General features: G+C 71.4%; 101 protein-coding genes, 2 pseudogenes and 1 riboswitch (2 of these 104 running past the window's edge). Of the genes and pseudogenes, 70 read left to right on the top strand and 33 right to left on the bottom strand.

Annotation, left to right across the window (positions count from 1 at the left end; genetic code table 11):
* Window positions 1–207, top strand: the 3' portion of a protein-coding gene (locus O7608_RS24635) for a type II toxin-antitoxin system VapC family toxin (protein WP_289206839.1). It extends 60 nt beyond the left edge of the window; only the last 207 of its 267 coding nucleotides appear in the window; its start codon lies off the left edge, out of view; its stop codon occupies window positions 205–207.
* Between the two features lie 113 nt (window positions 208–320).
* Here O7608_RS24635 and O7608_RS24630 read toward each other — a convergent pair whose 3' ends face one another.
* Window positions 321–1637: a CE1 family esterase gene (locus O7608_RS24630; protein ID WP_289206838.1), complete on the bottom strand. Its 1317-nt coding sequence runs from the start codon at window positions 1635–1637 to the stop codon at window positions 321–323.
* 433 nt (window positions 1638–2070) lie between these two features.
* Between O7608_RS24630 and O7608_RS24625 the strand changes: the two genes are divergently transcribed.
* Window positions 2071–2619, top strand: coding sequence for a type 1 glutamine amidotransferase domain-containing protein (locus O7608_RS24625; RefSeq protein WP_289206837.1), 549 nt, complete (start codon window positions 2071–2073; stop codon window positions 2617–2619).
* Window positions 2620–2683: 64 nt separating this feature from the next.
* Here the strand turns inward: O7608_RS24625 and aceB are convergent, their stop codons facing one another.
* Entirely contained in the window at window positions 2684–4288 is a 1605-nt protein-coding gene (aceB, locus tag O7608_RS24620; RefSeq protein ID WP_289206836.1) for a malate synthase A, read from the bottom strand.
* Complete coding sequence (aceA, locus tag O7608_RS24615) at window positions 4285–5589, bottom strand: isocitrate lyase (protein ID WP_289206835.1); 1305 nt, start codon at window positions 5587–5589, stop codon at window positions 4285–4287. The genes aceB and aceA overlap by 4 nt, the downstream gene beginning before the upstream one ends.
* A 205-nt stretch (window positions 5590–5794) precedes the next feature.
* Between aceA and O7608_RS24610 the strand changes: the two genes are divergently transcribed.
* Entirely contained in the window at window positions 5795–7180 is a 1386-nt protein-coding gene (locus O7608_RS24610) for a short-chain fatty acyl-CoA regulator family protein (protein ID WP_289206834.1), read from the top strand.
* On the opposite strand, the gene O7608_RS24605 is transcribed toward O7608_RS24610, so the two are convergent.
* Together O7608_RS24605 and O7608_RS24600 are read right to left on the bottom strand one after the other, a co-directional pair.
* Complete coding sequence (locus O7608_RS24605; RefSeq protein WP_289206833.1) at window positions 7170–8432, bottom strand: ROK family transcriptional regulator; 1263 nt, start codon at window positions 8430–8432, stop codon at window positions 7170–7172. The genes O7608_RS24610 and O7608_RS24605 overlap by 11 nt on opposite strands.
* Window positions 8433–8516: 84 nt before the next feature.
* Window positions 8517–10007, bottom strand: coding sequence for an RICIN domain-containing protein (locus O7608_RS24600; protein WP_289206832.1), 1491 nt, complete (start codon window positions 10005–10007; stop codon window positions 8517–8519).
* A gap of 254 nt (window positions 10008–10261) precedes the next feature.
* Between O7608_RS24600 and O7608_RS24595 the strand changes: the two genes are divergently transcribed.
* The 3 genes from O7608_RS24595 to O7608_RS24585 all read left to right on the top strand — a co-directional run bounded on the left by O7608_RS24595 (window position 10262) and on the right by O7608_RS24585 (window position 13930).
* Entirely contained in the window at window positions 10262–10876 is a 615-nt protein-coding gene (locus O7608_RS24595) for a nitroreductase family protein (RefSeq protein WP_289206831.1), read from the top strand.
* A 160-nt stretch (window positions 10877–11036) separates the two neighbouring features.
* On the top strand, window positions 11037–12629 hold the full coding sequence (locus tag O7608_RS24590; protein WP_289206830.1) for an SPFH domain-containing protein: 1593 nt from the start codon (window positions 11037–11039) through the stop codon (window positions 12627–12629).
* Window positions 12626–13930: an SPFH domain-containing protein gene (locus O7608_RS24585; protein ID WP_289206829.1), complete on the top strand. Its 1305-nt coding sequence runs from the start codon at window positions 12626–12628 to the stop codon at window positions 13928–13930. Before O7608_RS24590 ends, O7608_RS24585 begins: the two co-directional genes overlap by 4 nt.
* A 52-nt stretch (window positions 13931–13982) precedes the next feature.
* Here O7608_RS24585 and O7608_RS24580 read toward each other — a convergent pair whose 3' ends face one another.
* The 7 genes and pseudogenes from O7608_RS24580 to O7608_RS24555 form a co-directional block, all read right to left on the bottom strand.
* On the bottom strand, window positions 13983–14717 hold the full coding sequence (locus O7608_RS24580) for a siderophore-interacting protein (protein WP_289206828.1): 735 nt from the start codon (window positions 14715–14717) through the stop codon (window positions 13983–13985).
* 165 nt (window positions 14718–14882) lie between these two features.
* Window positions 14883–15008: pseudogene (locus O7608_RS32030) on the bottom strand (FAD-dependent monooxygenase); the annotation flags it as partial.
* Between the two features lie 12 nt (window positions 15009–15020).
* Window positions 15021–15815, bottom strand: a complete 795-nt coding sequence (locus O7608_RS24575; RefSeq protein ID WP_289206827.1) for a metal ABC transporter solute-binding protein, Zn/Mn family — start codon at window positions 15813–15815, stop codon at window positions 15021–15023.
* A complete protein-coding gene (locus O7608_RS24570; protein WP_289206826.1) occupies window positions 15736–16623 on the bottom strand; it encodes a metal ABC transporter permease in 888 nt (295 codons plus the stop codon). The genes O7608_RS24575 and O7608_RS24570 overlap by 80 nt, the downstream gene beginning before the upstream one ends.
* Before the next feature lie 4 nt (window positions 16624–16627).
* Window positions 16628–17314, bottom strand: a complete 687-nt coding sequence (locus O7608_RS24565) for a metal ABC transporter ATP-binding protein (RefSeq protein WP_289206825.1) — start codon at window positions 17312–17314, stop codon at window positions 16628–16630.
* Window positions 17311–18927, bottom strand: coding sequence for a class I adenylate-forming enzyme family protein (locus O7608_RS24560; protein WP_289211013.1), 1617 nt, complete (start codon window positions 18925–18927; stop codon window positions 17311–17313). The genes O7608_RS24565 and O7608_RS24560 overlap by 4 nt, the downstream gene beginning before the upstream one ends.
* 2 nt (window positions 18928–18929) lie before the next feature.
* A complete protein-coding gene (locus tag O7608_RS24555) occupies window positions 18930–20735 on the bottom strand; it encodes a CoA transferase (protein WP_289206824.1) in 1806 nt (601 codons plus the stop codon).
* Between the two features lie 161 nt (window positions 20736–20896).
* On the opposite strand from O7608_RS24555, the gene O7608_RS24550 reads away from it, so the two are divergent.
* Window positions 20897–22093 carry an acyl-CoA dehydrogenase family protein gene (locus O7608_RS24550; RefSeq protein WP_289206823.1) on the top strand — a complete coding sequence of 399 codons (1197 nt, stop codon included), beginning with the start codon at window positions 20897–20899 and terminating at the stop codon, window positions 22091–22093.
* Here O7608_RS24550 and O7608_RS24545 read toward each other — a convergent pair.
* Complete coding sequence (locus O7608_RS24545; protein WP_289206822.1) at window positions 22033–23124, bottom strand: hypothetical protein; 1092 nt, start codon at window positions 23122–23124, stop codon at window positions 22033–22035. The two genes, O7608_RS24550 and O7608_RS24545, sit on opposite strands and share 61 nt — an antisense overlap.
* A complete protein-coding gene (locus tag O7608_RS24540; RefSeq protein ID WP_289206821.1) occupies window positions 23121–24329 on the bottom strand; it encodes an MFS transporter in 1209 nt (402 codons plus the stop codon). The genes O7608_RS24545 and O7608_RS24540 overlap by 4 nt, the downstream gene beginning before the upstream one ends.
* 196 nt (window positions 24330–24525) lie before the next feature.
* Here O7608_RS24540 and O7608_RS24535 point away from each other — a divergent pair, with 196 nt between their 5' ends.
* From O7608_RS24535 to O7608_RS24520, 4 genes are all read left to right on the top strand, one after another.
* On the top strand, window positions 24526–25083 hold the full coding sequence (locus O7608_RS24535) for a copper resistance CopC family protein (protein WP_289206820.1): 558 nt from the start codon (window positions 24526–24528) through the stop codon (window positions 25081–25083).
* A gap of 69 nt (window positions 25084–25152) precedes the next feature.
* Window positions 25153–25740: a copper chaperone PCu(A)C gene (locus O7608_RS24530; protein ID WP_289206819.1), complete on the top strand. Its 588-nt coding sequence runs from the start codon at window positions 25153–25155 to the stop codon at window positions 25738–25740.
* 6 nt (window positions 25741–25746) lie between these two features.
* Window positions 25747–26994, top strand: coding sequence for a Dyp-type peroxidase (locus tag O7608_RS24525; protein WP_289206818.1), 1248 nt, complete (start codon window positions 25747–25749; stop codon window positions 26992–26994).
* Window positions 26995–27101: 107 nt separating this feature from the next.
* A complete protein-coding gene (locus O7608_RS24520) occupies window positions 27102–28370 on the top strand; it encodes an MFS transporter (RefSeq protein WP_289206817.1) in 1269 nt (422 codons plus the stop codon).
* Window positions 28371–28400: 30 nt separating this feature from the next.
* On the opposite strand, the gene O7608_RS24515 is transcribed toward O7608_RS24520, so the two are convergent.
* Window positions 28401–29432, bottom strand: a complete 1032-nt coding sequence (locus O7608_RS24515; protein ID WP_289211012.1) for a ribonucleotide-diphosphate reductase subunit beta — start codon at window positions 29430–29432, stop codon at window positions 28401–28403.
* Window positions 29433–29446: 14 nt separating this feature from the next.
* The gene (locus tag O7608_RS24510; protein WP_502959227.1) at window positions 29447–31903 is read right to left on the bottom strand and encodes a ribonucleoside-diphosphate reductase subunit alpha; all 2457 of its coding nucleotides are present in this window, start codon (window positions 31901–31903) and stop codon (window positions 29447–29449) included.
* Between the two features lie 84 nt (window positions 31904–31987).
* Window positions 31988–32203, bottom strand: a riboswitch (cobalamin riboswitch).
* 135 nt (window positions 32204–32338) lie between these two features.
* Here O7608_RS24510 and O7608_RS24505 point away from each other — a divergent pair.
* The 5 genes from O7608_RS24505 to O7608_RS24485 all read left to right on the top strand — a co-directional run bounded on the left by O7608_RS24505 (window position 32339) and on the right by O7608_RS24485 (window position 36808).
* Window positions 32339–32983, top strand: coding sequence for a PadR family transcriptional regulator (locus O7608_RS24505; protein WP_289206815.1), 645 nt, complete (start codon window positions 32339–32341; stop codon window positions 32981–32983).
* Between the two features lie 75 nt (window positions 32984–33058).
* A complete protein-coding gene (locus O7608_RS24500; RefSeq protein ID WP_289206814.1) occupies window positions 33059–33412 on the top strand; it encodes a YciI family protein in 354 nt (117 codons plus the stop codon).
* Between the two features lie 6 nt (window positions 33413–33418).
* Window positions 33419–34723, top strand: coding sequence for an RNA polymerase sigma factor (locus O7608_RS24495; protein WP_289206813.1), 1305 nt, complete (start codon window positions 33419–33421; stop codon window positions 34721–34723).
* Window positions 34724–34844: 121 nt separating this feature from the next.
* Window positions 34845–35669, top strand: a complete 825-nt coding sequence (locus O7608_RS24490; RefSeq protein ID WP_289206812.1) for an aspartate/glutamate racemase family protein — start codon at window positions 34845–34847, stop codon at window positions 35667–35669.
* The gene (locus O7608_RS24485; protein WP_289206811.1) at window positions 35666–36808 is read left to right on the top strand and encodes an NAD(P)H-dependent flavin oxidoreductase; all 1143 of its coding nucleotides are present in this window, start codon (window positions 35666–35668) and stop codon (window positions 36806–36808) included. The genes O7608_RS24490 and O7608_RS24485 overlap by 4 nt, the downstream gene beginning before the upstream one ends.
* Before the next feature lie 11 nt (window positions 36809–36819).
* Here O7608_RS24485 and O7608_RS24480 read toward each other — a convergent pair whose 3' ends face one another.
* Complete coding sequence (locus O7608_RS24480; RefSeq protein WP_289206810.1) at window positions 36820–38094, bottom strand: MFS transporter; 1275 nt, start codon at window positions 38092–38094, stop codon at window positions 36820–36822.
* Between the two features lie 248 nt (window positions 38095–38342).
* On the opposite strand from O7608_RS24480, the gene O7608_RS24475 reads away from it, so the two are divergent.
* The 25 genes from O7608_RS24475 to O7608_RS24355 all read left to right on the top strand — a co-directional run bounded on the left by O7608_RS24475 (window position 38343) and on the right by O7608_RS24355 (window position 60928).
* Complete coding sequence (locus tag O7608_RS24475; protein ID WP_289206809.1) at window positions 38343–39290, top strand: cupin domain-containing protein; 948 nt, start codon at window positions 38343–38345, stop codon at window positions 39288–39290.
* A complete protein-coding gene (locus O7608_RS24470; RefSeq protein WP_289206808.1) occupies window positions 39287–40093 on the top strand; it encodes an enoyl-CoA hydratase/isomerase family protein in 807 nt (268 codons plus the stop codon). The genes O7608_RS24475 and O7608_RS24470 overlap by 4 nt, the downstream gene beginning before the upstream one ends.
* Entirely contained in the window at window positions 40074–40490 is a 417-nt protein-coding gene (locus tag O7608_RS24465) for a MaoC family dehydratase (protein WP_289206807.1), read from the top strand. Before O7608_RS24470 ends, O7608_RS24465 begins: the two co-directional genes overlap by 20 nt.
* A complete protein-coding gene (locus O7608_RS24460) occupies window positions 40487–42022 on the top strand; it encodes a class I adenylate-forming enzyme family protein (RefSeq protein ID WP_289206806.1) in 1536 nt (511 codons plus the stop codon). Before O7608_RS24465 ends, O7608_RS24460 begins: the two co-directional genes overlap by 4 nt.
* Window positions 42023–42272: 250 nt before the next feature.
* On the top strand, window positions 42273–43307 hold the full coding sequence (locus O7608_RS24455) for an ABC transporter substrate-binding protein (protein WP_281554284.1): 1035 nt from the start codon (window positions 42273–42275) through the stop codon (window positions 43305–43307).
* 35 nt (window positions 43308–43342) lie between these two features.
* Entirely contained in the window at window positions 43343–44206 is an 864-nt protein-coding gene (locus O7608_RS24450; RefSeq protein WP_289206805.1) for an ABC transporter permease, read from the top strand.
* On the top strand, window positions 44203–45024 hold the full coding sequence (locus O7608_RS24445) for an ABC transporter ATP-binding protein (RefSeq protein WP_281554286.1): 822 nt from the start codon (window positions 44203–44205) through the stop codon (window positions 45022–45024). Before O7608_RS24450 ends, O7608_RS24445 begins: the two co-directional genes overlap by 4 nt.
* Window positions 45021–45560 carry a MaoC/PaaZ C-terminal domain-containing protein gene (locus O7608_RS24440; protein ID WP_281554287.1) on the top strand — a complete coding sequence of 180 codons (540 nt, stop codon included), beginning with the start codon at window positions 45021–45023 and terminating at the stop codon, window positions 45558–45560. Before O7608_RS24445 ends, O7608_RS24440 begins: the two co-directional genes overlap by 4 nt.
* Window positions 45557–46327: an enoyl-CoA hydratase/isomerase family protein gene (locus O7608_RS24435; RefSeq protein WP_289206804.1), complete on the top strand. Its 771-nt coding sequence runs from the start codon at window positions 45557–45559 to the stop codon at window positions 46325–46327. The genes O7608_RS24440 and O7608_RS24435 overlap by 4 nt, the downstream gene beginning before the upstream one ends.
* Before the next feature lie 8 nt (window positions 46328–46335).
* A complete protein-coding gene (locus O7608_RS24430; protein ID WP_281554289.1) occupies window positions 46336–47262 on the top strand; it encodes a TIGR03564 family F420-dependent LLM class oxidoreductase in 927 nt (308 codons plus the stop codon).
* 94 nt (window positions 47263–47356) lie between these two features.
* Window positions 47357–48133 carry a FadR/GntR family transcriptional regulator gene (locus O7608_RS24425; protein ID WP_281555537.1) on the top strand — a complete coding sequence of 259 codons (777 nt, stop codon included), beginning with the start codon at window positions 47357–47359 and terminating at the stop codon, window positions 48131–48133.
* A 160-nt stretch (window positions 48134–48293) separates the two neighbouring features.
* On the top strand, window positions 48294–48827 hold the full coding sequence (locus O7608_RS24420; protein ID WP_281554290.1) for a MaoC family dehydratase: 534 nt from the start codon (window positions 48294–48296) through the stop codon (window positions 48825–48827).
* Entirely contained in the window at window positions 48824–49861 is a 1038-nt protein-coding gene (locus O7608_RS24415) for an LLM class flavin-dependent oxidoreductase (RefSeq protein ID WP_281554291.1), read from the top strand. Before O7608_RS24420 ends, O7608_RS24415 begins: the two co-directional genes overlap by 4 nt.
* Window positions 49858–51105, top strand: coding sequence for a CaiB/BaiF CoA transferase family protein (locus O7608_RS24410; protein ID WP_281554292.1), 1248 nt, complete (start codon window positions 49858–49860; stop codon window positions 51103–51105). Before O7608_RS24415 ends, O7608_RS24410 begins: the two co-directional genes overlap by 4 nt.
* A 10-nt stretch (window positions 51106–51115) precedes the next feature.
* Complete coding sequence (locus tag O7608_RS24405; RefSeq protein ID WP_281554293.1) at window positions 51116–52474, top strand: MmgE/PrpD family protein; 1359 nt, start codon at window positions 51116–51118, stop codon at window positions 52472–52474.
* Between the two features lie 14 nt (window positions 52475–52488).
* On the top strand, window positions 52489–53766 hold the full coding sequence (locus O7608_RS24400; RefSeq protein WP_289206803.1) for a RidA family protein: 1278 nt from the start codon (window positions 52489–52491) through the stop codon (window positions 53764–53766).
* Window positions 53766–54269 carry an FAS1-like dehydratase domain-containing protein gene (locus O7608_RS24395; protein WP_281554295.1) on the top strand — a complete coding sequence of 168 codons (504 nt, stop codon included), beginning with the start codon at window positions 53766–53768 and terminating at the stop codon, window positions 54267–54269. The genes O7608_RS24400 and O7608_RS24395 overlap by 1 nt, the downstream gene beginning before the upstream one ends.
* Window positions 54266–54715: a MaoC/PaaZ C-terminal domain-containing protein gene (locus tag O7608_RS24390; protein WP_281554296.1), complete on the top strand. Its 450-nt coding sequence runs from the start codon at window positions 54266–54268 to the stop codon at window positions 54713–54715. The genes O7608_RS24395 and O7608_RS24390 overlap by 4 nt, the downstream gene beginning before the upstream one ends.
* Window positions 54712–55869 carry an acetyl-CoA acetyltransferase gene (locus O7608_RS24385; protein ID WP_289206802.1) on the top strand — a complete coding sequence of 386 codons (1158 nt, stop codon included), beginning with the start codon at window positions 54712–54714 and terminating at the stop codon, window positions 55867–55869. The genes O7608_RS24390 and O7608_RS24385 overlap by 4 nt, the downstream gene beginning before the upstream one ends.
* Window positions 55869–56333 carry a Zn-ribbon domain-containing OB-fold protein gene (locus O7608_RS24380; RefSeq protein ID WP_281554298.1) on the top strand — a complete coding sequence of 155 codons (465 nt, stop codon included), beginning with the start codon at window positions 55869–55871 and terminating at the stop codon, window positions 56331–56333. The genes O7608_RS24385 and O7608_RS24380 overlap by 1 nt, the downstream gene beginning before the upstream one ends.
* A gap of 26 nt (window positions 56334–56359) precedes the next feature.
* On the top strand, window positions 56360–57517 hold the full coding sequence (locus tag O7608_RS24375; protein ID WP_281554299.1) for an acyl-CoA dehydrogenase family protein: 1158 nt from the start codon (window positions 56360–56362) through the stop codon (window positions 57515–57517).
* Window positions 57517–58377 (top strand): HpcH/HpaI aldolase/citrate lyase family protein, encoded by an 861-nt coding sequence (locus tag O7608_RS24370; protein ID WP_281554300.1) that lies wholly within the window; start codon window positions 57517–57519, stop codon window positions 58375–58377. Before O7608_RS24375 ends, O7608_RS24370 begins: the two co-directional genes overlap by 1 nt.
* Complete coding sequence (locus tag O7608_RS24365) at window positions 58374–58964, top strand: hypothetical protein (RefSeq protein ID WP_289206801.1); 591 nt, start codon at window positions 58374–58376, stop codon at window positions 58962–58964. Before O7608_RS24370 ends, O7608_RS24365 begins: the two co-directional genes overlap by 4 nt.
* A 4-nt stretch (window positions 58965–58968) precedes the next feature.
* Entirely contained in the window at window positions 58969–59766 is a 798-nt protein-coding gene (locus O7608_RS24360; protein ID WP_281554302.1) for a thioesterase family protein, read from the top strand.
* On the top strand, window positions 59756–60928 hold the full coding sequence (locus O7608_RS24355; RefSeq protein WP_281554303.1) for an acyl-CoA dehydrogenase family protein: 1173 nt from the start codon (window positions 59756–59758) through the stop codon (window positions 60926–60928). Before O7608_RS24360 ends, O7608_RS24355 begins: the two co-directional genes overlap by 11 nt.
* Before the next feature lie 31 nt (window positions 60929–60959).
* On the opposite strand, the gene O7608_RS24350 is transcribed toward O7608_RS24355, so the two are convergent.
* Window positions 60960–61388 carry a helix-turn-helix domain-containing protein gene (locus tag O7608_RS24350; protein ID WP_281554304.1) on the bottom strand — a complete coding sequence of 143 codons (429 nt, stop codon included), beginning with the start codon at window positions 61386–61388 and terminating at the stop codon, window positions 60960–60962.
* A pseudogene (locus O7608_RS32025) lies at window positions 61389–61619 on the bottom strand (helix-turn-helix domain-containing protein); the annotation flags it as partial.
* 166 nt (window positions 61620–61785) lie between these two features.
* Here O7608_RS32025 and O7608_RS24345 point away from each other — a divergent pair.
* The gene (locus tag O7608_RS24345) at window positions 61786–62643 is read left to right on the top strand and encodes a helix-turn-helix domain-containing protein (protein WP_281554305.1); all 858 of its coding nucleotides are present in this window, start codon (window positions 61786–61788) and stop codon (window positions 62641–62643) included.
* The gene (locus tag O7608_RS24340) at window positions 62630–62830 is read left to right on the top strand and encodes a DUF397 domain-containing protein (RefSeq protein WP_281554306.1); all 201 of its coding nucleotides are present in this window, start codon (window positions 62630–62632) and stop codon (window positions 62828–62830) included. Before O7608_RS24345 ends, O7608_RS24340 begins: the two co-directional genes overlap by 14 nt.
* 1 nt (window position 62831) lies before the next feature.
* Here O7608_RS24340 and O7608_RS24335 read toward each other — a convergent pair whose 3' ends face one another.
* The 5 genes from O7608_RS24335 to O7608_RS24315 are packed head-to-tail and all read right to left on the bottom strand — an operon-like array spanning window position 62832 to window position 68224.
* A complete protein-coding gene (locus O7608_RS24335) occupies window positions 62832–63821 on the bottom strand; it encodes an ABC transporter ATP-binding protein (protein WP_421357035.1) in 990 nt (329 codons plus the stop codon).
* Window positions 63814–64836: an ABC transporter ATP-binding protein gene (locus O7608_RS24330; RefSeq protein ID WP_289206800.1), complete on the bottom strand. Its 1023-nt coding sequence runs from the start codon at window positions 64834–64836 to the stop codon at window positions 63814–63816. Before O7608_RS24330 ends, O7608_RS24335 begins: the two co-directional genes overlap by 8 nt.
* The gene (locus tag O7608_RS24325) at window positions 64833–65693 is read right to left on the bottom strand and encodes an ABC transporter permease (protein ID WP_281554308.1); all 861 of its coding nucleotides are present in this window, start codon (window positions 65691–65693) and stop codon (window positions 64833–64835) included. Before O7608_RS24325 ends, O7608_RS24330 begins: the two co-directional genes overlap by 4 nt.
* On the bottom strand, window positions 65690–66634 hold the full coding sequence (locus O7608_RS24320; protein WP_289206799.1) for an ABC transporter permease: 945 nt from the start codon (window positions 66632–66634) through the stop codon (window positions 65690–65692). Before O7608_RS24320 ends, O7608_RS24325 begins: the two co-directional genes overlap by 4 nt.
* 9 nt (window positions 66635–66643) lie before the next feature.
* Complete coding sequence (locus tag O7608_RS24315; RefSeq protein WP_289206798.1) at window positions 66644–68224, bottom strand: ABC transporter substrate-binding protein; 1581 nt, start codon at window positions 68222–68224, stop codon at window positions 66644–66646.
* A gap of 280 nt (window positions 68225–68504) precedes the next feature.
* Here O7608_RS24315 and O7608_RS24310 point away from each other — a divergent pair, with 280 nt between their 5' ends.
* The 3 genes from O7608_RS24310 (at window position 68505) to O7608_RS24300 (ending at window position 72669) form a co-directional block, all read left to right on the top strand.
* Window positions 68505–70826, top strand: a complete 2322-nt coding sequence (locus O7608_RS24310) for a rhamnogalacturonan lyase (protein WP_289206797.1) — start codon at window positions 68505–68507, stop codon at window positions 70824–70826.
* 115 nt (window positions 70827–70941) lie between these two features.
* Window positions 70942–71403 carry a type II toxin-antitoxin system PemK/MazF family toxin gene (locus O7608_RS24305; protein ID WP_421361248.1) on the top strand — a complete coding sequence of 154 codons (462 nt, stop codon included), beginning with the start codon at window positions 70942–70944 and terminating at the stop codon, window positions 71401–71403.
* Window positions 71404–71511: 108 nt separating this feature from the next.
* Window positions 71512–72669: a glycosyltransferase gene (locus O7608_RS24300; RefSeq protein ID WP_289206795.1), complete on the top strand. Its 1158-nt coding sequence runs from the start codon at window positions 71512–71514 to the stop codon at window positions 72667–72669.
* Between the two features lie 136 nt (window positions 72670–72805).
* Here the strand turns inward: O7608_RS24300 and O7608_RS24295 are convergent, their stop codons facing one another.
* Window positions 72806–73456 carry a DUF4360 domain-containing protein gene (locus O7608_RS24295; RefSeq protein WP_289206794.1) on the bottom strand — a complete coding sequence of 217 codons (651 nt, stop codon included), beginning with the start codon at window positions 73454–73456 and terminating at the stop codon, window positions 72806–72808.
* 481 nt (window positions 73457–73937) lie between these two features.
* Between O7608_RS24295 and O7608_RS24290 the strand changes: the two genes are divergently transcribed.
* Window positions 73938–74585 carry a DUF4360 domain-containing protein gene (locus O7608_RS24290; RefSeq protein ID WP_289206793.1) on the top strand — a complete coding sequence of 216 codons (648 nt, stop codon included), beginning with the start codon at window positions 73938–73940 and terminating at the stop codon, window positions 74583–74585.
* Window positions 74586–75047: 462 nt separating this feature from the next.
* On the opposite strand, the gene O7608_RS24285 is transcribed toward O7608_RS24290, so the two are convergent.
* A complete protein-coding gene (locus O7608_RS24285) occupies window positions 75048–75779 on the bottom strand; it encodes a DUF7873 family protein (protein WP_353850581.1) in 732 nt (243 codons plus the stop codon).
* Window positions 75780–76082: 303 nt separating this feature from the next.
* Here O7608_RS24285 and O7608_RS24280 point away from each other — a divergent pair, with 303 nt between their 5' ends.
* The gene (locus O7608_RS24280; RefSeq protein ID WP_289206791.1) at window positions 76083–76817 is read left to right on the top strand and encodes a cellulose binding domain-containing protein; all 735 of its coding nucleotides are present in this window, start codon (window positions 76083–76085) and stop codon (window positions 76815–76817) included.
* A gap of 137 nt (window positions 76818–76954) precedes the next feature.
* Here the strand turns inward: O7608_RS24280 and O7608_RS24275 are convergent, their stop codons facing one another.
* Entirely contained in the window at window positions 76955–78898 is a 1944-nt protein-coding gene (locus tag O7608_RS24275; RefSeq protein ID WP_289206790.1) for a zinc metalloprotease, read from the bottom strand.
* Between the two features lie 150 nt (window positions 78899–79048).
* Between O7608_RS24275 and O7608_RS24270 the strand changes: the two genes are divergently transcribed.
* From O7608_RS24270 to O7608_RS24250, 5 genes are all read left to right on the top strand, one after another.
* Window positions 79049–79471, top strand: a complete 423-nt coding sequence (locus O7608_RS24270) for a hypothetical protein (protein WP_289206789.1) — start codon at window positions 79049–79051, stop codon at window positions 79469–79471.
* Window positions 79472–79475: 4 nt separating this feature from the next.
* Window positions 79476–80414, top strand: coding sequence for an FAD:protein FMN transferase (locus tag O7608_RS24265; protein ID WP_289206788.1), 939 nt, complete (start codon window positions 79476–79478; stop codon window positions 80412–80414).
* Complete coding sequence (locus tag O7608_RS24260; RefSeq protein ID WP_289206787.1) at window positions 80411–81763, top strand: ferric reductase-like transmembrane domain-containing protein; 1353 nt, start codon at window positions 80411–80413, stop codon at window positions 81761–81763. The genes O7608_RS24265 and O7608_RS24260 overlap by 4 nt, the downstream gene beginning before the upstream one ends.
* A 12-nt stretch (window positions 81764–81775) precedes the next feature.
* Window positions 81776–82021 carry a ferredoxin gene (locus O7608_RS24255; protein ID WP_289206786.1) on the top strand — a complete coding sequence of 82 codons (246 nt, stop codon included), beginning with the start codon at window positions 81776–81778 and terminating at the stop codon, window positions 82019–82021.
* 135 nt (window positions 82022–82156) lie between these two features.
* Window positions 82157–83059 (top strand): DUF2726 domain-containing protein, encoded by a 903-nt coding sequence (locus tag O7608_RS24250; protein ID WP_289206785.1) that lies wholly within the window; start codon window positions 82157–82159, stop codon window positions 83057–83059.
* Window positions 83060–83272: 213 nt separating this feature from the next.
* Here the strand turns inward: O7608_RS24250 and O7608_RS24245 are convergent, their stop codons facing one another.
* The 4 genes from O7608_RS24245 to O7608_RS24230 form a co-directional block, all read right to left on the bottom strand.
* Window positions 83273–83617 carry a histone-like nucleoid-structuring protein Lsr2 gene (locus O7608_RS24245; RefSeq protein WP_289206784.1) on the bottom strand — a complete coding sequence of 115 codons (345 nt, stop codon included), beginning with the start codon at window positions 83615–83617 and terminating at the stop codon, window positions 83273–83275.
* Window positions 83618–84134: 517 nt separating this feature from the next.
* Complete coding sequence (locus tag O7608_RS24240) at window positions 84135–84683, bottom strand: hypothetical protein (protein ID WP_289206783.1); 549 nt, start codon at window positions 84681–84683, stop codon at window positions 84135–84137.
* Window positions 84684–84852: 169 nt separating this feature from the next.
* Window positions 84853–85848: a prenyltransferase/squalene oxidase repeat-containing protein gene (locus tag O7608_RS24235; protein ID WP_289206782.1), complete on the bottom strand. Its 996-nt coding sequence runs from the start codon at window positions 85846–85848 to the stop codon at window positions 84853–84855.
* Entirely contained in the window at window positions 85845–86750 is a 906-nt protein-coding gene (locus O7608_RS24230) for a terpene synthase family protein (RefSeq protein WP_289206781.1), read from the bottom strand. The genes O7608_RS24235 and O7608_RS24230 overlap by 4 nt, the downstream gene beginning before the upstream one ends.
* Before the next feature lie 386 nt (window positions 86751–87136).
* On the opposite strand from O7608_RS24230, the gene O7608_RS24225 reads away from it, so the two are divergent.
* Window positions 87137–89257, top strand: a complete 2121-nt coding sequence (locus O7608_RS24225) for a sulfatase-like hydrolase/transferase (protein ID WP_502959226.1) — start codon at window positions 87137–87139, stop codon at window positions 89255–89257.
* 125 nt (window positions 89258–89382) lie between these two features.
* Complete coding sequence (locus O7608_RS24220) at window positions 89383–89565, top strand: hypothetical protein (protein ID WP_282227967.1); 183 nt, start codon at window positions 89383–89385, stop codon at window positions 89563–89565.
* Window positions 89566–89679: 114 nt separating this feature from the next.
* Here the strand turns inward: O7608_RS24220 and O7608_RS24215 are convergent, their stop codons facing one another.
* Window positions 89680–90192, bottom strand: a complete 513-nt coding sequence (locus O7608_RS24215) for a hypothetical protein (protein ID WP_289206779.1) — start codon at window positions 90190–90192, stop codon at window positions 89680–89682.
* Window positions 90193–90576: 384 nt separating this feature from the next.
* Here O7608_RS24215 and O7608_RS24210 point away from each other — a divergent pair, with 384 nt between their 5' ends.
* Genes O7608_RS24210 through O7608_RS24150 form a run of 13 tightly spaced genes read left to right on the top strand, consistent with a single transcriptional unit; the run spans window position 90577 to window position 107058 of the window.
* Window positions 90577–92235, top strand: a complete 1659-nt coding sequence (locus O7608_RS24210; RefSeq protein ID WP_289206778.1) for an ABC transporter substrate-binding protein — start codon at window positions 90577–90579, stop codon at window positions 92233–92235.
* Window positions 92236–92257: 22 nt separating this feature from the next.
* On the top strand, window positions 92258–93268 hold the full coding sequence (locus tag O7608_RS24205; protein ID WP_289206777.1) for an ABC transporter permease: 1011 nt from the start codon (window positions 92258–92260) through the stop codon (window positions 93266–93268).
* Window positions 93268–94164 (top strand): ABC transporter permease, encoded by an 897-nt coding sequence (locus O7608_RS24200; RefSeq protein ID WP_289206776.1) that lies wholly within the window; start codon window positions 93268–93270, stop codon window positions 94162–94164. The genes O7608_RS24205 and O7608_RS24200 overlap by 1 nt, the downstream gene beginning before the upstream one ends.
* A 5-nt stretch (window positions 94165–94169) precedes the next feature.
* Window positions 94170–96299 (top strand): dipeptide ABC transporter ATP-binding protein, encoded by a 2130-nt coding sequence (locus tag O7608_RS24195; protein ID WP_289206775.1) that lies wholly within the window; start codon window positions 94170–94172, stop codon window positions 96297–96299.
* 10 nt (window positions 96300–96309) lie between these two features.
* Window positions 96310–98379, top strand: a complete 2070-nt coding sequence (locus O7608_RS24190) for a hydantoinase/oxoprolinase family protein (RefSeq protein ID WP_289206774.1) — start codon at window positions 96310–96312, stop codon at window positions 98377–98379.
* Window positions 98376–100064 (top strand): hydantoinase B/oxoprolinase family protein, encoded by a 1689-nt coding sequence (locus tag O7608_RS24185; protein ID WP_289206773.1) that lies wholly within the window; start codon window positions 98376–98378, stop codon window positions 100062–100064. The genes O7608_RS24190 and O7608_RS24185 overlap by 4 nt, the downstream gene beginning before the upstream one ends.
* Before the next feature lie 10 nt (window positions 100065–100074).
* Window positions 100075–101793 carry a hydantoinase B/oxoprolinase family protein gene (locus O7608_RS24180; protein WP_289206772.1) on the top strand — a complete coding sequence of 573 codons (1719 nt, stop codon included), beginning with the start codon at window positions 100075–100077 and terminating at the stop codon, window positions 101791–101793.
* Window positions 101790–103058, top strand: a complete 1269-nt coding sequence (locus O7608_RS24175) for an amidohydrolase family protein (RefSeq protein ID WP_289206771.1) — start codon at window positions 101790–101792, stop codon at window positions 103056–103058. The genes O7608_RS24180 and O7608_RS24175 overlap by 4 nt, the downstream gene beginning before the upstream one ends.
* 20 nt (window positions 103059–103078) lie before the next feature.
* Window positions 103079–103510, top strand: coding sequence for a nuclear transport factor 2 family protein (locus tag O7608_RS24170; RefSeq protein WP_289206770.1), 432 nt, complete (start codon window positions 103079–103081; stop codon window positions 103508–103510).
* Window positions 103507–104508 carry an NADPH:quinone oxidoreductase family protein gene (locus O7608_RS24165; RefSeq protein WP_289206769.1) on the top strand — a complete coding sequence of 334 codons (1002 nt, stop codon included), beginning with the start codon at window positions 103507–103509 and terminating at the stop codon, window positions 104506–104508. Before O7608_RS24170 ends, O7608_RS24165 begins: the two co-directional genes overlap by 4 nt.
* The gene (locus tag O7608_RS24160; protein WP_289206768.1) at window positions 104505–104864 is read left to right on the top strand and encodes a TIGR04076 family protein; all 360 of its coding nucleotides are present in this window, start codon (window positions 104505–104507) and stop codon (window positions 104862–104864) included. The genes O7608_RS24165 and O7608_RS24160 overlap by 4 nt, the downstream gene beginning before the upstream one ends.
* A 14-nt stretch (window positions 104865–104878) precedes the next feature.
* Window positions 104879–105892 (top strand): LLM class flavin-dependent oxidoreductase, encoded by a 1014-nt coding sequence (locus O7608_RS24155; protein ID WP_289206767.1) that lies wholly within the window; start codon window positions 104879–104881, stop codon window positions 105890–105892.
* Window positions 105889–107058 carry an alpha/beta hydrolase gene (locus tag O7608_RS24150; protein ID WP_289206766.1) on the top strand — a complete coding sequence of 390 codons (1170 nt, stop codon included), beginning with the start codon at window positions 105889–105891 and terminating at the stop codon, window positions 107056–107058. Before O7608_RS24155 ends, O7608_RS24150 begins: the two co-directional genes overlap by 4 nt.
* Before the next feature lie 85 nt (window positions 107059–107143).
* Here O7608_RS24150 and O7608_RS24145 read toward each other — a convergent pair whose 3' ends face one another.
* Window positions 107144–107761 (bottom strand): helix-turn-helix domain-containing protein, encoded by a 618-nt coding sequence (locus tag O7608_RS24145; protein ID WP_282227952.1) that lies wholly within the window; start codon window positions 107759–107761, stop codon window positions 107144–107146.
* A gap of 420 nt (window positions 107762–108181) precedes the next feature.
* Between O7608_RS24145 and O7608_RS24140 the strand changes: the two genes are divergently transcribed.
* Window positions 108182–114589, top strand: coding sequence for an NIDO-like domain-containing protein (locus tag O7608_RS24140; RefSeq protein WP_289206765.1), 6408 nt, complete (start codon window positions 108182–108184; stop codon window positions 114587–114589).
* 52 nt (window positions 114590–114641) lie between these two features.
* On the top strand, window positions 114642–115343 hold the start of the coding sequence (locus O7608_RS24135) for a polymorphic toxin-type HINT domain-containing protein (RefSeq protein WP_289206764.1). It continues 6186 nt past the right edge of the window; only the first 702 of its 6888 coding nucleotides appear in the window; it begins with the start codon at window positions 114642–114644; its stop codon lies beyond the right edge, outside the window.

Raw genomic sequence — 115343 nt, 5'->3', positions numbered from 1 at the left:
TGCGAGGTGGTCCAGCTGGGGTTCGAGACGGCGAAGTCCGCTGGCCAGCTGTGCGGTAGGGCACGTACCGCCGACATCGTCGATGCGACCGTGGTGACAGTCGCGCTTGCCTGCGGTGCGATCGTGTTCACCAGCGACCCGGACGATGTCACCGAGCTGGCAGCCGCGTCCGATGTCAAGCCAGGGCTGGTCGTCCGCCGGGTCTGATCGGCTGATCACCTGGCGCGGACGTGACGTGGGTACGCCGTACCGCTGGGGTCGGGCGGCGGCAGGGGGCCGCCGGCCCGGCCCGAGGACGGCCGGGCCGGGCCAGCGGTGCTTCAGCTCGCCGTACAGGTGGGGGTCATGCCGGTTCCGCTGCCGTTGCCTTGGAAGCCGAATTCGGTGACCTGGCCGGGGGTGAGCCGGCCGTTGTAGCTGACGTTGGTGAACCGGACGGCACCGGTGTTGCCGCTGGCGGTGGCGTTCCAGGTGTTGGTGACGCTGGCGCCGCCGGGCAGGGTCATGGCGACGGTCCAGCCGTTGGTGCCGGCGGAACCGGCGGTGACGCGGACGGTGGCGACGAAGCCGCCGGTCCAGGAGTTCAGGGAGACGGTGGCGGTGCAGCCGCCGTTGCCCGGGGGCGGGGTCGTCGGTCCGGGCGGGGGAGTCGTCGGTCCGGGCGGAGGAGTCGTCGGCCCCGGCTGGCCGCCCTGGAACTGGGAGAAGAACTGCCAGATCTCACGCTTGGTCCAGGTGTTGACGCCACTTTCGTTGTAGGTGCCGTCCACCGGGCCGGGCATGTGGCCGTTGTCGTACGCGGCCCACTGGACCGGATACCCGGCGCGGCAGCCCGAGTAGGCGGTGGTGATGTGGGTCCGGCTGCCCTGGGCGGGTTCCCGTGGGCTCTGCTGGGTGCAGCCGTTGTTGCGCACGAAGGTGTCCCGCAGCGAGCGGCCCATCGAGATGGGCAGGACGTTGTCGGTGATGCCGTGCAGGCCGAAGTAGGCGACGGGCTGGGTGCCGCCGCTGCAGCCGCTGATCAGCCCGCCGGAGATGACCGCGACCGCCCTGATCTGGTTCGGCCGGGCGCAGGCGAGCGCGTAGCTCATCCCGCCGCCCCAGCTGAAGCCGAGTGAGAAGCGCTGCGTGGTGTCCACGCAGAGGTCGCTCTCGATCCGCTGGACCATGTTGTCGAAGAAGGTGACGTCCTCGCCGCCGTTGTTGGCCCAGCCGTTGCCGAGGCCCTGCGGTGCGACCAGGATCGCGCTGTTGTTCGACTGCTCCAGTTGACCGTAGTAGGACCAGGCGGCGCCACTGGTGCCGCCGGAGTCGATCTCGTTGGCGGTGCCGCCGCGCCAGTGGTAGGCGAAGATCAGCCGGTACTGGCGGGTGTTGTCGTAGTTGGCGGGCAGCCGCAGGATGAAGCTGCGGTTCTGTCCGTTGCTCTGGATCGTGTGGGTCCCGTTCCGTAGCGTCGGCGTACGGCCGCATCCGGCGCTCGCGGCGGCGATGCCGACGTCGGCGGCCGACACGGCGGATCCGGTGCTGGTGGTCTCGGCGTTGGCGGAACCCGCGACGAGGGTCATGCCACCTGCGGCGACCGCGAGTAGCGCCGCGAGCGCGATGGGTACGGCGGTGGTGCGAATTCTTGACATCGCAACTCCCTTGCCTGGTCAGGCACGAATGGGCGGATGTGGACGACGGCGTGGTGCGCTGGCCGTCGGTCGGCGGGCAGTCTGGTGGGCGAGCGGTGGTGGTCGTGCCGGCCCGAGGCGGACGGCATCCCTGATCGACGCCCGGCATGCCCTGGGGCGGACGCCCGGATCCGCAGGGTCTGGCAGGTGGCTCGCCCGGTGAGCCATGGGCCCGGTCCCGTCAGCCATCGATTGTTATCGATAACACTGGGTTCGTCAAGTTGCACCGGGCCGGCCGAGGGTCGGGTCTGCTGGTGGAACTGATCGACCGCCCTGGATAACGGTGAGCGTTAACATCCGCAGCGTCGGAGACACCGGTCACGGTGGGTTTGGCCGGCCCGCCCTGGGGCAGATGAGTCGACTGGACACCCTACGCGAGTGAAAGGAGCCGCAGATGGCAACGACGCTGCAGGGCAAGCGCGTGGCGTTCCTGGCCACCGACGGGGTCGAGGAGGTCGAGTACACCCAGCCGCGCGAGGCGGTCGAGGCGGCCGGCGCCACCGTCGAACTGGTGTCGATAAAGTCGGGCGAGATCCAGGCCTTCAACCACCTGGACAAGTCGAAGACGTACCCGGTGGACGTCACCGCCGACAAGGCCGACCCGGACTCCTACGACGCGCTGGTGCTGCCCGGCGGGGTCGCCAACCCGGACTTCCTCCGGGCCGACCCGGACGCGGTCAGCTTCGTCCGGTCGTTCTTCACCGCCGGCAAACCGGTCGGGGCGATCTGTCACGGGCCGTGGACGATGATCGACGCCGAGGTGGTCCGGGGACGCACCCTCACGTCCTGGCCGAGCCTGCGCACCGACCTGACCAACGCCGGGGCGACCTGGGTCGACGCCGAATGCCACGTGGACAACGGACTGGTCACCAGCCGCAAGCCGGACGACCTGCCGGCGTTCTGCGACAAGCTCGTCGAGGAGGTCGCCGAAGGCACGCACTGAGCAGCGGGTACGGGCGCGCCGTTGAGCCCGTACCCGCCACTGCGCCCGCCGGTGTGCCAGGCCGCTACGGGCGGTCCGACGCACCGGCGGGGGACAGGTGCCGGGCGTACGCCTCGGTGGTGAAGAACGCCGGCAGGTCCTCGCCGAGCGCCGTCTCCTCGACGATCCGGGCCGCCGCCTCGGCCCGGTCGCGGTCCGGGCCGTCACGCCCGTCGACCAGATCGGCCAGCTCCTCGGCCAGGATCGACCGGACCAGGTCCTCGGTGACGCAGCCGCCGTCGGCCAGCGGGGTGCCGTGCTGGCACCACTGCCACACCTGGCAGCGGGCGATCTCGGCGGTCGCCGCGTCCTCCATCAGGTTCCACAGCGCCACCGCGCCGGCACCGCCCAGCCACGCGTCGACGTACCGCAGCGCCACCGCGACGTTGGCGCGGACCCCGGCCGCGCTCACCTGACCCGGGGTCTTGTCCACGGCCAGCAGGTCGGTCGCGGTCACCGCCACCTCGTCACGTAGCCGGTCGACCTGGTGCGGGCGGTCGCCGAGCACCGCGTCGAAGACTTCCCGGCAGGTCGGCACCAGACCCGGGTGGGCAACCCAGGAGCCGTCGAAGCCGTCGCCGGCCTCCCGCTGCTTGTCCGCCCGCACCTTGCCCAACGCGACCTCGTTGACCTGCGGATCCCGGCTGGGAATGAAGGCGGCCATCCCGCCGATGGCGTGCGCGCCGCGCCGGTGACAGGTCCGCACCAGCAGTTCGGTGTACGCCCGCATGAACGGCACCGTCATGGTGACCTCGGCCCGGTCGGGCAGGACGAAGTCCGGCCACTGCCCGAAGTTCTTGATCACGCTGAAGATGTAGTCCCACCGGCCGGCGTTCAACCCGGCCGAGTGCTCCCGCAGCTCGTAGAGGATCTCCTCCATCTCGAACGCGGCGGTGATCGTCTCGATCAGCGTCGTCGCCCGGATGGTGCCCTGCGGCAGGCCGAGGTAGCGCTGTGCGAAGACGAACACGTCGTTCCACAGCCGCGCCTCACGGTGGCCCTCCAGCTTCGGCAGGTAGAAGTACGGGCCGGCACCGGCGTCGAGCTGCCGCCGCGCACAGTGGAAGAAGTAGAGCCCGAAGTCGACCAGGCTGGCCGAGATCGGCCGGCCGTCGACCACGATGCCCTTCTCCACCAGGTGCCAGCCGCGCGGGCGGACCACGATCGTGGCCAGCTGCTCGCGCAGCGCGTACCGTTTGCCCCGGCCGTCGGTGAAGTCGATCCGCCGGTCCAGGGCGTCCATCAGGTTCAGCTGCCCGCCGATGACGTTGTGCCAGACCGGGCTGGTGGCGTCCTCGAAGTCGGCCAGCCACACCTTCGCGCCCGAGTTCAGCGCGTTGACGGTCATCTTCCGGTCGGTCGGCCCGGTGATCTCCACCCGCCGGTCGACCAGGCCGGGCGCGGCCGGTGCGACCCGCCAGGACCCGTCGGCGCGGATGTGCGCGGTCTCCGGCAGGAAGTCGGGCAGCTGGCCGGAGGCGTACCGGGCCCGTCGGGCGCGGCGGGTGTCCAGCAGCGCCACCCGGCGGGCGGCGAACTCGCCGTCCAGGGCGACCAGGAACTCCAGCGCCGCCGGGGTGAGCACCTCGTCGAACCGGTCGGCCATCGGGCCGAGAATCTCGTACCTCACGCGAATTGTTCCTCTTCGGTCGAACCGCGCAGCGCGGTGGTCTCGGCGGCCGGGTTGAGCACGGTGCTGATCAGGTCGAAGTAGCCGGTGCCGACCTCCCGTTGGTGCTTGACGGCGGTGTAGCCGGCCGGCTCGGCGGCGAACTCACGCTCCTGCAGCGACACGTACGCGCTCATCCCGTCGCTGGCGTAGCCGCGGGCCAGGTCGAACATCGAGTAGTTGAGCGCGTGGAAGCCGGCCAGGGTGATGAACTGGAACTTGTATCCCATGTGGCCCAGCTCCCGCTGGAACTTGCCGATGGTGGCGTCGTCGAGGTGCTTGCGCCAGTTGAACGACGGCGAGCAGTTGTAGGCCAGCAGCTGGTCCGGGTACTCGCTCTTGATCGCCTCGGCGAACCGGCGGGCGACCTCCAGGTCCGGGGTGCTGGTCTCCATCCACAGCAGGTCGGCGTGGGGTGCGTAGGCCAGTCCCCGGGCGATGCACGGCTCGATGCCGTTGCGCACCCGGTAGAAGCCCTCGGCGGTGCGTTCACCGGTGACGAACGGCTGGTCCCGCTCGTCGATGTCGGTGGTGAGCAGGGTGGCGGCCTGCGCGTCGGTGCGGGCGATCACCACGCTCGGCACCCCGGCGACATCGGCGGCGAGCCGGGCCGCCTCCAGGGTGCGGATGTGCGCCCCGGTCGGGATCAGCACCTTGCCGCCGAGGTGGCCGCACTTCTTCTCGGCGGCCAGCTGGTCCTCCCAGTGCACCCCGGCCGCGCCGGCGCCGATCATCGCGGTCATCAGCTCGTACGCGTTGAGCACGCCGCCGAAGCCGGCCTCGGCGTCGGCCACGATCGGGGCCAGCCAGTCGGTCGCCGGGCTGTCGCCGCCGGCCGGTCCGGCACCGGAGTCGGCGCCGCCTTCGGCGGTGTTGATCTGCGCGGCCCGCAGCAGCGCGTTGTTGATCCGGCGGACCACCGCCGGCACCGAGTTCGCCGGGTAGAGGCTCTGGTCGGGGTAGGTGTGGCCGGCGAGGTTGGCGTCGGCCGCCACCTGCCAGCCGGAGAGGTAGATCGCCTTGAGTCCGGCCCGGACCATCTGCACCGCCTGGTTGCCGGTGAGCGCGCCGAGCGCGTGGATGTAGTCCTCGCTGTGCAGCAGCTGCCACAGTCGTCTGGCGCCGTGCCGCGCGAGGGTGTGTTCCTCGGTGATCGCGCCGCGTAGCCGCACCACGTCGGCGGGGCGGTAGCTGCGCCGCACGCCGTGCCAGCGCGGGTCGGTGTCCCATTCGTGCTGCAACTGATCGACTGCGTTCTGCATCTTCGTCTCCTTGCCCGGTGGTGTGTCGCCCACTGTGGCGCAGCGCCGGCGGTCGGGTCGAGATACGGAAGGAGCCAATTGTTGAAAAGTTTTCAGCAGATTTTGCCAACTTGCTAATTGTCCTGTTGGCAGCTGTGTTAATGCCGGTCCGTGGCGTGTTAACGTGTGCGAATAGTGTTCGGCGGCGACCCGGGAGGTGCGGGCGGTGACCAAGACCTTCGCCGGTGCCCGGCTGCGCCGGATGCGTGAGGAGCGGGGCATCAGTCAGACCGAACTGGCCCGGCAGCTCAACATCTCCGCGAGCTATCTGAACCAGATCGAGCACGATTCCCGACCGCTGACCGTCGCCGTACTGATGCGGATCACCGAGGTGTTCGGCGTCGATCCGACCAGCTTCGCCCCGCACGACACCCCGCGTCTGGTCGCCGGGCTGCGCGAGGCCCTCGGCACCCGCACCGGGATCGGCGAGCTGACCGAGCTCGCCTCCCGGCTGCCCGAGGTGGCCGAGGCGGTCATCGACCTGCACCGGCGCTACCAGCAGGTCGACGAACAGCTGTCCGAACTGGTCGGCGACCGGGAACGGCTCGGCCACAGCCCGCACGACCAGGTCACCGAGTTCTTCTACCGGCGGCAGAACTACGTTCCGGCGGTCGACGAGGCCGCCGAACGGCTCGCCGCGCAGATCGGCATCCGCCGGGGCGAGGCCCGCGCGGCGTTGCAGGACCGCCTCGCGCAGCGCCACGGCGTACGGATCTCCCGCGACGACGCCGAGTCCCTCGGCGGTGAGCTGCACCGCTACCGGCCGCAGACCCGGACCCTGCACCTGTCGACCTCGCTGCGCGCCGGGCAGGAGGCGATCCGGATGGCCGCCCAGATCGCCCTGCTGGAGTACGCCGACGTGATCGACGAGATCATCGAGGAGGAGGGGTTCGGTGACGTCCAGACCCAGATCCTCACCCGGGTCGGGCTGGCCAACTACTTCGCGGCGGCGCTGGTCCTGCCGTACGAGCAGTTCCTCGCCGCCGCCGAGCAGCGCCGCTACGACATCGACCTGCTCACCGAGCACTTCGCGATGGGCTGGGAGACGGTCTGCCACCGGCTCAGCACCCTGCAGCGGCCCCGCTCGCGCGGGGTGCCGTTCTCGTTCGTCCGGGTCGACCGGGCCGGCAACATGTCCAAGCGTCAGTCCGCGACCGGGTTCCCGTTCTCCCGCACCGGCGGCACGTGTCCGCTGTGGAACGTCTACGAGGCGTTCGGTTCGCCGGGCCGGGTGGTCACCCAGGTCGCCGCGATGCCCGACGGTCAGCGTTACCTGTGGATCGCCCGCACCGTCATCCGGCACAACGGCGGCTACGGCCAACCCGGCAAGGTGTACGCGATCGGCCTGGGCTGTCAGACCCGCCACGCCGGCCGGCTCGTCTACTCCGCCGGGATGGACCTGCACGCCGCTGACGCGGCCACGCCGATCGGCCCCGGCTGCAAGACCTGTGAGCGGATGACCTGCCCGCAGCGGGCGGCCCCACCGATCAGCCGGCAACTCGACGTCGACGTCAACCGCAGCACCTTCATCCCGTACCCGCTCAAGGACTGAGCCGGGCGCGGGCCCGCGCCGGCGGCGCGCCGATCGCCGCGACCAGGCCCTCCAGGGCGAACGTCGCCGCGCCGAGACTGACCGGGTTGCCGGCGACCCGGCCCAGGGTGATCTCGGCCGCCGCCAACGGCCGGCGCAGCGCGTGCCGGGCGGCCTGTGCCCGTACCCCGTCGAGCAGCGCCGGCCCGAGCCGGGCCGTGACCCACCCGCTGAGCGCCACCACCTGCGGGTTGACCAGGTTCACCAGGTCGGCGACGGCGACCCCCAGGTGGTACGCGGTGTCGGCGACGACCGCTACCGCGGTCGGATCCGCGGCGGCCACCCCGGCGGCGAGCGCGTCGATGGTGGCGGTCTGGTCGATGGTGGCGGTCCGGCCTTCGTACCGCAGCATCGGGCTGGCCGGGTCCCGTTCACGCAGGTGGGCTGCGATCCCGGGGGCCCCGACGTACGCCTCGACGCAGCCCCGGGCGCCGCAGTGGCAGGCCCGCCCGTCGGGGACCAGCCGTGTGTGCCCCCACTCCCCGGCGCTGTTGGTGGCACCACGGTAGAGGCTGCCGCCGAAGGCCAGGCCGGCACCGACGCCGGTGCCGAGGGTCAGTACGGCGACGTGGTCGCGCCCTCGGCCGGCCCCGAACCACAGTTCGGCGACGACGCTGGCCCGCAGCGGGTTGTCCAGGTGCAGCGGCAGGTCCGGGCGCGCGGGCAGGTCCAGCGCGGCGGCGAGCAGACCCCGCAGCGGTACGTCGTGCCAGTTCCAGTTGGGCGCGAACGCGCTGACCCCGCCTTCCCGGTCGACCTGACCGGGCACACTGACCCCGACGCCGAGCAGCCGGCGGCGGGCGACGCGCCGGTGCCGCAGCACCGCGTGCACCCCGGTGGCCACGTGCGCGACGACCTGCTCCGGCCGGTTCTCCGCCGGGTGCAGCCGGTCGGTGTGGCTGGCCAGCACGGTCAACGTCGGGTCGAAGGCGTCGACGTGCACGTACGTCTCGGCCACGTCGACGCCGACGATGACGCCGCCGGCCGGGTCGACCGAGACCAGGCCGCGCGGGCGGCCGCCGCCGGAGTCCTGGAACCCGACCTCGGTGAGCAGGCCCAGGTCCAGCAGTTGGCTGACGAGGGTGGAGACGGTGGCCTGGCTCAGCCCGGTCTCGCCGGCCACCTCCTGACGGGACACCGCGCCGGCGGCGAGGATCTGCCGCAGCACCTCGAACCGGTTCGCGACCCGGATGTCCCGGGAGGTACGCCGCACCTCGACCACCCCCGTCCGCCCTCGCCGTACGCCGCCGCACCCAGTGTGCCGGTCGTGGCGGCGGCGTACGGCAGGTGGGCGGCGTCAGACCACGCCGACCCGCTGGAACTGCTGGTTGGCGGCGGTGCTGCAGGTGTACTGGATCAACCGGGCGCTGTCGGCGGTGGAGTAGCCGGCGACGTCGAGGCACTTGCCGCTGTGCCGGGCCACGATCCGCAGGTGACCGGAGCCGACGTCGACCAGTTGCCACTGCTGGTCGGTGCGGCCGGGCTGACAGGCGTACTGGGCGATGGTGGCGTGGTCGGCGGTGGAGCCACCGGCGACGGTCAGGCAGCGGTCGCTGTGCCGGGCCACCAGCTGGTGGTAGCCGGTGCCGAGGTCACGCAGCTGCCAGTGCTGGTTGCCGCCGTTGTGGCAGCCGTACTGGGCGACCTCGGTGGCGTCGGCGGTGGAGGCGTTGAGCACGTCGAGGCACTTGCCGCTGTGCCGGGCCCGCAGCGTCTCGTAGGCGTACCCGCCGCCGATGCCGGTGACCTGCCCGGTGGCGGTGTCGACGCTGATTTGCGGATGCCAGCTCATGCTCAGTGTCCGCGCCGACGGGAAGGTCAGCGGCAGCCAGACGTAGCGCGACTCGTTGACCCGGCCACCCCAGGCGCTGGCCCACCGGTCACCGAGGTAGAGGTAGGAGGTGGTGGCGGTGCCCTGCACGGGCAGCACGTACGCCGGCTGGGATCCGTAGGTGATGCTGTCGCCGAAGGTCGTCGGCGCGCTCCAGGTGCCGGTGATGCTGGTGGCGGTGGCGTACCGGGCCTGGTTGGGCTGCCAGCCGGTGGCGCCGGAGGTGACGAGGAAGTAGACGCCGTCGCGTTTGAACATCGCCGGCGCTTCCCGGTAGTTGCCCGGCCACAGGGTCTGGACCAGGGCGGCGACGCCGGTGTAGTCGGGGGTCAGCCGGTAGATGTTCAGGTCCGCGTTGACCCGGGTCGAGGAGATCAGGTACGCGGTGCCGTCGTCGTCGCGGTAGACGGTCATGTCCCGGGAGTCGTAGCCGAGCGGTCGGAAACTGCCCAGGTACGTGTAGTTGCCGTCGACGGTGTCGGAGGTGGCGACCGCCACCCGGGCCTGGCCGTAGTCGACGCCGTTCTCCCAGTGCATCCAGAGCACGTACTTGCCGGTGGCCGCACTGTAGAGGATCTTGGGCCGTTCGATGTTGGCGACCGTCAGTTCCGGGCTGCTGGACTGGCGCAGCACGTGGTTGCGCAACTCCCAGGTGCGCAGGTCGGTTGACCGGTAGACGGAGACGTACCGGAAGGTGTGGTCGTCGTGGCGGTTCTCGCCGAACCAGTAGTAGTAGGCGCCGACCTTGATCATGCCGCCGCCGTGGGCGTGCACGCCGGCACCTGTGGTGTCGGTGAACTGGGTGCCGTTGGTGACGGTCACCGGCGCGGCGGCGGCCGGCGTGGCGACCAGGGCGAGCGGGGCGAACAGCGCGACGCAGGCGATCAGGACGGTGCGGGTGAACCGGGCGGTGCGGGTGAACCGGCCGGGGCCGGGGTTGCGGGGTACGGCAGGCACGGGCTGCCTCCTTCAGGTGGGTGGGCGGATGTGACGTGCGAGGACGGCCGGACGCCACATCTATCGACCCTTAGGATAAGTATTTGAGCGATGAAAGTCGATGATCTGCGGGTTGGCCCGGATGCTGCCGGCGGCGTGGCGGCGAGCGGTCGGCCCACTGTGGCCACGACACCCGTCTTATAGTTGAATGCTCAACCGACATCGTCGTACGGTCGATCGGACCGTCACCCACCTCGACCCGACAGGAGCGCCCGGTGTCCGACCTGCGCAAGACCGCGACAACCGCCGAGCCACTGCACCCGCTGCTCGCGCAGCGGTGGAGCCCCCGGGCGTTCGACCCGGACCACCAGCTCACCGACCAGCAGGTCACCGCGCTGCTGGAGGCCGCCCGGTGGGCGCCGAGCGCCGGCAACAGTCAGCCCTGGCGTTTCGCGGTCGCCCGCCGGGGCAGCGCCGCCCACACCAGGGTGCTGGACACCCTGGATCCCGGCAACCAGCTCTGGGCGCCCGCCGCCGCCGCGTTGATCGTGGTCGCGGCGCAGACGGTCACCGCCGACGGCACCAGCCGCCCCTGGGCCGCCTACGACACCGGCCAGGCGGTCGCGCACCTGTCCGTCCAGGCGCAGCACGAAGGTCTGGCCGTGCACCAGATGGGCGGTTTCGACCGGGACCGGCTCGCCGCCCTGCTCGACCACGACCCGACCGTCACCCCGCTGGCCGTCGTCGCGGTCGGGCGGCGCGCTCCGGCCGACGGCCTCGACGCACTCGACGCCACGCTCGGCGAGCGCGAACGTGCACCGCGGCAGCGACTATCGGTAACCGAGCTGACGCTCACGGTGGGCCCGGCCCTGGTCGCCGACCGCGGTTGACCGCAGCCCGTCACGGCATCGCACCACCGGACTTGACCAGGGCCGCTAGCATTCGCGGGACCTGGAACTTGCCGGAAGGGGAGCCGTGTCACGGGTCCAGCAAGGAATACGTACCGCCGCCCAAGCGATCGCCCAGGGTGGTGACCCCCGACAGGTGGCGATGGCGGAACTGCAGCGCCGGGGCGCCGCCATGACCGGTGGGGGCGGCCAGCCCGGCGGGGCCGGCCGGTCCGGCGGGGGCAGTCGGGGGCAGTTGGCCGAGGACGGGATGGACCCGGTCGACTTCCCGGCCGCCCGCGACCTCGGCGGCAGCATCGACACCGTCATGGAGCAGCGCCGGGTTCCACTCGACGACGCCGGTGAGGTGCTCAACCGCAGCGAGCAACGCCGCGACGAGTCCGGGCAGGCGCACGTCATCTGCCCGATGGTGATCCCGCGTGGCCGGTCCCTGGCGACCATGCTGCCGGTGTCGCTGCTGCTCGTCCTCGGCGCGGTCGCCGCCGTCGTCATCGCGGTGGCCGGCGGCAGCGTGCTGTTCAACCCGTTCTTCGGCATCCACTACTGGCTGCTGTCGCTGTTCGCCGTCGGCTTCGTCTGGTGGCGGCAGGGCATGGTCATGGTGCCGGACGGCTGCGCCGCGCTGATCACCCGCTTCGGCAAGCTGGAGCAGGTCGTCGGCCCCGGCCGGGTGATCCTGCTGAACCCGTGGAAGCGGGTGTCGTACATCGTCAACACCACCCGCGAGTACCCGTTCAACGCCCCGGTGCGCGAAGCCCCCACCAAGGGCGGGGTGAAGGCCTCCATCGACCTGTTCATCCAGTTCCGGATCAGCGACCCGGTCGAGTTCGTCTACACCCTCGGCGCGGTGCGCGGCTTCGAGGAGAAGCTCAGCAACGCGGTCAGCGAGACCATCCGCAGCCTGATCTACGAGCAGGAGGCGGCCGAGATCTACAACATGGTCGGCGAGGACACCGGACGCCTGCTGGAACAGCTCAATCAGCAGTTCCGCCCGGCGGTCGAGTTGACCAACGCCAACATCACCCACGCCGAACCCTCCGACCGTGAGTACCGGATGGACCTGGCCGCCCCGGAGATGGTGCGGGTCGCCAAGGACGCCTACACCCACCAGTACGCGCTGCAGCTGCGCAAGGAACAGGACGAGGGCGACCTGACCAAGGAGTTGGCCACCCTGCAGGAGACCCTGTCGGCGATCCAGGCCGACATCGCCCAGTACCAGGCGCAGATGGACACCGCCGTGGAGCGGGAGACCAACCGGGCCGAGGCGCTGGCCCGCCAGCGCTACGTCTCCGCCGAGTCCGAGGCGAAGGCGAACGCGGCGCTGCTGGAGGCCCAGGCCCTGGACATCCGGGCGGTCACCGCCGCCGAGGCTCCCGAGATCCTCGAGTACCGCTACCAGCGCGAGGTGCTCGACACCCTGGAGGAGGTGGCCGACCACCTGCCCCGGCTGGTGCGCATCGGCGGCTCGGCCGACCCGAACGGCGCGGTCGGTGTCGACCTGCTGAAGCTGGCCCGCGAAATGGTCGGTGAGCGGGGCGCGGAACTGTTCAGCGACACCGACATGGCCGCCATGCGTACCCGGCTGGCCGAGGTCGCCGCCCGCATCGCCGAACGGGAACCGGAGATCGCCGCGCTGCGCGAGGCCGACCGCCCGACCGTCACCACAGTCGATGCCAACCCGCTGACCTCCGGTACGCCGGAGCTGACCGACGACACCACGGAGGTTCGGCCGTGATCAACAAGTTCGCCAGCGGCCGTTCGGTGATCTCCGAGGCCGTCGCACCCTGGAGCGAGCTCGCCCAACTGCTGCGCGGCGGCGACGCCGGCAGCCTCGTCCCCGTGGTCATCCCCAAGCACCGCCGTCGGCTCGGCTGGATGGTGCCGCTCTGGCTCGGTCTGCTCGCCCTGCTCAGCGGGGTGATGTTCGCCGTCCGCGGCGACGACGGGCTGATCGGTGCCGCCTACGGCGCGCTCGCCGGTGCCAGCTGGTTCGTCGGCGTGTTGTTGCTGCTGCTCGGCGCGCTCTGGTGGTGGCGGTCGTCCATCGTGGAGATCGAACAGGGCACGCACGGCGTCCTGACCCGCTACGGCGCGGTCACCCGCACCCTGGAGCCGGGCCGGCACTACCTGTGGCACCCGTGGTCGCGGGTCGACTTCGTCGTCGACGTCGCCACCGAGATCCCGTACTCGGCGCCGGTGATGGCCTGCCCGACCCGGGAGAACGTGCCGCTGCGCTCGATCGAGTTCTTCATGAAGCTGCGGATCACCGACGCGGTGCTGTTCGTGCGGACCATCGGTGCCGGCAACTTCGACCTGGTGCTGTCCAGCGCCGTGCAGGACGCCATCCGGCAGCGGGCCCGCCAGGTGCAGACCGAGCGGGCGTACGACCTGCGCGGCTCCGACGTCGCCGACATGCAGGATCTGCTCAACCGGCAGTTGTCCCGCTACGGGGTACGGATTACCGGCTGCAACATCCCGGACGTGCAGCTGCCCACCCAGTACCAGCAGCACCTGGCCACCCAGGAACGGGTCGCCAAGGAGCACGCCGCGTACGAGCAGGAGTGGGGTCTGACCCGTAAGCGGCGCATCGACAGCCTGCAGATGGACATCGAGCGCGCCAAGAAGGTGCGCGACGCCCGGTTCGTCGAGGTCAAGGCGGCCCTGAACAAGGCCCGGGAGCAGGTCGCCGGGCTGCTGGAGCAGCAGGAGACCAACGCCCAACGGGTCCGGTTCGAGATCGAGACCCGGGGCCGCAGCGGGCTGATCGCCGCCGAGAACGAGGCCAAGGCACAGCGGCGACTCGCCCAGGCGTACCGGGACAACCGGGCCGTGCTGCAGTACGAGCTGGCGCTGCGGCGTCTGGAGGTCGGCGCGGAACTGGCCGGCAAGGCCCCGCAGCCGGTGGTGGTGCGCACCGACGGTGCCGGCGGTGGCGGCATCGACACCTCCGCGTTGTCCACCCTGCTCACCGCGCAGCTGCTGCCCCGCGCCGCCGCGTTGCCGACGGCCGACCGCGCCGCCGACGACCCGGCCTGACCCGTGCCGCCGGTGCCGACGGGGCGCCCCGTCGGCACCGGCGCTGGTTCGACTACTCCGAGTGTTTCCAGTAGCCCTTGACGATCGTCTGCTCCGGCGGGAGCGCCCAGCGGTCGTGCAGCAGCGCCCGGCCGGCCGGCACCACGGCCTGCTCGGCGGCGACGAAGCCGAACACCGCACCGGCCGGTCGCTGCCCGGCGTCGACGGCGTCGATCGCGCCGGTCAGGGCCCGGCCCGGTGGCCCGTCGCCACGGTGGATCCAGTCCAGGTCGACACCAGGTGGTGGCGCCAGGTCGACCTGGTGATCCCGGTCGGGCGCCTCGATCAGAATTCGTCCGGACGCGGTCTGTGGCATCGCGGCGACGAACCGGCGGATGGCCGGGATCGCGGTCTCGTCCCCGGCCAGGAACCAGGCGTCCGGGGTGCCCTGCAGGACGGTCGAGCCGCGTGGCCCACCGACCGCCACCGGGGAGGCCAGCGGAGCCCCGACCGCCCAGTCGCTGGCCAGCCCGCCAGGGTGCACCACGAGTTCCAGGTCGAGCCAGCCGGCCGTAGGGTCCCAGTCGAGCGGGGTCACCTCCCGGCTGGGGCCGTCGTGCGGACCGTCGGCACCGAGCGGGAGAAAGAGTCGGATATGGTCGTCCGCTCCGGGCGACGTGAAGCCGCGCAGCTGGGCTCCGGTCAGGCGCAGTCGCAGGTAGCCCGGCGTCAGCCAGGTGCGGTCGGACAGCCGGGCGGTCCGGCGGAACACCCGCTCGGCGGCGGTTCGGGTGAGCGTGAACGGCATCGCGAGAGCTCCCGGGACGTGGTGACTGTTAGGTGAGCCTACCCTCAATGGGGCTGTCGAGAGTGTGACGTGCCTCCATCCGGTCGCGCCAGAATCGCCGTCAACACGAGGTCGAGACTGTCGGCCGGCGTACCGCGGGCGCGCCAGGCGACATGACCGTCCGGGCGGAAACGTCGCGGTCGAGGAGTGCCGCTCCACCAGCACCGTCGGGACCCGTAGCTGGGCCAGCCGGATCGCCAGGCCCAGCCCGACGGGCCCGCCCCCGACGACCAGTACTGCGGCGTGCTCCACGACATCACCGACTCAGGGTCCGGCCAGCGCGGCGCTGATACTTTCCGCGTTGTTCCGGAAGACCGCCAACAGGTCAAGGTCCGCGCCGGGGAAGTTGACGATGTCCACCCGGGTGGCCCCGTCGACGTCCGGGTTGGCGCCCGGCAGGTGCGCGTTGGCCAATACCACTGCCGGCTTGACGGCGGTCAGCTCGGCAAGCTGGCTCGCGGTCACCGGCGCCGGCCCGTACGTGCCGGTGACCTGCAACCCGGCGAACTCCGCCCAGTACGCCATGAACAGGTGGGTCACCGCCGTCTGAGGCTCAGCGCTGGCCGCCTTCACCTCGCCGGACAACTCGGCGTAGGTGCTGTCGAACTCGGCAAGCCAGGCGGCGGCAGCGTCGGCGGTGCCGAACAGCTCACCGAGGCGGGTCACCTCGGCGGTGATCACCGCCGGAGTGTTCTCCAACTGTACGGGGACCAGCTCGGCGTCACCGCCGGCCGCCTCGGTGAGCCGGTCGGCGAAGCCGTCGAACTCGGCGTACAGCACGTAGTCGGCGTCGGCGACGGCGGCCAGGTCGCTGGGCTTGGGGTCGTAGTCCGGCGGGTGCTGGACGTTGGCCGGCGCGATCACCGTGACCTCGGCGATCCCGGCGGCCTTGGCCAGGGCACCGACCCAGGTGGTGGAGGCGACGACGGCCGGGCCGCCGTCCGGGGCGCCGGTGCTGTTCGACGGTGCCGGATCGGTGTCAGTGTTGCCACACCCGGTCGTCGACAGGGCGAGGGTTGCCGTCGCGGTCAACGCCACGACGGTTCGGGACCAGCGCATCACGTGCTCCTTCAGGGATGAGATAGGTGAGCAGGGTCAAGGTGCCGGCCACCAGGACCAGCACCGGTCCGGGTGGCTGGTCGAGCAGGAGCGCGGCGGTGAAGCCCAGGGCGTTGCCGACGACCCCGAAGCCGACCGCCCAGCCGGCCATCGACGTCAGCGACCGGCCCAGATTGCGGGCCGCCAGGGCCGGCAGGATGGTCAGTGCGTCGACCAGCAGCGCGCCGGTGAGCCGGATGGACGCGCCGATCGCCACCGCGACGACGACCAGCAGTGCCAGCATCAGGCCGCTGGCGGCCACCCCGGAGCACAGCGCCAGTTCGCGGTCGAACAGCAGCAGCGCCAGCTGCCGCCGGTAGCGCCAGAACAGCAGGTGCACGGCGACGGTGAGGACCGCCAGTACAACGAGGTCGATGTCGCGGGTGGCCAGGATCGACCCCCACAGCAGCTCGAACGCGCCGGTGGCGTTCACCCCGGACACCGACAGCACCAGCAGTGCGGCGGCGATCGCGAACGTCATCAGCAGGCCCATCGCGCCCGGCAGACCGGCGGGCCGGCGGGCCAGCGGGGCGACGCCGGCTCCGGCCAGTCCGCAGGCCACCAGCCCGCACAGCATCGGGTCCAGTCCGGCGAGCAGGCCGACGGCGATGCCGAGCAACGCCACGTGCATGATGGCGAACCGGACGGCGATGATGTCCAGCCCGACGATGAACACCCCGACGATCGGCAACCCGACGGCGGCCACGGCCAACCCGATCGCCGACCGCTGCACCGCCGGCAGACTCAACAGGTCGAGGAAGTGTTCCACCTGGTCAGATCACCCGCAGCCGGCCGGCCGCCATCTCGGCGACCCGGTCACAGGCACGAGCCATGGCCCGATCGTGGGAGACCACCACGACGGTGACCGGCAGTGCCGCCAGCAGCCCGGCGACCTGTTCCTGGCCGTCGAAGTCGAGCGCGGCGGTCGGTTCGTCGGCGAGCAACGCCCGGGCCCCGGCGGCGACCGCGCCGAGGGCACGGGCCAGGAACACCCGCTGCAGCTGGCCACCGGACAGGGTGTGCAACGGTCGGTCGTCGAGGCCGCCGACGCCGAGTGTGGTGGCGGCGTCGGCCGCCGCCGACGCGGCGCCACCGCTGGCCAGCAGCTCAGCGACGAGCAGCGGGAACCGGCCGGGGGCGAGCCGTTGCGGTACCCAGGCCACGTCCCGCCGGCGCCGCGCCCAGCCGGCCCGACCGCGTGCCACCTCGTCGCCGACCGAGACGGTGCCGGCGGCCACCGGATGCAACCCGAGGACGGTACGCAGCAGCGTCGTCTTGCCGGAGCCGTTCGCCCCGGTCAACGTCAGGTGCTCACCGGCGTCGACGGTGAGGTCCACCGCGTCGACCACGGTACGCCGGCCGTACCGGCAGGTCACGCCGCTGAAGGCCACGGCGGCGCCGGCCGGTGGCAGAGCGTCACCGGGCGACGACGGGTCGGTCGTGGCGGCCGGGAGGGTCATTGGGGCGTCTCGGTGAACTGCTCCCGCAGCCACCGCTTGTCGACCTTGCCGGCCGGCGACAGTGGCAGCGTGTCGAACACCCGGAGACGTTCGGGAAGCTTGGCGCGTTCCAGCCCGTGCACGTCGGTCAGATAGTGAGCCAGCTCGCCAAGGGTGGGGGCGGTGGCGCCTTCGCGCAGGGCGAGGCAGACCGCCATCCGTTCACCCATCAACCGGTCCGGTACGCCGACGCACGCCACCTGACGCACCGCCGGATGCTGGGCCACCAGCAATTCCACCTCGACCGGGGAGAGGTTCCGCCCACCCCGGATGATGATCTCGTTGCGCCGGCCGACCACGTGCAGGAACCCATCGACGTCGATTCGGCCGAGGTCGCCGGTGCGAACCCAGCCGTCGTCGGTGCGGTAGCGGACGTCGAAGTCGGCGTCGACGTAGCAGTGTGGGCTCATCGGCCCGAGCCCCCAGATCTCGCCGACCTCGCCCGGGGCCACGTCCCGGCCCTCCTCGTCGACCACCCGGACCGCCGCGACCGCCGGGTTCGGCCGGCCGACCGCGTCGTGCACCTCCTCCGGCGGGTCGGCCGGGTCGGTGGTGCAGTTGACCCCGTCCGCCGAGCCGTAGCAGTTGACGTAGGCGCAGCCGAACCGGTCCCGGCAGGCGGCGACGGTCGCCGGGTCGACCCGCGACCCGCCCGCCACGACGGCCCGGACCGTCGACATGTCCACCCTCGACAAGTGGGGATGATCGAGCATCATCGTGAACATCGTCGGCACCCCGAACACCAGGTGCGGGCCGTGCCGGTCGATCAGCTCCAGCGCCCGCGCGGCGTCGAAACGGGACTGCACCAGCAGGGTCCCGCCAAAGCGGGCGACCGTCACCGCGGAGCCGGACGACCCGAACGAGGACGCCAGCGGCACCAGGAACAGGTTGCGCATCGGCCCCGGCCCGGTGTGCAACGCGTCGATGAACGCGCCCCGTCCGCCGGCGAGGGCCTCGTGCGAGTAGACGACCATCTTCGGGGCGGCCTCGGATCCGGAGGAGACGAGGATCCGGGCCGGGGCGTCGGGCCGTACCGCCGGCCGCCGGGTCGTCGCGGCCCCGTCGCGGGCCAGGCCCTCCAGGCTGTCCGGGCCGCCGCCACCGGCCACGATCACGGTACGCAGGTCCGGCAGGTCGCCGCGTAGGTCGGCGAGCACGTCGGCGTAGGGGACGTCGCCGAACTTGTGCGCGACGACCGCGGCCACCGCCCGGGACCGGCGCAGCAAGGTGAGGGTGTCGCGGCGGCCCCGGCCGATCGGGTACGGCAGCACCACGGCGCCGATCGCGGCGACGGCCAGGTCCACCGCCACCGCCTGCCAGCCGTTGGGCAGTTGTACCGCGACCACCTCGCCGGCAGCGACCCCGGCGGCGCGCAACGCTGCGGCCAGCCGGGACACTCGGTCGGCGAGGTCGAGGTAGGAGTGTGTTCCCTCGTCGTCGATCACCGCTGCCCGCTGCGGTGCCGCGGTGACCTGCCGGGTGAACAGGGTGTGCAGGTCGGCATCGGGGTAGTAGCCGGAATGACGCCACCAGCGGCGCAGGGCGGCGGGGACCAGGTCGGTGGCGGTCAGCACGGTCAACGGACGAACCTCCAGGGCGCACGGACGTAGGCGCAGCCGTCGATGTCGAGCAGCTCGGCGAAGGCCGGATCGGTGGCGAGCAGGCCGGGATCGGGACAGACCGGTACCGCCGCGACACCACCGGCCCGCAGCAGGGCGACAGCGTCGTCGACCGGGAGTCCCGCCAGCCGGTCGAGCGCATCCGCCGGCCCGACGGCGCTGGTCGCGCGGGTCAGCGACTGCGGTGTCGTGCCGGCCGGTACGGCCAGCTGGCCACCGATGGCCGGTAGCGGACCGTCGAGCGGGTCGCGCTCACGCCGGGCGGGGCGTTCCCCACGCAGCACCGGACCCTGCAGCACCCCGGCTGCCGACAGCAGGCTGCTGTCCACCCGCTGTCCACGCCTGTCGCGGTGGCCGGCGACAAGTCCGGCGAGGACTCCCTCGACGGCCACCAGTCCACCCAGAACGTCCAACAGGGTCATCAACGAACCCGCCGGTGCCTCGCCGTAGGGGCGCAGGTGGGTGCCGAGACCGGCGTACGCCTGCACCATGAAGTCGGTGCCCGGCGGCGGGTCGCTGCCGGCCGCGTCCCCCCAGCCGGAGGCGTAGGCGTAGACCAGCCGGGGGTTCGCCGCCCACAGGTCGGTGGCGTCAAGCCCCAGTTGCGCGGCCTTGCCGGGCGCCCAGTTCTGGACGAAGGCGTCGGCCTCGGCGGCCAGGTCACGCACCGTCGCCCGGCCAGCCGGGCTGCGCAGGTCAGCCTCGACGATGCGTTTGCCCCGGTTGAGCGCCAGGAACCGGGCCGAGCAGTCGCCGACCATCGGCGGCATGCCGCGCAGCGGGTCACCGCCCACCGGTTCGATCCGGACGACCTCGGCGCCGAGCAGCCGCAGCAGCTGACCGGCGAGCGGTCCCTGGATGCGCCGGCCCGCCTCGACCACCCGCAGCCCGGCCAGCGGCCCCTCGGCTGCGGGCCATCGCGTCCCGGACGCCGGTGACGCCGCCGCCACCGGACCGGCACCGATGCGCCACGGCGGGCTGTCGACTCCCGGCTGGTACCGGTCGTGGCAGCGCTCGGCGTGCCCGCGTACCAGCTGGACGGCGACACCGGCCGCCTGCGCCAGGTCACGTAGCCGCCCAAACGGCACCTGCCCGATCGCGGCGTGCAGCTGCACGGGCAGCGGGGCGGTCGCGGTCGCGTACCGCAGCACGAAGCCCCGCCAGGCGTGTCCCGCCACCGACGGGGCCACGCCGAGCTCGGTCCACAGCCGGTGCCACGGTGCCGGGTCGAGGGTCTCCAGCTCCACCAACGCCCCGTCGGCGCAGGCGAACGGTGGCGGTGTGCCGGCGGTCGCCGGCAGCTCGACGTACTCCGGGTCGACGGCGCTGCCGGCGGCGAGATACTGCGACACGGTCAGCAGCGCGGCCCCGGCCACCGAGACCGTCACCGGGCCGGCGGGCGCACCACCGCGCAGTCCGGCCAACCGCGCCGCCAGGACACCCTGGCAGGCCAGCAGCCCGGCGGCGGTGCCGACGTAGTCCAGGGCGATCCGGGCCGGACCGCCCCGGGCGCGTCCGTGCACCGCCATCAGCGCGCACCGGGCCTGGGCGGTCACCTCGTCGAGCGGCCACATCGCTGCGTCGCCTGCGGTGACGCCCGGATGCGACCAGTCGATCTGGACCGGCAGCTCCATCCCACCGGGCACGGTGAGCCGCAGCGGCCCGTCGCCGGGGTCCCGCGTGGCGCCGAGATCGACAAGGTGGCAGGCGAGGACCTGATCTGCGGTGGTGGCGGTCGTGCCGGCGACGACGTGACCCGCCAACGTCCCGCCTGGAACCGGACCGGCCGCCGGACCGACTACGGTACCGGTGCCTCCGACATCAACTGTCACGTCTGCAGTAGTCGTGCACCGAGCCGTTCCGGTTCCCGGACGGTTCGAACCGCGCCGTCCCACCACGACGGTGCCGTCCTGGAGGGACAGCGATGGATCTTGAACATCGGGTGGCGGATTTCGTCCACAGCCGCGTCGTGCCCGTGGAGGGGCTGCTCGCGGCCGGCGGCGACCCGGCCCGCAGCCTCCTGGCCGAGCTGCAAGGGCAGGCTCGTACGGCCGGGCTGTGGACGCTCCCGCTGCCGACGACGCTCGGCGGGCAGGGGCTGACGCTGACCGGGTACGCCCGCCTCGCCGAGGTCGAGGCGTACAGCGACTTCGGGCCGACCGTGCTCGGTTCGGACCTGCTGCTCGACGCCACGATGCTGGACACGCACGCGACGCCGACCGCGCGTGAGCGCTATCTCCGGCCGATGGTCGAGGGCCGCTGCCCGCCCAGTTTCGCGATGACCGAACCCGGGGTGCCCGGCACCGACCCGATGTCGCTGGCCACCCGCGCGGAGCGCGACGGCGGCAGCTGGGTGATCACCGGTCGCAAGTGGTTCACCAGCCGGGCGGCCGACGCCGGTTTCACCACCGTGGTCTGCCGGACCGCACCGGAGCTGGCCGCCGCAGGCGGCAGCGGCCAGGCCGGATTCAGCCTGCTGCTGGTGCCGACCACCGCGCCCGGCTACCGGATCGTGCGGCAGTTGCCGGTGCTCGGCGTGGGCGGGCAGTACGAGATCGACCTGGACGGCGTCCGGGTCCCCGCCGATCATCTGATCGGCGACGCCGGAGCCGGCCTGCGGATCGTCGCCGGCCGGCTGCACCTGGGCCGTACCCTGCGCTGCCTGCGCTGGCTCGGCCAGTCCGCCCGCGCGTTCGACCTGATGCGCGACCGGCTGGTGCGTCGCCGGGTCGGGCCGCACCCGCTGGCCGACAAGCAGCTGCTGCACGGTCACGTCTTCGACAGCCACGCCGAACTGGCCGCCGCCCGGGCCCTCACCCACGCGGCGGTCGCGTCGGTGGCGGCCGGGGGCGACGCCCGGATCCCGACCGGCACCGCCAAGGTCGTCACCGCCCGGGCGTTCCACGCCGTCGTGGACCGGGCCATCCAGGTGTACGGGGCCGAAGGGTTGACCGACGACACGCCACTGGCGATGCTGCTGCGTGCCGCGCGGGCGGCCCGGATCCTCGACGGCCCGGACGAGTGGCACGTCACCACCGTCGCCACCCGACTGCTCGCCGACTACCAGGCGGCCACCGGCACCGCGCCGCAGCGCAGCGCCAGCACGGCGGCCAGGAAGTAGTCACCCCAGATCAGCTCGTGCCGGCAGGCGATGTCGCGGTCGGGGTCGTAGCAGCCGTCCCGCAGCGCCCCGTTGTCGGCCAGGTGGCCGACGACGAGGGCGTCGACGGTGGCGGTGGCGGCCTGCCGGTACCGCTGCGCCCACCGCGCCGGCTGACCGCCGAGCGTCCACATCGCCGCGGCTGCGATCGCCGCCGCCGAGCTGTCCAGCGGGGCACCGGCCCGGCCGAACACCGCCAGCGGCGCCCCCGGCGGACCCACGGTCGCCAGCCACCAGTCGGTGACCCGCCGCGCCACCGACGTGAACTCGCCGCCGAGCCGGTCGGCGGCGACGGCGAAACCGAGCATGCCCCACGCCTGCCCGCGTGCCCACACCTGCTCGCGGGCCGGCGGCGGCCGGTCGGCGGGCAGGGTGCGCTCGGCCAGCACCTGGCCCTCGTCGGTGACCAGCAGTCGGGCGCAGGCCCGGGCGTGCCGGCGGGCGAGCCGCCGGTACCCGGGCGGTTCGTCGGCCCAGCTCATCAGCGCCACCACGGCGGCGAGCGCATCGATGCCGATCCGGGGCTGCGGCGGCCCGCCGAACGCCGTCCCGACCGGGAACACGCCGTACCCGGGTTCGAACGACGCGGCCAGCGCCCGCGCGCCGACCGCCGCCACCTGGTCGGCCGCCGGGTCCCGGCAGAGCCGTCCGCCGGTCGCGGCGGCGCCGTACCAGAACGTCATCGCCCGGGTCACCGTGTCGTCGCCGGCCCGCGCCGACAACCGGCCGGTCACCGTCGACGCCTGCTCCCGCGCGAGCGTGTCCGGGTGCACGGCCAGGCTGAGCCAGTGCAGCCCGGCCCAGAAGCCCCCGGTCCACGACCCGCGCCGGGTGCTGGTCCACTCCCCGGTGGCCGGGTCGGCGTAGAGCGGGAAGCGGTCGCCGACGGCGGCGTGGATCCGGGGGAGCCGGCCCAGCATCGCGTCCAGCGCGGCCCGGTGCGCGGGCGCGGCGGCCGTCCCGGTCGGCGACGGCGTACGCGGTCGGGTCACGACGGTGCCGTCCTGTCGGCCGGTGCGACGGGCCGGGTGAGCGGCCCGCCGCCGGTCGTGTCGGACCGGGCTGCCGCCCGGGTGACGGCCAGCCGCCACCCGGCCACGCCAGCGGCGGCGAACACGACGGCGACCGTCGACCAGGCGACCCCGTACCCGCCGAGATCGGCGACGACCCCGAAACCGACCGGCCCGACGACGAACCCGCCGAAGAACCCGGTCGACACCAGCGCCGAGGCGTGCCCGGGTGTGGTCGTGGCGCGGACCACGGCGAGCATCGACACCGCGTTCGCCCCGGTCGCCGAGATCCCGACGCCGATCGCGCCGCACCACACCAGCGGCGGGAAGAGCCCGGCCGCCAGCACCAGCACCGCCGACGCGGTGGCCACCAGCGACAGTGCGGCGAGCACCGAGGTCACCTCCGCGCGCCGGTCCGCCGACCGGGTCCACCACAGCCGGCCGACGACACCGGCGGCACCGAACACCGCCAGCAGCGTCCCGGCCGACCATCCGGTCAATCTCAGCTGCTGTACGCCGTACAGCGGCAGGTAGGTGTTGACCGCGGACAGGCCGGTACCCAGCAGCAGCGAGTAGCCCATCAGCCCGACCACCCAGCCCGGTGGCCGCGACCACCGCCACCACGGTCCGCCTGCGGCGTCACGTGGCGCCGGGCGTGGCACCTGCCACCACGTCGCGGCGAGCAGCCCCAGGGCCAACAGCCCGGCCAGACCCAGGCCGGCCGGCCACCCCCGGACCGCCGCGACCACCGGCAGCCCGAGCCCGCACAGTGCTGCGGCGAGCTGCACCCCGGACTGCTTCACCCCGATCGCGTCGCCCCGTCGGTGCGCCGGCACCATCGTCGCCACCAGCACGTTCGTCGCCGGATTCGCCAACGCCATGCCCAGGCCGGTCACCGCCACCGCGACGACCAGTACCGGGTAACTGCCGGCGGTGGCACCGGTCAGCAGCGCCGCCGCGACGATCGCGGCCAACCACAGCAACCCCCGGCGGGCGCCGACCGTGTCGACCAGCCGACCGGCGACCAGCGACACCGTCGCGGCCACCGCGAACGCGACCGTCACCGGCACCCCGACCGCCGCCCGGGACACGCCCAGGTCCTCGGCCAGGTATGGACCGAGCGCGCTGACCGCGTACAGCGGCAGCATCGACACCGCCATCGCCGCGGTCGCCACCGTCGTCGGCACCCACCATCGTGTCCGTGACCGCACCCGATGCCCTCCCCTCGTCGACGCAACATCAGTCGGCCCGTCGTAGGGTCGGGTTCCCGCGACCGCGACCGGCCGTGGAATCGCACCGGCCGGGCCTCGCCCGGTGCCGCCGTCGGATGATCGAATGGCGATCCGGCCGCCGCTGGTGCCGTTGTGACAGGAGGTCCCGTCCGTGCCCAGATCAGCCCTACCCGTCCGGGTCGCCCGAGGGGCCATGGCGGCGCTGTTCGCCGCCGTGGTGGTCGTCGGTCCGGCCTCCCCGGCTGCGGCGCACGCCGCACTGTCGGCTAGTCAACCAGGCCAGAACACCCGGGTGGCGCAGTCGCCCGAGGAGATCGTGCTGACCTTCACCGAACCGCTCAACGGCGACTACACCACGATCGTGGTCAGCGACGCCGCCGGCGCTCAGATGCCGGTCGACGGGCCGACCGTCGACCAGCAACGGGGCATCGTGCGCCCGGTGCAGCCGTTGCCCGACGGCGTCTACACGGTCGCGTACCGGGTGGTCTCGGTGGACGGACATCCGGTGCAGGGTGCGTTCCGGTTCGCGGTGAACGTCCCGCTCACCGGTGCGTCGGCGGATTCGGCCCAGGACGGTGCGGCGGCCGGTTCGGACGAGGCCGGGGACGGGAGCCGCCGAGGGTGGCTGCTCGCCTTCGCCGGTGCCGTGGTGCTGCTGATCGGCGGGGCCGCCGTCGTCGTCCTGCGCGGCCGCCGGCGTGTGAGCTAGTTCACTGCGGGAACCGACCGGGCCGGTGCGGCGACTACTTCCGTCGTACGACTCGTGAGGAGAACCCGCATGTCATCAGCGCTCCAGCCGGCCCCGGTCCGGCGCACCGCCACGCTCCGTGCGGTGCTGTCCGGCGTCGCCGGCCTCGCCCTCGCCGTCACCCTTGCCGGCTGCGGCGACGGCGACGCTTCCAGCCAGGCGCAGCCCAGCCCGGACGCGTCGGCCGGTGCGACGGCGTCGGCCGAGGCCACGGCCGGCCTCGTGGTGCGCGACCCGTGGGTGAAGGCCGCCGACGACGGCATGACCGCCGCGTTCGGGGTGCTGGTCAACGACACCGACGCCGACATCACCATCACCGGCGTCAGCACTGACATCTCGCCGATCGAGCTGCACGAGATGGCGATGGCCGACGGCGCGATGGTGATGCGGGAGAAGCCGGGCGGGATCGTCGTTCCCGCCGGCGGCAGCCACACCCTCGAACCCGGCGGCGACCACATCATGCTGATGGACATCGCGCAACCGGTGCAGCCCGGCGACGAGGTCACCTTCACGGTGACCTTCGCCGACGGCGCGACGTCGCAGTTCACCGCCGTCGCCAAGCCGTTCGCCGGTGCCGAGGAGAGCTACGACCCGGGCACGGGCATGGACCACGGCTGAACCGGCATGACCGATCAACCCGTACCACCGCAGGTGGACCGCCGGCTGCTGCTCACCGGCGGGGCCGCCGCGCTCGGCGGTGCCCTCGCAGGCGGGGCGGCGGTCTCGGCGGCGGCCTCGCGCGAGGAGTCTCCGGCGGCCGCCCCGACCGGGGCGGCCACGTTGGCGCCGGTCGACTTCGGCACCGAGACGGTGCCGTTCCACGGACCCCGCCAGGCCGGGGTGGACACCCCGCCGCAGGCGTACGCCGCGTTCGTCGCCTTCACCCTGGGCCCGGCGACCGACCGGGCCGCGCTGGTCCGGCTGCTGCGGCTGCTCAGCGACGACGCCGCCCGGCTCACCCAGGGCGTGCCACCGCTGGCCGACACCGAACCCGAGCTCGCCGTGCTGCCGGCCCGGCTCACCGTCACCTTCGGGTTCGGACCACAGCTGTACGCCGCCGCCGGGATCGCCGAGCGCCGCCCGTCGTCGGTCACCGATCTGCCGCCGTTCGCCATCGACCGGCTGGAGCCGGGCTGGTCCGGCGGTGATCTGCTGCTGCAGATCTGCGCCGACGACCCGATCACGGTCGCGCACGCCCAGCGGATGCTGATCAAGGACACCCGGCCGTTCGCCTCGGTCCGCTGGGTGCAGCAGGGCTTCCGCCGTGGCCGGGGCGTGGAGCACGAGGCGCACACCCAGCGCAACATCATGGGGCAGATCGACGGCACCGGGAACCCGACGCCCGGCACCGCCGACTTCGACACCGCCGTCTGGGTCGACGACGGTCCGGCCTGGCACCGTGACGGCAGCACCCTGGTGGTCCGCCGGATCCGGACCGAGATGGAGACCTGGGACAAGCTCGGCCGGGTGGACAAGGAACTGGTGATCGGCCGCCGGCTCGACACCGGCGCGCCGCTGACAGGGGAGAAGGAGACCGACGTCCCCGACTTCGCGGCGGTCAACGAGGTCGGGCTGCCGATCATGCCGGACTTCGCACATGTCACCCGGGCGCACGTCTCCGACGACCGCTACAAGATCCTGCGTCGGCCGTACAACTACGACGGTGTCCCCGGTGCCGACGGCACCCCCGACAGCGGGCTCATCTTCGCCGCCTACCAGGCGGACATCGACGCGCAGTTCCTGCCGATCCAACGCCGGCTGGCCGAACACGACCTGCTCAACGAGTGGGTCACCCCGATCGGGTCGGCGGTCTTCGCGATCCCGCCCGGGTGCGCGCCCGACGGCTGGATCGGCGACAGTCTGCTCAGCTGACGCGGGCGCCGTCGCAGCTCAGCCCCGGGTCGTCGTAGCTCACGCCCGGGTCGACGGATGTGACCGGCGTCCTTGGGCAGCTGATCACCGGTGGCTAGCGTGGCCGCATGATCCCCCGTGGCGCCACCGTCGTGCCCGAGTCGGGCACCGCGCCACGGCCGCAGATCCCGCTGCTGCTCGGCGCGGTGTTCCTGGTCTTCCTCGGCCAGATGTCACTGAACCCGATCATCGCCCCGCTGTCGCGTCAGATCGGCCTCGCCGAATGGCAGGTCGGTGTCATGATCAGTGTCTCCGCCCTGATGATGGTGGTGACCAGTCAGATGTGGGGCCGGCGCAGCCAATCGTGGGGCCGCAAACCGGTGCTGGTCGCGGCGCTCGCCCTGGCCACCACGACGACGGCACTGTTCGCGCTGCTCGCCGACCTCGGCATGCGCGGCATCGTCACCGGCACCGCGCTGTTCCTGCTCTTCGTGGTGTTCCGGGGCGTCGGCTTCGGCACCGCCATCGCGGCGGTGGCGCCCACCGCCCAGGCGTACATCGCCGACGTCACCCCCGACCCGGCGGCCCGGGTGCGCGGCATGGCCGGGATCGGCGCGGTGCAGGGCGTCGCGATGGTCGCCGGTGCCCTCGTCGGCGGCCTGCTGGCCGGGTTCGGCCTGATGGCGCCGTTGCTGGCGGTCCCGGCGCTGCTCGCCGTCGGGCTCACCGCCGTCGCGGTACGGCTGCGCCGGCAGACCCGTACCGACCTGATCGCCGACCCGGTCCGGGTCAGCCCGTGGGACGCCCGGGTGTGGCCGTACCTGCTGACCGGGCTCGGCATGTTCACCGCGCTCGGGTTCGTCCAGGTGGTCAGCGGCTTCCTCGTCCAGGACCGGTTCGGCCTCGACGCCGAGGCCACCGGCCTGCTCACCGGCGGCGCGCTGCTGGCCGCCGGGGCCGGGATGGTGCTCGCCCAGACGGTGGTGGTGCCCCGCAGCGGCTGGCGGCCGGCGCTGCTGCTACGGGTCGGTTGTCTGGTGGCGCTGATCGGCTTCGTGCTGCTCGTCCCGGACACCCACCGGGCCGTGCTGATCGTCGCGATGGCGCTGATCGGTCTCGGCCTCGGCGTCGCCATGCCCGGCTACGTCGCCGGACCGACGCTCGCCGTCGACCGGGAAGAACAGGGCGGCCTCGCCGGGCTGATCGGCGTCACCAACGGGCTGACCTTCGTCCTGGCACCGACCGCCAGCACCGCCCTGTACGCGGTCTGGGCGCCGCTGCCGGTGCTGGTCGGCGCGGTGCTGATGGCCGCGGTGAGCACCTTCGTGCTGACGTACCCGGGATTCCGGCGCGGGCGGGTCGGCGAAGCGCAGCCGGTGGGCCAGCCGGTCGGATGACCGGCCGACCCCACCTCGGCGGCGGGCCGCTCAGAACTCCTCGTCGAAGCTCACCGCCCCGCTCACCCCCACCTGGTACGCGGAGACCCGGCGCTCGAAGAAGTTCGACAGCTCCTGTACGTCCTGCAGCTCCATGAAGGCGAACGGGTTGGTCGCGCCGTACAGCGGGGCGATGCCCAGCTGGGCGAGCCGGCGGTCGGCGACGTGCTGCAGGTACAGGCGCATGTCGGCCAGCGACAACCCGGGCACGCCCCGGCCGAGCAGGTCCTCGGCGAACTGTGCCTCGGCCTCGACCGCCTCGGCGAGCATCTGGCGGACCTGCTCGGCCATCTCGTCGTCGAACAGGTCCGGCTCCTCCCCGCGGACCGTGTCGACGACGTCAAAGGCGAACGCCATGTGCATCGACTCGTCGCGGAACACCCAGTTGGTGCCGGAGGCGAGGCCGTGCAGCAGCCCCCGGGACCGCAGGAAGTACACGTAGGCGAAGGCCCCGTAGAAGAACAGCCCTTCGATGCAGGCGGCGAAGCAGATCAGGTTGAGCAGGAAGGCCCGCCGGTCGTCGCGGGTCCGCAGCTCCCGCACCCCGAAGAGGGAGTCGATCCAGCGGAAGCAGAAGTCGGCCTTGCGCTTGATCGACGGAATGTTGTCGATCGCGGCGAACGCGGCGGTCCGCTCCTGCTCGTCGGGGACGTAGGTGTCCAGCAGGTTCAGGTAGAACTGGACGTGTACCGCCTCCTCGAACAGCTGCCGGGACAGGTAGAGCCGCCCCTCCGGGCTGTTGACGTGCTGGTAGAGGTTGAGTACCAGGTTGTTGGCGACGATCGTGTCCCCGGTGGCGAAGAAGGCGACCAGCCGGCTGACCAGGTGCCGTTCGGCCGGGCTGAGCCGGTCCAGGTCGGCCAGGTCGGAGTGCAGGTCCACCTCCTCCACCGTCCAGGTGTTCTTGATCGCGTCGCGGTAGCGGTCGAAGAAGTGCGGGTAGCGCATCGGCCGCAGGGTCAGGTCCATCCCCGGGTCGAGCAGCATCGGGCGCGGTGTCATCGTGGTGGTCTCTCCCGGCATCTCGGTGGGGGGCGTCACTGGCAGGCGTCGCAGGACTCGGCGTTCTCCAGGGAGCAGGCCACCGCCCCGGTGTCGACCGGTGCGGTCGGCGTGACGGAGACCGTGGCCTGCTGGATCCGGGTCGCCGGACGCGACCGCAGGTAGTAGGTGGTCTTCAGACCTGACTGCCAGGCGTAGCGGTACATCGACGACAGTTTGCCGATCGTCGGTGCGGCCATGAACAAGTTCAACGACTGACTCTGGTCGATGTACGGTGCTCGGGCGGCGGCCAGGTCGATCAGCGCCCGCTGCGGCAGCTCCCAGGCGGTACGGAACAGCTGCCGTACCTCGGCCGGGATGGCGGTGATCTGCTGGATCGACCCCTCGGCCCGGGTGATCTGCTCGCGGACCGCCGCCGTCCACAGCCCGGCTGCCTTCAGCCGTCCCACCAGGGCAGTGTTGACCTGCAGAAACTCCCCGGACAAGGTTTCGCGTTTGAACAGGTTGGACACCTGTGGCTCGATGCACTCGTAGCAGCCGGCGATCGAGGCGATGGTCGCCGTCGGGGCGATCGCCACCAGCAGCGAGTTGCGCAGTCCGTGCTCGGCGACCCGCACCCGCAGCGCCGCCCAGCGCTCGGTCTGGGTCGGCTCGGCGCCCCACAGGTCGGGGTGCAGTTGCCCGCGCGCCACCCGGGTCTGCGGGTACGCCGGGTGCGGCCCGTACTGTTGCGCCAACCCGGCGGAGGTCTCCAGTGCGGTCAGGTAGATCTCCTCGGCGATCCGGGTGGACAGCTCCCGGGCGGGCGCTGAGTCGAACGGCAGACCGAGGGCGAAGAACACGTCCTGCAGCCCCATCATGCCCAGCCCGATCGGGCGCCAGCGCGGGTTGGACGCCGCGGCCTGCGTACTCGGGTAGTAGTTGATGTCGATGACCCGGTCGAGGAAGACCACGGCGGTGCGGACCGTGTCGCGCAGCCGTGCCCAGTCCACGTCGGCGGCCGTGGCCCCGGCCGCAGTCGAGGTCGCAGCTGCGGTCAGGTGGGCACCGAGGTTGATCGAGCCCAGGTTGCACACGGCGGTCTCGGTGTCCGAGGAGACCTCGACGATCTCGGTGCACAGGTTGGACAGGTGCACCACGTTGCCCGGTTCCCCGGTCTGGTTGCACAGCAGGTTGGACCGGTCCTTGAAGGTCATCCAGCCGTTGCCGGTCTGTGCCAGGGTGCGCATCATCCGTCCGTACAGGTCGCGGGCGGGAACCTGGCGCACGGCGAGCCCGGCGGCCTCGGCGGCCCGGTACGCGGTGTCGAACTCGGCGCCGTACAGGTCGGGCAACTGCGGTACGTCGGCCGGGTTGAACAGCGACCACGTCGCGTCGGCGTCGACCCGGCGCATGAACTCGTCGCAGATCCAGTTGGCCAGGTTGAGGTTGTGGGTGCGCCGGGCGTCCTCGCCGGTGTTGTCCCGCAGCTCCAGGAACTCCTCGATGTCGGCGTGCCACGGCTCCAGGTAGACGCAGGCCGCGCCCTTGCGTCGGCCGCCCTGGTTGACGGCGGCCACCGAGGCGTCCAGGGTGCGCAGCCACGGCACGATCCCGTTGGACAGTCCGTTGGTGCCCCGGATCAGCGCACCCCGCGAGCGGATCCGGGACCAGGAGATGCCGATCCCACCGGCGTACTTGGACAGCTTCGCCACCTGGGCGTACCGGTCGTAGATCGAGTCGAGCTCGTCGCGGGGGGAGTCGACCAGGAAGCACGACGACATCTGGGTGTGCCGGGTGCCGGAGTTGAACAGCGTCGGCGAGCTGGGCAGGTACGCCAGCGACGACATCAGCCGGTAGAAGTCGACCGCTTCGGTCGGGGTGTCGGACAGTCCGCAGGCCACCCGCAGCAGCCAGTACTGCGGTGTCTCGACCACCTGTCGGTTGGTGGGGTGGCGCAGCAGGTAGCGGTCGTAGACGGTCCGCAGCCCGAAGTACTCGAACCGGCGGTCGGCGGCCGGGTCGGTGGCGGCGTCGAGGTCGGCGGCGTGCTCGGCGACGAACCGGGCCGTCTCGTCACCGACGAGTCCGTGGGTGTGCCCGAGTCGGATCGCCTGGCTGAACGAGCCGATGCCCTGCCGGCGGACCTCGGTGCCGATCTGGTCGGCGAGCAGCCGGGCGGCCAGGCGGGAGTACTGCGGGTCCTCGCCGATCAGGTCGGCTGCGGTCTGGATCAGCAGCCGGGTCAACTCGGCGGTGGTGATGCCGTCGTAGAGACCGCTGAGCGTCCTGGCCGCGACCCGCCCCGGGTCGACGTCGGCGAGGCCGTCGGCGTGGCGCCGTACCGCGTCGCGGAGTCGGTCGGGGTCGACCGGCGTGGCGGTCCCCGCTCGGTCGCGGATTCGGGTCGGCTGCTGACCGGGCGTGGCCGCCGGTGCGGTAGCGGCGGGATGTGTGACGACGGTCACCTGTGGTGCCTCCTGGCATCGCCTCGTGGGAGGCCGGGCGGGCAGGCAGACGGGCGCGAACGCGCGATGGCCAACGCGTCGCAGCCGTCGGCCGTCCCGCGCGGCGATCGGACCACCGGGTACGCGTTCGGCGTATCCGGCACAACGGCAGGTCTTCGGACTTGTGGGCCGGACCGGACATGCCGGTCACCTACTGGCCGTCACTTCCCAGGCCGGGGTGGCCCAGTGTGCTCGACGGCGGTCGTTCCCACTCACCGCTGCGGGGCAGTCCCGGATTCGCGCCGGGTTCCCTGTTGCCTCGGCCGGGCTGGCTGCCCGGCCGAACCAGTTGCGTCCGGGACTATATCTGGTGGGTGGCTTCGCGGTAGGCACCTACATGTCGTGTCGGGGTGTCGCGTATTTCACTTGGCACTCCGGGTTGTCGCCGACAGCTTCCCGATATATCGTGAACGTATCAACGATCCTTCAGTGGAGGTTTACATGAGACGCGACAGATCACGGGGTGGCCCAGGGGCCTTCCTGCGCGGCGCCGGGTTCCCACCCTTCGGGCCCGGCTTCGGTGGACCCGGCGGACCGGGCGGGCCATTCGGGCCCGGCGGCCCGTTCGGTGGCCGGGGCATGGGCGGCGGTGGCCGAGGTGGCGGTCGGCGGCGGCGACCCAACGTGCGGGCCGCGGTGCTGGCCCTGCTCGTCGACGGGCCGATGCACGGCTACGAGATGATCCAGGAACTGGACTCCCGCACCGGGGGCGCCTGGCGCCCCAGCCCCGGCTCCATCTATCCCACCCTGCAACTACTCGAGGACGAGGGCCTGATCGTCGGCACTGCCGAAGGCGCCGGCGGCGGACGCAAGCGCTACGCGCTCACCGACGCCGGTCGGCCCGAGGCCGAGCAGGCGGCGCAGGCCGCCCCGTGGACCGAGCTCGCCCCGGAGACCGTCGACAGCTGGCACGATGTGCGCGAGTCCGGGATGCAGACGATGCAGGTGCTGCGGCACGTGCTGATGAACGGCAACGCGGAGCAGCGCGAGCGGGCGGTCCGGGTGCTCGACGAGACCCGCCGCAAGCTCTACGGCATCCTCGCCGAAACCGACGACGCCGGCCCGGGTCGGTCTCAAGACGGTTGAGGTGGTGGTGTCGATCCGGCCGGTCGCCGATCGTCGTTACCGCAGATGGCGACGTACGCCTCAGCGAGGAGAACCATGAAGTACATGCTGCTGTTCGTCAGCGCGCCCACCGACGCCCCCGAGCCGACCGTGCCGCAGTGCACGGTCGAGGACTGGATGGCGTACGACAAGGAGATGAAGGACGCCGGGATCTGGGTCAGCGGCAACGCCCTGGCCGACCTGACCACCTGCACGTCGGTGAAGGTCGACCCCGACGGGCAACGGGTCGTCACCGACGGGCCGTTCGCCGAAGCCCGCGAGGTGCTCGGCGGGTACGACATCATCGACGTGCCGGACCTCGACGTCGCCCTGGACTGGGCGGCCCGCTCGCCCGGTGCCCGCGACGGCGGGTCCGTGCAGGTGCGGCCGGTCGCCGACTTCGGGATGTGAGCGCGGATGGTCACCGACGGGCGGCGGGAGCACCATGGCGACGAGGAAGCCGTCGCCGCGGTGCGGACCTCGGTGGAGGCCGTGTTCCGGGAGGAGCACGGCCGGCTGCTCGCCACCCTGGTACGCCGCTTCGGTGACCTGCACCTGGCCGAGGAGGTCGCCGCCGAGGCAGTCGAGGCGGCCCTGCGGCACTGGCCGGTCTCCGGCGTACCGACCCGACCCGGCGCCTGGCTGCTGACCACCGCCCGGCGCCGGGCGGTCGACCGGATCCGGCGCGACCGCAACCTGGCACTACGGCTGGCCGTCCTGCAGGCCGAGGCGGACCGGGCCGATCCGGCGCCGGCGGCCGACGGCGACCAGGAGTTGCCAGACGACCGCCTGGCGCTCTTCTTCACCTGCGCCCACCCGGCGCTGACCGCGCAGGACCGGGTGGCGCTGACCCTCCGCTGCCTGGCCGGGCTGACCACCGCCGAGGTGGCCCGGGCCTTCCTGGTGCCGGAGGCGACCATGGCCCAGCGGATCGTCCGGACGAAACGGAAGATCCGCGACGCCCGTATCCCGTTCCGGGTTCCCGGCGTCGACGAGCTGCCGCAGCGCCTTCCCGGCGTCCTGCAGGCGGTGTACTCGATCTTCACCGAGGGGTACGCGGCCAGTTCCGGCCCGGACCTGCAACGACTGGACCTGGCCGAGGAGGCCATCCGGCTGGCCCGCATCCTGCGGCGGCTGCTGCCCGCGCAACGGGAGGTGGCCGGACTGCTGGCGTTGCTGCTGCTGGTGCACGCCCGCCGGCACGCCCGGACCGGCCCGGACGGGGCCGTCGTCCTGCTCGACGAGCAGGACCGCGACCGGTGGGACCGACCGATGATCGACGAAGGGTGTGCCCTGGCCCGGGTGGCGTTGACCGGCGGCCCACCCGGTCCGTACGGGTTGCAGGCCGCGATCGCCGCCCTGCACGACGAGGCACCCGACCTCGCCGGCACCGACTGGCCGCAGATCGTCGCCCTCTACGACGTACTGATGCGGGTCGCGCCCTCGCCGGTGGTGGCGTTGAACCGGGCGGTGGCGGTCGCCATGCGCGACGGCCCGGCCGCCGGCCTGGTGCTGCTCGACGAGCTCGTCGGGGATCCGAGGCTGCGCACCTACCACCTCTATCCGGCGTCGCGGGCCGACCTGCTGCACCGGCTCGGCCGGCACGCCGACGCGGCGGGCGCCTACCGGCAGGCGTTGCAGCTGGCCGGCAGCGAACCGGACCGCGACCATCTGCGCCGCCGGCTCGCCGCCGTCGAGGCCATGGCCGCCGAGACCGGCTGATCTCCCGTTCGTTAGAGATCCGACTTTTTGCTCCCAAGCATAAATCCAGCTAGAAGTCGAGGTAGACGCAGTCGTTGACACTGCCGACCTTGATAAGTCAGACTTTTGGCGGGAGGTCGACATGAGTGAGCTGCGACGGCTGGCGGTCATCAACTCCGACGCGAAGCGGGCCCCGGTGCTGCCCGATCCACCCGGCCTCGTCACCGAACTCGTCGATCCACGGCTGCGCCGGTTCGCCCGTACCCCGTACGAGCACCTGCTCACCGAGGTCGGCACGGTCGACGTCGCCGAGGCTGCGATCGCCGCCGGCTGCGACGCCGTCTACATCGACACGTTCGGCGACTACGGCGTGGACCGGCTGCGCGCCGCCACTTCGGTGCCGATCGTCGGTGCCGGCGAGGCGTCCCTGGCCTGGGCGGCCCGGCTCGGTCGGCGGTTCAGCATCGTCACCGTCTGGCCCGCCTCGATGGACTACCTCTACGCCGAGCGGCTGAGCAGGTGCGCCGGTGGTGCCCTCGCCGCCGGGGTGCACTACCTGTCCGACGAGACGGAACTGGACCGGGTCGGCACCGACGCCGGGGTCAAGGCACGGATGGCCCGGGGCGAGACCGTCGTCGTCGACGCCATCTCCGCCGCGTGCCTGCGGGCCGCCGACCGGGACGGCACCGACCTGATCTTCTTCGGCTGCACCTGCATGACCCCGGTGACCGCCGAGGTGGCCGGCCGGGTCGGCATCGAGATCGTCGACCCGTCGGTCGTCGGACTGGCAGCCGGGCACGCCGCGGCCCTCGCCGCGACCCGACCGGTGCCGCCGACCGGCCGGCTCGGCGCGGTCAGCGCGCTGGTCGACGCCTACCTGGGTGTCGCGGTGCAGCCGGGCTCGAATTGCACCGTCGACGACGACGGCTGCGAGGTCTGCGCGGTGACCCTGGGCACGTCGTCGTGACCCCGCTGTGTCGACGGGTCGGCATCGGCCTGCCGGTGATCGCCTTCAGCCACTGCCGCGACGTGGTGGCGGCGGTCAGCCGGGGCGGTGGGCTCGGGGTGCTCGGCGCGGCCTCGATGTCCCCGGACGACCTCGAGCAGGATCTCGCCTGGCTCGACCGCGAGTGCGGACGTTCCCCGTACGGTGTCGACCTGCTCTTTCCCGCCAGGTCCGCCGGTGACGACCCGACCGACCTGCTCGCCCAGATCCCGGCCGGGCACCAGGACTTCGTTGCCGGGTTGCGGACCCGACTCGGTATTCCGCTGCGCCGCAGTGAACCTGGCCGGACCCGGCTCGGCGGGATGCCGACCGAGATCGACCACCTGATGACCCATGCGAACGCGTACGCGCTGTGGGAGGTCGTACGGGCCCACCCGGTGCGGCTGGTGGCCAGCGCGCTCGGGCCGCCGCCCGCCCCGGTGCGGGCCGCCGCGACGAAACTCGACATGCTGGTCGCCGGCCTGGTCGGCGACCCACGACACGTACGGCACCAACTGGCCGCCGGCGTCGACGTGATCGTCGCCCAGGGCTACGAGGCGGCCGGGCACACCGGAGAGATCACCTCGATGGTGCTGGTGCCGCAGGTGGTGGCCGCCGCCGGTGAGGTGCCGGTCGTCGCCGCCGGCGGCATCGCCACCGGCCGCCAGGTGGTCGCCGCGCTGGCACTGGGCGCCCAGGCGGTGTGGACGGGATCGATCTGGCTCGCCACCGCCGAGAGCGACCTCGACCCGGTCGTCAAGGACAAGATCGTGACGGCGGCGGCCACCGACACCGCGAAGACGACGTCGTACACCGGCAAGCCGACCCGGCAGCTGAGCACCGCGTGGACCCGGGCCTGGCGGCAACCGGACGCCCCGGCGCCACTGGCCTCCCCAGTGCAGCAACTGCTGGCCCGCGACGCCGTGGTCAGCTCGTTCGAGCACCAGGTCACGCCGGTGATGGGTTCGGCGGCGGGTCAGGCGGTCGGCCTGGTGGACCGGGTGCGTTCCGTCGCCAGTGTGCTGGACGACCTGCGGACCGGCATGGCCGACGCGGTCGGCGACCTCACCGCCCTGGCCGACGACGATGCCAGCGACGACCCCGCTCGCGCCAGCGACTGACGGGCCGGGGCTCAGCGCCGTGCGCGCCGGCGTCGGCCGTGGACCGTGGCGGCGACCAGCGTGTACGCGCAGAGCAGGGCGATGACGCCGGTCGCGACGGTCAGCACCGCCGGCAGCGAGGCGCCGGTCAACGCGACGCCACTGAGCAGTGAGCTGCCGCCGAGCGTGGCGAAGGCGGCCACCATCCACGCCGCGAAGATCTCCGCCCGCCGGTGGATCGGTGCCGACTCGCCGATCAGCCTGGTGGCGCCGAGCAGCGTCAGCCCGCCACCGAAGCCGATCAGTACGGCCCCGGTGACGGTGACGGCCGGGCTGCCCAGGTGCAGGGCGAGCGCGGTGGCCCCCGCGCCGGCGGTGATCGCCACGACGCCGAAGCAGAGCGACCGGGTCGCGTCGAGCCGGTTCAGCAGCACCTGGGACAGCAGGGTCATGCCGATCAGCAGGGTGAGCAGTCCGCCGGCGCCACCGGCGGCGGTGACGCCGGCGCCTTCGGCGAGGATCCGGGAGCCGAAGGTTCCGAACAGCGCCATGCAGCCGTTGAGGGTCATCAGCGAGCAGGCGGCGATGCTGAACGGCAGCAGGATGTCGCGGGGGACCCGGACCGCGCGGACCAGTCGGACCCGCTGCGTCGTCCGGCGGTCGGGCGGCGTGCGGACCAGCAGGGTCAGCGGCACCAGGGCGGCCGCGCCGATGACGACGAACGGCAGCACCAGCGGGTACCGGGTGTGGTCGGCGAGCAGCCCGGACATCAGCGGTGCGAGCCCCATGCCGAGAGTGGTGCAGACCGAATGGGTCAGGGTGCCCGCCCGGGTGCCCCGAGGGTGGAAGTCCAACAGCGCGGCGGCGGTGGTGGCGCTGACCATGCCGGTCGCCATCCCCTGCACGATCCGCCCGGCGACCAGCGCCGGCAGCGACGTCGCGGTGGCGGTCACCAGGCACGCCGCCAGCACCAGTGCGACGCCGCCGAACATCGCCGCCCGCCGGCCGATCAGGTCGGACAGGCCGCCGAGCAGCGTGACGACCAGGATCACCCCGACGGGATAGCCGGCGAACGCCACGGCGACCTGCGCCGGGGTCAGCGCCCAGCGGTCGGCGTAGATCGCGAACAGCGGCGAGGCGGCGAAGCTGCCCAGTACGGCGACGAGGATCAGCGCGCCGGAGGCGGCGGCCATCCGCGCCGATGGCGGGTACGCCGATCCGGTCGTCGGCGCTCGCCGGTCGCCGATGACCGGGCTGTCGGTCGCGTCGCCGCGCCGTAAGGGTTCCTCCAGCGGAGAGGTCGACACCGGCCACCGCCTTCCGGGCAAAAGTCTGATGAATAGGGATGGCGGCTGTCAAGGTCTTGCCAGACCGGGTCTCCCGCCGGCAGAGTGTGGTCAGGAAGTGCCTCTTTGCTGGCAGTTCCCGGTTTACCAAGTGGAAACAGAGCCGGCTCCGGACGCTGGTCGCCGATATCGTTCCGCTTAACGTCAGACATATTAGTTTGAGACCGTGGGCGCACCCGCCGGTGGCGGCGGGAGGTGGAGGTACCCGGATGACAGTCACGATCGTCGACGCCGAGGACGTGCCGTGGGTCAACGGCGAGCAGGTGTACGACTCGATGGAGCCCGCCTTCCGCGACAACTTCGGCGGCGACCCCGACCAGGTGCGTGAACTGCTGTCCCGGTACTGGATGCGGTCGTTGTGGCTGGACCGCGACAGCACCCGGCGGATCGATCACGTCCGGGCCGTCGCCGGCTACCGCGACCTCAGCGAGGCGTACCACGACAGCGTCGAGGAGGCGTACTTCCTCGACGGTGCCGCCGAACTCAGCGCCGAAGGCCGGCTGATCGCCGGGGACTACTTCTGGCGTCCGCCGGGCTGGGTGCACAAGGCCTGGAGCGACGAGGGATTCGAGAACATCCTCTGCATGGAGGGTGCGGTCGCCAGCGAGGGCAGCGACCGGGTGACCCGGGTGGTCTGCCCGGACCACCAGGCCGGGGAGCAGGCCATCGCCGTGGCTGGCGGGACCGGCGCGGCTGGCGGGACCGGCGCGCACGCCGACGGCGTCGGACCGCGCGGGTACCTGCGCCGGGTCGAGTCGCGGCACCTGCCCTGGGCACCGATCGACGCCCGATGGTCGGGCCTCGACCCCGGCGTACTCGGTCTGCCGGTGACGGCCGGGCCGGTGACGCCGGCGGTCCCGGAGGTCGGCCCGGCGGGCGTCGCGTCGCCGACCGTGCCGGTCGGCAAGCCGCTGAGCCGCAACGTGGCCACCGGGGCATGCAGCGCGTTGGTCCGGTTGCCGGCCGGCTACACCGGCACGCCGCGGCCGGTCGACCGGGAACGGTTCTTCGTCACCACCGGCGGGACGGCGACGGTCGCCGGGCGGACCCTGACCGCCTGCTCGCTGGTGCACGTACCGGCCGGGGTGCCGGCACCCGCGTTCGTCGCCGACACCGACGTCGAACTGTTCGTCAAGGTGGGGGAGACGACGACGTGACCGACGTACGGTACGCCACCGACGACCAGGTGATGACGATCGTCCTCGACGGCCCGGAGACGATGAACAGCCTGACGCCGGCGGCGATCGCCGGACTGGACGCCGCCCTGGCCGCCGCCGAGGTCGATCACACCCTGCGGGCCGTGGTGATCACCGGAGTGGGGGACCGGGCGTTCAGCGTCGGCATGGACATCGACTTCCTGGAATCCTGCTTCGCCGATCCACAGCGGATCTTCCTGCCGTTCCTGCGCTCGTACCACGCGGTACTGCGTCGGATCGAGCGGCTCGGCGTACCGGTCGTCGCCCGGGTCAACGGCCTCGCCCGCGCCGGTGGCTTCGAGTTGATCCTGGCCTGTGATTTCGTGATCGCCGCCGACGAGGCGAAGGTGGGCGACATCCACCTGGAGTTCGGCATGCCGCCCGGGGCCGGCTCCAGCCAGCGTGCTCCGCGCAAGCTCGGCGACCAGCGGGCCAAGGCGCTGATGCTCACCCCGCTGTGGCTGCGCGGGCCGGAGCTGGTGCAGTGGGGGGTCGCGCTGGCCAGCGCACCACGGGCGCAGCTCGACGACGAGGTCGGCAAACTGCTGTCGTCGCTGCGCGGCCGGTCCCGACCGGCGATGGCGATCACCAAGCGGCTGCTCAACTCGGTGCACACGATGACGCTGGAGGAGGGCCTGCGCTACGAGCGCGAGATGTTCTCCCGGCTGCACGAGGAGGTGCCCGAGGTGGCCGAGGGCTATCGGGCGTTCGTCGACAAGCGCGAGCCGGTCTGGGGGGACGTCGATGTCCGCGACCTCGGCTGAACCGTCGGTCACCGTCACCGCGGAGCTGGTCGACACCCTGATCGGTCGGGGCGGCTACACGCATCCGCTGTTCAACCCGCCCGACCCGGGCAGGGACGGTGGCCCGCCGCTGCCCGGCCAGGCGGTGCTGCTGCTGATGGGCGGCCTGGCCGAGCAGTCCGGGCAGCTCGACGACGCGATCGCGCTGCTGGAGCTGCGCCGGATGCGGTTCCATCGGCTGGTCCGGGCCGGCACCACGCTGCGGGTGCGGATCGAGCGCCTTGCCAGCCGGAGCACCTCCAGTGGCAAGGTCGTGGCCGAGCTGCGGTGGACCGCCGTCGACGCCGACGGGGCACTGCTCGCCGAGGCCGAGGCCGTCATGCTGATGAACGAATCGGGAAAGGCGGACCCACGGTGACGGGTGTGCAGCTCAACATGGCGGCCGGGATCCGGGAGTTCGGCCGCGCCACGCCGCGCCGGGTCGCGGTGGTCGACGGCGACCGCGAGGTCACCTTCGGCGCCCTGCACCAGCGGTCCAGTCAACTGGCCAGTGCCACCCTCGCCCGGGGGCTGGCCCCCGGCGAGCGGATCGCGGTGCTGAGCAACAACCGGTACGAGTACTTCGAGATCTCCGCGGCGATGGCCAAGGCCGGCATCCCGACGGTGCCGTTGAACCCGCGCAACAACGTGACCGACAACGCGTACATCCTGGCCCACTCGGCCGCCCAGGGGATCATCGTCGCCGACGACCTCGCCGACCGGGTCGACGGGCTGCTCGACGGCCTGCGGCTGGTGCTCAGCTTCGACGGCGGGGTGGGCGAGCACTACGGGAGGTTCCTCGACGGTGGGCGGGCGGTCGACCCGCAGGTGCCGGTCGACGAACTGGACCCGTTCTGCGTCACGTACACCTCCGGCACCACCGGGCGACCCAAGGGCGTGCTGCTCACCCACCGGGGTCGGGTGCTGACCGCGTTCGGGGTGGGGCTGGACTACGGGCTGGGCCCGAACCGCAGCACGATCGCGGTGGCGCCGATGTACCACGGCGCCGGCTTCGAGTTCGCGTACGCGGCACCGATGCTCGGCGGCTCCTGCACGGTACTGCCGAGCTGGGATCCGCAGCGGCTGCTCGACCTGATGGTGAGCAGCCGGGCGGAGACGGTCTTCCTGGTGCCCACCCACGCCCAGCACATCCGCCGGTTCTGTCCGGAGCCGGCGGCCCGCTACGACCTGTCGGCGCTGAAGACCCTCTACTTCAACGCCGCCGCGTTGCCGGTCGCGCTCAAGGAGTGGGTGATCGAGGCGTTTCCCGGCGTGGAGGTGCACGAGCTCTACGGGTCGACGGAGTGCTCGATCGTGACCAACCTGCGGCCGGAGTTCGCGCTGGACCGGGCGGGCAGCGTGGGTCATCCGTGGTTCTGGAACGAGGTACGGCTGGTCGACGAGGACGGGGCGCAGGTCGGCCCGGGTGAGCCCGGCGAGCTGTACGCGCGTTCGCCGCTGCTGCTGACCGGCTATCTCAACGACGAGGAGGCGACCCGGGCCGGGTACGACGCCGACGGCTTCTTCTCGGTCGGCGACATCGCGGTCCGTGACGAGGAAGGCTTCATCTCGATCGTCGACCGGAAGAAGGACATGATCATCGCGGGTGGGGTGAACATCTTCCCCCGCGAGATCGAGGAGGTCATCGCGCGGCACGGGCCGGTGGACGAGGTCGCGGTGGTCGGCGTTCCGGACGAGGTGTACGGCGAGCGGATCGCCGCGTTCGTGGTGAGCCGTGCCGGCCAGCAGATCGACGTCTCCACGCTGGATGGCTACGTACGGGAGCACGTGGCGCGGTACAAGGTTCCCCGGGAATGGCACGTGGTCGACCAGTTGCCGCGCAACCCGAGCGGGAAGATCCTCAAGCGGACGATCCGCGACGAGTACGTCAGTCAACCTGGTAAGGGTTGATTGTAGGCGCCTTCTCTTCCAATGTCTGACCAATGTGGGTGGGACGGTTTTCGTCGCTGTACCCGTATTGAAACGCGGCGCTGCCCGCTTGTTGCGCTGCTGCCAGCGGTGGAGATTGTGTCAGTACGGTAAAACTCTGACTTTTAGTGGACTGGCTGGTCAGAGGCCGTTAGTGTCATCCGCACCAAGGTCCCGATGCGGCTCGCGGCTCACCTGTCGACCGCACGGACTTCGTGATCAGGAGGCCATCGTGTCCCACTTCAATAGTTCCGGTGTCGCCCTCTCCCGTCGCTCCGTGCTCGCCGGTCTCGGCGGCGCGTTCATGGGCGGCGTACTGCTGACCGCCTGCGGCAGCGACGACTCCGACTCCGGTTCCACCGGCGCCGCCGACGGCGACCTCACCACGATCCGACTCGCCGGACTACCGGCCTCGGCGCTCGCCGCGTTCAAGCTCGCCATGTCCGACGGTGCCTTCGAGGCCGCCGGCCTCGACATCCAGTACGAGGAGTACGCCGAGGCGGCCGCCGTCTACACCGCGTACCGGGCCAACGAGGTCGACGGTGGCCTCGGCGGCATCCCGTCCACCGCCAACCTGGTCGCCACCGGCGTCGACCGCAAGGTCGTCTGCGCGCTGCAGCGCACCACCAACGGCATCCTGGTGCGCGCCGACAGCGACATCCAGTCCCTCGGTGACCTGCGTGGGCGCAAGCTTGGTCTGTTCGGCAGTGCGATCGGTTCCTCCACCAACCAGTTCTTCGCACTCTGCCGCGAATACCACGGCTTCAACCCCACCACCGACTGCGAGGTGCAGTACGGCGCCCCGAACCTGATGGCCGAACTGCTCGGCCAGGGCGACGTGGACATGGCACTGGTGATCGACCCGGCCGGTGCGGACCGGGTGGTCAGCGGCGAGTACCGGTCGCTGGGCGACCTCGGCGTGCTGCTGGAGGAGGCCACCGGGCTGCAGGCGTTCACCGCCGGCTGGGACTTCGCCACCGACTTCATCGACGCCAACCAGGAGGCCGTGCAGGCCTTCGTCGACGTGAACCTCGAGTACCAGACCCGGTTCAACGGCGACCAGTCGCTGTGGGACAGCGCCCTGCGGGAGTTGTACGAGATCGACGACCAGGCAGTGCTCGACGTCATCTGGGAGAACCAGCGCGGCCGGCTCGTCGAGCAGTGGGGCGAGCAGGAGAAGCAGCAGGCCGCCGAGCTGCTCACCTTCCTGAGCGACAACGGTGAGCCGGAGTTCCTGCCCGAGGTGCCCGACGGGCTGTTCGTCTGACGTCGACCACCCCCCGCCTCGCGAGGAGACGCACGATGACCCTGTCCGAAACCACCCAGCCGGCGCTCGCGACGGCCGGAGCGGCGGATCGTGGCGCGGCGGGTGGCCGCGGTGGCGGTGGGCGCGGTGGTGCCCACCGCTTCCTGCGGCACGGCGTCTCGCTGCGGATCGCCTCCGTGTTCATGCTGATCGTCATCTGGTGGCTGGGTTCACTGGCCGTCGGTGAGCGGATCCTGCCGACCCCGTGGACCACCGCGTCGGCGTTGGTGACCAGCGTGCAGGAGACGGTCTTCTGGACCGACCTGCAGGTCACCATGGTCCGGATCCTGATCGGCTTCGCCGCCTCCATGGTGCTCGGTGTGCTGGTCGGTCTGGTGATGGGGCTGTCCCGGATCGCCGAAGGGCTGCTGGACATCTGGATCGCCGTCGGCCAGACCATCCCCAGCCTCTGCTGGGTGATCGTCGCGTTCATCATGTTCGGCCTCAACGACACCGCCACCGTCGTGGCGATCACCCTGACGTCCTTTCCGATCATCGCGATCAACATGTGGTCCGGGGTCAAGGCGATCGACCCCCGGCTCGGCCAGATGGCCCGCACTCTCGGTGCGTCGCGGGGCCTGCGTACCCGGGAGGTGACCCTGCCCCAGGTGCTGCCGGCGGTGATGGCCTCGGCCCGGTTCGGGTTCGGCATCGTGTGGAAGGTCGTCGTCCTCGCCGAGCTGCTCGGCCGCACCGACGGCATCGGCTACCGGCTCAACTACTGGTTCCAGCTCTTCCGGATGGAACAGGTCTTCGCACTCACGCTGTTCTTCTCGATCCTGATGGTGGTGCTGGAGTTGGCGGTGTTCAAACCGATCGAGGCCAAGCTGTTCCGCTGGCGTCCGGAGGGGGCCCGATGAGCGCCGACGCCCGGATCGTCATATCCGACCTGGTCAAGGGCTTCCACACCCGCAACGGCTTCATCACGGTCATCGAGCGGATGAACCTGGAGATTGCCGACGGCGAGTTCGTCGCGCTGGTCGGACCGTCCGGTTGTGGCAAGTCGACCGTGTTGAACATGCTCAGCGGGCTGGACACCGACTTCACCGGCACAGCCGAGATCCGCAGCGGGGCACCGGGGGTGCAGTTCAGCTACGTGTTCCAGGAGCCGCGGCTGCTGCCCTGGAAGACAGTCCGGCAGAACGTCGAGTTCGCCCTGAAGGCGACCGGGGTGGACCGGGCGCAGTGGTCCGACCGGGTGATGCCGGTGCTGCGTCGGGTCGGACTGGCCGGCTTCGAGAACCACTATCCGCACCAGATCTCCGGCGGCATGCAGCAGCGCACCGCGCTAGCCCGGGCGTTCGTGCTGGACGCGCCGGTGATGCTGATGGACGAGCCGTTCAGCGGGCTGGACGAGTTCACCGCCCGCAGCCTGCGTCAGCTGCTGCTGGAACTGCGTACCCAGACGGCGGGCAAGGCGTTCGTCTTCGTCACCCACAACGTGTTCGAGGCCGCGGTGCTCTCCGACCGGGTGGTGCTGATGTCCAACCGGCCGTCGACCGTACGCCGGGTGGTCGACGTCGAGGTGCCGTTGCCGCGCAGCTACGACGATCCCCGGCTGTTCGACGTCAGCCGCGAACTCACCCACGAGATCATCTCGACGATGACCGCCACCGACGACGGTGGTCTCGTCGTCGACGAGGCACACACCCGACTCGCCGGGCCGGGTGCGTCGTGACCGGCGCGCTGCGACCCCGGCTGCCGACCGCGTTCGCGGCCGGGGCGGTGCTGCTCACCCCGGCCCGGACGCTGACCGACGGAGACTTCGCCGCGATCGTCAACGTCTCCTGGGAGAACGGCCCGCTGCACACCGACGCCGAGTACATGCGCGGCACCGGGTTCGGCCGGCCGATCCTGGGCGGGCCGTGCCTGATCGCGCTCGCCGCCGGGCTCACCTCGACCACCATGTACGCCGCCTGGTACGCCGCCGGCCTGGACTGCCACGCCGCGCTCGGCATCGACGAGATCCGTTACACCGGGCCGGTGTCCGCCGGTGACACGCTACGCGTGCGTATCGAGGTGACGCGGTTGGAGCCGACCCCGGGCGGGCGGATGTACGTGGGCGTGGTGCACGACGACGTACGCAACCAGCGGGACGAGACCGTCCTGCGGATGACGCGTTCCTACCTGCTGCGCCCACTGCCCGAGCCCGAGCCGGAGTCCGAGTCCGATTCTGCGCCGGGCGTCGGCGCGGCAAACCCGGAGCAGCCGTGAAACCGCCGTCGACCAGCACCCTCACGCTGACCCGGCACGGGCGGGTGCTGCTGGTCACCCTGGACCGGCCGCACCGGCTCAACGCCTACGACCGGGTGATGGTCGACGAACTGCGGCGTACCTGGCGCTGGTTCGGTGCCGACGACGGCCTGCACGTCGCCGTGCTGACCGGAGCCGGCGAGCGCGGCTTCTGCACCGGCTTCGACGTCGACGACACCCTCGACGCCGGGGTCACCAGTCCGTCGCTGGACCACGCCGGCCGGGTCGCGTTGACCGCCCGCGACCTGGGCGTCTACAAGCCGGTGGTGACGGCGGTCAACGGGCACTGCTGCGCCGGTGGTTGGCACTTCGTCAACGACGCCGACGTGGTGCTCTGCACCGAGACGGCGACCTTCTTCGACACCCACCACGACGTGGGCCTGGCCAACCCGGTCGAGGCGGTCGGCGCGCTGGGGCGGCTGCCGCTCGGCGAGCTGATGCGGATGGTGCTGACCGGGCGCGCGTACCGCATCGACGCCCGCCGGGCGCTGGAGCTCGGTCTGGTGACCGAGGTGACCGCTCCCGCCGATCTGGTGGACCGGGCGTTGGCCATCGCCACCGAGATCGCCCAGCATCCGCTCGACGTGCTGACCACCACGGTGGAGACGGTGTGGACGGCGGTGCAGGCGCAGCGGTCCGCGGCCGAGGGGTTCGGGTTGGCGATGCTGGCCCGCTCCGACGCCTCGACCGCCCGGCGCGGCGAGTCCATGCGGGAATTCCGGCACTGAGGGGCACGATGGACTACGGGATCTTCAGCCACATCGAACGGCTCGACGACCTCGAGCGTGACCTGCGGGCCGCCGACGCCGACGGGATCGCCAGCTACTGGCTGACGCAGGGCTTCGGGCACGACACGCTGACCGTGATCGGCGCGTACGGTCGGCAGCTGAGCCGGCTGCGGATCGGCACCGCCGTGGTGCCGGTCTACCCGCGTCACCCGATGGCCCTGGCCCAGCAGGCGCTCACCACCAACATGCTGCTCGGCGGCCGGTTGGTGCTCGGCGTCGGGCCGTCGCACCCGCAGGTGGTCGAGCCCTGCTGGGGGATGTCCTACGAGCGGCCGGCGCGCTACATGCGCGAGTACCTGACCGCGCTGACCGGCGCGCTGACCCAGCGGGTCCGCTACACCGGTGAGGTGATCACCGCCCGGGGTGACCTGACGATCAGCGGCGACCCGCCGGCACCGGCGGTGATGGTCTCCGCGCTGGGCCCGAAGATGCTGGAGCTGACCGGTGCCCTTGCCGCCGGCACGATCACCTGGATGGTCGGCCCGCGCACGCTGACCGAGCTGACCGTACCGGCGATCACCGCCGCCGCGCGGACGGCTGGTCGGCCGGCCCCCGAGATCGTGGTGACCGCCGCGGTCTGCGTCACCGACGACCCGACCCGGGCCCGCGCGGCGATCGACCCGGTGCTCGGCTGGTACGACGACAAGCCGTCCTACCGGGCGATGCTGGACCGCGAAGGTTTACAGCGGGCCAACCAGATGGCGATCGTCGGTGACGCAGACGAGGTGCGGGCCGAGATCGACCGCTATGCGCGGGCCGGGGCGAGCACCTTCGCGGCCCAGTTCTACGGCACCCCGGAGGAACGGGCGGCAACGCGGGCGCTGATCGGCGAGCTGGCCGGGACCACCCGTTCGACCGGGGATGGCCGACAGTGACGCGGATCGGCGTCCGCCATGCCCTACCGTGGTGGTTCGCGACGAATCCGCACTCCGGTGTGCGGGTCCGAAAGGATGCGGAGCCGAAGTGACCATGGCCAAGGACGTGACGCACGAGCCGGCGAGCCGGTCGGAAAAGGCGATCCCGGGGCACCGCCGGGATCCTGGGGTGCTCGGGGTGACCCGGGTCCAACCCGCGTACCAGCAGGTCGCCGACCAGTTGCGGGAGCGGATCCTGGACGGGTCGCTGACCGCGGGGGACCGGTTGCCGACCGAGGTCGAGCTGTCGGAGATCTTCGGGGTCAGCCGTAGCACGGTACGGGAGGCGTTGCGGGTGCTGGCGTCCAAGGATCTGATCCGCACCACCCGGGGAACCACCGGCGGCACCTTCGTGGCCCGGGTGCAGTTCGACCAGGTGAGCGAGTATCTGGAGATGAGCTTCGGGCTGATGTCCGGGGCCCGGGACATCACGTTGGACAACCTGCTGGAGGCGCGGGAGTGCCTGGAGGTGCCGGCGGCCGGGCTGGCCGCGCTGCGCCGCGCCGACGAACATCTGGTGCTGATGCGTCAAGCGGTGGAGCGGGAGAAGTCGACCCGGGCCCGCGGCCGCAAGTTCCGTGAGCACCGGACCTTCCACGGGGTGCTGGTCGAGGCGACCGGTAACCAGCTGCTCGGGGTGATGGCCGAGCCGGTCTTCCGGGTGCTGCAGGCGCGGACCGCCGACCGCGACATGCCCGCGGAGTACTGGAGCCAGATCGACGCCGAACACACCGAGATCTGCGGCTATGTCGAGGCCGGTGATGTCGAGGGTGCGCAGGCGGCGATGCGGGCCCACCTGGGTACCGTCCGCCGGGCGTACGACGGACACTGAAGACAAACTCACAACTAAATACCTGATGTTTCGGAACTACGCCCTGCTGTCGTGCTGAGCAGGGCGTTTTCGTTGGCCTGGTTGAGTTGCTGGCCCTTGACTCGTAAAAGTCAGACAAATAAGCTGGTGGCAGTTCACGGGCGGGCGAGAGGATCGGTCGATGTCGGTACGGCAGGGGTGGACCGGACGCTTCTTTGAAGACTTCGGCGTCGGCGACGTCTATCAGCATCCCCTCGGGCGCACCGTGTCCGAGGCGGACAACACCTGGTTCACCCTGTTGACGATGAACACCAGCCAGATGCACTTCAACACCGAGTACGCCGCCCGGTCGGAGTTCGAGCGGCCACTGGTCGTCTCCACCCTGACCCTGGCCATCGCGGTCGGGCAGAGCGTCACCGACCTCACCCAGAACGCCTTTGCCAACCTCGGCTGGAACGAGATCGTCCTGCCGCACCCGGTGTTCGCCGGCGACACCCTCTACAGTGAATCGTTGGTACTCGACAAGCGTGAATCCGGGTCCCGCCCGTACGCCGGGATCGTGACGGTCCGCACCCGCACCCTCAACCAGGACGGCGCACAGGTCTGCGCCTTCAAACGCACCTTCTACGTCTACAAGCGTGGCGCCAAGCAGGTCGAGGGAATCTTCCCGGCCGCCGCCACCCCGCTGTCGCTGGAGAACGAGGCGACCGGATGAGCCTGCGCCTGACCTACCAGCCCTGGGGAGAGACCCTCGCCGAACTCGCCGCCGCCGGCCGTCGCGCCGAGCAGGCCGGCGCCGAGGTGCTCTGGGTCTCCGAACTGCACCGTAGCGCAACCGGCACCGCCGCCGCGCTGGCCGGCACCACCACGACCGCCCGGATCGGCACCTCGATCGTGCTGGCCTTCACCCGCAGCCCGATGATCACCGCCTTGGAGGCGCTCGACCTCGACGAGCTCTCCGATGGACGGTTCATCCTCGGCCTCGGCTCCGGCGTCCGGCGACTCAACGAGGACTGGCACCACGTCGACTTCGGCAAACCCGTCGCCCACCTGCGGGAGACCGTCCGCAACATCCGGCACTTCTGGGCCAACTGCGCCACCGGCGAACCGATGATGCTCGACGGCGAGTACGAGCCGATGCGCATCCGCGGCTACGAACGCCCGTTCCCGGTGCCGCCGGCCGGCATCCCGGTCTACCTGGCCGCGATGGGGCCGCTGATGACCCGGCTGGCCGGGCAGATCGGCGATGGCTGGATCAGCCACGAACTCTGCTCTCCGGCGTACCTGGCCGGGCAGATCCTGCCCGACCTGACCGCCGGCATCGACCGGGCCGGCCGGACCCGCGCCGACCTCGACGTCGTCGTCTCCGCCTGCTGCTCGGTCGCCGACGACCGGGCGTTGGCCCGCCGCCGCGCCGCCGGCCTGGTCGGCTTCTACGCCACCGTGCGCACCTACGCCGACTTCTTCGCCTTCCACGGCCTCGCCGACGACCAGCAACAGGTGATCGACGCGTTCCGGGCCGGCGCCGGCGCCGACCACCTCGCCGACTCCGTCAGCGACCGGATGGTCGACACGCTGACCCTGGCGGGTGACCGCGCCGAGGTTGCCGAGCGGATCGCCGGGTACGCGGGCATCGCCGACTCGGTCAAGTTGAGTCCACCCACCCACGGGCTGCCCGCCGCCGAGACCCGAGCCGCCCAGGACGAGATCATCGCGCTGATCGCCGAGCTGACGGGAGCCGCAGCATGACGCCGCTGGCCGACATCCGGATCATCGCCGTGGAGCAGTACGGCGCCGGCCCGTTCGGCACCGTACACCTGGCCGACCTCGGCGCCGAAGTGATCAAGATCGAGGATCCACGGGCCGGCGGCGACGTCGGCCGCTACGTGCCGCCGTACGCCGAGGACGAGGACTCGCTGTTCTTCGAGACGTTCAACCGCAACAAACGCAGCCTGTCACTGGACCTGACCACCGACGCCGGCCGCGAGGTGTTCGAGAAGCTCGTCGCCGTCGCCGACGTCGTCTACTCCAACCTGCGTGGCGACGTGCCGGAGAAGATGCGAATTCGCTACGACGACCTCAAGCACATCAACCCGCGGATCGTCTGCGTCTCGCTGACCGGCTTCGGGATGACCGGCCCGCGTCGGGCCGAACCCGGCTACGACTACATCCTGCAGGGACTCGCCGGCTGGATGGAGCTCACCGGTGAACCCGACGGACCACCGACCAAGTCCGGACTGTCCCTGGTCGACTACTCCGGCGGGTTCGTCGCCGCCATCTCGCTGCTCGCCGGGGTGCACGCCGCCCGCCGCGACGGCGTCGGCATGGACTGCGACGTCAGTCTCTACGACACCGCGATCTCGATGCTCACCTACCCGGCCACCTGGCATCTCAACGCCGGCTTCCAGCCGGCCCGCACCCACCACTCGGCGCACCCGTCGCTGGTGCCGTTCCAGGTCTTCCAGGCCAAGGATGGCTGGATGGTGGTCGGCTGTGCCAAGGAGAAGTTCTGGACCCGGCTCGCCGACGTCGTCGGCCACCCCGAATGGGCCGCCGCCGGATCGCCGTACGGGACCTTCGGCACCCGCCGCGACAACCGCGACGAGCTGCTCGCCGAACTGGAGCAGATCTTCCGGCAGCGCACCGTCGAGGAGTGGCTGACCCAGCTGTACGCTGCCGCGATCCCCTGCGGGCCGATCAACGACGTGCCGGCGGCGCTGGCCGAGGAGCACACCGCCGCCCGGGACCTCGTGGTCACCACCGAACACCCCCGGTTCGGCACCGTGGCGCAGCTCGCCAGCCCGGTGCGGGTCGGCGCCGAACCGCCCGCGTACCGCCGCGCGCCGCAACGCAACGAGGACTTCGCCACCGTCACCGGCGACATCCTCGGGCTCGACCCGCAGACCCTGGCCGAGTTGACCGCCGCCGGCGCGTTCGGCACCCCCCGTAGCCCCGGCCCGGCCGCCGCCGGTTCCGAGGACACCGCCCGATGACCGGCCCGCCATGATCGCCGCAGCGCTCGCCGACTGGGCGACCGGACCGCTCGACCCGCCGGCGGCGGTCCGGCGGGCCGCGCTACGGCACCTGCTCGACGGCCTTGGCACCGCCCTGGCCGGCCGGCGCGGCGGCACCGTCGACCCGGCGCTGCACGTCGCCCGCGACCTCGGCGGCCCACCGGAAGCCACCCTGCTCGGTGGCCGGGACACGATCGGTGCCCCCGCCGCCGCGCTGGCCGCCGGCGCCATGGTGCACGCGCTCGACTTCGACGACACCCACGCCGCCGGCCTGGTGCACGCCACCGCCGTGGTGCTGCCCGCCGCCTTCGCCGTCGGCGAGCAGGTCGGCGCCAGCGGCCGCGACGTACTGCACGCCGCCATCGCCGGGTACGAGACGGTCTGCCGGGTCGCCGCCGCCGCCCCGCACGGCTTCCACGCCCGCGGCCTGCACGCCACCATGGTCGCCGGGGTCTTCTCCAGCGCGCTGGTCACCGCCCGGCTGCTGCGGCTGGACGCCGCCCGCGCCACCGACGCGCTCGGCATCGCCGGCAGCCAGGCCGGCGGGCTGCTCGCCTTCCTGCACACCGGGGCGGCCACCAAACAACTGCACCCCGGCTTCGCCTCGCACGCCGGCATCCTCGCCGCCCGGCTCGCCGCCGCCGGCGCGGCCGGCCCGGCGAACGTCTTCGACGGCCCGCACGGCGTCTTCGACGCCCTGGCCGCCGGCCCCGTCGACCCGGCGTCGATCATCGCCGGCCTCGGCCAACGCTGGGAAACCCTCCGGATCGGCATCAAGCCCTACCCGGCCTGCCAGCTGTCGCACGCCGCGATCGACGCCGCCCGCGCCGCCCGCCGCCAGCCCGGTTTTCCCGCCGACCCGGCCGCGATCGCCCGGATCGACGTCGACGTGCACCCCGACTCGGCACCCACGGTCTGCGGGCCCGGCCGGGACCTGACCCGGCCGGCCACCCCGTACGCGGCGAAGTTCTCGCTGCCGTGGAGCGTCGCCGCGACACTGCTCGACGGCGACCTGACCACCGCCAGCTACCGGCCCGACGTCATCGACCGCGCCGACGTGACCGCCCTCGCGGCCCGGCTGCACTGGCGGATCGTCGCCACCGGTGGGCACGCCGCCGACGCCCCCGGTGCCGTCGTGGTCACCCTGGCCGACGGCACGACCGTACGCGGCGCGGTGCCGCGCAGCGGCGGCGGCCCGGACACCCCGCTGACCGACGACGAACTGGCCGCCAAGTTCCTCGGCAACGCCGGCCCGGCCGGCGCGCCCGTCGTCGACCTGCTGCGCCGCCTCGACGACCTCGACGACCTCGACCCGATCATGGCGGCGCTGGCCGCCGCCGGTGACTGACCAGGGAGACGCCCGTGCCGCCCGCCGCGATCCGACCCGCCGACTTCCCCTGGTTCCCGTACGACGGGTTCACCTTCTGCCTCGGGCTGGCCGACGGCGACGCCGCCTGGACCTCCGGGCACACCGCCGCCGCGCTCGACACCACGCTCGGCAAGATGACCGTCGGCGGTGACCTGGCCACCCAGACCGCCACCGCGTACCGCAAGGTGCTGACCATCCTGGAAGCCGCCGGCTACGGACCGGCCGACGTCACCCGGGTGACCGAGAACGTCACCGTGGCCGGCCTCGACGACTACGCCGCCGCGGCCGCCGTGCGCGCCGAGGTGTTCGGCGAGCACCAGCCGGTGGTCCGTACCGTCGTGGTCGAGCGGCTGGTCCGCCGGGCCGCGCTGATCGAGATCGAACTGCACGCCGTCGGCGGCGGCGGCCAGTTGCTTGTCGCCAGCGAACCGCGAGCCGCCGGCAGCTGGGTGCCCTCACCGGTGCGCGGCGGCCACGACGGTGCCGTCTACCTGCCGACCATGCTGCCGGTCGACGCCACCGGCGAGGTGGTCCACCCGGGCGACTTCGTCAGCCAGTACGCGTACTGCCTGGACCGGGCGCAGGACCTGCTCGTCGCCGCCGGTCTGTCGCTCGACGCCGCCGTCACCACCTACGACTACTCCACCCCGGCGACCCGAGAGGTGTACCGCAGAACCCACCGGGTCCGCGCCGAACGGCTCGGCGGTGCCGGCGTCTACCCGGGAGCCGGTGGCATCCTGATGAGCCGGCTGCACCATCCCGATGCGCTGGTCGCGATCGACGTCACCGCGTCGCGGCATCCGCTGGAACTGGTCAACCCCGGCTGGTCGCGGTACGACTCGCTGACCTACGCCCCCGGGGTGAAGGCCGGCCGGACCCTGTACATGTCCGGTTTCGCCGCCCTGGACATGCGGACCCAGCAGGCACTGCACCCCGACGACATCGGCGCGCAGGCCGAGGTGACCTACGGGGCGATCCGCGAACTGCTCGACCACGCCGGGCTCGGCCCGCAGGACCTGGTGGAGACCACCGAATTCTGCGTCGCCTCGGCGATCGGCGACTACCGGGCGGTCGCCGGGGTACGCGAGCGGCTGCTCAGCCCGCCCTGGCCGGCGTCGACCGGGGCGATCTGCGCGGCGCTGCTGCGCCCCGAGTTCCTGCTGGAGGTCTTCCCGACCGCCGTCTACCCCGAGCCCGCCGACGAACCGGCCGAGCTGGCCGTCGACCGGGTCGAGCCCGCCGACGGGCCGAGCACCGCTGGAGGTAGCTGATGGGTCTGCTCACCGACGAGCTGCGGGCGCTGCTCGGCACCCGCAAGGTCTACACCGCGCCGGAGGCGCTCGGTGCGGCCGCCGGGCGCTACTTCGCGATGGCGGTCGGCGACGACAATCCGATCTACCGCGACGGCGACTACGCCCGGGCGCACGGCCTGCCCGGGGTGACCGCCCCGCCGACGCTGATCTGCGAGACCGGCCAGTACACCGGGCTGCCGATGGCCTCCGACGGCTACGCCGGCCACTCCTGGCACCTGGACGTGCCCGGCACCCGGCAGGTACGCGGCGGCAACACGTACACCTTCCACCGGCGGGTCCGTCCCGACGACGTGATCACCGCGACCTGGGAGATCCACGACCTGACCGAGAAACGCACCCGGGGCGGCGGCGACATGCTGGTCGTCGGCTCCCGGGCCACCTACACCAACCAGCACGGCGAACTGCTGGCGGTCAACGAGGAAACCATCATCCTGGTCGCGATGGGCGGTGATCCGACGTGATCGCGCAGGTCGGTGACACCCTGCCGGGGCTGGAACGCACCATCGCCCTGGCCGACATGGTCGCCTACGCCGGCGCCACCTGGGACTGGTACCGGTTGCACTACGACCCGGAGTTCGTGGCGGCCGCCAAGGTGCCCGGCCCGGTCGTCGACGGCCAGGTCTTCGGCGCGCTCTTCGTCGAACTGGTACAGGACGCCTTCGGGCCGTACTGCTTCGTGCGGCAGCTCTCCTTCACCTTCCGCAACCTGATGTTCGCCGGTGAGACGGTGCGTTGCACAGGCACGGTGGTCAAGGTCGACGGCGACCGGATCGAGGTCGAACTGGCCGCCGTCATCGCCGCCAGCGACTACGGCCCCGAACGTCCGGCGGCCCGGCCGGCCCGGGCTGTCGTCCTGCTCGGCACCGCCGACGGACCAGGCGCGGGCACCGCCGACGGTGTGCCGTGACCGGGCGGGACCGGGCGGCGGTGGCGATCGTCGGGGCGGCCGAATCCGACCTCGGGGTCACCACCGCGTCGACGCTGACCCTGCAGACCCAGGCGGTCACCCGGGCGTTGGCCGACGCCGGGCTCACCCTCGCCGACGTCGACGGGCTGGCCACCACCGGCATCTCCCGCTTCTCGACCACCGCGCTCGCCGACCACCTCGGGCTGCGGCCCCGCTGGGTCGAGGCCAGCTTCGTCGGCGGCAGCGCCGCCGAGATGATGGTGGCCCGCGCCGTGCAGGCCATCGACGCCGGCCAGGCCAGCGTCGTGGTGGTCAGCTTTGCCTCCAACCAGCGGTCGGCGCGCTCGCGCAGCCTCGCCGGGGTGATCGAGGAGCACACCCCGGAGGCGCAGTTCGAGACGCCGTACGCGCCGCTGTTCCCGATCTCCTACTACGCGATGGCCGCCCAGGCGTACCTGCACCGCTACGGCGGCAGCCCGGAGCAGCTGGCCGAGATCGCCGTCGCCGCCCGCGAATGGGCCCGGCTCAACCCGGCCGCCTACCGCCACGGTGCGCCGCCGCTGACCGTCGACGAGGTGCGGGCCGCCCCGACGGTCTGCACCCCGCTGACCGTCGCCGACTGCTGCCTGGTCACCGACGGCGGCGGCGCGATCGTGCTGACCAGCGCGGACCGGGCCCGTGACCTGCGCCGGGTGCCGGTCGCGGTGCTCGGCTACGGCGAACGCTCCACCAACACGTCGATGACCGCCGCCGACGACATCCTGGACACCGGGGCCCGCGAGGCCGGCGCGGAGGCGTTCGCCCGGGCCGGGATCACCGCCGCCGACGTCGACGTGCTGCAGGTGTACGACTCGTTCACCATCACCGCCGCGCTCAGCGTCGAAGCTCTCGGTTTCTGCGGCGAGGGCGAGGTGCTCGACTACATCGCCGGCGGCCGGATCCGCCCCGGCGGTGACCTGCCTCTGGACACCTCCGGCGGCGGGTTGTCGTACTGCCACCCCGGCCAGTTCGGGGTGCTGCTGCTGGTCGAGGCGGTCCGCCAGCTGCGCGGCGAGGCCGGTGCCCGGCAGGTGCCGGGCGCGCGGATCGCCGTCGCGCACGGCACCGGCGCGATCCTGTCCACCCACGCCACCGTCGTGCTGGGGGTGTCGTGATGAACCCGCTGCCCGAGGTACCACCCGCCGACGACCTGACCGCCGACTGGTGGCAGGCGACCTGTGAACACCGCCTCGTGCTGCAGACCTGCACCGGCTGCGGTCACCATCAGCATCCGCCCCGCGCGGTCTGCGTCCGCTGCGGCGACACCACGCGGCTCGGCTTCACCGAAGCCAGCGGCGACGGCACCGTCGACACGTTCACCGTCGTGCACCGGGCGCCGCGCCGCGACCTGGCGGTGCCGTACACCATCGCCCGGGTCCGGCTCGCCGAAGGCCCGCTGCTACTCACCCGCCTCGACGGCTTCAGCCCCGGCACCGGGCCGGACGATGACGCCGACGATGCCGGCTGGCGGATCGGCGACCCGGTCACCGTCGACTGGGTCGACCTGCCCGACGGCCGCGCCCTGCCGGTCTTCCGTCGACCCACGCCACGCCGACCCACGCCGGCCGATCCCCGCTGAGCCCGCCGACCACCCAGGAGACCCCGATGGACTTCACCCTCACCGAGGAACAGCGCGAGTTCCAGCAGCTGCTGCGCTCCTTCGTGGACCGCGAGATAATCCCGGTGGCCCGGGAATGGGAGCAGACCGGCCGCTACCCGACGGAGATCGTCAAAGGCATGGCCGACATGGGCCTGTTCGGCGTCACCGTCCCCGAGTCCTACGGCGGCCTCGACCTCGATCCGGTGTCGTTCGCCCTGGTCTTCGAGGAGATCTCCCGGGGCTGGATGGGCATCGCCGGCATCCTCGGCAGCCACTCGCTGGCCTGCCGCATGATCGCCATGCACGGCACCGAGGAGCAGAAGCAGGCGTACCTGCCCGCTCTGGCCACCGGTGAACGGCGCACCGGCATCGGGCTGACCGAACCCGACGCCGGCACCGACCTGCAGGGCATCCGCACCACCGCCCGCCGCGACGGCGACCACTACGTGGTCAACGGCACCAAGATCTGGATCACCAATGCCCGGTACGCCGACCCGCTGCCGGTCCTGGTCAAGACCGACCCGCAGGCCAGCCCGGCACACAAGGGCATGAGCATCCTGCTGATCGACGCCGACCTGCCCGGCTTCACCGTCACCAAGGACATCCCCAAACTCGGCTACAAGGGCACCGAGTCCTGCGAGATCCTGCTCGACGACGTCCGGGTGCCCGCCGACCGGCTGCTCGGCGGCGTCGAAGGGATCGGTCTCAAGCAGGCGCTGTCCGCCCTGGAATGGGGCCGGGTCAACATCGCCGCCCGGTCGGTCGGCATCGCCCAGCGGGCCCACGAGGAGGCCCTCGGTTACGCCCGCCAACGTAAGGCGTTCGGCAAGCACATCGCCGAGTTCCAGGCCATCCAGCTCAAGCTCGCCACCATCGCGACCCAGGTGCAGGCGGCCCGGCTGATGGCGTACTGGTCGGCCGACGCGGTCCGCCAGGGTCGCGCCGACGCGCAGACCGGCATGGCGAAGATCTTCTGCTCGGAGGTCGCCCTGGAGGCCGCCATCGACGCGATGAAGATCCACGGAGGTTACGGCTACTCGACCGAGTTCGAAGTGGAGCGGCTGTACCGCGACGCGATCCTGATGAGCATCGGCGAAGGCACCAACGATGTGCTGCGTACCGTCGTGGCGAAGGCCCTCGTACGTGGCGAGGTGACCGTCTGATGGGCGACCCGGTGCCCCCCCGGTCCTACCTGTACGTGCCCGGCCACGCCGCCGACAAGCTGGCCAAGGCGGCGCGGCGCGGCGCCGACGCGCTGATCGTCGACCTGGAGGACGCGGTGCCGCTGGCCGGCAAGGCCGCCGCCCGCGAGGCCGTCGTCGGCTGGCTCACCGCCGGACCCGGCGACCTGCCGATCTGGGTACGGGTCAACTCCGGCCCGCTGCGCGACACGGACCTACGGGCCGTCGCCGGCCAGCCGGGGCTCACCGGCGTGGTACTGGCCAAGGTCGGCACTGCCAGCGAGGTCGCTGCCGCCGCCCGGGTGCTCGCCGACGCCGCCGACCACGACACGCTGCTGATGCCGATGGTGGAGACCGCCGCCGCGCTGCTCGACATCGCGGCCATCGCCCGGCAGCCCCGGGTGTACCAGCTGCAGCTCGGTGAGGTCGACCTGGCCGGCGAACTCGGCCTGGAACCGGGCGCCGACGACGCCGAACTCGCCCCGACCCGCAGCCAGGTCGTGGTGGCCAGCGCCGCCGCCGGCATCCACCCGCCGGTCGGCCCGGTTTCCCGGATCACCGCCGACGAGGCGGCGCTGGACGCCTCGACCCGCCGGCTGCGCCGGCAGGGCTTCGTCGGCCGGGCCTGCATCCACCCGAACCAGCTGCCGGTGGTGCATCACGTCTACACGCCGACGGCCGCCGAGATCCGGGCGGCCCGCGACACCATCGCCCTGCTCGAGGCGGCCACCGCCGACGGCACTGGCGTGATGCTGGACGCGGCCGGCCGGCTGGTCGACGCGGCGGTGCTGCGTGGCGCCCGCCGTACGCTGACCCTGGCCGAACGGGCGGGCCTGGGATGAGCGGCGGCAACCGTGCCCCACGCGCTCCACGGCCGGAGCAGGTCGACCTGACCGCGGCGCGGCATCCGTGGCAGGAGGTGCCGATGCCCGGTGCCAACCTCGGTTTCCACCTCACCCGGCTGGCCTCCCGGTCGGGGGCGTTCGTCGTGCACGGCCACTTCCCGCCCGGTTTCTCCCGCGACGTCGCTGGCGGCTACCTTGTCGACGAGGAGTTCGTCGTGCTCGCCGGGGAGCTGCACCTCGGTGACGCCACCTACCGGCGTGGCGACCTGACCTACATCCCGGCCGGCGCGGTCCGGACCCGGATGACGGCACCCGGCGGTGCCACCGTGCTCGCCTGGTTCGGCGGCCCGGCGGTGTTCCATCCCGCCGACGCGCTGCCCGCCGGTGCCGCGCCGGTCGCCGAAACCGTCCACCTCGGACCGGGAGCCGCACTGCCGGACCTGCCCGGTGCCACCTGGACGCCCGGCGATCAGATCCCCGGCGGGGCCACCGGGGACGTGGTCAGCGCCGACCTGTCCGGCTGGCGGCGACTCGGCACCGGACCGGCACCACGGCCGGGCGACTACGTCCGAGTGGAGAAGTAGCCGGATGGGCGCTCCGGTCTTCACCCAGCGGTGGCTCGGCATGCAGGGCATCTTCGGCGGCTTCGTCCTCGGCCGGGTCGTCGAGGCCGCCGACAGCGTCGACGGCTTCGCCCCGCAGGCCGTCACCATGCACTTCGTGGCCGGGGTGCGCCCCGGTCCGGTGGAGCTGATCACCGAGACGCTGCACCGGGGCCGGTCCACCGCCAGCCTGCGGATCACCCTGGCCCAGCAGGGCCGGGCCCGGGTGCATGCGCTGGCGTCCCTGGTGCCGGTCGGGCAGGAGTTCAGCTGGCGTCGTCGCGAGGATCCGGCACCGTGGGGCGACCCCGAGCAGTTGCCGGCGTACGCGCCCCGGCACCGGCCGCTGGCCTACAGCGCCCAACTGGACGTGCGGGCCGCCGGCCCGCCGAGCCTCACCGACGGCACCGCCGCCTGGGTCCGCATCTCGCCGCAGACCGATCTGGGTGAGACGCTCGGCCCGCACGCCGTCGCCTCGGTCTACCTCGACGCGCTGCCGCCGGGGCTGTTCGCCCTGGCCGAGCCGCCGCACTTCGTGCCCTCGGTGGACTTCACCATCCACTTCGCCCCCGACCTCGGTGACGTCGCCGGCCAATGGCACCACGTGACCAACCGGACGGTCTGGTCGACGGCCGGCTTCTGCGTCGACGAGTCGACACTGCACGACCGGGCCGGTAACCCGATCGCCCAGCTCCGTCAAGGTCGGGCGATCCAGTGGCGGGATCCGCGCCCCGACCGGGTGCAGGCCGACGCCGCGTCGCCGGGAGCCGCCGATGGCCGGTGACAACCGGATCCTCGCCGGCCTCGACCTGGACGCCACGTTTCTCGCGGAGGAGCATCGGGCGCTGCGCACCCTCACCCGCCAGGTGGTCACCCGCGACATCGTGCCCGCCGCGCCCGACTGGGAACGGCAACGGCGGGTGCCACCCGCAGCCTTCGCCCGCCTCGGTGAGCTCGGCCTGCTCGGGTTGTCGTTTCCGCCGGAGCTCGGCGGCGGGGGTGCCGGCGTCCGGGGCGCGGTGGTGTTCAACGAGGAACTGGCCCGGTCCACCTTCGGCGGGGTGGCCAGCTCGGTCGGTACCCACACCGACTTCTCGGCGCTGCACCTGGCGCGCGCCGGCACGGCCGGGCAGATCGACCGTTGGCTGCCGGGGATCCTGGCCGGGCGTACCGTCGCCGCGCTCGCGGTGACCGAACCGGACGCGAGCTCCGACCTGACCCGGCTGGCGGTACGGGCCCGCCGCAACGGGGACAGCTATCAGCTCGACGGCACCAAGACGTTCATCACCAACGCCAACATCGCCGGGATCTTCCTCGTCGTGGCCCGCACCGGCGGACCCGGTCGGCACGGACTGTCGCTGTTCGCCGTCGAACGAGACACCCCCGGCCTGGCCAACGGGCGCACCTTCGACAAGTCCGGCTGGCACAGCTCCGACACCGGCGAACTGGTCCTCACCGGCTGCCGGGTGCCGGCGTACGCCCGGATCGGCGCCGAAGGAGACGGCTTCGCGCTGATGATGGCCGGCCTCGACCACGAGCGGCTCTGCCTGGCCGCGCAGGCGGTCGGGCTGGCCGAGGCGGCGTTGGCCGCGGTCCTGGCCTCGGTGCGGCTCCGACCCGCGTACGGCGGGGTGCTCTGGGACAAGCAGGCGATCCGGCACCGGGTCGCCGACCTCGTCGGCCGGCTCGCCGCCGGCAAGACGCTGCTGTACCACGCCGCCACGCAGGCCGACCGGGGTGCCGACACGCGGGCGTACGCCGCCGTGCTCAAGTCACAGCTGCCGGAGCTGGCCAACGAGATCGCGTACAGTGCGGTGCAGTTTCTCGGCGGTGCCGGGTTCGTGCAGGACGGACCGGTGGAGCGGATCGCCCGCGACGTGCGGTTCCTGGCCATCGGCGGCGGCTCCACCGAGGTGATGCGCGACGAGGTGGCCCGCCTGCTCTGACCAGGCACGCACAGTCCTCACTACCTGGCGATCAGACTTCAGGCGCGTCAAGAAGGTCGCTGGATGCTGGCGGCATCCGAAGGATCTTGGTGAAGCGGGTGCGGACATCCTGATCGGCGATCTTGAGTAGGTCGTCGAGAGCCGCCTGCATCGCCAGACTGGGCTGCGTGGGCTGCCTGTGGTCCTCCCACGCGGTGACGGTCGAAGTGGCGACGCGAATCCGTTCGGCGAACGCTTCGACGCTGAGCCGCAATGCCTCTCTCAACGCGAGAACTTCCTGCCTGCCCCATCGAGCGATCGTGAGCGCGCATTCACAGCCGGCTGAACTGGCCATCCATCCGTCAGCCGGATACGTCGGCGCGGCTGCCTGACGGCGTCGCAGTCTGTCCTGTTCGGCGGCCCACGTTCGATGTGCCCGGAGCGTGTTGACCAGGGTGTGGAGCTTGTCGAACGCATCCACCAGCGTTCCTCCGGCGCCAAGTTCGCGATCGGCTCGTTCCCAGAAGCTACGGGGTATTGATTCTCGGCCGATCTCTACATTAGCTACTGCACTTCGGGAGTAGGCGGTCCGCTTGGCGAGGGCAGCCTGGGTCATGCCGGCTGCCTTGCGCCAGTGAGCTAGTCGACGACCCAACGATTTTTGCACCTCGCGAATCTGTTCAGAAGTAACCGTCCCGAGGGCCGAGTCCATTTGATCACCTGTCTCGTCTGCCGAGAAATGCGTACGAGTGCGACCTGTCGCCGTTTTGCGTCGCGGCCTACTGTCCGATAGTGATGCAGCATCGTACGATGTAGGCAAGTGTCAGGCCGCGATGCCTACGTGGACTCGCTGGTGGCGCATAAGGGAGGATCAACGCATGGCCGGTTTCACTCCACCGACGCCTCGGTCTCGCCGTCTCGGCAGGGAGCTGCGGCGACTACGCGAGGCACGCAGTCTCACGCAGGGAGACGCGGCCAAGCTGCTCAAGTGCTCGCAGCAGCGGATCGCCCGTATCGAGTCCGGCGACATCAAGCCGCGTCCGCGCGATGTGCTGGAGATCCTCGTCGCCTACGGCGTCCCACACGACGAAGAGCACGGGCTGGCGCTCCGTAACATGGCCGAGCAGGTGCGGGAACAGGGCTGGTGGCAGCGGCTCAACACGCTGCCGGCCCGCTACGCCACGTTCATCGCCTACGAGGCTGAGGCTACGGATCTTCGGCAGTTCCAGCCGACCCTCATCCCTGGGCTCATCCAGACCCGCGCGTACGCCGAATCGGTGATCCGCATCGGTCGGGAGACCGACCAAGAGGAGATCGTTCAGCGTGTCGAGGCGCGTCTCAAGCGTCAGGAGGTGCTGACGCTGCGCCAGCCGCCGCTTCGGCTGCAGGCGACCATCACGGAGCAGTCGTTGATGTTGGAGGTCGGCGACGTCAATCTTCGTCGCGAGCAACTGGACCACCTCATCAAGGTCTCCGCGCTACCCAACGTCACCGTGCAGGTCCTGACGCTCGCCGCCGGTGCCCACCTCGCCGTGCACGGTGGGTTCGAGGTCCTGACGTTCGTGGATGGTGATCCGCCTCTTGGCTACATTGAGACCCTGGCGGGAGAATTGTTCCTGGAGTCGCCAGAGGAGATTCGGCGGCTCACGGGCGTGTTCGATCACCTGCTCTCCCTGGCGCTGTCGCCCAGGGAGTCGATCCGATTGATTCAGGAGAAAAAGGATGGACTCGGTTAAGTGGTTCAAGTCCAGTCGATCCGGCAACAACGGGTCGTGTGTGGAGGTCGCTGACCTGGGCGGGAACGCTGTCGGGGTAAGGGACACCAAGGCCCGGGGGCAGGGGCCGATCCTGACGTTCACACAGGTTGAGTGGCAGGCGTTCATCGGTGGCGCGAAGCTCGGGGCGTTCGACTTGACCGACTGACTCAACCGCGACGCTCGTCGACGAGATGGCAGGCGGCCAGGTGACCGTCGCCGCGTACGGTCAGGGCCGGATCGTCGACGGCGCAGCGGTCGAACGCGGCCGGGCAGCGGGTCCGGAACCGGCAGCCGCTCGGCGGATCGGCGGGGGAGGGGACAGCGCCCTGCAGGATGATCCGCTGGCGGGAGCGTTCGGCGACCGGGTCCGGCACCGGCACCGCCGACAACAGCGCCCGGGTGTACGGGTGGGCCGCCCGGGTGAACAGGGTGGCCCGGTCGGCGATCTCGACGATCCGACCCAGGTACATCACCGCGATCCGGTCGCTGAGGTGCCCGACGGCGGCCAGGTCGTGGGCGACGAACAGGTACGCCAGCCCGAGCGAGTCGCGCAGGTCCTCCAGCAGGTTGATGATCTGCGCCTGGATCGACACGTCCAGGGCGGCGATCGGTTCGTCGGCGACGATCAGGTCCGGCTCCCCGGCCAGCGCACGGGCGATCCCGATGCGCTGGCGCTGCCCGCCGGAGAACTCGTGCGGATGCCGGTTGGCGTGGTCGGGGTCCAGGCCGACCAGTTCCAGCAGCTCACCGACCCGGTGCCGGCGGGCCGTCGCGCCCTTGTGCAGGCCGTGCACGTCCAACGGCTCGGCGATGATCGCACCGACCGACATCCGTGGGTCGAGTGAGGCGTACGGATCCTGAAAGATCATCGTCAGGTGCCGGCGCATCGCCCGCATCCGGCGCAGACCGAGCGCGGTCAGCTCGACGTCGCCCAGGGTGACCGTGCCGAAGGTGGGCTCGACCAGCCGCAGCACCGCCAGCCCGGTGGTGCTCTTGCCGCAGCCGGACTCGCCGACCAGGCCGAGGGTCTCGCCGGCGGCGATGTCGAAACTGACCCCGTCGACGGCCCGAATCGGCTGGGCCGACCGGCCCATGCCGCGCTGCGGAAAGTGCACCTGCAGGTCGGTCACCCGCAGCAGCGGCCCATGCTCAGCCATCCTGGCCTGCCGGTACGTCGTAGAAGCAGGCCACCCGGTGCCCGCCGGCGGCAACGGTACGCAGCGGCGGCACCTCGCTGGCCGCCCGCTCGTCGTGCCGGTAGCCGCAGCGCGGGTAGAACGCGCATCCGGGCGGCAACGCCGTCGGGTCCGGTGGCTGGCCGCCGATGGTCGCCAGCCGACGTGGCCGCTCGACGCCGACGCGCGGCACCGCCGACAGCAACCCGATGGTGTACGGGTGCCGGGGTGCGGCGTACAGGTTGTCGACGCCGGCCTCCTCCAGGATCCGGCCGGCGTACATCACCGCGACCCGGTCGGCGATGCCGGCCACCACCCCGAGATCGTGGGTGATCCACACGACGGCGAGCCCGAGCCGTTGCTGCAGCCCGGCGACGACGTCGAGGATCTGTGCCTGGGTGGTGACGTCCAGCGCGGTGGTCGCCTCGTCGGCGAGCAGCACCCGTGGCTCGCAGGCCAACGCCATGGCGATCATGACCCGTTGGCGCATGCCGCCGGAGAACTGGTGTGGGTAGTCGTCGAGCCGGCGGCGGGCGTCCGGCAGGCCGACCTGGTCGAGCAGGTCGGCCGCCCGGTCCCGGGCGGCGGCACCGGTGGCGTGGCCGTGCAGCACGATCGGCTCGACCAGCTGCGACCCGATGGTCTTTACCGGATTCAGCGACGTCATCGGGTCCTGGAAGACCATCGCGATCTGGTTGCCCCGGACCCGGCGCAACTGCCGTTCGTCGAGGGCCAGCAGGTCGGTGCCGTCCAGCAGGGCCTGCCCACCGACCCGGGCCGGCTCGTCGAGCAGCCCCATCACCGCCAGCGCGGCGACCGTCTTGCCGGAACCGGATTCGCCGACGATGGCGAGGGTCTCGCCGGCGTGCACGTCGTAGCTGACCCCATTGACCACCCGGGCGACGCCGCGTCGGGTGCCGATGCGCACCGTCAGGTCGCGTACCGACAGCACCGGGTCTCCGGTGGCCGGGGCGTCGCCCGTCGGGTCGCCGCTCATCCGCCCTGCCCTCTCGACTCGATGACGGAGCGCTGCCGTGGGTCGAGCGCGTCGCGCAGCCCGTCGCCGACCACGTTGAACGCCAACACGGTCAGCAGGATCGCCAGGCCGGGGAAGATGCCCATCCACGGGGCCAGGCTGACGAAGTCGCGGCCCTCGGCGAGCATCCGGCCCCAGGCCGGGTCGGGGCGCTGCACCCCGAGGCCGAGGAACGACAGTGCCGCCTCGGCCAGGATGGCGAAGGCCAGGCTCAGCGAGGTCTGCACGATCACCGGCGCGGCGATGTTCGGCAGCACGTGCCGGACGAGGATTCGCAGATCACCGGCACCGACGGCGCGGGCCGCCAGAACGTACAGCTGGGTGGTGGCGACCATGGTCGCGGCCCGCACGATCCGGGCGAAGATCGGGGTGTAGACGATGCCGATCGCGATCATCGCGTTGGTGATGCCGGGCCCGAGGATCGCCAGAACGGCGATGGCGAGCAGGATCGCCGGGAACGCGAACAGGACGTCCATGGTGCGCATCAGCACCGCGTCGGCCGCGCCCGCGTAGTAGCCGGCGACCAGGCCGATCGCCAACCCGGCGGCGAGCGAGATGCCGACCGCGACCATCCCCACCTGCAGCGACACCCGGGCACCGACCAGCACCCGGCTGAGCACGTCGCGGCCCAGGTTGTCGGTGCCGAACGGATGGGCGGGCGACGGTGCGGCCAACCGGCCGGGCACGTCGATGGCGTTCGGGTCGTACGGGGCCAGCCACGGACCGAACGCGGCGACCACGGCCAGCCCGGTGAGCACCAGCAGCCCGGCCAGTGCCAGCCGGTTGCCCAGCAGCAGGGTGAACAGTCGGCGGGTCACCGGTGGCGCACCCGGGGGTCGAGGTAGCTGTAGAGCAGGTCCACCAGGAAGTTGACGACGAGGAACATCAGCGCGACGGCCAGCACCGCGCCCTGCAACAGGCTGTAGTCGCGGCGCACCACCGCGTCGTACGCCAGCCGGCCCAGCCCCGGCCACTCGAAGATCACCTCGACGATGACGACGCCGCCGAGCAGGAAGCCGAGCTGCAGGCCGACTGCGGTGACGATCGGGATCCAGGCGTTGGGCAGCACGTGCCGGCGGACCGTCTGCCAGCGGGACAGCCCCTTGGCCCGGGCGGTACGCGCGTAGTCCTGGTGCAGCGCCTCCAGCACCGCCGAGCGGACGAACCGGGTCAGCACCGAGCCGGAGATCAGCCCGACGGTCAGCGCCGGCAGCACCAGGTGCCGCAGCGCCCGCACCGGATCGTCCAACGGGGACACGTAACCGGAGGCCGGCAGCCAGCCCAGCACCAGGGCGAAGAGCAGGATGTACATGATCCCGCTCCAGAAGTCCGGCACCGAGACCCAGAGCTGGCTGAACGCGGTGGCGACCCGGTCGATCAGCGATCCGGAGCGCACCGCCGAGATGATCCCCAGCGGCAGCGCGATGGCCAGCGCGACGGTGAGCGCGGCGCCGGCGAGCAGGCTGGTCGGGCCGAGCCGGGCCAGCAGCAGCAGGGTCACCGGCTCACCGCTGCGGAAGCTGACCCCCAGGTCACCGGTGAGCGCCCGGCCCAGCCACCGGAAGTACTGGACGACGATCGGCTGGTCCAGCCCGGCCCGGGCCCGCATCGCCTGGTACAGGCTTTCGTCGAAGCGGGTGCCCAGGGCCAGCCGGATCGGGTCGCCGGGCACCAGATGCACGATGAGGAACACCGCGACGCTCACCCCGAGCATCGCGATCACCGCCTGCAGCGCCCGCCACAGCAGGAAGCGCGCCATCGCGCCGGCTCAGCCGCCGAGCCGTACGGTGCGCAGTCGGGTCTTTCCGTCGGGGTGCATCTCGACCCCGGACACCTGCGGCACCCAGGCCAGCGAGGCCTGTGGACTGTAGAGGTAGCCGTAGCTGACGTCGTCGATGATGAACCGGGCGGCCTGGTCGTACAGCGGCTTGCGGTCCGCGTCGGCGACGGTGGCCCGTGCCTGGTCGAGCAGCTGGTCCACCTGCGGGTTGGCGTACCCGTGGAAGTTGAACGAGCCGGTCGAGTGGTGCTGGCCGTAGTAGGCGTACTCGCCGTCGAGGTTGTTCAACCAGCCCAGGACGTAGCAGTCGTAGCTGCCGGCGCCCTGCTCGTCGAGCCAGCTGGCGAAGTCCAGGGTGCGGATCTCGACGTCGACGCCGACGTCGCCCCACTGGCTGGCGAGCACCTCGGCGGCCGCAAGAGTGTGTGGGAACTCGTTGGTGAGCATCAGGTCCATGCTCAGGTCGGTCACGCCGGCCCCGGCGAGCAGTTCGCGGGCCTGGTCCGGGTCGTAGCTGAACGGGGCGTAGTCGGTGGCCCAGAAGTTGCCCGGCGGCATCGCCGACTGCACCGGTGTGGCGGCGTCGAAGTACGCGGCCTGGGCGACCTGCTCCCGGTCGATGGCGAAGGACAGTGCCCGCCGCACGTCGATGTCGTCGAACGGCGCCCGGTCGAAGTTGCAGGTGAAGTACCAGTAGTCGTTGCTGGCCAGTTGGCCCAGCTCGACCGCCGGGTCGTCGCGCAGGGTGGCGACCTCCTGCGGCGGCACGTTGTTTGTCAGGTGCACCGCGCCGGTGCGCAGGTTGGTCAGCGCGGTCGTCGGCTCGGAGATGAACCGGAACTCGACCCGGTCGACGTGCGGTCCGTCGCCCCAGTAGTCCTGGTTGGCCTCCAGGATGATCCGGTCGCCGGGGGTGTAGCTGACGAACCGGAACGGCCCGGTGCCGATCGCGTTGGTGGTCAGCCCGTCACCGTCGATCAGCTCGGGTGCGACGATCGCCATCCCCTTGAACCCGCCGACGTTGGCCAGCAGGTTCGGCGTCGGCTGGGTGAGGACGAATTCGACGGTACGGTCGTCGACCGCGCGTACCTCGTCGACGGTTTCGAAGCGCCAGGCGTTCGCGGCGGTCTCCGCGTCGGTGATCCGGTCGAAGCTGGCCACCACGTCGTCGGCGACGAACTCGCGTCCGTTGTGCCAGGTGACGCCCTCACGCAGGTGGAAGGTCCAGGTCAGCAGATCGTCGCTGACCTCCCACTCGGTGGCCAGGGCGGGTTGGAAGCTGAGGTCGGGGGCCGGCTCGACGAGGGTGTCGTAGACGTTCTCCAGCACCAGGAACGTCGGTGAGGCGGTGGAGACGTGCACGTCCAGACTGTCCGGTTCGCTGGAGATCGCCACGACCAGGGTGCCGTCGGACGGTGCGCCACCGTCGTCGGTCTCCAGGGATTCGCCGGTCGTGCAGGCGGCCAGCGTGAGCGCCGTGACGGCGGCGAGACCGGTGAGGCGGGCCGCTGCGGTACGGGTGGTATGTGCCGGCCGGTGCCGGTACGGGGGTGCCGGGAGGTTGTTCAACCGTCTATCTCCTACCTCGTTGTCGCCGTTGCGGGCTTGACGGGCTCGGTCGCGTGACGGGCCTGGGCATCGCCGGATGAAAGGCCGACCCTAGTCGATCGGTCGATGGGTCACAACTCGACGACGTGTGGTGATTGTCGACGGTGAACGGTCTGGCCGGAGCCATGGTGGAACGATTCATTGCCGGCGGATCGCGGTTTCCACCCTTGACAGTCGGTCGACCATATTCATAACCTTCAGTACATTGTATCGTTTCATCCTCACCCGAGGAGAGCCCGGTATGAGCCGTCGCCGCCCCACCACCGGAAGGGCACTGATCATCGCGGCCTGCGTCGCCGGGTCGACCCTGACCGCCGCACCGGCATCGGCCGTGCCGGGCCACCCCGGTCCGCCGGGTGCCGGGCCGGGTGCCGTCCACCTCGAACATCTCGACCGGGGCCTGGTCGCCGCCGCCACCGCCGACGGGGTGTTCCTCAGCTGGCGGCTGCGTGGCGACGAGGTCACCGGTCGGCAGGCCACCGGCATGACCGGCGTCGACTTCCACGTCTACCGGGACGGCCGACGGATCGCCACCGTCACCGACAGCACCAACCACCTGGACACCGCCGCCCCCGCCGCCGGCGCCCGGTACCAGGTCGCCGCCCTCGTCCGTGGTCGCGAGGTCGACCGCAGCGCCGTCGTCACCCCTTGGTCGCAGGCGTACCACGACCTGCCGTTGCGCCGCCCGGCCGACGGGGTCACCCCGGCCGGTGAGCCGTACACCTACGCCGCCAACGACATGAGCGTCGGCGACGTCGACGGTGACGGCCGGTACGAGTTCGTCGTCAAGTGGGACCCGTCCAACTCCAAGGACGTCTCCCAGGTCGGCTACACCGGGCCGGTCTACCTCGACACGTACCGCCTCGACGGCACCCTGCTGCACCGCATCGACCTGGGCGTCAACATCCGGGCCGGGGCGCACTACACCCAGTTCCTGGTCTACGACTTCGACAGCGACGGCCGCGCCGAACTGATGCTCAAGACCGCCCCCGGCACGAAGAGCATCCGCTACCGGTCCGACGGCCAGGTGGCCAGCGAGCGGTACGTCACCATGCCGGCCGCCGACCGCCGGGCCGGCCACACCCACACCGACGACCACCGCATGTCCGCCGCCGACTACCACGAACACCTGGTCGGGATGTTCCGTGGCTGGCACACGCATCCGGAGGTGGTCGCCGGCAACTGGCCGGCCACCCTGGAACAGGCGTTCGGGCTGGCGCCGACGTACGCGTACCCGCTGTCGGACGCGGACGCACGGGCCCTGGTCGACCACTTCGTCGACACGTACGCCCCGTCGCGCAGCGCGCGCAACAACCTGCGTGCCTTCGAGGGCTTCATCGTCGACGGCCCCGAGTACCTGACGGTCTTCGACGGTGCCACCGGCCGGGAACTGCAGACGATCCCGTACAAGCCGGGCCGGCACGACGACGGCCTGATGTGGGGCGACTACGCGATGGCGCGCATCGAGCCGGGCAACCGCGTCGACCGGTTCCTGTCCGCCGTGGCCTATCTCGACGGCGTACGCCCCTCGGCGGTCTTCGCCCGTGGCTACTACACCCGGTCGACTCTGGTCGCCTACGACTGGAACGGGCGTCGGCTCACCCAACGGTGGTACGTCGACAGCGGCTGGACGCCGATGAGCAATCCGTTCAACGACTCCCCGCACGGCCGTGACGGCACCGACGACGAGTTCGCCACCATCACCACGCAGGGTCAGCATTCGGTCAGCGCCGCCGACGTCGACGGCGACGGCCGTCACGAGATCGTCTACGGCGCGGCCGTCATCGACCACGACGGCAGCCTGCTCTACAGCGCGTTCGCGGCGATGCCGCCGGCCAGCGCCGCGCCGGGCACCACGGCCCGGCTCGGCCACGGCGACGCCATGCACGTCACCGACATCGACCCGGCCCGACCCGGTCTGGAGGCCTACCTGGTCTTCGAAGGCGGGCCGTGGGCGCCGTACGGGCACGCCCTGCTCGACGCCGGCACCGGTGAGGTGATCTTCGGCGACTACACCGGGGTGGACACCGGTCGGGGCATGATCGGCGACATCGACCCCGACCGGCCCGGCCACGAGGTCTGGGCGGTCAGCGGCATCGGCCTGCGCGACGTCACCGGTGCCCGGATCGCCGACCAGATCCCGGGCACCAACATGAGCATCCGGTGGGCCGCCGACGGCACCACCCAGATCGTCGACGGCGCGATCGACCAGACCCCGACGATCACCGACTGGCGCCGGGGCCGGCTGCTCACCGCCGACGGCACCCGGACCAACAACCACACCAAGGGCAATCCGGGTCTGGTCGCCGACGTCTTCGGCGACTGGCGGGAGGAGTTGCTGGTCCGTACGGTCGACAGCGCGGCGGTCCGGATCTACCTCAGTACCGAGGTGACCGACCGCAAAATGTACACGCTGATGCACGACCCGCAGTACCGGGCCGAGGTCGCCCGCCAGCAGACCACCTACAACCAGCCGTCGTACCCCGGCTTCCACCTGGCGTCCGACACCGACTTCCGGCGGGTCCCGGTGCCGCACCTGCGGACACCGCGAGGACCGCGCTGACCCGTCCCGCCGCGACGGTCGTCGCCCTCCCGGTGACACCCCCGCCGCGCCCCGGCGCGGTGACACGGAGGGGATCCGGCTAGGCTGTCGCGCCGTGGGCAGACTCTGGCAGGGCGTGACCGCGACCGTTGGCCGACTCACCGGGCAGCGTGTCCCGGCGCAGCGGGCCCCGAAGCCGGCCCGCCCGGCCCGGCCCCGCCAGGTGGCGAGGCTGCAGCGACGGGAACTGTCCTACGCGCCGGAGCTGGACGGACATGCCGATCCCGGCGAGATCGTCTGGACCTGGGTGCCGTACGAGGACGACCCGCGCCAGGGCAAGGACCGGCCGGTGCTCGTCGTCGGGCGGACCAGCCGCACCCTGTTCGGGCTGATGCTGTCCAGCCAGTCCGACCGGGACGGGCAGCGGCACTGGCTGGCGTTGGGCGCCTGGGGCAAGGACGGCCGACCCAGCTGGATCCGGCTCGACCGGGTGCTCACCATGCGGGAGGACAGCATCCGCCGCGAAGGCGCGATTCTGGACCGGGCCCGGTTCGACCGGGTGTGCCACGCGTTACGGGGCGGGTACGGCTGGTCTTGACCAGGATCGGGCTGACCTCGCGGTCAGCGACAGTTCGCCGACACGTCACGTGTCCGTGGACCGCAGGCCGACCAGCAGCCCGCATGCTCGGCGCATGGTGACCGCGTCATGAGGATCGTCCGGCTGGCGAATTTCATCACCGGCAGCTCCGGTGGGCTCCGGACCGCCCTGCGTGAACTGGGCACCGGCTACCTGGCCGCCGGCCACGAGCCGGTGCTGATCATGCCGGGGGCGGTGGACTCGGACGAACAGACCGGCCAGGGCCGGGTGATCACCCTCGCCGGCCCGGTGGTCCCCGGGACCGGCGGCTACCGGGTGCTGGTGGCCCGGTCGCGGCTACGCCGGTTGTTGACCGAGCTGGCCCCGGACCGCCTGGAGGTCTCCGACCGGACCACGCTTCGGTGGACGGGGCGGTGGGCGCGCCGTGCCGGTGTGCCGTCGGTGATGGTGTCCCACGAGACCCTCGACGGGCTGTTGGGGCTGCCGTTCGGCGGACGTCGCGCGTCGGCACGACTGACCACCCGGATCGCCGACCGGCTCAACGCCGCCACCGCCGCCAGCTTCGACACGGTGCTGTGCACCACCGGGTGGGCCGCCCGCGAGTTCGCCCGGATCGGCGTCGACAATCTGGTACGGGTCCCGCTCGGCGTCGACCTCGAACGGTTCCATCCTCGGTGCTACGATCCTGCCGTCCGGCAGCGGTACGCCCCGGCCGGTGAGTTGCTGGTGCTGCACTGTGCCCGGTTGTCGGCGGAAAAATGTCCGGAACGGGTGCTCGCCGCCCTCGCGCAGTTGCGCCGCCGCCGGGTCGCGGCGGTGGGAGTGTTCGTCGGCACCGGTCCTCGCCAGGCAGGGCTGCGTGAACAGGCCGCAGCCGCCGGCCTGGCGGTGCACTTCGCCAACTACGTCGACGACCGCACCGAGATCGCCCGGTTGATGGCCAGCGCCGACGTGGTGGTCGCACCGGGGCCGGTGGAGACCTTCGGGCTGGCCGCGCTGGAGGCGTTGGCCAGTGGCACGCCCGTGGTGGTCGCCGCCGAGAGCGCGCTGCCGGAGGTGGTCGCCGACGCGGGACTGGCCGCCACCGGTGGGGGAGTCGGCTTCGCCGACGCGATCGTCGAGCTGGCGCGGCGTCCGGAGTCGGCCCGGCGGGCGGCGGCCCGGGCGCGGGCCGAACGGTTCCCCTGGTCGGCGTCGGTGGACGGGTTTCTGCGTGCCCATCGCACGGTGGGCACCCCGGTCGGCCTGCGGCTCACCGGACGATGACGCGGCACGGTCGCGAGGCGTGGGCAGCGGAGCCGCTGCCCACGCCCGTCGGATGCGCCTCGGTGCCCGTCGACGCTGTTCGCCTGCCTGTCGTGGCGACCTCGGTGCTGGCGCGTGGCAGGTCAGCCCAGCGCGGTCAGCACCGCTGCCAGGCAAGGTTGAACAAGGTGTCGATGTCAGCGTCGGTGCTGGTCATCGACATGGTGGTGATGCCTGCGGACGTGCCGGCGTCGACCCGCAGCTCGGTGTTGATGTTGAGCACCCGCTGCTGTCCACAGGGCAGGTAGGACAGCACCGGTGCGGCGTCGCGGGTGGACCAGAGCCCGTGGTACGGCCCGTCGAAGGTCTCCTCGGTGCGGCTGGAGTCCGAGGATCCCTGCCAGTAGTAGTTGGTGCGCTGCAGACCGGCCGCCCCGGCGGGCACTGCGGCGCGGCCCCGGTAGTCGGCGGTGGCGACGGCGAACGTCCAACCGGCCGGCACCGTGACGAGGACGCCGAGCTGGCAGTTCCGCCGACTGGCGGCGGGGTCGGTTCCGCCGCCAGCGCTGGCGACGAAATCGAAGTAGCGGATCCGGAAGCCGGAGCCGTCGGGTTGGGCGACGACCCTGGCCGTACCGGGCGCGCAACCGGAGCCGTTGGCGGCGAGCACCTCGACGGAGATGCTGCCCTCGGGGGCGCCCGCCGGGTTGACCGGTGCCGCGTGGGCCGGCGCGACCAGACACAGCGCGAGGGCCACGCCGAGTGCGGTGCCGATTCCGCGTCCGGTGCCGACGAGGTTTCTAGACATACCAATCCCCTCCCGGGTGGAGCCGATATCAACCGGATGGAAACGTGCGGTGGTGCCGAACAGCCCGCGCGGCTCCTTGCTCTCTGGGTTCCTGGCGCAGGGTCGCAAGTGGTTGGAACGGTCACCTCGCTGGTGGCCCGCGAATGCATGATAACCAGATGCGGCGAGCATCGCAAGCATTGTTGTTCACCAATGCAATACCGGAGGAGTCCGCAAATTGATCACTGCTGGGCGCGATCTGCCGGAGATACCGTCCCGATTTCGGGGCTTATGTCTGGCTGGAATGGCTGTTGCGCTCGCAGTGTGTGTCGGCGCGGCTTCGGGTCGACCTTCGGATAATGGCGACTTGCGTCCGGTTCTCGGTCGGATTCGGCTCAACTTTGTGTCAGTGTTCAGCATAAACATTAGACGTTGACATTCATCGATGCCAGAAGTAAGTTGGCGCGCATGCAAGGTCAAATCAAGCCTTGGAGGTAGTTTCATGCGCAAACTGCTGACGCGCGGCGGTGTGGTGCTCGCGCTGCTCGCCTCGTCACTGATCGCGGGGGCGCCCGCGTCCGCTCGCAGCATCATGGACGACCCACCCGCCGACAAGGTCGTCATCGAGTTGGTCGCGATGGCCGGCTCCGGTTGCGAGCCCGGCACTGCGGACGTGGCGGTCTCGCCGGACAACACGGCCTTCACCACGATCTACAGCGACTACCTGGTCCAGGCCGGCCCCGGCATCCCGGTCACCGACGGGCGCCGCAACTGCCAGCTCAACGTGCTGGTGCACGTCCCGGCCGGCTACACCTTCGCGATCGTCAAGGTGGACTACCGGGGGTACGGCCTGCTCGAGCCGGGTGCCATCGCCACGCAGATGGCCAACTACTACTTCCAGGGCATGACCGAGAGCACCTCCACCAACCACCCGATCGCCGCGCCGCTGGACGACAACTGGGTGGTCACCGACGAGGTCCCGATCGGTTCCGTGGTCTGGCACCCCTGTGGTGAGCTGCGCAACCTCAACATCAACACTGAGCTGCGGCTGACCAAGGGCACGTCGACAGGGGAGAGCTTCCTGACGATGGACTCGACCGACGGCAGCATCGAGACCACCTACCACATGGCCTGGCAGCCCTGCCCCTGAGCCGACGACATGGCGAGGCCCGGAGACCTGTCCTGTCTCCGGGCCTCTGGGCTGCCACCCACTTGCTGTCGTCAACACGTTTAGCGGGCCGGATCACTCTCATGACACCGGGTTTTGCCCTTAAACTACCGCGCCGCGTGGAGGCGCGGGCTGGAATCGAACCAGCATCCAGCTGTCCCTGTCCGTCCCTCCTCGACCTGACGACCGGTGGCGAATGCTGAGCGTGGAGCGAGAGTCTGAGGGTGAACGCGGCTGCCTCTGCCAGTTGGGCCACCCCGGTGTGTGGTACCGGGGGCGGGACTCGAACCCGCACTGGGACCGCTTCGTCAGCTTCTGCAATCAGCTTCAGCGTGGTGCTCCATCTCCGTCACCCAGGAGATTCTCCGGGTGACGGCCACCCCCGGGGCTCAGTCCGGGGGAGACTGTGAGGGTAGCCGAACCGCCGCGCAGCGGCCGGTTCCACTACCCGAAAAGGTAGCCGAAGACAGCGTCGCCGACCCGCTGGTCGGTGACCTCGGCGCCGTTGGCCTCCTCGCGGGCGAACTTCACCGCCATCTGCAGCGTGGAGATCCGGTCCAGCAGCTCGTTGACCCGCCGCGCCGGCAACGCTCCGGAGAACTTCACCGTCGTCCAGTAACCGATCGGGACGTCCTCGTAGTAGACCTCGACCTGCGCCGGGTGCTTGTCGGTCGCCTCGGCCTTGACGTGGTTGCGGGGCACCTTCCTGGTCTTCACGGTCCGCACCGGATCGGTCCGCCAGGAATCGGTCGACTCGTCGCGGCTCCACGACTCGGCGGCGTCAAGCACCGGCAGCTTCTTGACGAAGGTGTGCAGGTCGACCAGTTGCTTTTCCAGGAAGAGCAGATACGACACCGGTACGGCGGTGATCAGTGTCCGACCGTCGACCGTCACGTCCGCGGTGGCCCGGGTGTTCGCCCAGTCCTTGGTGGCGGTGACGTCGAACAACCGGGTGAGGGTCTTCGCCACGTCCCGCAACACCTGTTCGGCGTGCACCTGCACCCGGGTCGACTCGGGTGGGAACTGCTCGCCCTCCTCGTCCTTCGGCTGGTAGGTACGCGAGATTCCGGACAGCAGCGGTTGCTTCTGCACCGCGTGATGCGCCTCGGTCAACTCCGCGAAGGACTTGCTCTTGACGCCCTTCTCCACCGCGATGATCTGGTTCAGCTTGGTCACGGCGGCCATGATCGCAGGTGCGGTCAACCCGGTCGACGGGATATCGCCGTACGGCATAGCGAGACGTTCACATCGATCGATGGTTGTAACGATCATTGGAGCGTGTCAGAATTTCGGAACCGTCGCACGGGAGCCAGTGCGGGCCGTCCGAACCGCACCGTCGAGTTCCGTTCCCGGTCGCCGCACCCACTGTGGTGGCAGCCCACCCACCGGCGGGAGCACCAGCCGCGTAGCCCCGCCAGAGGTGCCATGCGCTCTGGTCCGCCGGTCCGACCTGCCCCGACAGCTCACGAGGAGCCCGTAATGCCGCACCGACTCGGCGTCGCGCTGACCGCCGCGATCGTGACCGCCGCCGCCTGGGCCGGCCCGGCCCAGGCGACCCCACCGCCGGGCACCGCCGCCACGGCGACCCCGCCCCCGGCGTGCCCGCCGGTGCTGCCGCTGACGGCGTCGGTGACCGGCACGACCGAGACCAGTGTCACGATCAGCTATTCGATGTTCGTGGTCGGCCCACCGTGTGGCTTCACGCTGCCGCTGACCATGACCCTGTACACCAGCCAGGCCGACGCGCAGCAGCAACGTGACCCGGTGGCGACCGCGACGTCCGGTCTGGAACAGCACGGGTCGATCACCGTCGACGGGCTGACACCCGACACCGCGTACTGGTTCCGGTTCGCCGGTGCCGACGGACGCCAGGAGATGCTCCACATCGGTGGTCCGGCCCGGACGGTGGCGGCGACCGGGTGCGTCGCATCCGCAGTGGTGGACGCGAGCTGGCCCGGCGGATACCTCAGCACGGTCACTGTCCGCAACATCGGGTCGCGGCCGTTGAACGGCTGGGCGGTCTCCTGGCAGTGGCCAGGGGACGAACGGATCCAGGCGGCCTGGGGTGGCCAGGTAGATGCTGACGGACAGTCCGTCGTGGTCCGCGACGTGGCCTACAACGGGACGGTGGCGCCGGGCACGACGATCACCTTCGGCCTGGTGGTGGCGAGCGGTGGTGCGCCGGCCGCGATCGACCCGGCCTGCGTCGGCTGACCGGGCAGGGCGGTTCGTCCTAGGATGCTCTACGGGTGGTGCCTTCCGTCACCCGGACAGCATGCAGCCCCGGAGCCGGTCCGGCCCGGGCGGTGGGCGGGGGTGCGGCAGCACGCCGACACCCCCGCCCGTCGGGGTCAGGGCTGGCTACGCGGCCCGTCCGGCCCCAACGTGTCGATGAACTCGTGCGGCCCGCCGAGGTCGACCACGCTGCGCGCCTGCGCCGCCCGGGTGGCCATCGCCTCGGCGGCGGAGTCGGTCGGTACGCCGGCCCGCCGCGCCGCCTCGGTCACCCTGTCGTACGCCTGCTCGGCCAGGATCAGCGCCTGCCGGTAGTCGTGCCGGCTCAGCGACCGCTGGGCCGCCCCGAGGAGCCGGTCGGCCGCCCGCAGCTCACCACGGGCCCGGCCAGCGTGCCGACTGTCCAGGACCTCGCCGGCCAGCCGGTTCGCCGCCTCGTTGTACGCCGCGGTGAGGAACCGGTCGCTGTTGTCCCGGTCGAACTGACTGAAGTCCCAGTTCAGGTCGATGTAGCTCATCATCGAGTTGACCTGGTCGCCGTACCAGGCGAAGAAGAACTCGTCGGCCGGACCGTAGTCGACGCCGGACTCACTGTCGTAGCCGTCGTGCGGGTGGGACATGCCCAGGTGATGCCCGACCTCGTGGATCAACGTCGTGGTCAGCCCGTAGCCGGCCGACACGATCTCCGGGGAGACGAACGCGAAGACGTACGACTGCGTACCGTCGGTGTAGTTGTCCTCGGCGAAGCCGAGGGCGGGCACCGGGGTACCGGCCGGCACCGCGTAGCTGAACACCGGCATCTCGTAGTCGACCCGGCCCTGGTCGTCGAGCACCCGGTCGAGCTCGAAGGTGTTCTGCAGGTAGAAGTTGGCGAACGGCTCGTAGCCCAGCTCCGGGTAGCACGACTCGCCATCGACCATGACCGCGAGGTAGCAGCGTTGCGCGTCACCCTCGAACGGCAGGTCCTGATCGTCGTGGTCGAGCACGTTGCGCCACCGCAGTTCCGCCAACTCCTGCTGCAGCAGGTCCTTGTCCAGGTAGGTGGCGGAGGCGTCGACCCCGTCCCAGCCCTCGTACACGTTGCTGTCGATGTTGATCGACTTCGGCGGCCGACTGGTCGGCAGCTCGGCCGGGTACAGCGGCGACGTGGTGAACAGCAGGTTCAACGCCACGTACCGGGTGATCAGGCCGAGGTCACCGGCGAGCGCGTCAGGGGACCGGTAGCCGTCGGCGGTGTACTCCCAGGTCGGCGGCATCCGGTAGTCCTCGACGCCGTTGCCGTCCAGATCCGGTTCGTCGACGTTCCAGTTCTCCGTCCACGACTCCGGTCCGGCCGACAGGTCGTGGAACCACACCCGCCGGGTGACGCCGTACCCGTTCTCCTCGTCGTCGGCGGTGGTGCCGCCCCACGCGCTGACCTTCCGGCTGTCCCGTTCGGCACCGAAGTTGTAGCCGGTGTCGGGGTCCGGCTCGTTGGTCTTGGTGTAGACGTGGAACTTGAAGTCCGACCGGCCGAACCAGTTGATGAAGAAGATGGTGTTGCGCCGGGTGTCGACCCCTGCCGGCGGGTTGAGCGCCAGCCACCGCTCGACGCTGGCCGCGTCGATGTGATGGTTGTCGGTGATCGTGGTGACCGCGTCACGTTGCTCGTTGTAGAGCTCCTGGTAGATCGTCAGCGGAGCCGGTGTCGCCAAGCGGCCCAACTCGGCGAAGAACCGGTTCTCGTACCGCTTGTCCGCGTACCGCACGCGATAGTCGTAGGTGTAGGTCAGTCCGAGCTTCTCCACCTGGTCGTACCACAGCCGGGACCGCACCACCGGCTCGTAGCCGCTCGGCAGGCCGGCCAGGTACGCGTCCCGGTCGACCTGCGCCGGTTGGTATCCGAGGAACACCACGTTGACCGGCACCTTCTCGGTCAGCTTCGGTGCGCCACCCGGGTTGAGGTGCGAGAAGCCCGAGCCGGCCGCCTGGCTGGCCGGCGCCAGCGACACGATCATGAGCAGCGCCGCCGCTATCGCCGTCAGCGTCGCCGCCGACGCCCGCCCTGTCCTTGTCGACATCCGGTTCCCTTCGTCGCCGATCGGCTGCGGCCGGGTCCGGCCGCCGGTCCGAAGCGCAGGACGGATCGCCCTCCGCTGTGGACACGGTGCCATCGATCGGCGGCGCTGTAAATCGTCGGGTGGGGTACGCCGCCGGTCGATGTTCGGGTGATGCCTGACGGGTTGAACCGGGTGACGGTCGTAGCCGTATCCCGGTTTGACGGCGGGGGCCCGCCGACGCTGACGCAGGAGGCGACGTTGGGGGAGCGCGAACGCGGATACCGGCGGGTCACGATGCTCACCGGTGGTCTGGCGGCGGTGAGCATCGCCGGCACACTCGGTGTCGCCATGGCGGCACACGCCGCGCACACCGCGGAGCAGGAGACCGTCGTCCCGTCCGGTGTCGTACCCGGTGGTGCGCCACCACCGGCGGCGGAGGACGGCCAGCCCGCGCCGGACACCGCGCCGGACGAGGCACCCCCGGCCGCCGCCGACCCGGCCGCCGAGGCCGGCGAACAGCCGTCGGCCGAGGAGTTCCCCGAGGTCACCGACGGCGGGGGCGGGCCAGGCCAGGCCACGACCGGCGGGTCGTGACCCGATGCCGCTGCTGGAGACTCTGCCGGTGGGGCGGGACTGTGCACAGTGGCAGGTGTGGGGGACGCTGGCCCGGGTCGTGGTGACCGACCCGGCCGCGGTGCCGGCCGCCCGGGCGATCGTCGAGGACGTCCTCGACGCCGTCGACGCCGCCTGCAGCCGGTTCCGGCCCGATTCCGAACTTGTCCGGGCCAGCCGGGCCGGTGGCGCGACGGTGCCGGTCAGCCCGCTGCTCGCCGGCCTGCTGTCGGTCGCCCTGCGCGCCGCGCGGGACACCGACGGTGCGGTGGATCCGACGGTCGGCGCGGCGCTGTGCCGGCTCGGCTACGACGACGATCTCCACTGGGTGACCCTGCACGGGCGGCCCGCCGTCGGCCCGCCGGCACCGCTGGCCGTGGACTGGCGCCAGGTCCGGCTCGACAGCAACGGGTTGACCGTGCCGGACGGCGTACAACTCGATCTGGGGGCGACCGCGAAGGCCTGGGCCGCCGACCGGTCCGCCCGCGACGTGGCCCGACGCTGTGGGGTCGGTGCCATGGTGGCCCTCGGCGGGGACATCGCCACCGCCGGTGCCGCCCCGCAGGGGGGCTGGCGGATCCGGGTCCAGGACCAGCCCGACGACCCGTACTGCGTGGTCGAGCTTCCGGCTGGCGCGGCGGTCGCCACGTCCAGCACGGTCAGCCGGCAGTGGCTCGCCGGGGACACGACGATGCACCACATCGTCGACCCACGTACCGGACTGCCGGCAGGGCGGGTATGGCGCAGCGTGTCGGTGGCCGCCTACACCTGCGTGCGGGCCAACACATTGAGCACGGCGGCGCTGGTACGTGGCGCGGCCGCGCCAGGGTGGCTCGCCGACCTCGGCGCGTCGGCCCGCCTGGTGGCGGCCGACGGCACGGTGCGCACCGTCGGCGGCTGGTCGGCCAAGGAGGAGAGGTCGTGACGGAAGCCGGGTGGTTCGTCGCGCGCGGCACCGGGGTGATGGCACTCATCCTGCTGTCGGTGGTGGTGGTGCTCGGGGTCGGCAGCAGATCCGGGCGGCCGGCGTTCGGCCTGCCCCGGTTCGCGGTCAGTCTGGTGCACCGCAACGCGGCTCTGCTGTCGATCGGGTTGCTGACCGTCCATGTCGTGACCCTGCTGTTCGATCCGTACGCCAAACTCCGGGTGTACGACCTGTTCGTCCCGTTCGGCGCCGAGTACCGGCCGCTCTACATGGGGATGGGCACCGTGGCCAGTGACGTCATGCTGGTCCTGGTGGTGACGAGCCTGCTGCGTCGGCACCTACGGCCCCGGCTGTGGCGGGCGTTGCACTGGCTGGCGTACGCCTCCTGGCCGGCGGCCTTCGGCCACTCCATCGGTACGGGTACCGACAGCGGCGAGCTCTGGATGCTGGCCGTCAGTGCCGTCTGTCTGGTCGCGGTCCTCGGCGCGCTCGGCTGGCGATTCGTCCTGTGGCTGCGCCCCCGACCACGACAGCCAGGTGTCGCCGCCCCGGCCCGCCGGGTGCCGGACGCCGTCGCGGCCCGCCACGCGTCGGACGCCGCCCCGGTCCGTCGGGCGGCCGGCGGCTCCACCGACGGTGTCGAGGCGCGGCCGGCGCGGCAGTGGTCCTATCCGTCGACCGCCGACGGCTCCGCACCGGCGGTTTCCGGGTACGCCAGCACGACCACCAGTGGCAGTCTGCTCGACATGTACCGCAAGCCGGCTACCAGCTACCAGCCGGTGAACGCGTCGGCTGCGGCGAACGACCCACCAGCGGCGTACGGCGGGTCCGAAGGGTACGGCGGATACAGCGGCGGATACGGCCAGGCGATCCACTCCGAGGACGTTCAGACGCGGGACCCCTACGCCGCCGGCCACGCGGACCCGGGCCCCGCCGAGTCCGGCTACGCCGCCGCCGGTTACCCCGACCCGGGCTACCCCGACCCGGGCTACGCCGCCGCTGGCTACGCAGGCCCGGGCTACCCGGCGAACCCTGGCTACGCCGATCCTGGCCCGCCGTACCAGGTGCCTGGTACCGCGTCCGATCCGGACTGGTCGGACGATCTGCGGTACCAGCCGGCCGCCGAGTACGTGGCCATGTACCGAGGGGAGGGTTACGATCCGGTCGGCCCGGCATATCCGGCAGTGGACCCGGCGCACGACACTGGTACGGATCCGGCATACGGTGCCGATCCGGGACCGACCTACGACGCCACGGACATGTACCGCCGGACGACCTACCCACCGGCCGGGGACTCCAACAGCTATCGTGATGACCCGCACGCGGTCTCCTCGGGGTGGCGCCGTTAGGAGTGACGACAGGTGAAGCAACCGGATGGTGCGCGGCTGCAGATCGACTGGGCCCGCTGTGACGGCCGTGGGCTGTGCATCGAGTTCCTTCCGGAGTTGCTGACCCGCGACGACTGGGGCTTCCCGGTGTCGGTCGACGGCAGCCGGGAACCGGTCGTGCCGCCAGCGCTGCGCCGGCACGCCGACCGGGCGGTGGCGAACTGCCCGGAACTGGCGTTACGGCTGCTCCCTGGGTCGGCCGCCGCGACCGGCGGCTGAGTTGCCCTGGGTGGGTCGCCGCGACCGGCGGCGGTCGGTGGCCGTCGGTGGGCGTCGCCCGGGAACATTTAGCATGGTCGGCACCCGTGCCGACCGCGGCGCGGTGTGGTTCGCTGCGACGTGACGGACAGTTCGATGACCAACGACAACGGCTCCCGGCAATCCTGGCTGCGCCCACTGCCCGGCCCTGCGGAACACACCGCCGCGCTCGCGCGCGGTGCGCTGTTCGAGCGTGCGGGCCGGGTCGTCCATCCCGACCGGCGGCTCAGCCAGATAGCGGGCCGTCGCCCGCCGGGTGTGACGACGCGTCAGTGGAGCGTCGCGACCCGGGCGCAGTTCGACTTCGTGGTGTGCGACGCGACCGATCACCGGCCGGAATTCGTGGTCACCTTCGTCGACCCGGCGACGCGGTCAGCCGAGCAGCAGCGGGACGAGCGGATGACGGACGCGGTCTGCGAGGCACTCGGTCTGGAACTGTTGCGCGTCGAGTCGCCGGCGTTCGCTGCTACCGGGCCCGGCCGCCGTATCGTCGAGTACATCCTGGACGCGCGAGCGTTCCAGCGCATCGGCGGGGTGGACCCGGAGGATGCCACTGCCGGGCAGACCGGTTACCGCGACATCGTGGGTCGGCTGCCCGACGGCCGGACCGGGTACGTCAACGATCTGGGCGCGGTGGCCCGGGCGCGGGCCGTGGAGGCCTTCGTCGGTCGACAATTGTCCGACCCGCTGCTGCGTGGGCTGCACGTACGGTGGAAAGACGGATCGGCGGAGGGGTGGGCATGGCTGTCGGTACGCGAAGGTCGTTTTCTGTTTGAGCGGGTGCGGATCTGTCCGCACCGGCTGCAGTGCGGGATTGAACCGGCACGATTCGCCGAGGATCTGGCGGCGGCCGCCGTCGGAGAGCGGCTGAAGACACTCGAACTCGTCGAGCCGGAGTTGTGCGACCGCGCCCAGCTGCGTCAAAGGTTGCGCGACCTGCTGGAGAGCCGCGCTCAGATGAGCGGCGAGTTCGCGTTCGATCATGTGGCGTTCGACTGATTCCGCCGAGCGGCCGCCGAACACGAATCCGGGTGGGCCCGGATGCGGCCGCCGGACCGGGGCCGGTGTCGACCGACCACGGCTGCCGGTGGTGGGCGCCGACGGATGATCCGCTGTACCGCCGGAGGGATTCCCTTCCGGCGGTACCGTCGGCACCGATACCTGACCGGGCCACCTGCCGGCACCTGTGCCCGCAATTGCCAGGGGCGTGGGTCAGCCCTTGTGGTAGGCGGCGATCACGTTCGCCGGGATACGGCCCCGTTCCGAGACCGCGTAGCCGTTCTTGGCTGCCCATTCACGGATCGCCCGGTTCTGTTCGCGGTCGGACCGGGCCGGCGGTGCCGTGTAGCTGCCCCGCCCTCCTCGCCCCGCAGCGGTGCTACGGCTGACCCTGGTTCCGGCGGCGATGTAGGCGTCCAACGCCTTGCGTAGCTTGCCGGCGTTCTTCTCGGACAGATCTATGGTGTAACTGACACCGTCCAGCGAGAACTCCACCGTCCGATCGGCCTCGCTGCCGTCAAGGTCGTCGGTCAGCAGAGTAATGACTTTCTTGGCCACAGGTGCTCACTCCTCGGGATACGGCCGTGTTCGGAATTGAGTCTGACGCATTGCCATGCCAATCCGCAACACTTCCGTCATTGTCCGTGGTCCGTCGGTCGCCGTCCGGGCCCGCATCGATCTCGTTCCGGGCGGCATTTACCGCTGGCCAGGGCCGGTGCCCGGGGGTGAATCCCTCGACTTGGCCGGGCAATGCGGACGCCGGCCGGGTGATCGCGGCCGGACGCACCGGCCTGCCGGTCGTCGACGTGGGATGGCCCACAAACCATTACCGGCGGCGGCCCGCCTGTCTAGCATAGAGGTGCAGTGATGCTCGCCTGGTTCAGGCGACGACCGCTCAGGGCGGTGAGTGTCCGGTTCGGACGCTCGGTAGCTGCCGTTTGATGGACGTGGGTGCCGGCCTCGAGCATTTGCCCGAGGCCGGCGCTCATGTGCATTCCGGATGATCAGGTCCGGCGCCCGCAACGAGTCGTGGCCCCGCTGACCAGGTCAGCGGGGCCACGACGGGGCCAGTCGGTCAGCGTAGCCAGGCGTTGCGCCGCACGATCGCCAGGCTCGTCCACCAGCCGGCGAGGCTGTAGCGCAGGCCCGCGCCGGTGGCTGCCAGCCCCAGCAGCACCAGGCCGTACACCAGGTGGTCGTCGAGGAACGGATTGTTCGCGATCGGCAGCGCCGCCAACCACATGAGGCCCAGCAGCAGCGAGCCGGAGACTGCGGCGATCCACATTCCGATGCCCAGGATCAGCGCGACGCCGATGCCGGCCAGCCCGGCCATGAACAGCCAGTCCGCCCAGGCCTGGCCCGCCATACCGCCGAAGAAGCCGCCGAACGGACCTTCCACGTTGCTCAGGTAGCCGGTCGTGGGCGAGCCGCCGTTGAGCCAGGCCCGCTCGCTCGGGGTGGCCTTGCCCAGGCCGAAGAGCTTGTCGAGGAAGGCCCAGAGAAAGATGAATCCCAGGGCAATTCTGGCCACCGCCCAGATCGCGGTGCCGAATCGGGGTGCCGTAGCGGTGGTGGACTGGTCGCGCCCGCTGACTGTTGCCGGGTGAGTGGTGTGTGCCGCCATCTCGATCCCCTCCCCTGTCTGATCGATGTCGGTGTCGGTACCGGTTCTACCGACACGTCAAGGATCAGGCACTGGCGGACACCCGGGACAGGGCCGGAGGTCCCGCCGGCCTGTGTCGTTGGTCAAGGTCCGGCGGTGGCCAGCGCCCCCGGGGCCGGCACGAGCGCGGTCACCCCTCGCCGTCGGCCACCTGTCGGGCGAGATGCCCGGCGGCGACGATGCCGGCCCGCACGACGCGCCCCGACCGGCCCGGCCCACCGCCGACCGTGTCGGGCCGGGGGTCCGGCCACCGGCTGTCCGGTGTGCCAAGGTGGGTGCGGCCGCGGTCGGCCGCCTGCGCCATCCGGGCACTGGGCGGGTCGGTGGTGGCCAGCAGCACCTGCAGCGCGTACCCGGTCTCCTCGGCGGTGCCTGACCAGCGCCCCCAGGATCCGTCGGTCCGTTGAGTACGCAGCACCCAGTCGACGGCGCGCAGCACCGCGGCGGAGGCACGGGCGCCCAGGCCGGCCTCCTGCAGCGCCAGTGCACAGCAGGCTGTGGTGGCGTAGGGCGAGTCGGCGGGCCGGCCGGGCCAGGACCCGTCGGGGAGCTGCTGGTCGCAGAGGCGGGCGCTGACGGTACGTCGGGCCGCCATCACATCGCCGTAACGCCTGCCGGCGTCGCCGGCGGCGAGCGCCTCGAGCAGGTACGCCTGGGCGGTCACCGGCGCGGGCGGGTCGGCGCGCTGGTCGCGCAGCGTCGTCGCGTGGTCGAGCAGCGTCGTCGGGTCCGTGGGGCGGCCGAGCAGCGCAAGGGCGTACGAGATCAGCGCGGTGGCGCCGACGTCTGCCGCCGCCTGCCGTCCGGACGGGTCCGGTGCCTGTCCTGTCGACGGGCCCGGTGCCGTCGGATTGGCGGGCCCGCTCGGCCGTACCGCGGCCTGGAGCGAATCGATCAGCTCCGGCGCGACCAGGATCGTCAGGTCCACCCGCAGCAGGGTGCTCAGCACCCGGGCGCGCTCGACGGCGGCGGCCACCTCGTCGCCCGGTCCGGCCGTCGTGAGCAGCTGGTCGACGAGATCCTGGGCCGGCCGGGTCCAGTCGTGGTCGAGTGGGGTCGGTTGCCGACGGCGCGGGGGGTGTGACAGCCGGGTGAGGGTGCCGGGCCAGATGTCGGTGATGGTCACAGTCCACCCCAGAGGTCGGTGATCCGGTGGAAGCCGCTGCTGAAGCCGAGTTGGCGCGACAGGTAGCTGGCGTGGTGCGGACAGCGGACCTCCAGCGGACGCAGCAGCTCCCGGCAGCGGTCGACGAGGTGGCCGATCTGCTCCTGCAGGGTGATCCGGTCGGCCGCCAGGAGGGTGTCGAGTCCGCCGGACGCGCTGTCCCGCCCGGGTGGCGCGGCGAGGTCGGCGACCAGCCGCAGCACCCGCTGGACCTCGCGGCTGACGGTGATCAGCTCGTGCAGGTGGGCGATGGCCGGACCGTCGCCCAACCGGAGCCAGTGGGTGAGGTCGACGAAGGTGGTGCCGATGGTCGCGGCGTTGTCGAGGTACTCGTGCAGGCTGGGTCGGTGACCGGCCGGCTCGGCCCGCTGGGCGGCCCGCCAGCGCCATTCGCGGTGCAGGGCGGTCAACATCCGTTCCAGCTCGGCCCACCACAGGCCACGTCGGGCGGCGAAGGCAGGTGACGGGGTGAGCTCGGCGACGATTTCGGCGAGGAACCGGCCGAGGTCGTCGTGCTGTCCGGCGGGTGCCCCGTGCGCGACGGCCCGGCAGCGGTCGATCAGGACGATGACGTCGTCGTCGGACCCGGTGTGCCGGATCCGCCAGTGCGCCGCGTACCCCCAGATGGTGGCCCGGTTGGCTGACCGCAGCTGCTCCGGGGTGCACCACGGGGCGGCGAACGCGGTGGCCATCGCGACCGCCGCGAAGACCGACGGGTCGAACGGCCGGTGGGGCAGCAGCTCCGGGTATGTCGTGGCGCGGGTCGCCAGGTCGCGGTGACCGGCGGTCGCGATGGCGCAGATCCTGCCCTGCTCCGCGGCGGACTGCAGGGCCTCGCCGGCCGACGAGGAGACCGTCCGCATCAGACGGTCCCGGGGGCGTGGCGGGTCGCCTGGCGGGGGTGCGCCGAGCGCAGGGCTGACGCGTTGGGCATTCGATCACCTGTACGTGGTCTCGTCCGTCACCTGACTGCTGGGTCAAGCCGGCGTGATGGTGACTCCATGGAAGCGAAAGATGACTTTCGGATGATCATGCCACGATGGTGAGGGTTAATCTAGTTTCATAGATGTTAAGTTCCTTTGCCGAAAAGGGTTCCTGTGGCGAGGTGCGCTCCTGGTCAGGTATGCGACAGTGTGCCGTCGGGTGGTCGGGGCGGGTGTGATAGGAGTGCACCGTGACCGAGCCGGAGCCTGACGACCGTACCAGCGTGACCGATCCGCCGGCCCCGCCGCTAGGTGACTCAGCGAAGCTGGCGGATGACCCGACGGAGCCGGCCGGTGACCCGGCACGCTCGACCGGTGCTTCCGTCCAGCGGACTGGTGATTCCAGCCGCCGACCGGCCTGGCACAGCCTGCTGGAGCTGACCGCGCTCAGCGGGTTGGCCGTCACCCAGCCACTGCTCGACGTCATCGGCCGCAGCCCGGATTTCTTCTTCTTCCACGGCGCGGGCGTCCCTGCGGTGCTCACCCTGGTGACGATCGTGGCCCTCGGCCCGCCGCTGGTGCTGTGGGGCGTCGAACGGCTGGCCGGCCTGGCCGGCGCGGCCGCCGGTCGGTGGACCCACCTGTTGCTGCTCGGCGGGCTCGGCACGCTGCTGGCGGTCCAGGTCGGCAAGTCGCTCACCGGCCTGCGTGGCCCGCTGCTGCTGGCAGCCGCCACGGCGGTGGCGGTGGCGGTGGTCGTGGCGTACGCACGGTTCACCGTGACCGCACAGGTGCTGCGGGTCGCGGCGGTCGGGCCGTTGGTGTTCGTCCTGCTGTTCGCCCTCGCGTCGCCGTCGTCGGCGGTGCTGCTCGGCGGCGAGGCGTCGAGCACGGCCGGTCGCAGCATCGGCCCGCACCCACCGGTCGTGATCATCCTTCTGGACGAGTTCCCGCTGATCTCGCTGCTCGACGAACGGGGTGAACTCGACGCCGACAGGGTGCCGCACTTCGCCGAGTTCGCGGCGGACGCCACCTGGTACCGCAACGCGACGGCGGTCAGCGGCAAGACGGTCTCCGCCGTACCGGCAATGCTGACCGGTCGGTACCCGACCGGCGAGGTCACCCCGCACTACTCGCAGCACCCGGAGAACCTGTTCACCCTCCTCGGCCCGCAGTACCAGATCGAGGCGTGGGAGAACGTCACCCAGCTGTGCCCTCCGGAACACTGCCGGGGCCGGCCGGGGCAGGCGCGGGGGAGCCTGCCGGTCATGCTGCGGGAGACCGCCACCCTGTACGGCCAACTGGTCTCACCGACCGATTCGCTGGTGGACCCGGCCGACAGCTTCCGGGAGCCGACCGTCGCCGACGACATCCGGGCCAACGACAAGGCTCCGGAGACCGGCCCGGAGTTCCGGATGAGCCGGCTGTCGGAGAACCAGCCGGCCCGGTTCACCGAGTTTCTCACCTCGTTGCGTCCGCAGGAGGATCCGACGCTGCACTTCCTGCATCTGCTGATGCCGCACTCGCCGTGGACGTACCTGCCGTCGGGAACCCGCTACCACGGCCCCGCCGGCCTGCCCTGGGACGGCACCTGGTGGGCCCGACTGACCCATCAACGGCACATCGAGCAGGTCGGCTACACCGACGTACTGATCGGTGAGGCGATGCGGACCCTGCGTGAGTCCGGGCTCTACGACGACGCGCTGATCGTGGTGACCGCCGACCACGGCGGCAGCTTCACCGAGGGCGTCGCCGGCCGCGAGATGGACGCCGAGTTCCGGGCAGCGCCCGAACTCGCCTGGGTGCCGCTGTTCGTCAAGGAACCGGGTCAGCGGGCCGGCCGCGTCGACGACCGCAACTGGGAACACGTCGACCTGCTGCCCACCGTCGCCGACCACGCCGGCATCGAGGTGCCCTGGCGCACCGACGGAATCTCGGCGCTGCGCGAGCAGCGCGAGACCACCGACAAGCGGTTCGACCAGCAGCCGGGGCAGCCGATGACGATGGACGGACCGACCCTGTTCGCCACCGTACGAGCGGGCAGCAGCGCTCGGCCCGTCTGGCCGCCGTTACCGGCCGCCGAGCTGATCGGCACCTCGGTCGACGATCTCACGGTGACCGGTACCGGGCCGCCGGCGACTGTGGCGAACCTGCCTGCGTACGGCGACGTCGACCCGGACAGCGGCCTGCTGCCGGCGTTGGCGCACGGCACCCTGCCCGACTCGGTGCCGGTCGGCGCGCCGATCGCGATCGCACTCAACGGTCGGGTCGGCACCGTGGTACAGGCCGCCCGGGACCGGGCGGGACAGATGCGGTTCGTCGGGCTGATCCCGGACGAGGAGCTGTTCGTGCCGGGCCGCAACGAACTGGAGCTGTTCCTGATCACCACCGACGGCGCCGGCACCGCCCCGACGACGGCGCTGCGGATGCCGACGGCGGCGGACTGACGACGAGCGGTTGGCGATCGGGCGTCGTCTCCGCTGGCGTCGGGCAGGCGTACCGGGGCGGGTCGATGGGTATGAGTTCGCCGAGAGCACGTGGCGGACACCCCGTCGCGACGAAGGAGGCGACCATGGTCGGCAGGATGATCAAGCGCTGGGCGGTCGTGGCGATCGCGGTGCCGTTGGCGGCGGCTGGCGCGCGCAAGCTCAGTTCGGTGGTGGAGTCGCGCCGGGGTCCGTCGCGCACCTCGAACCTGCTGCGCCGGGCCGGCGACATGATGCACCAGAACAAGCGCCGCCGCGCCTGGCGGTAGCCGTACCCGTGGGGTGCCCGGCCTCCGGCCGCCGACGTTTCGCGGCGCGGGGCCGGGCATCCGCGTGTGCGCCGGGCACCCAGGGGATGTCGGCAGGGTGCCCTTCGGGGGTGGTCAGGACGGGCAGTTGCCGGCGGCCTGACGGTTGGCGATCGCGTCGTCGGCACCGGATGCGTACTCGACGAGCATGCCGCCGCCCGGGTCGAACCGCCAGGTGTCCTGTTCCAGCCGCATCGAGCTGTTGCCGACGGTGTCGTCGCGTCGCCAGGTGAGGTCGACCGCGGTCTCGCTGACCGGATTGACCTCCTGGAGCTCGAACTCGACCCCGTCCTGAACCGGACAGGCTTCGTTGGTGGTGACGAAGACCTCATCCGGGACGGACTTCTTGGCCTCCTCGGTCCACAGCTGCCACGCGCCGGACCAGTCGCCGCCGGCGATCAGACTGAACTCCTGCTGGGCGACGCCGAGCGCGTCGGCCACGTTGACCTGGATCGGTTCCCTGGTCTCGGGCGCGGAGACGGCCGGGGCCGTCGGGGTGCCCGGGGTACCGCCGGACGCGGTGCCGCAACCGGCGGTGAGCGTCAGGGCGGCCACTGCGATGAGTACGCTCGCGGTCCAGCGGCGCATGCCACTTCCTCCTTGTTCGGTGCGCCTCCGGCAGGTTACGGACGGTGGGAGCGCTACCAGAGGTCAGTCTGGCAGCTTAGGCCCCGCATCAACTTTTGTCGATCACGTCGGGTCGCTGGCCCGGTGGTCGGATCTGATGTATCAGCTGTGTGAAATCTCGTGAACAAGTTGCTTCTGCGTGGCTCGGCCATTCGGCCTTGTCGTGTGGCCAGTTGCGTGATTGTCGCGGTGAACGGGTTTCACCTCTTGTTCACTAGCGTTCAGCCTGATAGAACACGGGGAGTGGTTGGTTGAACTCCGCTACCCAGCTCGCCGAACGCTTCACGCACAGTCACCGCTAGTTTCTCTGGTAACCCTCGCCGTTGACGACGGAGGACTTCTCCCATGGCTGGTACCTCTCCGCGTGGCGAATCCGCCTCGCCCGCCCTCTCCCGCCGGTCGGTGCTCCAGCTCGGCGGCATCGGCACATTGCTGTTCGCCACCGGTGCCTGCGCCTCCGGGTCGCGTACCGACAGCTCCGGCAACGCCTCGCCGGGCACCGGCACCGACACCCTGCGCATCGCGGTCTCCAGCTACCTCAGCAGCTGGGACCAGGACTTCGTGGGCTTCGACCCGGTCGCCCTGATGCTGTACAAGAACGTCTTCCCGTACATGATCGACTACGGGGTGACCGAGGCCGACGGATCCCGGATCCTCGACACCGAGAACATCGTGGCGACCTTCGCGGAGTCGTTCGAGCCCAACGCCGACCAGACGGTCTGGACCCTCAAGCTGCGCCAGGGCGTCACCTTCGCCAGCGGCAACGAGATGACCGCCGCCGACGTCAAGTGGTCCAAGGACCGCGCCTTCGCCGCCCAGGCCAACGTCGCCGGCATCTACCGCACGATCGGGCTGACCGAGCCGGACCAGGTCCGGGTGGTCGACGACTACACGGTCGAGTTCACCCAGGCCTTCCCCAGCGCGCTGACCCGACAGATCCAGGCCATCTCGCTGTACGTGTTCGACTCCGAGGAAGCGAAGAAGCACGCCACCGACGCCGACCCGTGGGCCACCGAGTGGTTCGCCAACAACGCCCCGACCGGCGGCTACTTCAACGTCGAACGGGCCGTGCAGGGCCAGGAGATCGTGCTCACCGCCAACGAGAACTACCCCGGGCCGGACCCGGCGCAGGCCGGGACCATCCGGATCTCGGTGGTGCCGGCCGCCGCCAACCAGCGACTGCAGCTGCAGGCCGGTGACATCGACGTGGCGCTGGGCATCAGCCAGCGCGACATCGCCGACCTCAAGTCCGCCGACGGCATCAAGGTCATCTCGGCGGCCAGCAACGAGCAGGTCGCCATCCAGATGTCGGTGACCACCGCGCCGTTCGACAACGTCGACGTGCGCAAGGCCCTGGCCCACGCGGTGCCGTACGACCAGATCATCAACAACGTGTACGGCGGCGACGCCCGCCCGACGAAGAGCCTCGTGCCGCTGGACATGCCCGGCTACGACGAGCGCGGGTACCCGTACGGCTACGACCCGGACGCCGCCCGCGCCGCGCTCGCCGCCGCCGGGGTCGACCAGATCACCTCCGAGCTGGTCTACGCCACCGACAACGACACCCAGCAGCAGATCGCGGTGCTGGTCCAGAGCGAGGCCCGCAAGGTCGGCATCGAACTGGAACTGACCCCGCTGGACCCGGCCACCCTGGCCGAGCGTCGGCAGCAGAAGAACATCCCGCTGCAGATCACCTCCGGTCAGCTGTGGGTCAACGACGTCGAGTACATGCTGGCCACCAGCTTCGTCGACGGCGCCAACCTCAACTACTCCAACTACGTCAACCCGGAGCTGGAGGAGATCTACGAGCGGTCGCACACCATCGTGGACGCCAACGAGCGCAACGCACTGTGGCTGCGGGTCCAGGAGATCCTCGCCGCCGACGTGCCGTGGGTCATCCTCTGCCAGCCCAACTTCAACCTGCCGGTCCGCGAACAGGTCGCCGGCTGGGTCCAGCCCATGGACGGGCTGGCCCGGCTGCGCTACCTGAGCGCCTCGGCCTGACCGCCGGCGGCGACCACCCCTCATGCGCATCGCCCGCTTCGTCGCCCGGCGGCTGCTGCAGCTCGTCCCGGTGCTGCTCGGCGTGATCGTCGCGACCTTCGTCCTGGTCCGGGTCCTGCCCGGGGACCCGATCCGGACCATCCTCGGCCCCAACGCCACCGAGGTGGAGGCCGCGGCGGCGCGCGCCCGCTACGGCCTGGACCAGCCACTGTGGAAACAGTTCCTGGACTACCTGGGCGGGCTGGCCACCGGCGACCTCGGCACGTCGATCCAGAGCGGCAACGCGGTCGCCGGTGAACTGGCCCTGCGGGTCGGCCCCACCCTGCAACTGGTGGTACTGGCGGTCACCGTGGCGGTGCTCCTCGCCGTGGTCGGCGGCATCTGGTCGGCGCGCCGCGCCGACCGGGCCGCCGACCACGGCATCCGGGTGCTCGCCCTGATCGGCAACTCGGTGCCGGAGTTCTGGCTCGGCCTGGTACTGGTCCTGGTCGGCTACAGCATGCTCGGCTGGTTCCCGGCCCCCAGCGGCCGGGTCGCCCCGGACACCAACCTCACCCCGATCACCGGCGCCGAACTGATCGACGCCGCGCTGACCGCCAACGGCCCGGCGTTCACCTCCGCGCTCGGGCACCTGGCGTTGCCGGTGGCCACCCTGGCGATCGTCGTCGTGGCGCCGCTGCTGCGCAGCGTCCGCGCCTCCGCCCTGGAGGTGCTGCACTCCGAGGCGTACACCGCCGCCGCCGCGCACGGGCTGCGCGACCGGCTGCTGCGCCGCGGCTACCTGATCCGGGCCACCCTGGTACGGCTGCCGTCACTGGCCGCGCTGGTCTTCGGCACCGCGATCGGCTCCACCGTGCTGATCGAGTACGTCTACTCGTGGCAGGGCTTCGGCCAGTGGGCGCTGCGCGGTCTGCTCTACCGCGACTTCCCGGTGGTGCAGGCCGCCGTACTGCTCATCGCCGTCTGCTACGTCCTCGTCTTCCTGATCGCCGACGTCGTGCACGCGATCCTCGACCCGAGAGTGAAGATCTGATGGTTGACCTGCGTGCGGCCGGCGGCCCAGGCGACAGCGCCGACGACGCCGCCCCGGTGGTCGCCACCGCGACGGCCCGGGGCGGCCGGTTCGCCACCGTGCTGATCGCCGTCGGCGCGACGATCCTCGCCGTGGTGGCGTTGGCCGCGCTCGCCGCACCGCTGCTGTCGTCGTGGGGCCCGGAGGAGATCGACCCCGCCGGTACGCTGCTGCCACCCGGCGGCAGCCACCTGCTCGGCACCGACATCAACGGGATGGACGTGTGGAGCCGGGTGCTGCACGCCGGCCGGCTCGACCTGGGCATCGCGGTCGCCGCCGTCGCCCTCGCCGTCGTCGTCGGCACCACCCTGGGGCTGGTCGCCGGCTACTTCGGCGGCTGGATCGACGACGTGCTGATGCGGCTGCTCGACATCTTCCAGGCGTTCCCCACCTTCATCCTGGCCCTCGCGGTGGCCGCCCTGCTCGGCGGCGGCACGGTCAACCTGATCCTCACCATCGCCCTGGTCAACGCCCCCGGCTACGCCCGACTGGTGCGCGCCGAGGTCCGCTCGGTCCGCGAACTGCCGTTCATCGACGCCGCCGTCACCTCCGGCGCGTCCCCGGCCGGGGTGCTCTGGCGGCACGTGCTGCCCAACAGCCTCACCCCGGTACGGGTGATCGCCCCGCTGGGCTGCGGCTGGGCGATGCTGACCCTGGCCGGGCTGTCCTTCCTCGGGCTGGGCATCTCGGTGCCGACCGCCGAGTGGGGGTCGATGATCAGCCTCGGCTCACCCGACGTGGTCGCCGGCCGCTGGTGGACCTCCGTACCGCCCGGATTGTTCCTGCTGGTCAGCGTGTTCGGGTTCAGCCTGCTCGGCGAAGGCCTACAGGAACGCGCCGAAGCGAAACGGCGGTGACCGCGATGGATTCGACCACGACGACCCGCGAGCTGCTCGCCATCGAGAACCTGTCGGTGCTGATCCGTCGGCCCGGCCGGCAGGTCGCCGCGCTCAGCGACGTCAGCCTGCACGTCGACCGGGGCGAAGTGGTCGGCCTGGTCGGCGAGAGCGGCGGCGGCAAGTCCATGGTGGCCCGCTCCATCGTCGGACTGCTGCCCGGCGGCGCGCAGGCCACCGGCCGGGTCCGCTTCCACGGCGGCGATCCCACCGACGACCCCACCGCAGGCTCGGGTGACGGTGGTCCGGTCGACGTGCTGCGGCTCGGACCGGAGCAGCTGCGCCGCCACCGGGGCCACGGCGCGGCGATCTGCTTCCAGAACCCGCGCGGCGCGCTGAGCCCCACCCGTACCGTCGGCCGGCAGCTGGTCGACCGGCTCGTCACCCATCAGGGCATGACCCCGCAGCAGGCCCGCGAGACCGCCGGGGAACTGTTCGCCGCCGTCGGCATCCGCAGCCCGCAGCGACGGTTGGCGGCGTACCCGCACGAACTGTCCGGCGGGATGGCGCAGCGGGTGATGATCTCGCTGGCCACCGGCTGCGCGCCCGGCCTGCTGATCGCCGACGAACCCACCACCGGCCTGGACGTCACCCTGGCCCGGGAGATCCTGCGGCAGTTCCGCCACGCCGCCGACACCGACCGGCGCGGCGTACTGCTGATCTCGCACGACCTGGCCTCGATCGCCGAGGTCTGCGACCGGGTCGTGGTGCTCTACGCCGGCACCGTGGTCGAGAGCGGCCCGGCGGCCACGGTGCTGCGCGCGCCGGCCCACCCGTACACCCGGGCGTTGCTCGCCTCGGTGCCCGACGTCGACGGCCGGCCGGTCCGGGCCACCGCCGGTGGCATGCCGCTGCTGACCGCGCCACCACGGCAGTGCCCGTTCGTGGCCCGCTGCGCGCACGCCACCGACCGCTGCGCCGAGCGGCGCCCGCCGACCGGCGCGGTCCCGGTCGCCGCCCCGACCACGGCGGCGGCCCCGACCACCGGCCCGACCACCGGCGCCGCCGGCTGGACCCTGGCCTGCTTCCACCCGCAGACCGGCCCGTCGACCGTCGATCCGATCCCCGCCGACACACCGGCGTCAGAGCCGGGGCGGCCGGCGGAGCCCGATGCCGTCGGCGACCGGACGGTGCTGCGGATCACCGACGCCCACGTGGTCTACCGCAGCCGGTTCGGTCGCGGCGGGCACCACGCGCTGCGCGGCGTCGACCTGACCGTGGCCGCCGGTGAGACCCTCGGTGTGGTGGGGGAGAGCGGCTGCGGCAAGTCGACCCTGGCCAAGCTGATCCTGGGGCTGGTCGAACCGGCCGAGGGCACCGTGGAGATCGGCGGGGCCCGGATGGCCGAGCTGCGCGGCCGGGCGCTGCGCCGGCTGCGGACCCGCGCCCAGATGGTCTTCCAGGATCCGTTCGGGTCGCTCAGCCCGCGCCGCAGCGTCGCCGACGCCATCGGTGAACCGCTGCGCGCTCTCGGCGTACCGGCCGACGAGCGGGCCGAGCGGGTCGGCGCGGTGCTGGACCGGATGGGCCTGGACCGGTCGATCCTGGCGCGGCGCCCACACGAACTCTCCGGCGGTCAGGCCCAGCGGGTCGGCATCGCCCGCGCCCTGGTCGGCGACCCTGACCTGATCGTCTTCGACGAACCGACGTCGGCGTTGGACGTCACCGTGCAGGCACAGATCCTGGAGGTGATCCGCGACGTCGCCGCCGACCGCGACCGGGGCGCGATCTTCATCTCCCACGACCTGGCCACGGTACGCGGGTTCGCCGACCGGGTGATCGTGCTCTACCTGGGCCGAATCGTCGAGGAAGGCCCGGTCGACGAGGTCTTCACCCACCCGGCGCACCCGTACACCCGGGCGTTGCTGTCCAGCGCACCGAGCCTCGGCGCCGGCTTCGGCGGCGGCCGGGTCGAGCTGCTCAAGGACCTGGAGGACGCCGACGCCGAGGCCGGCTGCCCGCTCGCCGCCCGCTGCCCGTTCGCCACGGCCCGCTGCCGCACCGAGGACCAGCAACTGCAGCCGTACGGGCACAGCCGGGTGGCCTGCTGGCGCGCCCCGGAGATCCCCGACCTGCTCACCGAATCCGAAAGGTGACCCCACGACGATGTCCGCACCACACATCCGGCTCGCTGTCGACATCGGCGGCACCTTCGTCGACGCGATGGAACTCGACACCCGTACCAACCAGGTCCGGTTCCGCAAGGCGTCGACCACCCCGGCCCGCCCCTGGGAGGGTGTGCTGGACGCGGTGACCGCGCTCGGCACCGACCTGTCGCAGGTGGAGCTGTTCATCCACGGCACCACGCTCGGGCTCAACGCCGTACTGGAGCGCCGGGGCGGAGCCACCGGAATCATCACCAACGAGGGTTTCCGGGACATCTTCCTGCTCGGTCGGGGCAACGTGCCCGCCGACCACATGTACGACTTCCAGTACGAGCGGCCGGAGAGCCTGGTCAAGCGCCGGTACACCGCCGGGGTCACCGGGCGGCTGGACTACCAGGGCCGGGTGGTGACCGAGCTGGACCCGGACAGCGTCCGGGCCGCCGCCCGTACCCTGGTCGAGGAGCAGGGGGTCGGCTCGATCGCCGTCTGCTTCCTGCACTCGCACGTCGACCCGCGCCACGAGCAGGCCGCCGCCGCCCTCATCCGTGAGGCATACCCGCAGGTCAGTGTCTCGGTGTCGACGGACATCGTGCGCGAGCACCGCGAGTACGAGCGGACCAGCACCACCGTGCTGGAGGCGTACATCCGGCCGATCTTCGAACGTTACGTCGACGAGCTGGAGTCCGGGCTGGCCGCCCGGGGCTTCACCGGCCGGTTCCTGATCATGCGCTCCGGCGGCGGGTCGATGACCTCGACGATGGCCAAGACGTCCCCGACGCACACCGTGCTGTCCGGCCCGGCCGGCGGCATCGTCGGCGCGGCCTACCTGGCCGACGCGCTGGGTCGGGACAACCTGCTGACCTTCGACATCGGCGGTACGTCGTTGGACGCCTGCGTGATCGAACGCGGCAGCCCGGTCGCCGCGTACGAGGCCCAGCTGGAGCACTTCCCGCTGCTGATCCCGACGTACGACATCCGCACCATCGGGGCCGGCGGCGGCTCGATCGCCTGGCTGGACCGGGGGCTGCTGAAGGTGGGTCCGCAGAGCGCCGGTGCCGACCCTGGCCCGGTCTGCTACGGCCGGGGCGGTCAGCGCCCGACCGTCACCGACGCCTCGGTGGTGCTCGGCTACGTCGACCCGGACCGGTTCCTCGCCGGCGCGATGGGGTTGCAGGCCAAGGCGGCACAGGCGGCGCTCGACGAGCAGATCGCCACCCCGCTGGGGCTGAGCCCGACCGCCGCCGCGGCCGGCGTCTACGACGTGCTGCTGGCCCGTACCGTCGGCGCGGTCCGGCAGATCACCGTGGAACGCGGCCACGACCCCCGGGTCTTCTCGCTGCTCGCGTTCGGCGGTGCTGGCCCGCTGCTGGCCCCACTGCTGGCCCGCGAGATGGGCATCCGGGAGGTGGTGGTGCCGTTCGCCCCGTCCGGCTTCTCCGCCTGGGGGATGCTGTCGGCCGACATCGTCGACGACTTCTCCCGGACGGTGCTGGCCACCCTGGACGCCGACGCGCCGGAGGGCAGCGTCGACCTGGCCGCGCTGGAGTCGACGTTCGTCGAGGTCGAAGCCGAAGCGGTCGCCTCCCTGGTGGAGCAGGGCGTCGACGCCGCCTCGGCGGTGCTGGAGCGCCAGCTGGAGCTGCGCTACCTCGGTCAGGAACACTCCCTGATCGTCACCATCGGCACCGACCTGGACAGCGCCGCGATCCGGGCCGCGTTCACCGAGCTGCACCGCACCCGGTACGGCCACGCGATGAGCAACCGGCTGCAGATCCTCAACCTGCGGGTACGCGGCATCGGCCGGACCACCCGGCCGGAGCTTCACCGCCCGTCCGCCGGCGACGGCGACCCGGCACGGGCGCTGCTCGGCCACCGCGACGCCTTCGACTTCGGCACCCGCGAAGTGGTGCCGTTCGCCGTCTACGACCGGTCGAAGCTGGCCCCGGGGGACCGATTCGCCGGCCCGGCCCTGGTCGACGAGGGCACCTCGACCACGGTGGTGCCCAGCGGCCAGTACGTCGAGGTGGACCCGCACGGCTACCTGCTGGTCACCCTGGAGGAGGCGAAGTGAGCACTCTGGACGGCGCGACCACCGAGGTGGTCCGCAGCTACCTGATCTCCGCCGCCGAGGAGATGCGGGCCACGTTGATCCGTACCTCGTTCAACCCGGTCATCTACGAGGTGCACGACTTCGGCATGTCGATGTACGACGCCGACCTGCGGCTGATCGCCGAGGCGACCGGGTTGACGTTCTTCCTCGGCGCCAACGACTTCTCGCTCGCCAAGGGCGTCGCCTACGTCGGCCGGGACAACCTGCACCGTGGCGACATCGTGCTGCTGAACTACCCGTACTGGAACGCGGCGCACGCCTCGGACGCCACCCTGTTCGCCCCGGTGTTCATGCCGGACCCGGCCGATCCGGCCGCCGACGGCACCCTCGTGGGGTTCCTCTGCGTCCGGGCGCACTGGATGGACCTGGGCGCCAAGGACCCGGGGTACGTGCTCGACTCCACCGACATGCACCAGGAAGGGCTGATCTTCCCCGGCACGAAGGTCGTCTCGCGGGGTGAGCCGGTGCACGAGATCCACGAGCTGATCCGCTTCAACTCGCGGATGCCCGCCGAGGTGCTCGGCGACCTGCACGCCCAGATCGCCGCGCTGCGCACCGGGGAGCGGCGCTTCCTGGAGATCCTGGCGAAGTTCGGCCGGCCCACTGTCGACGCCGCCGTCGAGGCGATCATCGCCGACGGCGAGGCGCGCAGCCGGGCCGCCCTGGCCGCGCTGCCGCAGGGGTCGTGGACGGCGACCGACTGGGTCGACGACGACGGCATCACCGACGACCCGGTGAAGATGCAGGTCACCGTCACCATCGCGGACGGCACGTTCACCGTCGACTTCGCCGGCTCGTCACCGGCGGTGCCCGGCCCGATCAACATGCCGTACGGCGCCACGGAGGCGATCTGCAAGGTCATCCTGAAGTCGTTGACCTCGCCGGACCAGCCGTCGAACGCCGGCACCATCGCGCCGTTGCGGGTCAGGGCCGAACCGGGCAGCCTGTTCCACGCCGTCTACCCGCAGCCGACGTTCACCCTGTGGACCGGCATCGTCGCCGTCGAACTGATCCTCAAGGCGCTCGCCCAGGGCATGCCGGACCGGTTGCCGGCCTCGTCCGGTGGGGACGTGCCCGGGTTCATGATGGTCGGCATCCACCCCGACACCGGGCAGCTCTTCGCGGTCAGCAACAACGACCCGGTCGGCTGGGGCGCCACCCGCGAGCACGACGGCATGAACGCCGCCACCCACGTCTCCGGCAGCACCGGGCGGATCACCCCGATCGAGGTTCTCGAGGCCCGTACCGGGATGTTCTTCGAACGGGTCGAGATGCGCACCGACTCCGGTGGCGCCGGTCGGCACCGGGGCGGTGCCGGGCTGCGCCGCGACATCCGGTTCGTCACCCCCGGCGAGTTCCTGTCGGTGATCAAGAAGACGAAGTCGGCGCCGTGGGCGCTCGACGGCGGCGCCCAACCGGAACCCAACCAGGTGATCGTCTTTCCCGGCACCGACCGGGAGCAGCGGGTCAGCACCAGACGCACGCCGGTCGTCCCCGGGGACCGGATCACCCTGCTCACCGCTGGTGGCGGCGGGCACGGCGACCCGCGCGACCGGGATCCCGAGGCGGTGCGTGCCGACGTCGCCGAAGGCTACGTGTCGCCGGCCGCCGCCCGCGACGTCTACGGGGTCGACGTCGATGACTGATACTTGCAAAGTGGACGGTGCGGCGGCCGAGGTGGTGCGCAGCTACCTGGTCGCCGCCGCCGAGGAGATGCGCTCGGCGCTGGTGCGCACCGCGTTCAACCCGGTCATCTACGAGGTGTACGACTTCGGCATCTCCATCTACGACGCCGAACTCCGGCTGGTCGCCGAATCCACCGGGCTGAGCCGGTTCCTCGGCGCCAACGACTACTCGATCCGCAAAGGCGTCGAGTACGTCGGCCGGGACAATCTGTACCCCGGCGACATCGTGCTGCTCAACTATCCGTACTGGAACGCCGCGCACGCCTACGACGCCACCCTGTTCGCCCCGGTGTTCCTGCCGGACCACGGCGGTGCGGACGGCACGCTCGTCGGGTTCCTCTGCGTCCGGGCGCACTGGATGGACCTCGGGGCCAAGGACCCGGGGTACGTGCTCGACTCCACCGACATGCACCAGGAAGGCATCATCTTCCCCGGCACCAAGGTGTTCCGCCGGGGCGAGCCGGCGCACGAGATCATCGAACTGATCCGGTTCAACTCGCGGATGCCCGAACTGGTCGTCGGTGACCTGCACGCCCAGGTCGCGGCGCTGCGCACCGGTGAGCGGCGGCTGATCGAGCTGATCGGGCGGTTCGGCCTGGCCACCGTCGAATCGGTCGTCGACACGGCGATCGCCGCCGCCGAAGCGTCCACCGCCGACGCGCTCGCCGCCCTGCCGCAGGGCTCCTGGACCGCCGTGGACTGGCTCGACGACGATGGCATCACCGACGAACCGATCCGGATGCAGGTCACCGTCACCATCGCCGACGGCACCTGCACCATCGACTTCACCGGCTCGTCACCCGCCGTCGCCGGGCCGGTGAATCTGCCGTACGGGTCGACGATCGCCACCGCCCGGGTCGCGTTCAAGGCGCTGACCACCCCGACCGAGCAGACCAACGCCGGGCACTTCACCGCGCTGCGGGTGATCGCCGAACCGGGCAGCCTGTTCCACGCCGTCTACCCGGCCGCCACCTTCACCCAGTGGACCGGCACCGTGGCGATGGAGCTGATCTACCAGGCGCTGGCCCAGGGGATGCCGGACCGGCTGGCCGCCTCGTCCGGTGGGGACGTGCCCGGGTTCATGATGGTCGGCACCCACCCCGACACCGGGCAGCTCTACGCGGTCAGCAACAACGACCCGGTCGGCTGGGGTGCCACACCCGACCACGACGGACTCGGCCCGGCCAACCACCTGTGCCAGACCCAGGCCCGCAACACCCCGGTCGAGGTCCTCGAGGCCCGCACCGGAATGTTCTTCGAACGGGTCGAGGTACGCGCCGACTCCGGCGGAGCCGGCCGGCACCGGGGCGGACCCGGGCTGCGCCGCGACATCCGGTTCGTCACCCCCGGCGAGTTCCTGTCGGTGGTGAAGAAGACCAGATCGGCGCCGTGGGCGCTGGCCGGCGGTGCCCAACCGGAACCGATCCAGGTGATCGTCCACCCCGGCACCGATCGGGAACACCGGGTCAGCACCAGACGCACGCCGGTGACCCCCGGGGACCGGATCACCCTGCTCACCGCCGGCGGCGGCGGGCACGGCGACCCGCGTCAACGCGATCCCGGGGCGGTACGCGCCGACGTCGCCGAAGGCTACGTGTCACCGGCCGCCGCCCGCGACGTCTACGGCGTACCCGACCTGACCGTGAAAGAGGTTCCGATGACCGCCCCCGATGGCCGGACCCCGGCATGAGCGCCGCCACCCGCCCCGCACCGGTCGACACCGTCCTGACCAACTGCACCGTCGTCGACGCCCGCGTCCTCGACGGCGTCGGCCCGGTCCCCGACGCCGCCGTGCGGGTACGCGGAGACCGGATCGTCGCTGTCGGCCCGGCCGCCGAGGTGACCGCCGCCGCCCGCGCCGACGCCGACATCACCGAGATCGACCTCGGCGGGGCCTACCTGACCCCCGGGCTGACCAACATGCACACCCACCTGTCGCTGTCGCTGCCCGGCACCGGTGGGCAGAGCGTGAAGAACATGACCCCGCACGAGCTGGCCCTCTACATGGCCGACGGGGCCCGGCGGACCCTGCTCTGCGGCGTCACCACGGTCCGCTGCGTCGCCGAGAAGGACCACGCCGACTTCGCGCTGCGCCGGGCGATCAGCTCCGGCCGGGTCACCGGGCCACGGATCTTCACCGCCGGCCGGGCCCTGGTCTGCACCGGCGGGCACGGCCACGAGAGCAGCGACACGCTGGAATGCGACGGTGCCGACGGTTTCCGCCGGGGTGTCCGTAGCCAGATCAAGGCCGGCGCCGACCTGATCAAGGTGATGATCTCCGGCGGGATCGCCGGCGAACACGAGTCGATCCATACCCGACAGTTGTTCCCCGACGAGATGGCCGCCGTCATCGACACCGCGCACGCCTGGGGTCGCAAGGTCACCGCCCACGCCGGCCCGGCACCGGTGATCGGCGAAGCCGTCGAGCTGGGCCTGGACTGCGTCGAACACGGCTACCAGCTCACCGAGGAGGTCGCCGCCCGGATGGCACACCGTGGCACCGCGCTGGTCCCGACCCTGCTGGTCACCCGCTGCAAGGAGTTCTTCGACGAACTCGGCGTACCGGAGTGGATGCAGTGCCGTTCCCTCGGCGCCGGCCCCCGGCACCTGGAGAGCTACGCCATGGCCCTCGCCGCCGGCGTCGAGGTGCTGCTCGGCAGCGACATGCCGCCGTTCTGGCAGTTCGAAGGCACCAACGCCTCCGTCCGGGAGTTGGAGTACCTGTCGGAGAGCGGCATCGGCCCGGCCCGCGCCCTGTACGCCGGCACCCTCGGCCCGGTCCGCTGGCTCGGCGCCGAGGCCGACCTGGGCACCGTCGAGGTCGGCAAGTACGCCGACCTGGTGGCGATGGACGCCGACCCGCTCGCCGACACGTCGGCGTTCCGGGGGGTGCGCTGGGTGATGTCCGGCGGCCGGGTGATCCGTGACGACCGCACCGGGTGGGCGGCGTGGTGACCGACGTAAGGAGGAGCAGAATGTCCGAACAGGCCGCCGCCGAGATCGCCGCCGACATCGACGACATGTACGACGCCTTTCTCGCCGGTGACCAGGCCCGGTTCGACCGGCACCTGCACGCCGACGTGACCACCTGGGAGACGCACCTGCCCGGCCCGCTGCGTACCCGCGCCGAACTGGACGCCTACCGGGCAGGCCGCGATGCCGCCGGCAGCCGGCCGACGCTGGACCGGCTCGCCGCGCGGCAGCTGCGGGTCGACGTGTGGGGCGACGCCGCCGTGGCCCGCTACGTCCTGGTCGCCGTGGCCGCCGGCGGCGGACCGGAGCAGCACAGCCGGGTCACCGACGTGCTGCGCCGCACCGACGACGGCTGGCGGATCGTGCACCACCACTCCGAACTGGTCCGCGACCCGGCGGAACCGGACCTCGAACCCGCCGGCGGCCCGGCATGAGGCGGCTGATCGCCACCGGGTACGGCGAACCCGAGCAGGTGCTCACAGTCGCCGACCTGCCCGACGACCCGCCGCCCGGCCCCGGCCAGGTGCGGATCGCGGTCACCGCCGTCGGGCTGAACTTCCTCGACGTCATGCTGTGCCGGGGCGAGTACCCGGTGCGCCCCGAACCGCCGTTCACCCCCGGTGTCGAGCTGGCCGGCCGGGTCGTCGCCACCGGCACCGGGGCCGAGGCCCTGGCCGGGGTCGACGTGGTGGCCTGCCCGGCGCTGCCGCACGGCGCGCTCGGCGAGACCGTCACCATCGACGCGACGCTCGCCGTACCGCGTCCGGCCGAGCTTGACCCGGTCGTGGCCGCCGCCGTCCCGGTCACCTATCAGACTGCCTGGTTCGCCCTGGACCGCGCGGGCGTCCACGCTGGTGAGACGGTGCTGGTGCACGCCGGAGCCGGCGGCGTCGGCATCGCCGCCACCCAGCTGGCGCGCGCCCGGGGCGCCCGGGTGATCTGCACCGCCGGCGGGCCGGCGAAGACGGCGCTGTGCCGCGACAACGGCGCCGACGTCGCCATCGACTACCTGGCCACCGACTTCGTCGACGCGGTACGCGACGCGACCGGCGGCACCGGCGCGGACGTGGTCGTCGACCCGGTCGGCGGTGACGTGTTCACCCGGTCGCTGGACTGCCTCGCCGTCGAGGGCCGACTGGTGGCGGTCGGTGCGGCCGGCGGCACCCCGCCGCCGGTGGACCCGATGCGGCTGATCGCCGGCAACGCCACCCTGATCGGGCTCTCCTGGGGCTCGACGTACCCGTGGGCCCGCCCCGACGCGGTCGCCCAGGCGTACCAGCGGATCTTCGACCTGATCCGGGCCGGCGCGGTCCGGCCCCCGGTGAGCCGGGTCGTCGACCTGGCCGGCACCCCGGCGGCGCTCGCCGACCTGGCCGACCGGCGCACCACCGGCAAGATCATCGTCCGGATCGACCCGAGGGAGCAATCATGAGCGAGCACACTGCCGGCGCCGACGGCGGCGAAGGCATCGGAGGCGGCGACATGGAGGTCTACGACCTGCGGGTCAGCGTGGACCGCATCGAGGGCCGGTCGGTCTGCGGAATGGCCGTCGGCGACCACTTCGAGCTGACCGACAGCGCGCACCTGAAGATCCCGGCCGGCAAACACTTCTGCGTGTACGCGCTCGCCTCCGTGCTGCCGTTCCTCGCCGCCAAGCAGCGCGACATGCCGCCGGGGGACTGGCTGGAACGTGACACCCTGTTCGCCTGCCCGGACCCGGAGGAGGGCCTGGTCATGCGGGTCGAACGGACCTGCAAACGGCGGATGAACTCCGCCGACCTGACCTGACCGGGAGCAACCAGGTGTCTACTGTAGAAATCGGGCTGGGGTTGCAGAGCGACAAGCGCGCCGGCGACTACGCCCGGCTGGCCCGCGCCGCCGAGGCGTACGGCTTCGACGTGCTCACCGTCTTCGGTGACCTGATGTACCAGCCGCCGATCTTCCCGCTGCTGGAGATGGCCGCCGCCACCGGGCGGGTCCGGCTCGGCACCGCCTGCCTCAACCCGTACTCGATGGCCCCGTACGAGATCGCCGGTCAGCTCGCCGCCCTCGACCTGGCCTCGCACGGGCGGGCCTACCTCGGGCTGGCCCGAGGCACCTGGCTCGGCGCGGTCGGCATCGCCCAGCCGCGCCCGCTCGCCGCGCTCGCCGAGGCCGCCGAGGTGGTCTACCGGCTGCTGCGCGGCGACACGTCCGGTTTCGACGGTACGGTGTTCCAACTCGCCGCCGACACCACCCTCCGGTACGCCGTGCACCGCCCCGACCCGCCGCTGCTACTCGGCGCCTGGGGGCCGCGCGGTGCCGCGCTCGCCGGCCGGATCGCCGACGAGATCAAGGTCGGCGGCAGCGCCAACCCGGACATGGTGCCGGTGATCCGGGACCGGATCCGCCCCGGTGCGCAGGCCGCCGGCCGCCCGGTCGACGACATCGGCATCGTGTTCGGCGCGGTGACCGTGGTCGACACCGACGGCGAGGCGGCGCGGGCGAAGGCCCGCACCGAAGTGGCGATGTACCTGGCGGTCGTCGCCGACCTGGACCCGACGGTGACCGTCCCGGACGAGCTGCTGGCGCACGTCAAGTCGTTGGTGGCGGCCGGGCGTGACGTCGACGCGGGCCGGCTGGTGCCCGACGACCTGCTGGACCGGTTCGCTTTCTCCGGCACCCCGGCGCAGGTCGCCGCCCAGGCACAGGCGCTGATCGACGCCGGGGTACGCCGGGTCGAGTTCGGCACCCCGCACGGGCTCACCGACGATCGGGGAGTGGAGCTGCTCGGCGCGCAGGTGCTGCCGCTGCTGCGGAAGGAGGGTTCCCGATGACTGTCGATCATGTACTGGTCGTCGCCGGCCCGGGGCTGGCGGTCGACCCGTCGCTGCTGCACGGGCTGGTCGCCGCTGAGGCAACCGGTCTCGGCGTGACCGGTGACTTCGTGGCCGCCGCCGACGCGGGTCAGGTGCGACAGCTGCTCGACGGCCTCGGCGCGGGCAGCGCCGCCGTCGGGCTGCCCGGCCCGGACCCGGCGGTCCGGTCGTTGCTGACCAGCGGCGGCGACCGGGCCGGCCGCACCGTGTGGTACGAGCCCGACGTTACCGGCCCGCAGCCGGTGCATCAAGCCTCGACCCACCTGTACGGCCGGGGCGTGTGGGGGCTGGCCTGGGCGGTCCGGCACGCGGTGCACCGGCTGCGCCGACCGGCACTGCGGATCCCGTACGGTCCGGATCCGGAACAGTGGGGCGAGCTGCGGCTGCCGCCAGCGGCAGGTGATCGCGTGCCGGTGGCGGTGCTGCTGCACGGCGGCTTCTGGCGGTCGATCTGGGCGGCGGACCTGATGGACGCGCTCGCCATCGACCTTGCCGACCGGGGCTACGCGGCGTGGAACCTGGAGTACCGCCGACCGGACCGGCACGGCTGGCCGGCCACCACCGCCGACGTGGCGACCGGGTTGGCGGTGCTGGCCAACCTGCCGGAGCTGACCGGCGACGCGGTGCCGGCCGGGTCGCTGGACCTGGACCGGGTCGCGGTGTTCGGCCACTCCGCTGGCGGCCAGTTGGCGCTGCGGCTGGCCGCCGACACCGCCGCCGACGGTCCCGGCTCTGGCGGTCCCGGCGGTGCGGGCGGTGTCGCGGTGGCGTTGGCGGTGTCGTTGGCCGGGGTGCTGGACCTGGCCGAGGGCCAGCGGCGCCAGGTCGGCACCGGGGCGGTCGCCGCCGCGCTCGGCGGTGTTCGCGACGACATCCCGCAGGTGTACGCCGCCTCGGATCCGATGGCCCGGCTGCCGATCGGCGTACCACAGTTGATCGTCCAGGGTGCCAGCGACGACCTGGACCTGATCGACTTCAACCGCCGGTACGTGGCCGCGGCCCGCGCCGCCGGCGAGGACCCGGGCTGGCTGGAGCAGGCCGGCGACCACTTCTCGGTGATCGACCCGGCCGCGCCGATCTGGCGGGCGACGATGGCCGAGACGGACCGCCGACTCGGCCGGTGAGCCGTCCGCCGAATTATTACGTGACAGTGAACATGATGCCCAGCAGTGGGCAGTTTCCGGCGCCGACCGGCGACGGTGCGCGGAGTCAGAACAACCGGGGAGTGACCACCGAGACCACGGTGGTCACTTCGTCGGTGTCGTTGTAGAGCCGGTGCGGGGTGTTCGACCGCAGGTGCAGGCTGTCGCCCGGGTAGAGCCGGTGCTCCACCCCGTCGACCTCGTACAGCAGCTCGCCCCGCACGACGTAGGCGAACTCCTCGCCGGCGTGCCCGTACGCCTCCTCGCGGCGCCCGCCCGGCGCGATGTGCACCAGCATCGGCTCCAGCACCAGGTTGGGGCCACGGTCGGAGAGCATCCGATAGGTCTGCTGACCGGAGACGTACTCGGTCGCGCCGTTGTCGGCCCGGGTGAGCGTGAAGTGCACCGGCAAGTTGCCCTGCGGGTCCTCGGCGGTCGCGGGCGGCTCCTCGCTGAAGAACTCGGCGACCGGCCGGTCCAGGGCGGCGGCGACGCTGTTGAGCGCGGTCAGCCCGATCGACGAGACACCCCGCTCGACCTGCGACAGGAAGCCGATCGACAGATTGGCCCGACCGGCCAGACCGCGCAGGGTCAGCCCCTGTTCCTTGCGGAACTGGCGCATCCGGGCGCCGACCAGATCCTGACGTACGTCACCGTCGGTGACGACGCGGTCTGACCTGCGCACCGGACCTCCCAGGGGGTGAGGCGGACCGCCCGCCGGGCCGCACCGAATTCTTGTTCGATGGTATCGAACTAACCGCCCCGACCGGAACCCCGACCGGACGTCGTGGAGGAGGGCTTCGGGGTCGTAGCGCTGAGTAGTTGTTCGTTGTGCTCACTGTTCGTTACCCGTTGGCGACGAATGTGTATGCCGTGTCCGCTTTGTGGTTGCAGCTTGTGACGGGCATTTACGCCGATCGTTCAGGGCCCTTACAGTTCGGACACTGGCTGGCGTCAATCACGGGGGTGCCGGATGGCAGGCGTGCGCATGGGCGGTTCGCGGCGATACTGGGCCGCGACAGTGGCCGCATCGGTAGCCCTGACAGGGCTGGCGGTGCCGGCACGCGTGGCCGCTACTCCAACCAGCTCTCCGCCACAGGCCTGTGTGGATGAGCAGGCAGACGCCGCCTCGGCGACGCGAATGGTCGAGATCTGTGGCCGGCGGGTCGAGCTTCTCGCCGAGCGTACGGAGTGGACACAGACCTTCGTCAACGTCGACGGATCGCGGACCTTGGAGCAGACCATCGAGCCGGCGCGGGTCCGTAAGGGAAACGCGTGGGTGCCGGTCGACACCACCCTGAAGATGACGGCCAACGGCGTGGCGCCACGGGCAACGGTGCTGCCGATGGTCTTCTCCGGAGGCGGCGATGCCCCCCTTGCCCGGCTCCGCGACGGCGAGCGGGAGCTGGCGATGACCTGGCCGTCCCGGCTGCCGAAACCCGAGCTGGAGGGTGCGACCGCAATCTACCGCGACGTACTGCCTGACGTCGATCTACAGGTGACTGCGCAGCCCCTGGGCTTCTCCGAGGTGCTGGTGGTGCATTCCCGCGAGGCGGCGGCGCACCCGGACCTGGCGTCGCTGCGGTTCGGACTGGAGACCAAGGGTGTCACGGTGGGCGCGACCGCCTCGGGCGGGCTGGCCGCCCGTGACGACAAAGGCGCCGTCGTGTTCGCCGCGCCTGCACCTCTGATGTGGGACTCCACTGGGTCCGCGGCGGCCGAAACCGACGCGGCAGCGGAGAGTGCCACTCGGGAGAAGGACACGCGCGAGTCCGCACCGCAGCGCAAACCGGACTTGGCAGAGCAGCAGCGGCAGCTGGATGAGTCGTCGACCGCCGAGGTTGCGCCCGACCAGCCCGCCATCCCCGAGGCGGCCCATCGGGCGGTCATGCCGGTCCGCGTCAACGAGGACTCGGTGACCATCCTGCCGGACAAGGCGATGCTGGCTGATCCACGGACGAAGCTGCCGATCTACATCGACCCGTCCTGGACCGGCGGGATCGTCAGCAACGCGTGGACGACGGTGTGGAGCAAGTACAAGGCGAGCTCGTTCTGGCAGAACTCGTCGGCGTTGTACAACGGTTCGACGTACGGGTCGGCCGGTGCGGGCCGTACCCAGGACTGCTCCGGCTGCAGCGACTACATCATCCGGTCGTTCTTCCGGATGAACACCTCCAAGGTGTCCGGGAAGCACATCGTCAAGGCTGAGTTCCGGATCGAGCAGCGGCATGCGTGGACGTGTAGTCCGAAGAGCAACGCGAAACTGTGGCTGACCGGGGCGATCTCCTCGAGCACGACGTGGAACAACCAGCCCACCTGGAACGGCAGCTACACGGCACAGACATCGGGAAACCGCAAGTACGGGGCGGCGCACGGCTGTCTGGGCACCGGCACCATCGAGTTCAACGTGACGTCGATGGTGGCGAAGGCCGCGTCCAGCAAATGGTCGAACCTGACCGTCGGTCTGCGAGCCGTCGACGAGGGCACCAAGAATCAGTGGAAGCGCTTCAACCACTCGTCGCCGAAGCTGGCCATCACCTACAACACCAGTCCGAACGCGCTGGCGGACCGCAAGTCCGACGGCAAGGCCTGCGCCACCGGGGCGTCACGGCCGTACGTGCTGACGACCACGCCGATCCTCGCCGCCAGGCACTCCGACCCGGACAGCGACCAGCAGTCGCTGACGACCGATTTCTACTGGTGGCCGGTGGGCGGTACGCGGACCGAATCGAACAAGGTGTCGCAGGCTGCGGGAAACCCATCGACGGTGTCCCGGGCGATCCCGTCGGGCAGGTTGACCGACGGGGCCAGCTACGTCTGGCAGGCCAGGACCTGGGACGGTTCGCACCATGGAGCGTGGTCTGGCACCTGCGAGTTCACCGTCGACGCGACACCACCGCCACCACCGGCGAACGTCGGCTCCACAAACTACCCCAACGATGGTGTCCCACGCGGCGGAGTCGGCCTCCCTGGCACGTTCTCCGTGGCCGCACCGACCGTCCGGCCGTACGAGGTCAAGGAGTACGCCTACAGCCTCGACTCGGGTGTGCTGACGGCTGCGAAGACGGTGCCGGCGCGGACGACGGACTACGGCGCGTCGATCACCCTGGCGCCGGTGCGCGACGGCGTCAACGTGCTGTACATATGGTCGAAGGACCACGCTGGGCGGTTCTCTACCCCGGTCATCTACAACTTCAGCGTCCGGGCCGGTTCCGGTCCGGCCGCCGAGTGGACGTTCGAGGAAACCGGGACAACCGCCACCGACGTCTCCGGCCACGGCAACGCCCTGACCATCGGCGCATCGGCAACCAGGGTCGCCGGCCGGTCCGGGATAGGTACGGCGCTGTCGCTGCCGGGCACCGCCGCTGCCACCAGGGCCGGCGCGCTCAGCACGCCGCACCCCGACACCGGTGTCTCGACACAGGTCCGCACCGACGTCAGTTTCACCATCGCCGCCTGGGTCAGAATCGACTCCACCACCGGAACTGGCCTGCAGACCGTAGTCAGCGCGAACGGCTCCCGGGCGTCTGCCTATCACCTCGGCTACGCCGGGGGCAACCAACGCTGGCGATTCACGATGGCCGGGGCCGACGTCGACAACCCCGCGCTGTACAGCGTGCTGTCCAACGCCGCACCTACCGCTGGCCGGTGGACCCACCTCGCCGGGGTCTACGACGCCTCGACAAGACAGATGACGCTCTACGTCAACGGCGTCCTCCAGACGGCAACTGCGACCCTCGTCGGGGGGTTCAACGCTACGACAGATGTCGCCGTTGGCAAACGCAAGTGGAACGGCGGCGACGACAGCTTCTTCACCGGTCTTGTCGACAACGTGCGCTTCTACAACTTCATGGAGACCCCGGCGAACCTCTCGGAGCTCGCAGTACCGCTGCCGCCCGTCGTCACCTTCCCCAACGGCAACGACGCCACCGCCGGCGGACAGCTCACCGTACGGTTCGACGCCGGCGGCGACACCAACGTCACCAGCTTCCGATACAGCGTCGACGGCGCTGGGCTAGACAGCGCGGTGAACGCGACCACGGCGGGTGGCACCGCGACCGTGACTATCGACGTCGGCGGCGCAATGGGAGAGCGGCCCGTCTACGCGGTCGCGGTGGACGACGGCAATCGGATCAGCGACATTAACCAGGGCGCGTTTACCGTCGGGTCGGCAGCCAGCCTGTCCGGTACGGTGTGGAACCAGTTCTTCCTGCCACAGGCCGACGTCGTGATCCGGCTGCATCCCGGTAACCATCAAGCGACCTCGAATGCCGACGGCAGCTACTTCGTGACAGGCTTCGCCCCCGGCGCGTACACCGTCACCGCCACGTTCGGCGGCCGATGCGGCGAGGTGTCCAGCGATCCGTTGGAGATCGACGGACAGGGCATCAATTTCGACATCTTCCTCTCAGCGGTCAGCGACGATCTGGGTCACACCTGCACGGAACAGACCACCGCGTTCGCTGCGGCGTCGAGCACACTGGCGTTGACCGGTGATGACGCGGTCGCCACAGTGCAGTTGCCGTTCGCGTTCCCGTTCTACGGCGGCGCGTACCGCAGCGCGTGGGTGGACACCAACGGCTTGCTTTCCTTCACGGACCCCGGCGGCTCGTACCCGTACACCGGTCAGCAGCCGGCACCGGCGACACCAGCCGCAGCGGTGGCACCATTCTGGGACGACCTGGTCGTCGACGCCTCGGCGAGTATCCGTACCGCGACTACCGGCTCCGGCGCTTCCCAGCGGTTCATCGTCGAATGGCGCAACGTGCACCGTAAGGGCAACACCGCGCAGCGGCTGTCGTTCGAGGTGCTCCTCGCCCCCGACGGCACCGTGACCACGAACTACGATCAACTCGACAACGCCGCCGAGCGGGGTGCACACGCGGTCGTCGGGATCGAGGCACCCGACGGCCAGGACCGGCTGCGCTACTCCGTCACCGAGCCGGTGCTGGCAAGCAGCAAGGCGATCACGTTCACTCGACCGGACGCCGTCGGCGAACTGGAGCTGCACACCCTGACTGGCACACTGACCAACGCCTCGGGCGCACCGGTGGTCGGTGCCACGGTGACCCTGGATCCGACCGGGTTGAGTACGACGACCGGCACCGGCGGCGCGTACAGCTTCACCGGACTCGTAGCGGACAGCTACACCGTGGCGGTGCGGATGCCGGGGCGGTGCGGTGCCGTGGCCAGCCAGCAGGTGGAGCTGTTCGCCGACCTGGTCCGTAACCTGCAGTTGGGTCCGGACTACGGCGGCATGGGATACGCGTGTAGCACTGGGAGCTCCGGTTTCGTCGCCGCATCGACGGTGCTCGGGTTGACCGGTGACGACGCGGCGACGATGGTCACCCTGCCATTCCCGGTACGGTTCCACGGCGAGACGTACACCAGTGGGCGGGTGCACACGAATGGCCTGGTGAGCTTCGGCAGCGTGTCCGGCGAGCCGGACACCTGGGTGAACCCGACGATGCCAACCGCCGCCGCACCGAATGCTGTCGTGGCGCCGTTCTGGGACGATCTGGAGGTCGACGCGTCAGCCAGCATCCGCACCCAGACCTTGGGCAGCTCACCGAACCGATCGTATGTGGTCGAGTGGCGCAACGTTGGATTCCGGCCCACCAACGCCCAACGGATCACCTTCGAGGTCATCTTCCACGAGGATGGTCGGATCGCATTCCACTACGGGGCTATGTCGACTCCGGTCCAGCAGGGCGCGGCGGCGACGGTCGGGCTGGAAAACGCCTCCGGCACAGTCGCTGCGCTGTACTCCTTCCACGAGGCGGCGCTGACCGCAAACAGCTCGATCATCTACACCCCGGCCCCTAATGGGACGGTCGAGGGCGTGTTGACCACGGCGGTTACCGGTGACCCGGTAGCCGGGGCGACGGTGACGTTGAACCCGGGTAACCGCAGCGCCACCACTACCGCCGACGGAAGCTACCAGTTCACCGCGGTCCCGGTGGGCGAGTACCGGGTCGCGGCGTCCACCGGTGACAACCGGTGTGCCGGCCAGTACGCCCGCGAGACGATCAACCATCCAGGCGGCATCTCTGACGTGGATCTGTCGGTGATGGTCGACGGCGATGAGTTTGGCTACAAGTGCACCGCCGGTGCACAGACCTTCATCCCCGGTGACGTCGTCGAGGGATGGCAGGGCGACGAGACGGTATGGCAGAAGAACCCGCCATTCCCGGTCAAGCTCTACGGCGAGTCGTACACGTCGGCGTGGATCAGCGCCAACGGCCTGATCAGCTTCAAGGACCCGGCGTACTTCGGCTGGATCGGCTCCTGGCCGGGCCCGATCCCGTCACCGGCGGCGGAGGGCTCACCGAACGCGGCGGTTTATGTGCTGTGGGACGACTGGGTGGTCGACTCTCAGGCCCGGATTGCGACCAGGATCAGCGGCACCGCCCCGAACCGGCAATGGGTCGTGGAGTGGCGCAACGTCCATATCTACGGTGACACCAACACCCGGGCCACCTTCGAGGCCATCTTCCAGGAGAACGGTCAGATCAGGCTCGCCTACGCCGACATCGACCCCGCGAAGTCGATCGAACGTGGCGGTGAGGGCACCGTCGGGATCGAGAACGGCGACGGATCCATCGGCTTCCAGTACCTGTTCCGTGAGCCGTGGCTCGCCTCCGGCCAGGGTGTCACGTTCACCCCTAACCCTCCGGGCCTGGGCAGCGTCAGCGGCACCGTCACCTGTGCTGGAGCACCGGTCGCCGGAGCGACCGTTGCGGTTGCCGACAAGACGACCACCACCGCCGCCAACGGCACCTATCAGGTCACTGCGGTTCCGGCCGGTACCTGGGCGGTGATCGTCACCCTGCCGAGCGGCACCTGCCGGGGCTCGGACGCGCGCCAGGTGACGGTCGGGACCAACACTCAGGCAACCGCCGACTTCGGCCTGGCCGTCACCGCGACCGGCGGCGGTTACCAACTGACTGAACTACCCGTGACCTACACCGCCGCCAACGGCACCGTGCTGTCGCTGACTGGTGACGACACCTACACCTCGGTCGCCCTTCCATTCCCAGTGACCCTCTACGGTCAGAGTTACTCCACCTGCTGGGTGGACATCAACGGACTGGTCAGCTTCATCAACCCCGGGACGTCCTCACCGGACGCGTGGCCCATCCCGTCACCCGCCGGTGCCGAGCAACCCAACGCCGCATTGTACCCGTTCTGGCACGACTGGGTTGTCGACAGCAACGCCAGTGTCCGCACCGCTGTGCGTGGCACCACACCGAACCGGCAGTTCGTCATCGAGTGGCGCAACGTCCACTCGTACGAGGATCCGCGTACCCGGGTCACCTTCCAGGCCATCATCGACGAAGCCGGCGGCTACAGCTTCGCCTACATCGACAACGACGGCACGTTCCTCGAACGTGGCGGCGGCGCCACGATCGGCATCGAGAACGCCACCGGCACCGCCGCGATCCAGTACACGTACCGGCAACCCGTGCTCCGGCCCGGAGTGGGACTGCGATTTACCGCCCCCACGTCCTGATCGCACTGACTTGAATCGTATGATCCATCCCTCTGAGGACCCGGAGGTCGCGGTGCAGGAACACCTGCTCCCATTTTCGCTGCCACTGGTCCGGCGTAGCCCGGCCTACAAACTTCGGCGGATCGTCGCTACTGCACTGGCGGGTGTCCTGGCCGCGAATCTGCTGGTGCAGGCGCCATCTGCCACTTCGGCGCAGGCGGCCCAGCCAGCCCAGCCACCGGCGGTCGAGGAGGTGCCAAGCGTTCCAGTCACCCCGGTTGCGGCGGACGAACCCGACCCGGCCAAGCCGCTGCCGCCAGCCAGCAGCAAACCGGCACCAGTCTGGCCGGACGGCGGGGTCGCCGTCACGGACCTGGTGGCGGCTCGGGGAGACACGACGGTGCGCCCCGGCGGTCTGCCGGTGCAGGTGACTGCGACCGGCGACGAGTCGGCCCGGTCTGCGGGCAATCGGCCTGAGCGGGTGCGGGTCGAGGTGCTGGACCGAACGACGACCGCGCGTGTTGGTGTCCGAGGAGTACTACTTCGGCTCGCCCCGGACGGGGAGGCAACCGACGGTGAAGTGTCGGTCAGCGTCGACTACGGTGCGTTCGCCACAGCGTACGGCGCGGACTGGGCGAGTCGGCTGCGGCTGGTTAGCATGCCGGACTGTGCGATGAAATCCGCATCGGGAGATTGCGCCGGCAACGCCTTGCCTGGCCGCAACGACCTGGCCGCTACGACGGTGACAGCAACGGTACCGCTGGCGGCGAGCGGC

It is taken from the genome of Solwaraspora sp. WMMA2056 (assembly GCF_030345095.1).
Taxonomy (GTDB): Bacteria; Actinomycetota; Actinomycetes; order Mycobacteriales; family Micromonosporaceae; genus Micromonospora_E.
This window is presented reverse-complemented; position numbering and strand designations above follow the sequence as displayed.

What these genes read in the sequence shown, in the direction of transcription:
- O7608_RS24630 (WP_289206838.1), bottom strand. Translation starts at nt 1,637, where the DNA reads ATGTCAAGAATTCGCACCACCGCCGTACCCATCGCGCTCGCGGCGCTA.
- O7608_RS24625 (WP_289206837.1), top strand. Translation starts at nt 2,071, where the DNA reads ATGGCAACGACGCTGCAGGGCAAGCGCGTGGCGTTCCTGGCCACCGAC.
- aceA (WP_289206835.1), bottom strand. Translation starts at nt 5,589, where the DNA reads ATGCAGAACGCAGTCGATCAGTTGCAGCACGAATGGGACACCGACCCG.
- O7608_RS24590 (WP_289206830.1), top strand. Translation starts at nt 11,037, where the DNA reads ATGGCGGAACTGCAGCGCCGGGGCGCCGCCATGACCGGTGGGGGCGGC.
- O7608_RS24580 (WP_289206828.1), bottom strand. Translation starts at nt 14,717, where the DNA reads ATGCCGTTCACGCTCACCCGAACCGCCGCCGAGCGGGTGTTCCGCCGG.
- O7608_RS24575 (WP_289206827.1), bottom strand. Translation starts at nt 15,815, where the DNA reads ATGCGCTGGTCCCGAACCGTCGTGGCGTTGACCGCGACGGCAACCCTC.
- O7608_RS24565 (WP_289206825.1), bottom strand. Translation starts at nt 17,314, where the DNA reads ATGACCCTCCCGGCCGCCACGACCGACCCGTCGTCGCCCGGTGACGCT.
- O7608_RS24550 (WP_289206823.1), top strand. Translation starts at nt 20,897, where the DNA reads ATGGATCTTGAACATCGGGTGGCGGATTTCGTCCACAGCCGCGTCGTG.
- O7608_RS24530 (WP_289206819.1), top strand. Translation starts at nt 25,153, where the DNA reads ATGTCATCAGCGCTCCAGCCGGCCCCGGTCCGGCGCACCGCCACGCTC.
- O7608_RS24525 (WP_289206818.1), top strand. Translation starts at nt 25,747, where the DNA reads ATGACCGATCAACCCGTACCACCGCAGGTGGACCGCCGGCTGCTGCTC.
- O7608_RS24520 (WP_289206817.1), top strand. Translation starts at nt 27,102, where the DNA reads ATGATCCCCCGTGGCGCCACCGTCGTGCCCGAGTCGGGCACCGCGCCA.
- O7608_RS24515 (WP_289211012.1), bottom strand. Translation starts at nt 29,432, where the DNA reads ATGCCGGGAGAGACCACCACGATGACACCGCGCCCGATGCTGCTCGAC.
- O7608_RS24505 (WP_289206815.1), top strand. Translation starts at nt 32,339, where the DNA reads ATGAGACGCGACAGATCACGGGGTGGCCCAGGGGCCTTCCTGCGCGGC.
- O7608_RS24500 (WP_289206814.1), top strand. Translation starts at nt 33,059, where the DNA reads ATGAAGTACATGCTGCTGTTCGTCAGCGCGCCCACCGACGCCCCCGAG.
- O7608_RS24495 (WP_289206813.1), top strand. Translation starts at nt 33,419, where the DNA reads ATGGTCACCGACGGGCGGCGGGAGCACCATGGCGACGAGGAAGCCGTC.
- O7608_RS24490 (WP_289206812.1), top strand. Translation starts at nt 34,845, where the DNA reads ATGAGTGAGCTGCGACGGCTGGCGGTCATCAACTCCGACGCGAAGCGG.
- O7608_RS24475 (WP_289206809.1), top strand. Translation starts at nt 38,343, where the DNA reads ATGACAGTCACGATCGTCGACGCCGAGGACGTGCCGTGGGTCAACGGC.
- O7608_RS24465 (WP_289206807.1), top strand. Translation starts at nt 40,074, where the DNA reads ATGTCCGCGACCTCGGCTGAACCGTCGGTCACCGTCACCGCGGAGCTG.
- O7608_RS24450 (WP_289206805.1), top strand. Translation starts at nt 43,343, where the DNA reads ATGACCCTGTCCGAAACCACCCAGCCGGCGCTCGCGACGGCCGGAGCG.
- O7608_RS24445 (WP_281554286.1), top strand. Translation starts at nt 44,203, where the DNA reads ATGAGCGCCGACGCCCGGATCGTCATATCCGACCTGGTCAAGGGCTTC.
- O7608_RS24430 (WP_281554289.1), top strand. Translation starts at nt 46,336, where the DNA reads ATGGACTACGGGATCTTCAGCCACATCGAACGGCTCGACGACCTCGAG.
- O7608_RS24425 (WP_281555537.1), top strand. Translation starts at nt 47,357, where the DNA reads ATGGCCAAGGACGTGACGCACGAGCCGGCGAGCCGGTCGGAAAAGGCG.
- O7608_RS24420 (WP_281554290.1), top strand. Translation starts at nt 48,294, where the DNA reads ATGTCGGTACGGCAGGGGTGGACCGGACGCTTCTTTGAAGACTTCGGC.
- O7608_RS24415 (WP_281554291.1), top strand. Translation starts at nt 48,824, where the DNA reads ATGAGCCTGCGCCTGACCTACCAGCCCTGGGGAGAGACCCTCGCCGAA.
- O7608_RS24410 (WP_281554292.1), top strand. Translation starts at nt 49,858, where the DNA reads ATGACGCCGCTGGCCGACATCCGGATCATCGCCGTGGAGCAGTACGGC.
- O7608_RS24405 (WP_281554293.1), top strand. Translation starts at nt 51,116, where the DNA reads ATGATCGCCGCAGCGCTCGCCGACTGGGCGACCGGACCGCTCGACCCG.
- O7608_RS24395 (WP_281554295.1), top strand. Translation starts at nt 53,766, where the DNA reads ATGGGTCTGCTCACCGACGAGCTGCGGGCGCTGCTCGGCACCCGCAAG.
- O7608_RS24380 (WP_281554298.1), top strand. Translation starts at nt 55,869, where the DNA reads ATGAACCCGCTGCCCGAGGTACCACCCGCCGACGACCTGACCGCCGAC.
- O7608_RS24375 (WP_281554299.1), top strand. Translation starts at nt 56,360, where the DNA reads ATGGACTTCACCCTCACCGAGGAACAGCGCGAGTTCCAGCAGCTGCTG.
- O7608_RS24370 (WP_281554300.1), top strand. Translation starts at nt 57,517, where the DNA reads ATGGGCGACCCGGTGCCCCCCCGGTCCTACCTGTACGTGCCCGGCCAC.
- O7608_RS24365 (WP_289206801.1), top strand. Translation starts at nt 58,374, where the DNA reads ATGAGCGGCGGCAACCGTGCCCCACGCGCTCCACGGCCGGAGCAGGTC.
- O7608_RS24360 (WP_281554302.1), top strand. Translation starts at nt 58,969, where the DNA reads ATGGGCGCTCCGGTCTTCACCCAGCGGTGGCTCGGCATGCAGGGCATC.
- O7608_RS24355 (WP_281554303.1), top strand. Translation starts at nt 59,756, where the DNA reads ATGGCCGGTGACAACCGGATCCTCGCCGGCCTCGACCTGGACGCCACG.
- O7608_RS24345 (WP_281554305.1), top strand. Translation starts at nt 61,786, where the DNA reads ATGGCCGGTTTCACTCCACCGACGCCTCGGTCTCGCCGTCTCGGCAGG.
- O7608_RS24340 (WP_281554306.1), top strand. Translation starts at nt 62,630, where the DNA reads ATGGACTCGGTTAAGTGGTTCAAGTCCAGTCGATCCGGCAACAACGGG.
- O7608_RS24335 (WP_421357035.1), bottom strand. Translation starts at nt 63,821, where the DNA reads ATGGCTGAGCATGGGCCGCTGCTGCGGGTGACCGACCTGCAGGTGCAC.
- O7608_RS24330 (WP_289206800.1), bottom strand. Translation starts at nt 64,836, where the DNA reads ATGAGCGGCGACCCGACGGGCGACGCCCCGGCCACCGGAGACCCGGTG.
- O7608_RS24320 (WP_289206799.1), bottom strand. Translation starts at nt 66,634, where the DNA reads ATGGCGCGCTTCCTGCTGTGGCGGGCGCTGCAGGCGGTGATCGCGATG.
- O7608_RS24310 (WP_289206797.1), top strand. Translation starts at nt 68,505, where the DNA reads ATGAGCCGTCGCCGCCCCACCACCGGAAGGGCACTGATCATCGCGGCC.
- O7608_RS24300 (WP_289206795.1), top strand. Translation starts at nt 71,512, where the DNA reads ATGAGGATCGTCCGGCTGGCGAATTTCATCACCGGCAGCTCCGGTGGG.
- O7608_RS24295 (WP_289206794.1), bottom strand. Translation starts at nt 73,456, where the DNA reads ATGTCTAGAAACCTCGTCGGCACCGGACGCGGAATCGGCACCGCACTC.
- O7608_RS24290 (WP_289206793.1), top strand. Translation starts at nt 73,938, where the DNA reads ATGCGCAAACTGCTGACGCGCGGCGGTGTGGTGCTCGCGCTGCTCGCC.
- O7608_RS24280 (WP_289206791.1), top strand. Translation starts at nt 76,083, where the DNA reads ATGCCGCACCGACTCGGCGTCGCGCTGACCGCCGCGATCGTGACCGCC.
- O7608_RS24275 (WP_289206790.1), bottom strand. Translation starts at nt 78,898, where the DNA reads ATGTCGACAAGGACAGGGCGGGCGTCGGCGGCGACGCTGACGGCGATA.
- O7608_RS24270 (WP_289206789.1), top strand. Translation starts at nt 79,049, where the DNA reads ATGCCTGACGGGTTGAACCGGGTGACGGTCGTAGCCGTATCCCGGTTT.
- O7608_RS24265 (WP_289206788.1), top strand. Translation starts at nt 79,476, where the DNA reads ATGCCGCTGCTGGAGACTCTGCCGGTGGGGCGGGACTGTGCACAGTGG.
- O7608_RS24250 (WP_289206785.1), top strand. Translation starts at nt 82,157, where the DNA reads ATGACCAACGACAACGGCTCCCGGCAATCCTGGCTGCGCCCACTGCCC.
- O7608_RS24240 (WP_289206783.1), bottom strand. Translation starts at nt 84,683, where the DNA reads ATGGCGGCACACACCACTCACCCGGCAACAGTCAGCGGGCGCGACCAG.
- O7608_RS24230 (WP_289206781.1), bottom strand. Translation starts at nt 86,750, where the DNA reads ATGCGGACGGTCTCCTCGTCGGCCGGCGAGGCCCTGCAGTCCGCCGCG.
- O7608_RS24220 (WP_282227967.1), top strand. Translation starts at nt 89,383, where the DNA reads ATGGTCGGCAGGATGATCAAGCGCTGGGCGGTCGTGGCGATCGCGGTG.
- O7608_RS24215 (WP_289206779.1), bottom strand. Translation starts at nt 90,192, where the DNA reads ATGCGCCGCTGGACCGCGAGCGTACTCATCGCAGTGGCCGCCCTGACG.
- O7608_RS24210 (WP_289206778.1), top strand. Translation starts at nt 90,577, where the DNA reads ATGGCTGGTACCTCTCCGCGTGGCGAATCCGCCTCGCCCGCCCTCTCC.
- O7608_RS24205 (WP_289206777.1), top strand. Translation starts at nt 92,258, where the DNA reads ATGCGCATCGCCCGCTTCGTCGCCCGGCGGCTGCTGCAGCTCGTCCCG.
- O7608_RS24200 (WP_289206776.1), top strand. Translation starts at nt 93,268, where the DNA reads ATGGTTGACCTGCGTGCGGCCGGCGGCCCAGGCGACAGCGCCGACGAC.
- O7608_RS24195 (WP_289206775.1), top strand. Translation starts at nt 94,170, where the DNA reads ATGGATTCGACCACGACGACCCGCGAGCTGCTCGCCATCGAGAACCTG.
- O7608_RS24190 (WP_289206774.1), top strand. Translation starts at nt 96,310, where the DNA reads ATGTCCGCACCACACATCCGGCTCGCTGTCGACATCGGCGGCACCTTC.
- O7608_RS24175 (WP_289206771.1), top strand. Translation starts at nt 101,790, where the DNA reads ATGAGCGCCGCCACCCGCCCCGCACCGGTCGACACCGTCCTGACCAAC.
- O7608_RS24170 (WP_289206770.1), top strand. Translation starts at nt 103,079, where the DNA reads ATGTCCGAACAGGCCGCCGCCGAGATCGCCGCCGACATCGACGACATG.
- O7608_RS24165 (WP_289206769.1), top strand. Translation starts at nt 103,507, where the DNA reads ATGAGGCGGCTGATCGCCACCGGGTACGGCGAACCCGAGCAGGTGCTC.
- O7608_RS24160 (WP_289206768.1), top strand. Translation starts at nt 104,505, where the DNA reads ATGAGCGAGCACACTGCCGGCGCCGACGGCGGCGAAGGCATCGGAGGC.
- O7608_RS24150 (WP_289206766.1), top strand. Translation starts at nt 105,889, where the DNA reads ATGACTGTCGATCATGTACTGGTCGTCGCCGGCCCGGGGCTGGCGGTC.